The organism is Paraburkholderia nodosa DSM 21604 (assembly GCF_000519185.1).
Classification (GTDB): Bacteria; Pseudomonadota; Gammaproteobacteria; order Burkholderiales; family Burkholderiaceae; genus Paraburkholderia; species Paraburkholderia nodosa.
Genome location: NZ_JAFA01000001.1, coordinates 1 through 114,037, shown reverse-complemented (window position 1 = coordinate 114,037; position 114,037 = coordinate 1). Strand labels below are relative to the sequence as shown.

Sequence of the window (114,037 nt, the reverse complement as noted above, 5' to 3'; positions counted from 1 at the left end):
GGGCCGCGACGCCATCGCGCGCCTGAATCCCGAGGTGAAGGTGAACGCGCTGCAAACGCGCATCGACGATGTGTGGCTCGACGCCCAGGTGCCGGGCGCGACGGTCGTGCTCGACTGCACCGACAATTTCGCCACGCGCCACGCCATCAACCGCGCGTGCGTGAAGCACGGCGTGCCGCTCGTTTCGGGCGCGGCGTTGCGCTTCGACGGCCAGATCAGCACCTTCGACTTCCGCGACGACGCCTCGCCCTGCTACGCCTGCGTGTTTCCCGAAGATCAGCCATTCGAGGAAGTGGCGTGCTCGACGATGGGCGTGTTCGCGCCGACGGTGGGCATCATCGGCGCGATGCAGGCTGCCGAGGCGCTGCGCGTGATCGGCGGTATCGGTACGACACTCGTCGGGCGGCTCATGATGCTCGACTCGCTGCGCATGGAGTGGAACACGATGCGCGTGGCGCGCCAGCCGGATTGCCCGGTGTGCGGCGAGCGTCACCGGCACGCCTGAAGCCCGCGCGAGCCAAGGCAAACAAAAAGCCCCGGACATGCCGGGGCTTTTTGCATTTTCGCGTCAGTGTGGGCGACCGCTCAGGCCTGCGCAACACGCTGCAGCGCCACCTGCAGTTCCTCGGGCTCGTATGCGGCCAGCACCTCCGCCACCGGCTTTTCCAGCGTCTTGAGCTGCGAGCGCAGGATCTCCTGCTTCACCACGAGCAACTGGCTCGGGTGCATCGAAAACTCGGTGAGACCCATGCCGAGCAGCAAACGCGTAAATGACGGGTCGCCCGCCATCTCCCCGCACACCGAAACCGGCACGCCCGCGCGCTTCGCCTCGCGCAGCGTATGCGCGATCAGCTGCAGCACGGCCGGATGCAGCGGATCGTACAGGTCGGCCACCGCATTGTCGGCCCGGTCGATAGCGAGCGCGTACTGAATCAGGTCGTTGGTGCCGATCGAGAGGAAATCGAGCCGGCGCAGGAACATCGGCAGCGCGAGCGCCGCCGCCGGAATCTCGATCATCGCCCCGACCTGGATGTTGGGATCGTAGGCGAGCCCGGCGTCGTCGAGCTGACGCTTCGCCTCGCGGATCAGGTCGAGCGTCTGGTCGATCTGCTGGGCGTGCGCGAGCATCGGAATCAGGATCTTGACCGAACCGAACGCCGAGGCGCGCAGGATCGCCCGTAGCTGCGTGAGGAACATCTGCGGCTCGGACAGGCTCCAGCGGATCGCGCGCAGGCCGAGCGCCGGGTTCGCGGCCGTCTCGTAGCCGTCGCTCGCACTCATGGCGTCGAGCGGCTTGTCCGCGCCCACGTCGATCGTGCGGATCGTCACGGGCAGCCCGTTCATGAGCTCCACCGCGCGGCGGTAGGCGGCGTACTGCTCCTCCTCTTCCGGCAAGTGGTTCTTGTGGTTCATGAACAGGAACTCGGTGCGAAAGAGGCCCACGCCCGTCGCGCCCGAGTCGAGCGCGGCCTGCGCGTCGTCGGGCAGCTCGATGTTCGCGTAGAGCTGGATCTTCGCGCCGCACAGCGTTTGCGTGGGCGAGAACTTCAGGCGCTGTAGCTTGCGCCGCTCAAGCGCCATCTCGCTTTGCCGGTAGGTGTACTCCTCGAGCACGATGGGCGCGGGATCGACGATCACGACGCCATGGTCGCCGTCGACGATGATGAGATCGTCCTGGCGGATCAGCGCGCTCGCCTGCTGCACGCCCACCGCCGCCGGAATGCCGAGGCTGCGCGCGACGATCGCCGTGTGCGAGGTGCGCCCGCCCAGATCGGTGACGAAACCCTGGAAAGATTGCCCCTTGAACTGCAGCATGTCGGCCGGCGCGATGTCGTGCGCGACGACGATCATCTCGTCGCAGCCGCCGTGCAGCGAATGGGGCATGGCGCCCGCGAGCGACTTCAGCACGCGCTCCACGACCTGCTCGATATCGGCCTTGCGCTCGCGCAGGTACTCGTCCTCTACGTCGTCGAAGTGACGCGAGAGGCGTTCGAGCTGTTCGGTAAGCGCCCACTCCACATTGAAGCGGCGCGTGCGGATGAGATCGATGGTCTCCTGCACGAGCATCACGTCGTTCAGGATCATCAGGTGAACGCCGATAAATGCCCCCATTTCGGAAGGGGCGTCGGCGGCAAGGTCGGCGCGCAGCGCGTCGAGCTCCCGCTCGACCGCCTGGAGCGCCGCGCGAAAGCGCTCGATTTCGTCTTCGATCTGCGCGTGCTCGATGAGGTAATGGTCGACGTCGAGTGCAGCCGGGGCGATCAGATACGCTCGCCCGATGGCTATACCGCGTGATACGGGAATTCCATGCAGCGTGAACGGCACGCGCACCTCCTCTGGTTATTTGATGCTGCGGCAAACCGCTGCAATGCGCTCTCTCAGACCCCGGCGATGATTATAAATTCCAGCGCGGCCGAATGTGGCCATGCGCGCGTGTTCGCGCGCGGCTGCGGCCTTGTGCAGCACTCCCCGCGCACAAACAAAAACGCCGCGGCAAACCGCGGCGTTCCGGGCAAGGCGCGTCGACTGCGCGCGTCTTACTGGCCTTCGCCGAACTTATCGGCGATCAGCTTGAGCAGCGCGCTCATGGCGTCGGCCTCGTCCGGGCCTTCGGTCTCGATCATCACCGTGCTGCCGATGCCTGCCGCCAGCATCATGACCCCCATGATGCTCTTGGCGTTGATGCGGCGGCCGTTGCGGCTCATCCAGATTTCCGCCTGATAGTTGCCTGCGAGCTGCGTCAGCTTCGCCGACGCCCGCGCGTGCAGGCCGAGTTTGTTCACGATGGTCGTTTCTTGTTGCAGCATAGGTCGATCCGGACGCGGTGTGTGGAAGTGTGACTGGGTTGTTTCGGTGTGCCTTGTTGTTGGCTTTCGGTGGCGCGCCGCCGCTTCAGGTGCTGCCTGCCGGCCTGAAAACGCCGGCCGCAACGCCGCCGGTGCAAGCAGTGCCCCGCGTCGCGGCGGCAGGCTGGCTTGCGCTCTGGCCGGCTACCGGATTCGCGGCCTGCTTTGTCGCGTCGGCCGCGGCCTCGGTGCAGGGCGTGGGCGGGCAGCCGCATTCGCTCGCGCTCGCAACGGGCGGCATGGTCGGACCGATGGTCTGGACGCCCTTGCTCGCGCCGGCCAGCGCCTTTTCGACGAGCGTGTCGAGCGGCGTTGCGCGGTAGCACACGGCACGCACCAGCATCGGCAGATTCACGCCGGCCAGCACGCGCACTTCGGGCACCGTGGCGAGGCGCGCCGCGATGTTCGAAGGCGTGGCGCCGAACATGTCGGTCAACACGAGCGCGCCGTTGTCCTCGCGCAAGCGCTCGATCTCCGAATTCGCCTTGGCGACCACTTCAGCCGGGTCGCTGTCGGGGAGCACGTCGAGCGCGCCGATGCGCGCCGGACAACCGCCATAGATATGCGCGATGCACTCGCGTAGCGCGGTAGCGAGCGGTGCGTGCGCAATGATCAGAATCCCTGCCATGTCAGCTTGACTGCAAAAAACGGCTCCGGTTGATGCTCGGACGATCCGTAGATCGCGTCCTGCAGCGCCAACCCCGCAGCCAGCCGTGAGCTCGCAGGGTCGGAACACGCGCCGCGCGGCAGCCAGAACGTCTTGTCGACGCCGGCTTGCCAGCCCGGAACGCGGGCTCGCGGCATTGTAGCAGGGTCATTTTCGCGCACGCGAGGCGGTTCTGCTCACAGCGGCGACAGATGTCGCGCGCGATTCACAGGCTCCGCACACGCGCTCGACCTTTCGTGGTCCGAAACTGCCCGCCAGTCAAGGTCTCGATGGAGCGCCCACCCTGCGAGGCGCCCACATCCGGCAAATGCAGCCATACACGCGGCTTTCAAGTCCGCGCTCCAGGTGCGGGCTTCAAATGCGCCCGGTCCCCGCTTCGAAGCCGGACTCAGGCCAGACTCAGGCCGCCGCGCGCTCCAGCGCGTCGATGAACATGGCGGCCACGTCAAAGCCCGTCTGCTCCATGATTTCGCGGAAACACGTCGGACTCGTGACATTGACCTCCGTGAGCCAGTCGCCGATGGCGTCGAGCCCTACGAGCAGCAGGCCGCGTGCCGCGAGCGTCGGGCCGAGGGCCTTGGCGATCTCCATGTCGCGCTCCGTGAGCGGCTGCGCGACGCCGAGTCCGCCCGCCGCCAGGTTGCCACGCACCTCATTGCCCTGAGGAATGCGCGCGAGCGAAAACGGCACCGGCTCGCCGCCGATCAGCAGAATGCGCTTGTCGCCGGCCTTGATTTCGGGGATGAACTTCTGCGCCATCACGCTGCGCGCCCCGTCGTGACTCAGCATCTCGATGATCGAGCCGAGGTTCATGCCGTCCGCCTTCACGCGGAACACGCCCATGCCGCCCATGCCGTCGAGCGGCTTGAGGATCACGTCCTGGTGCTCCTCATGGAACTTGCGCAGGCGCGCCGCGCTGCGCGTGACGAGCGTCGGCGCGACGAACTGCGGAAATTCGCCGATGGCGAGCTTTTCCGAGTGATCGCGAATCGACTGCGGCTTGTTGAAGATCTTCGCGCCCGCGCGCTCGGCGATCTCCAGCAGCCACGTCGACGTGACGTACTCCATGTCGAACGGCGGGTCCTTGCGCATGACGACGGCGTCGAAGCCGGTGAGCGCGCGCGCATCGGCCGTGGCTTCGAACCACGTTTCGCGATGCAGGTCCGCCGTATCGCCGATGATCGTGAAGCGCCGCACGTCGGCTTCCACCTGGCCGTTCACCCAAGCGAGATGCTGAGGCTCGCACGCGAAGAGCCGGTGGCCGCGCTTCGCGGCCTCGGCCATCATCGCGTAGGTCGAGTCCTTGTAGATCTTGAACCGCTCGAGCGGATCGGCGATGAAGAGAATGTCCATATCGTCTCTGCCTTGTCCCTGTCCTGTCGCTGCTTGACGTCTGGCATGGCGCCTGGTGTGGTGCCTGCTTTCATGACGGCAACGCCCGCACGGTGGCGGGCGCTGCGTTCAATTGTGTGAATGATGACGGCTGGCTCAGACCTGGATCGCTTCGGGGTCGGTCTTCTCCAGCTCGACCGAGGCCGCCAGCAAGCCGAGCCGCGCCACCACGCCGTACATGTAAAAGCGGTTCGGCGGCGCCGCACCCGCTTTCGCGCGCGTGTCGGGCAGCGCCGTGTGCTCGAAGCCGAGCGGCACGAAGTGCATGCCCGGCGCGTTCAGGTTCTGGTCGCGCTCGCGGCTGCCGTGCGCGCGGTAGAAGCCGCCCACCACATAGCGGTCGATCATGTACACGACCGGCTCGGCCACTTCGTCGCCAATGTGCTCGAACGTGTAGACGCCTTCCTGCACGATCACGTCGTGCACTTCGAGCCCGTCCTTCGTGGCCGACATCTTCGCACGTTCGCGCTTCGTGAGTGCGGCGACCTCCGAGGCGTCGTGCACCGTCATCACGCCGCGGCCGTCCGTGCCGGCATCGGACTTGATGACGACATAGGGCTTTTCGGTGATGCCGTACTCGCGGTACTTCTTCGCGATCTTCTTGAGCACGGCGTCGATGGCGGTCGCGACTTGCTCCTCGCCCGTGCGCGCCTCGAAATCGACACCTTCCACGTGCGCGAAGTACGGATTGATCATCCACGGGTCCACGCCCACCATCTTCGCGAACTTCTTCGCCACGTCGTCGTAGCAGGAGAAGTGCGTGGACTTGCGGCGCACCGCCCAGCCCGCATGCAGCGGCGGCAGCACGTACTGCTCGTGCAGGTTTTCGAGCACGGGCGGAATGCCGCCCGACAGATCGTTGTTCAGCAGAATCGAGCAGGGGTCGAAGTTCTTCAGGCCCAGGCGCCGCTGCGACCGCTCGAGCGGTTCGAGCACGATCTTCTGGCCGTCCGCGAGCGAGATCGTGACCGGCCCGGCGATCGTTTCGTCGAGCGTGCCGAAGCGCACGTTCAGGCCCGCCTGGCGCATGATCGTGGCGAGTCGCGCGACGTTCTCCAGATAGAACGCGTTGCGCGTGTGCATCTCCGGAATCACCAGCAGGTTCTTGGCGTCCGGGCAGATCTTTTCGATGGCGGCCATGGCCGCCTGCACGGCGAGCGGCAGCACTTCCTGCGGCAAGCAGTGGAAGGCGCCGGGAAACAGGTTGGTGTCGACCGGCGCGAGCTTGAAGCCGGCGTTGCGCAGGTCGACCGAAGCGTAGAACGGCGGCGTGTGCTCCTGCCATTCGAGGCGGAACCAGCGCTCGATGGCCGGCGTCGCGTCGAGAATGCGCTGCTCCAGTTCGAGGAGCGGGCCGTTCAACGCCGTAACCAGATGCGGGACCATAAGGGGTGACTCGCAGACGAAATGCTTTGATTGTAGGGAAACCGGTCGTTTATCTGGGGACGATTGCGCCAGTTGCAAGACGGGATGCCCTCATGAACCTCCGTCGTGAAATCCCTTGAGCACAGTAGGGTCAATCGAGCGTTCCGCGCACGGATATTCACGCCGGATATCCATTCTGGACCGCCCGCGCCGCCCGGCGCAATTGGGCCCACGGACTGAAGGGGCACTATGCGAACGCGCGGGCGAGGCACTTATTCCACCCTCGCTCCCTCCCGCGGGAGCAAGGCCCACACCCGGCGCCCGATGCGCATAAGAAAAGGGCCCGCCGAAACGGCGGGCCCAGGTCGCTGCTTGCTGCCCTGCTAGATCAAACCATCGAACGCGGCGCGCTTATTCCACGCGCTCGCCATGCAGAACCACGTCGAGCCCTTCGCGCTCTTCTTCTTCCGAAACACGCAGGCCCATCACCATGTCGATCACCTTCAGCAGGACGAAACTCACCACGCCGCTGTAGATGAGAGTCGTGAGCACGCCCTTGGCTTGCAGAATGACGCTGCCATCCGCACCGCCGATGTCCTTCACCGCGAACACGCCGGTCAGCAGCGCACCGATGATGCCGCCGATGCCGTGCACGCCGAACGCGTCGAGCGAGTCGTCATAGTTGAACTTGTGCTTGAGCCACGTCGCCGACCAGAAGCAGACCACGCCCGCCACCACGCCGATCACGATCGCGCCCAGCACGCCGACGAAGCCCGATGCCGGCGTCACGGCCACGAGACCCGCCACGGCGCCCGAAGCGATGCCGAGCACCGACGGCTTGCCCTTGGCGATCCACTCCGCGAACATCCAGCCGAGCGCGGCGCAGGCGGTAGCGACTTGCGTCGTGAGCATCGCGAAGCCGGCACGGCCGTCAGCCGCGACTGCCGAACCCGCGTTGAAGCCGAACCAGCCCACCCACAGCATGGCCGCGCCGATCAGCGTGAGCACGAGGTTGTGCGGCGCCATCACTTCGCGGCCGTAACCCACACGCTTGCCGAGGACGAGACAGCACACGAGGCCCGCGATACCGGCGTTGATGTGCACGACCGTGCCACCCGCGAAGTCGAGAATGCCGGCGCTGGCGAGCCAGCCCGTCGGCTCCCACACCATGTGCGCGATCGGCGAGTAGACGATGATCGACCACAGCGACATGAACACGAGCATCGCCGAGAACTTCATGCGGTCGGCGAACGCACCGGTGATGAGCGCCGGCGTGATGATCGCGAACGTCATCTGATAGACGAAGTACACCGTCTCGGGGATGGTCGGTGCGAGGTGGCTCACGGTGAGCGTCGTCGCCTTGTCGCCCTTGATGTAGTTCATGCCCTCAAGGAAGATGCGCGAGAAGCCGCCGATGAACGAGCCGCCCGGCGTGAACGCGATCGAGTAGCCAACCACCGTCCAGATCACGGTGACGACGCAGGTGATCGCAAAGCTCTGCATGAGCGTCGCGAGCACGTTCTTCTTGCGGACCATGCCGCCGTAGAAGAGCGCGAGGCCCGGGATCGTCATGAACAGCACGAGCGCGGTGGAGGTCAGCATCCACGCGGTGTCGCCCGAGTTGATCTTCGACGAATCGACCGAGAACGGCGCGGTCGGTGCGGCGGGCGCGGCGGCTGCGGCGGCAGCCGATGCGTCGGCCGGGGCGCTTGCGGCGGCTGCCGGGGCCGAAGCCGCGTCGGCGGCGGGCGCCGAAGCCGGAGCGGCGGCGGACGCATCGGGCGCCGAAGCGGCGGTGGCAGGCGCGGAGGCCGCGGCGGGCGCGGATGCGTCGTCCGCAAGCGCGGCGCCGACGCCGCCGGCCAGCAGCGAGCCGGCCATCATCAGGGACATCAAAAGTTTGCGCATCTCGGTTTCCTCTTTCCTCTTGTCTCGGTCTCTTTAGCTTTACAGCGCGTCGGCGCCGGTCTCGCCGGTGCGGATGCGGATCACTTGTTCAATCGGTGTGACGAAAATCTTGCCGTCGCCGATCTTGCCCGTGCGGGCCGCGCGTTCGACCGCCTCGATGGCCTGCTCGACGATGTCGTCGGCCACGGCGGCTTCGATCTTCACCTTCGGCAGGAAGTCGACGACATACTCCGCGCCGCGGTACAGCTCGGTGTGCCCCTTCTGGCGGCCGAAGCCCTTCACCTCCGTCACCGTGATCCCCGAAACGCCGATCGCCGAAAGGGCTTCGCGCGCCTCATCGAGCTTGAACGGCTTGATGATTGCTGTAATGAGTTTCATGTAGTCCTCGCTGTGGTTTGCTTCATTCCTTTGTTTGCTTCTGCAACGGGCGCCTCGCGAACGGGGCATGATGTTTCGCCGCGTCGCTGGCACACCGTGAGCCAACCGTCGTTCGGTGCGCGGGGCAGTATTAGCAACACCCGTGCCAATTTGCTGCAGCCCGTGCACGAAGCCGATGTGATGGACTTCGATGCAAGCGCGCCCAAAGCCATGGACAATGCCGGTCCGCGCCTTGAGGGGCGCGGCGCGCAAGGCCCTGGCCGAACGGCCAGCGTGGCGCGCGCGCGGTGGCGTGGCGGGGGGAACGTTGCTACAGTGTTCTCAGGCATCGCTGCCGCGCTGGGCGCCGCATAGCGGCGGGAAGTGGCCCGCCGCGCCACAGTGCGAAGCACACGGGCCGGGGGTGCGCACCAGTTCCGCGCATACCTGGCCGTGGCCCTGCGAATTCGCACCAAGATCGATCACGGTCCAACGCGGGGCACAGGCGAAACAAAACTTGCACATTTTTTGTGCAGCGAAGGGGAATCGAATGAAGCAACCAAACGACGTATTCAATGATCTGCAATCGCGCGTGAGCGATCTGCTCAAGAACTCGCCGGCGCGCGATGTCGAACGCAATGTTCGCGCAATGTTGTCGCAAGGCTTTTCGAAGCTGGACCTCGTCACGCGCGAGGAATTCGACGCGCAAACGCAGGTGCTCGTGCGCACGCGCCAGCGCCTCGAAGAACTCGAGCGCCGCGTGGCCGAGCTCGAGCAGAAGCTGCCGGTGACTAGCCAGTCCTCCTGATCATTTCTTTGCGCACTCCTGTGCGCAATCGAGTGCAGCTCCACTGCCGCACCGCCGCAAGCGATCCGTAGCGTGATCGCAATGGAACCGTAAAGGGGCATACGCCTCACCAGCCTGGCGCATGCACGGCGCGCGAAACATGTACGAAGCCCAGTCCGAAGCTTCGTAGAACGCGCGCCACTCCCGCATGCGAGCCTTCCGGAGAATCCCATGTCGCTTGCCGTGGTGCGCAGCCGCGCGCCGGCTGCTGGCCGCGCGCCCGAAGTCACCGTCGAAGTCCATCTCGCCAACGGGCTGCCGTCGTTTTCCATCGTCGGGCTGCCCGATCTCGAAGTGCGCGAAAGCCGCGAGCGCGTGCGCGCCGCGCTCTCGAACTGCGGCTTCGATTTCCCGGTGAGGCGCATTACCGTCAATCTCGCGCCCGCCGATTTACCCAAGGAATCCGGCCGCTTCGATCTGCCGATCGCCCTCGGCATTCTCGCGGCGAGCGGGCAGCTTCCGGCTGCTGCGCTCGCGCACCGGGAGTTTGCGGGCGAGCTTTCGCTCACCGGCGCCGTGCGGCCCATGCGCGGCGCGTTCGCCATGGCTTGCGGCACGGCACGCGCGCATAGGGATCACGCAGCGCGCGTCGACGAAGCGGCCGCGTCCAGCCGTGACGCCATAGCCGAAAGCATCATCCTTCGGATTCCTGACACCGAAACCGGCGAAGCAGCGCGCTCCGGCATGCCCGAGCTTTATCTGCCTGCGCAAAACGCCGCCGAGGCGGCGCTCGTGCCAGATGTCGCGGTGTACGGCGCGGCAGACCTGCGCTCCCTGTGCGCCCACCTTGCCGGCGTCGATCCCGAAGCGCGCCTCGCCCCCGTGCGCGCGAGCGCCCTCGAAGCCGCACCGGCCGCCGCGCCCCCCGATTGGCCGACGTGGTCGGCCAGCGCGGCGCGCGCCGGGCGCTCGAAGTCGCTGCGGCCGGCGGGCACCATCTGTTGATGGTGGGGCCGCCGGGCGCCGGCAAGTCGATGCTCGCCGCGCGCCTGCCCGGGCTCCTGCCCCCCATGACGGACGACGAGGCGCTCGCCTCCGCCGCCCTGCTCTCCGCCAGCGCGGCCGGCTTCACGCCGCAGCAATGGCGCAAGCGGCCGTTTCGCGCACCGCATCATTCATCGAGTGCAGCCGCGCTGATCGGCGGCCGCAATCCGCCACAGCCGGGCGAGATCACGCTCGCGCATTTAGGGGTGCTATTTCTGGATGAGCTGCCCGAGTTCGACCGTCACGTCCTCGAAACCCTGCGCGAGCCGCTCGAAGTGGGCGCGATCACGATTTCGCGCGCCGCGTGGCAAACCGACTTTCCGGCCGCGTGTCAGCTCGTCGCCGCGATGAATCCCTGCCCGTGCGGCTGGCGCGGCGACCCCGCCGGTCGCTGCCGCTGCACGCCCGAAAGCGCCGCGCGCTATTTGCGCAAGCTCTCGGGGCCGCTGCTGGACCGCATCGACATCCAGATCGAGATTCCGGCGCTGCCGCCCGCCGAACTGGCCGCTCGCGCGAGCACGAACGCCGAACCGAGCGCTGCGATCGCCGCTCGCGTGCAGGCGGCACGCGAGCGCCAGCTGGCGCGCCAGGGGAAAACCAATCGCGAACTGACCGGCCGCGAGACCGACGCAGTCTGCCAGCCGGACGCCGCCGCAGAAGCGCTGCTGCGCGAAGCGGGCGAGCGCTTCGGCTGGTCGGCGCGAGCGCACTACCGGGTGCTCAAGGTCACGCGCACGATCGCCGATCTCGCGGGCGCCGCGATGCCCGAAGCTGCGCATGTGGCGGAGGCCGTGCAATACCGGCGCGTGTTTGCCGAGCGGTAGCCATGCACAGCGCCGGTTTCGCCGTAGAACGCCGCCGCTTTGCGCTGCGGGGAATGTGAATAGCGCCAATAAGTCGAAGTCGAGACTTGACTTATGCACATTTCGTCGTCTTGGCCCCGGTTCTGAGCATTGTTCGCATTACGCCGCGGCCGTTTGGATAACCCATTGATTCTTCTACCCTTCTGGATTTACAGAAAAGCGGCCAAAACTAACAGAAAGCCCACAGGACGGCCCTTTCCGGCCAACGCGGCGTTGTTTTCCACAAAGTTACCCACAGCTCCTGTGGGTAACCGGTAAACCCTCAATCAAATCCGGTAATTAGCGTGTTTACCTGCAGCGCAACCTTCACTTCGTCCCCCAAACGCCCGCCGCTGCGTGAGTGAAACATCGCGGCGCGAGGCGTACTGCGGAGTCCCAAAACTCAGTACAGCTTGAAAGATCCGAAGAACTGGTCGATCTGCTCAACCGGCGGCTCGGTGCGCCCGACGATCGCGACCTGGTAGGCGCGCGCGCCCTTTGCGACGAGCCGCGCATGGATCGTGCGCGTCTCGCCGTTGGCGCCCGCGTTGCCGGCCATGCGCATCTCCACGCCCTCGACCGTGCCGCCCGCCGCGAGCGGCACCGCCACTGCGTGCGCCTCGGCAGGCGCGCCCACGTTGCGCGCGAGGCCCGCGCGCAGGAACTCGAGCGCCTTTTGCTGCGTCGCGGGCTGCGCGTCGGGCAGATCGAGCGTGCCGACCACGAACACGTCGCCGGCGACTTCGGCCGTCTGCACGCGCATGCGCATCGGCGTGCCGCTCACGTCGATGCGGCGCTCGTCCTTGTCGGGCTTGGCCGGCAGATCGATCGAGTAACCGCTCGCGTCGTTCGAAATCGTGCGCCAGTCGTAAGTCGGCGAGCAGGCGGCCAGCGCGAACGCGGCGGCGAGTACGCCCAGCGTCGCCGAGCGGGCAGGAACGAGGGCGCGCATCGGCAGGTTCAACGGGAGTCGGGCACGGCGAAGGATGTCCAGGACCATGGGGCGCGGTTCGTCACAGAAGTGAAAGGTGCGCGACATTATCCTTCGGCGCATACCCGGATGTTGTCTCGCAACCGCTATGCCGGGAAATTCGGCGCTACAATATTTGCGCTCAACACCCGCGCCCATCGGCGCACGAGGCAAGGCTCATGACCGCTGCATCCCCAAATTCCTCGAACAAGCGTTCCGGCGCGCTCATGCGCATTGGCGCGGCGATGGTCGTGGTCGCGATCGCCGTGGCCGGCTACTTCGCGTTCTTCGGCAGCCAGCAGCGCGTGCCCGACGCGACCTTCACGCTTCTGTCCGGCCAGAAGGTCTCCACGCACGACCTCAAGGGCAAGGTCTATCTCGTCAACTTCTGGGCGACGAGCTGCACCACCTGCATGGCGGAAATGCCGAAGATGGTCCAGACCTATAACCGCTTCAAGGGCGAAGGTCTCGAGTTCGTCGCGGTGGCGATGAACTACGACGCGCCGATGTACGTGGCCAACTACGCGCAAACGCGCCAGTTGCCGTTCAAGGTGGCGATGGACGACGGCTCGGCGGCCAGGCAGTTCGGCAATGTCCAGCTCACGCCCACCACGTTCGTGATCGGCCGCGACGGCAAGATCCTCAAGCGCTACGTCGGCGAGCCGCAGTTCGCCGAACTCGACCAGTTGCTGCAGAAGGCGCTGGCGACCTGATACGCGATTCACGTAGCCAATAAAAAAGCAGCGGTAACCCGCTGCTTTTTTTATGCCTTCTTGTGCCGCTTTACGCCTCGCCTCTCGCCACCAGCCCATAGCGGCGGATCTTCTCGTACAGCGTGGCCTTCGCCATCTGCAGCCGCTCGGCGGCCTGGGCGACCGCACCGTTGCTCTGCTGCAGGGCGTCGGCGATCAGCGCGCGTTCGTACTGCTCCACGCGCTCCTTGAGCGGCAACGCGTCGTCCGCGCCGGCCGCCGCGCCGGCCGACAGATCGTCGGGAATCCCGAGGACCCGGCGGTCCGCCGCATTGCGCAGCTCGCGCACGTTGCCCGGCCAGTCGCGCTGCGCGAGCCGCATGCGGTCGCGCTCGGTGAGCAGCGGCGCGGGACGCTGGTAGCGCACCGCCGCGTCGAGCAGGAAGTGCTCGAAGAGCGGCACGATGTCCTCGCGGCGCTCGGCCAGCGGCGGCAGCGCGATCGTCACGACGTTCAGCCGGTACAGCAGGTCGCGCCGGAAGGTCCCCGCCGCGACGTGCTCGCTCATGTCGCCCTTGGCCGCCGCGACCACGCGCAGGTCGGCGCGCACCGGCTGGTTCGAGCCGAGGCGCTCCAGCACGCCGTCCTGCAGCACGCGCAGCAGCTTCACCTGCAGCGAGAGCGGCATGCTCTCGATCTCGTCGAGAAAGAGCGTGCCGCCGCCCGCGTGCTCGAGCTTGCCGATCCGGCGCTTGGCCGCGCCCGTGAACGCACCCGCCTCGTAGCCGAACATCTCCGACTCGAACATCGGTTCGGGCAGCGCGCCGCAGTTGACGGCGACGAACGGTTTGTCATGGCGCGGCGAAAGCTCGTGCAGGCTGCGCGCGATCAGCTCCTTGCCCGCGCCGGTGTCGCCGTTGATGAGCACCGAGGCGTCCGTCGGCGCGACGTTCGCGATGAGCTTGCGCACCTGTTCGATCGCCGGACTCTTGCCGATGATGCGCGGCGCGAGCGTGTCATGTCCCGCCAGCTCGCGGCGCAGCGCGAGGTTTTCGAGCACGAGCAGGCGCCGCTCCAGCGCGCGCCGCACCGTTTCGATGAGGCGCTCGGAGGCAAACGGCTTCTCGATGAAGTCGTACGCGCCGTCGCGCATGGCCTGCACAGCCATCGAGATATCGCCGTGGCCCGTCACGAGGATGATGGGCACCTCGGGCGCGCGCTCGTGGCATTGCGCGAGCAGATCGAGCCCGCTCATTCCCGGCAGGCGGATGTCGCTCACCACGACGCCTGCGAAGTCGGCGTCGACGAGCGGCAGCGCGGCTTCCGCGTTGGCGAAACCGGCGGCGTCGAAGCCCGCGAGCTGCAGGCTTTGCACGCCCGCGCGGCGCACGAGTTCGTCATCCTCTACGTAGAGCACCCGGCCGGGCGTGGTGTTCACCATGTTCGTTCGTCATCCTGATTCAAAAGCCAGCGTCACAACCCAGTCTCACAACCCCGCCGCACGCGCCGCGCTCGCGGCATCCGCGCGCGAGCGGCGCAACGTCAGCACGAAGCGTGCGCCGCCTTCCGGCACGTTGCTGGCCGTGAGCGAGCCGCCGCAGTCGCGTGCGATCGACGAGGAAATGGCGAGTCCGAGGCCAAGCCCCTGCCCCATTTCCTTCGTCGTGAAAAACGGCTCGAAAAGGCGCGGCAGCACATCGTCGGGAATGCCCGGCCCATTGTCGCTCACTGCGATGGCGAGCGTCGCGGCGCTCGCCTGCACGTCGATCGCGATGCGCGGCGACGGCAGGCCCGCTACGGCGTCGAGCGCATTGCCGAGCACGTTGATGAGCACCTGTTCGAGACGCAGGTCGTCGCTCTGCGCGCTCAGGTCGGGGTAGTCGGCGTCCACGTCGAGCGGCACGGACGGCGCGCCGTCTTCCGTCAACGTGAGATCCACGCGCACGCCGTCGAGCCGCTTGCCGAGCAGCGCGAGCGAGTTGCGCAGCGCGCGGGCGACCGGTGCGCGGGCGCTCCTGGGTCGCGCGCGCCCGACGAACAGCTTGAGCTGGTTGACGATCTTGCCCATGCGCTCGGTGAGCGAGCCGATCGCCTCGAGGTTTTCGGTGGCCGCCGCGTACTGGCCGCGCTCCAGAAACACGCGCGTGTTGTCCGAGAAGCTGCGCAGCGCCGCGAGCGGCTGGTTCAGCTCGTGCGTAATGCCCGCCGCCATCTGGCCGAGCGCGGCGAGCTTGCTCGCCTGGATCAACTCGTCCTGGGTCGCGCGCAGTTCCGCCTCGGCGCGCGTGCGCTCCGCCACCTCGCGCTGCAGGCGCTCGTTGGCCTGCGAAAGATCGGCGGTGCGCTCGGCCACGCGCTCGTTGAGCATCGCGTAGGCCTTTTGCAGCATCGCGCGGCTGCGCATCACCTCCTTCACGCGTGCGCGCCGCATGCGCCAGTAGAAGCCGAACAGGCACAGCGAAACGTAGCCGAAGCCCGTCATGATGGTCGCGTTGCGCGAGGCTTCGAGCACGGGGTCGATCGACGACATGGTGACGAGATGCCAGTCGGGCTCGCCGAGGGAGCGGCGCGTTTCCAGGTAGCGCGGCGCGCGTAGGCCCGCGCCCATGCGCACGATGTCGGCGCCGCCCGGCAACACGCGTTCGACGCTCGTCGGCAGCGGCGCGATCGGCTCGCTCGCGTACTGGCGCGTGGCGTCGATCGAGGCCACCACGGCCGGCGGCAGCGGGCGCACCGTGCGGTACTTCCACGCGGGCACCGAGGAGAGAAAGATCACGCCGTGATCGTCGGTGACGAGCAACGGCTCCGAGGCGTCGGTGCCCGGAAACCATTCGAGATTGAGCTTCACCACGGCCACGCCGACGATCTTGCCGTCGCGCCGCACGGGCTGCGACACGTAGTAGCCGGGATCGTGCGAGATCGTGCCGATGCCGAAGAAGCGCCCCACGCCGCCGTTCATCGCGTCGATGAAATACGGCCGGAAGCGGTAATCCGCGCCCACGAAGCTATCGGGGTCGCGCCAGTTGCTGGCCGCGATGCTCACGCCGTCGGCACGGATGATGTAGGTCGTCGTGGCGCGCGCGTGGCGGTTCACGTCTTCGAGATAGCGGTTCGCAGCGGCCACCCACTCGGGTCTCTGATCGACCAGCACGTCCTGCACGAGCGGGTGCTCGCCGACGATATAGGGCAGCGAGTCGTAGCGCTCCAGCGTGCTCTTGAGCGAAGCTGCGGTGCGGTCGCCGCGCACGGCGGCGTTGCGGCGCAGCGCGTCGATGCCGGTCTGCCACGTGAGCGCCCACGTCAGCGCGCAGACCGCGACGAGGCCGGCTGCGAGCGCGAAGAGGATGATGAGGCGGCGCGTCACGTGAGCGGCTTCCAGACGGTCGAGGGGGATGAGGGAGATTGTGGCACACGGCCGCGCCGGGGCGTCCGGGTCGGACAGCGCGCGGCGCTGCACTCAGGCAACGTGCCGCCTGGTCAGGCGAGAAAGGCAAAAACGGACGGCGCTCACGCAGGGGAACGCTCGCGCCGCCCAGCGGCGATGGCCGCGAAACATCGAGAGACGAAACATCGGCGGGCGGCGCGCCTCGCGGCTTGTGCGCGCCCGCCCAGCGCGGCTTACGCGCCTGCGCTTTCCTTCATTTCTTCGACCTCGCCGGAGAGCACGGCGCGCAGCTTGTTGCGGTCGAGCTCCTTCTCCCATGCCGAGACCACGACCGTCGCCACGCCGTTGCCGACGATGTTGGTCAGCGCGCGGCACTCGCTCATGAAGCGGTCGATGCCGAGGATCAGCACCATGCCCGAGAGCGGAATGGTGGGCACCACGGCGAGCGTGGCCGCCAGCGTGATGAAGCCCGCACCGGTCACGCCGCTCGCGCCCTTCGAGGTGAGCATCGTCACCGCGAGCAGCGTGAGCTGCTGCGTCCACGTGAGGTCGGTGTTGGTCGCCTGGGCGATGAAGAGCACCGCCATCGTCATGTAGATGTTGGTGCCGTCGAGGTTGAACGAGTAGCCGGTCGGCACGACGAGGCCCACGACCGAGCGCGAGCAGCCAAGGCGCTCGAGCTTCTGCATCAGTTGCGGCAGCGCCGATTCCGACGAGCTGGTGCCGAGCACGATCAGCAACTCTTCCTTGATGTAGGAAACGAAGCGGATGATCGAGAAGCCCGTGAAGCGCGCGATCGCGCCGAGCACGACGAGCACGAACACGATCGACGTGAGGTAGAACGTGCCGATGAGCTTGAGCATCGGGATCAGTGAGCCCACGCCGTACTTGCCGATGGTGAACGCCATCGCGCCGAACGCGCCGATCGGTGCGAGCTTCGTGACGATCTTCACGACGCCGAACAGCACGCCCGAGATGCTGTCGATGAACTCGGTCACCACGCGGCCACGCTCGCCCAGTTGCGTGAGCACGGCGCCAAACAGCAGCGCGATCAGCAGGATCTGCAGGATCTCGCCCTGCGCGAACGCCGAAGTGATCGTGTCCGGAATGATGTGCATCAGGAAGTCGACGCTGCTCTGGCCATGCGCCTTTTCGGCGAAGCTGGCCACGGCCTTGGCGTCGAGCGAATGGACGTCGACGTTGAAGCCCGCGCCCGGCTTCAGCACGTGCGTGGCGATCAGGCCGAGCACGAGCGCGAAGGTCGAGACGATCTCGAAGTAGAGCAGCGCCTTGCCGCCCACGCGGCCCACCTTCTTCATGTCCTCCATGCCGGCGATGCCGGTCACGACGGTACAGAAGATGATCGGCCCGATCACCATCTTGATGAGCTTGATGAAGGCGTCGCCGAACGGCTTCATGTCGATGCCGATCGCAGGCCAGTAGTGGCCGAGGATCACGCCGATGACGATCGCCACGATCACCTGGAAATAGAGGACTTTGTGGAGAGGTTTCTTCACGGTGGTTCCTGCAAATGAGTTAAGCCAATGGCCGAACGAAGCGAGTTCGGGCCGCGACAGGTCGAAACTGGGGATCAGCGAAACCGGAAGATGGGATCGGACATCGGCTGTCTCCTTGCGACCGGTGTTAGCGCTTTAGCGCTTACTCCGGTCCCATGCATAGTTGCTGTTTTTTTGTCGCGGCCTGGGTGGCCGCGCGTTCTTAATTGCAAGGAGAATGCCAGCGAGCGCAATCGCTCGTGCCGTTGATTTATAAGGATTTTTATCCAGCAAACAAAGGCGCGAATCTGGTTTTCCAGAATCGCGCCCCGTGAGCGTTCGGATTTCCAGAAAGAGGGGGGCCGTCTTAGCCGCGTCCCTTCCACGGCACGAGGCGCCGTTCGAGCGCGCGCATGCCCAGATCGAAGCCCCAGGCAATCAGCCCGATCAGGACGATGCCCATCACCACGACGTCGGTGCGCAGGAAGCTCGACGCGTTGAGCACCATCTGTCCCAGGCCCGCCGTGGCGGCGACCATCTCGGCGGCCACGAGCGTGGTCCAGCCAAAGCCGATGGCGATGCGCAGGCCCGTGAGGATCTCCGGCAGGGCGGCGGGCAGCACGACGAAGCGCACGATCTGCGCGAGGCTGCCGCCCAGCGACGCCGCCGCGCGGATCTGCTCGACGCTCGCGCTTTTCGCCCCGGCGCGCGCGGCCATCGCGATCGGCGCGAAGCAGGCGAGCCAGATCACGACGATCTTGGCCGTCTCGTCGATGCCGAACCAGATCACCACGAGCGGCAGATAGGCGAGCGGCGGCAACGGCCGGTAGAACTCGAGCGGCGGATCGAGCAGGCCGCGCGCGACGCGCGACACGCCCATCAGAATGCCGACGGGCACGGCCGTCACCACCGCCAGCAGGAACGCGCCGAACACGCGCAGCGCGCTCCAGAACAGATGCTCGGAGAGCGGCAGGCCGCCCTGGATGCGGCCGTGCAGCGCGTCGGTGAAGGCTTGCCAGACGGCTTCGGGCGTCGGCAGGAAGAGCGGCGGCAGCCAGTGCAGATGCGTCGCGAGCCACCAGAGCAGCGCGAGCCCCGCCACCGAGGCCGCGCTCAGCGCCGCCGTGGGGCCTTCGCCGGGCATGCGCCAGACTTTCGAGCGCGCCGTTTGCGCTTCGCGCGCAGCGGGTGCATTGACGCTGCGAGCCTTCAACGCGACTTCTCTCAACGATTCGTGCGGCACGCTCATACCGGCTCCTCGTGTACGTGTGCGCCCGAGTCCGCATGCAGCAAATCCACCAGCCGCTCGCGCCACGCGATGAATTCCGGCGACGACTTCACGGCGCGCGCGTTACGCGTGGCGAGATACTGGCGCGCGAACGGCACCTCGTACTCGCGCTCGATGCGGCCCGGCCCCGGCGTCATGACGACGATGCGCGTCGCCAGAAAGAGCGCCTCCTCCACGCTGTGCGTGATGAAGAACACCGTCTTCTGCGTGCGCGCCCAGACGTCGAGCACGAGCGTCTGGACCTGCTCGCGCGTCATGGCGTCGAGGGCGCCCATCGGCTCGTCCATCAGCAGGATCTGCGGATCGCTCGCGAGCGCGCGCGCAATGCCCACGCGCTGCTGCATGCCGCCCGAGAGCGCATACACGCGTTCGCGCGCCTGCGCTTCCAGGCCCACGAGCGCGAGCTGCTCGCGCGCGATGCGCACGCGCTGCGCCTTCGGCACGCGCCGAAAGCGCAAGCCGAGCGCGACGTTATCCAGCACGTCGAGCCACGGCAGGAGCGCGTGCTTCTGGAACACCACGCCGCGCTCGGCGCCCGGCCCCTCCACGCGCGCGCCGTTCACGCGCACCTCGCCAAGCGCTGGCTCGATGAAGCCCGCGATGCAGTTGAGCAACGTGGTCTTGCCACAGCCCGACGCGCCGAGCGCCACGACGAACTCGCCGCTCGCCACGTCGAGGTTCACGTTGGCGAGCGCGACGTTCGGCGCAGCGTCACGTCGCGCGCCTTCGTAGATGACGGTGAGATCGCGGATCGCGAGCGCGCTCATGCGAAGCTCCTGGCGTTCAATGCGCAGCGGCGCGTTGCACGTACTGCGGATCGACGCCTACCGAGTAGTCGGGCAGCACGTTCTGGATCGTCCCTTGCTCCTTGAGGAAGGTGGCCGTGGCGAGCAGCGACTGCGCCGCCCCCGACTGCGCGCCGCCGCCCAGCCATGCCTTCGAGGCTTGCTCGGCGGGCGTGGGGAACGCGTAGAGCGCGAGGCTCGCGGGCACTTCGGCGGCATTCGCGCCCGACTCCTTCGCCACGGCCTGCACCTGCGGAGAAGCCGCGCTCCATGCCGTGCGATGCGCGCTGTAATCGGCGTCGGCAGCGGCCAGCACCTTCACGAACTTCGCGACGAAATCGCCGTTGTCCTTGGCGAACTTGCGGTCGACCACGAAGCCGTCGAAGGTCGCCTTGCCCGTGGCCTTCGCCACCTGGCCCGAAGTAATCAGCACCTTGCCGTTCTTCTTCACCTGCGCGAGCACGGGGTCCCAGATGTAGGTCGCGTCAATGTTGCCGCGCTGCCAGGCGGCCGCGACCTCGGACGGACGCAGGTTGACGATCTTCACATCGACGGGATTCACGCCCGCGTTCTGCAGCGCGACGAGCGCGTGAAAGTGCGAGGTCGAGACATACGGCACGCCGATCGTCTTGCCCTTCAGACCCGCGATGCTCGTCACGCCCGAACCATCGCGGGCGACGAGCGCTTCGGCGTCGTTGATGTTGTCGAGAATCCAGAACAGCGAGAGATCCACGCCCTGCGAGAGGCCCGCCGCGATCGGGCTCGAACCTGCCTCGCCGAGCTGCACCGAGCCCGAGGCGAGCGCGCGGATCACGTCGGCGCCGCTCGCGAGCTTGCGGTAGGTGACCTTGTAGCCCGTTTCCTTCTCGACTTCGCCCGTTGCCTGCGCATAGCGCCACGGCACCACCATGTCCTGATACGCGATCACGACCTCGCGCGTTTCGGCATGCGCGCGCGGCGCGCCGAACGCGCTGGCGAGGCAGGCGGCGGCGAATGCGACGGCGGCGATGTGCGGGCGGCGTGCGAATGCAGGGATAGCGCGAGGGTTCATCGGGAGACTCCGGCGGAACGACGTTCGAGTGAATGAAGGTTCCGACTATAGGGAGTCTGACGGCGGGCGGTTCTAACTTATCCGCGTTAGCTAATGACGCTGCTGAAGCATTGCTTTTCGCGTTGAGGTGGATGGTGCTGGAATCGATGCGTGTGTCGCGCTGTTCGAGCGCGGCGCAAAGCAAAAAGCCCGCTTTTCAGCGGGCTTTTCGATTGCGTGCTTGCGAGAAGCGGGAGTTGTTTAAACCACCCCTGCCCCATGCGCCTGCAGATCGGCGTGATAGCTCGAACGCACCATCGCACCAACGGCCGCGTGCGTGAAGCCCATCTTGTACGCCTCTTCCTCGTACATCTTGAAGGTGTCGGGATGCACGTACGAACGCACCGGCAGATGGTGCTCCGAGGGCTGCAGGTACTGGCCGATCGTCAGCATGTCGACGTCGTGCGCGCGCAAATCGCGCATCACCTGAAGAATTTCCTCTTCGGTTTCGCCGAGGCCCACCATCAGGCCCGACTTCGTCGCGACTTCGGGATGCAGCGCCTTGAAGTCCTTGAGCAGCTTGAGCGAGTGCGCGTAGTCCGAACCCGGGCGCGCTTCCTTGTAGAGGCGCGGCACCGTTTCGAGATTGTGGTTCATCACATCCGGCGGCGCGGCGTTGAGGATCTGCAGCGCGCGGTCGAGACGGCCGCGGAAGTCCGGCGTGAGAATCTCGATACGCGTTTCGGGCGACTGCTCTCGCACCTGACGGATGCACTCCGTGAAGTGGCCGGCGCCGCCGTCGCGCAGGTCGTCGCGGTCCACGCTCGTGATCACGACGTACTTGAGCTTGAGCGCGCCGATGGTGCGTGCGAGGTTCGTCGGTTCATCCGGATCGAGCGGATCGGGGCGGCCGTGGCCGACGTCGCAGAACGGGCAACGGCGCGTGCACTTGTCGCCCATGATCATGAACGTCGCGGTGCCCTTGCCGAAGCATTCGCCGATGTTCGGGCAGCTCGCTTCCTCGCAGACCGTGTGGAGGTTGTGCTCGCGCAGGATGTTCTTGATTTCGTAGAAGCGCGAGTTGCCCGTGGCCGCCTTCACGCGGATCCACTCGGGCTTCTTGAGCTTCTCGATGGGAATGACCTTGATCGGAATGCGCGAGGTCTTGGCCTGCGCCTTCTGTTTTGCGGTGGCGTCGTAGGGAACGGCGTCGGCGTTGGTGCCAGCGGGGTTCGCAGTGATGTCAGTCATGCTTTCGATCCAGTCAGGCCGCCGGTGCAACGCCAGCCTGCGGTTGCGGCGGTTGCCCGCCTGAGACGGCCGCTTCGGCCGGGTCCATCGCGGCCGCGTAAGCGGTCGCTTCCTTTTCAGCCGCCTCTGCGGCCGGGTTCATCCCGGCAGCTTCGGCTGAAGGGTCTGTGGCAGCCGCTTCGGCCACCGCGAGAAGTGTTGCTGCGTGCGCCGCGAGATTCGCCTCGAGCCGCGCCGCCAGCGTGGCGGCGACGTCGCGCCAGCTCGCCTCGACACCCAGCGTGGCCATATCGACGGTTTCGAGACCGGCGTATCCACACGGATTGATCGCGAGAAATGGGTTCAGATCCATCGACACGTTCAGGCTCACGCCGTGATAGCTGCAGCCGTTGCGGATCTTCAGCCCGAGGGCGGCGACTTTCGCGCCCGGGTGCGCAGCGCTTGCGCCGCTGGCGTCCTGCGGCACGTAAATGCCGGGCGCGCCGGCCTTGCGCTCGCCCGCGAGATTATACGCCGCCAATGTTTCGATCACGGCGTCCTCGATGAGCGTGACGAGCTCGCGCACCATCAGCTTCCTGCGCCGCAGATCGAGCAGCAGGTAGGCCACCACCTGGCCCGGCCCGTGATACGTGATCTGCCCGCCGCGATCGATCTGTACGAGCGGGATGCCGCTGTTCGCTACGAGCAGGTGCTCGGGCTTGCCGGCCTGGCCGAGCGTGAAGACGGGCGCATGCTCGACGAGCCAGATTTCGTCGGGCGTCCTGGCGTCACGGGCGGCCGTGAACTCGCGCATCGCGTCGAAGCTCGTCTGATAAGCCTCGTTGCCGCGCCAGCGCACGACGATGGGCGAACTTGCCGTTTGGGACGCGGCCTCGGCTGTGCCGGGGTCGGATGGAATTTGCGAGGGTGAAACCGGGGTGGCGCACATGATTCCGGGAGTCTACCGAATTCGGGACGAGCGCGCCGGGCATGCTGCGGATAACGGCGGCGGTGGGTTGCCCCATCGCCGCCGTCTTTGAATGACTGGCCGTCAGGTCAAACCGTGCGCCAGCCGTCGCCGATGTGAACGCCTGCGCGCTGTGCGGCGCGTGCGGCCAGGTCGACCACGCGCTCACTCAGGCGCGCCGGCGCCGCGAAGCCCACCCACGCGGGGGCGCCGCCTTCCGCGCCGATCCACAGGCGCTCGCCGCGCCGCAGCCGCAGCGTGTGGCCGGGCTCGAGCCAGTAGTCGGCGGTGTCGTCGCTGCGCGTGACCCAGACGGTGCCGCACTTCACGGTCAGCCGCGTGCTGCGCGTGACGCGCACTGAGGCCGTTTGATCGGCCGCCACTTCAAACGTGATATCCGAAGAAATTTCTCTCATTTTCAACTCCGAATGACCTGCTTCGATAGCTACAATCGTAGACACCATAAGGGATCGAGCAAAACGATCAATTTTCACGGCTATGTGAGAAAAAATACGATATGGATCTGCGCCAGCTACCTGCGCTGAACGCGCTCAAGGCCTTCGAAGCCGCCGCCCGCCACGAAAGCTTCTCGCGCGCCGCCGACGAACTCTTCGTCACGCACGGCGCGGTGAGCCACCAGATCCGCGCGCTCGAAGCGGAGCTGGGCGTGGCGCTCTTCGCCCGCGACGGCAAACGCGTGCGCGTGACCGACACCGGCCGCCGCTACGCCGGCCAGGTGCGCGACGCGCTCAACCAGCTGGCGCACGCCACCCAGGAGATCCGCGCCGGCGACCGCGACCGGCGGCTCGTGGTTTCGATGCTGTCGTCGTTCGCGGCGCGCTGGGTCACGCCGCGCATCGGCCGCTTCATCGAGGCGCATCCGCAATGGGACGTCGAGCTGCAATCGACGAATTCGCTCACCGACTTTGCGCGCGACGATGTCGATGTCGCCATCCGCTTCGGCTACGGGCACTATCCAGGGCTGCACGCCGAACTGCTGCTCGACGAGATCTTCTTTCCCGCCTGCTCGCCCGATTTCAACGGCGGCAAGCTGCCCACCGACCCGCGCGAACTCGCGACGCTGCCGCTCCTGCGCTCGGACGACGAACTCTGGCGGCCGTGGTTCGACGCCGCGGGCCTCCAGGACCTGCACGAACCGAAGCGCGGCGTGCTCTATCAGGACTCCTCGAACCTGCTGCAGGCTGCCATGGACGGCCAGGGCATCGCGCTCGTGCGCCGCTCGCTCGCCACGCACGAGATCACACTCGGGCGTCTCGTGCGCCTCTTCAAGGACATCGACGGCCCCAGCCCGTGGCGCTACTACTTCATCTGCCCGCCGCAACGCATGCAGACCGAGCGCGTGCAGGCGTTCCGCGACTGGGTGTTCGATGAGGTCTCGCGCTTCAGGCGGCTTTACGAGGACGCTTGCGAAGCCGGTCCGCTGATGACGGCCGCCGCGGCGGCGCAACGCGCACGCGTGGGCGACGTGCCTTGACGACCCGCCAGGCACCAGATGCAAAAAGGGCCGCACGTTGCGGCCCTTTTCATTCGAATGCCTTCTGCTCGCTTACAGCACGATCTTCACCATCGGATGCCCGGTGAGGGCTCGATAGATGTCGTCGAGATGCGCCTGGCTCGTGGCGCGCACCGTCACGGTGAGGCCCGTGTAGTTGCCGCCGCTCGAAGGACGCGTCTCGATGGTCGTGGCGTCGAAGCCGCCGTCGAATTCGCGCAGCACCGTCACGATGGTGTCCTGGAATTCCGGATGCGTCTTGCCCATCACCTTGATGGGGAAGTCGCAGGGGAATTCGATCAACGATTCTTTCGCTGCGGGGTTGTTGGCCTGTTGTGTCACGTTCATTTCTCCACTTCCTGTAGCTCGGCGGCCGATGCGCGCAAAGCCTGCGCCTCGCGTTGCTTCGCGCGCTGGTACGCCGCGTGAAGCAACGCATAGACCGGGCCCGGCTTGCCGCCGCCTACCGGCTTGCCGTCGAGCGCGACGACCGCCAGCACTTCCTTCGTTGCCGAGGTCACGAGAATCTCATCCGCCTCGCGCAGTTCGGCTTCGGCGATCTCGCGCGCTTCGAAGCGCACGCTGCATGCCTCGGCCAGCTCCTCGATCAGGCCATAACGAATGCCTTCGAGAATGCGGTTGCTGCGCGGCGGCGCAAAGAGCGCGCCGCCCTTCACGACCCACACGTTCGACGAAGACGCTTCGGTGAGCCAGCCGTCGCGCAGCTGGATCGTTTCGAACGCGTCGTTTTCCGCCGCATGCTGCGCCATCAGCACGTTGCCGAGCAGCGAGGTCGACTTGATGTCGCAATTCAGCCAGCGCTTGTCTTCAGCCGTCACACAGCGCACGCCGTGCTCGCGCTGCGCCACGCCCGGCAGCTTGAGCGGATTGACCATCGCGAACACGGTGGGCGTGGCCGCCGCCGGGAAGGCGTGGCCGCGCGGCGCCACACCGCGCGTCACCTGCACGTAGAAGTTGGCGTGGGCATCGCGCGCGAGCGCGCCTGCGACCTCGTTCGCCTCGATCAGACGCGCGAGGAGCGCGCGCCAGCCCGCTTCGTCGAACGGATTTGCAATGGCGACTTTCTCGAGCGAGCGCTTCAGACGCGCGAGATGCTGCGCGATGCGAAACGGCACGCGCACCGTGCCTTCACCATCAGCGAGCGCATAGACGGGCACGACTTCGTAAATGCCATCGCCGAAGATGAAGCCGCGATCGAGCACGGGAATGCGTGCTTCGGAAAGCGGCGTCATTTCACCGTTGAGCCAGACGAGCGGCTCGCCCGCCTGCGTCGCTGAAGCGGACGTCATGACTTCTTCTTGTTGACCATGAGCATGAGCGAATCCCACACGCGGCCGACGACACCGGCCTGCGGCACGGCTTCGAGCGCGACGAGCGGAACCTGCGCGAGCACCTTGCCGTCCGCGCCCACGAACTTCGCCGTGCCGACCTTCTGGCCAACCGCGAGCGGCGCGATCAGCGGGCTGCTGAGTTCGACCTGCGGCTTGGCCTTGTCGGCGGCGCCCTTGGGCAGCGTGACGAACTGATCCTTCTGCACGCCGACCTTCACGGCGTCGAGCGTGCCCTTGTAGACGCGCGGCGTCGCCACGGCCTGGTTCGCCTGATAGATGCGCGTGGTGTCGTACGCGCTATAGCCGTAGTTCAGCATCTTCAGGCTGTCCTGCACGCGATCGTGTTCCTTCTGCTCGCCCATCATCACCGAGACGAGACGGCGGTTGCCGCCGCCCGCGAGCGGACGCTTGGCCGACGCGATCAGGCAGTAGCCCGCAGCTTGCGTGTGGCCGGTCTTCAGGCCGTCGACCGTCGGGTCGATCCACAGCAGGCGGTTACGGTTCGGCTGCTTGATGTTGTTGTACTTGAATTCCTTGACCGAGAAGATGTCGTAGTACTCGGGATAGTCGCGGATCAGGCGCGCGGAGAGCGTGGCGAGGTCGCCGGCCGACGTGTAGTGATTCGGGTCGGGCATGCCGTTCACGTCGGCGAAGTGCGTGTGCGTCATGCCGAGCTTCTGCGCTTCGGCGTTCATCATGTTGACGAAGTTCGCTTCGCTGCCGCCCACCAGTTCGGCGAGCGCGATGGCCGCGTCGTTGCCCGACTGGATGATCATGCCGTACACGAGGTCATGCACCGAGACCGGCTTGTTCGCTTCGATGAACATGCGCGACTCGTCGTTTTTCACGCGGCGCACGGCTTCGCTCGGCGTGACGATCTGATCCATCGTGATCTTCTTGCTCTGCAGCGCCTCGAACACGAGGTACGCGGTCATGAGCTTCGTGAGCGATGCGGGTTCGACGCGCTCATCGGCATTGCCGGAGGCGAGCACCTGGTTCGCAGTAGCGTCGACGAGCACCCACGAGCGCGCATTCACGCCCGGAGGCGGGAGGCCGCCGAGTACGTTGTCCGCGGGAGTGCCGACAGCCACATCCGCTTGCGGCTGCGCCTGCACTTTCACGCCCGCGGTGTGTGCGGGCGTACGGGCGAACGTGTTCGCGCTCGCCAGCAGCGAGGCGGGCAAGAGCACTGCAAGCGTGACGTTACGAACGATGGTGGAAGGAACAAAAGAAGACGGTTGGCCAGAGGAGAGAAAACGCATAGGTTCAGGTCGGGCGGAATGGGGACGGGATGAACGTAGCGCGCCATGCGGCGCACGGTCGGGGAAAGCCGGAATGCGGGTGCCGTGCATGCGCCGGTCGCGGCGCAGCAAGCACAAAATTGGCGAACATTATACGCGTCACGTCGTGGCGAATTTTCGCGATGTCACACGTTTGCGCATACCTGTCGTGCATTTTTCACGCATTTCGCCCGGCATACGCGCGGTGACGAACGGCTTGCATCGGGCCCCGAAACAGCGGACCCGACACATCAGCGCCACGCTTCGACGATGATGCGCTTCAGGATATGCAGCTTGCGGTGCAGGAAATGTTCTGCCCCCGGAATCACGACGATGGGCAATTCCTGCGGACGCGCCCATTCGTACACCGAGAGAATGGGCACGGTGTCGTCGAGTTCGCCGTGGATCACGAGCGTGTCGTCGCGCACGGGCGCGACTTCCCAACGGCTCGCGGCAGTCCCGACGAACACCATGCGCTCGATCGCGCCGCCCGCTTCGAGATATCGCTTCGCGACGTGCGAGAGCACGAAGGTGCCGAACGAAAAGCCCGCGAGCACGAGCGGCACGTCGGCCTGGCCCGGTTGCGCGCGCATGTAAGCGATGAGTTCGAGCAGGTCGTCCTGTTCGCCGATGCCGTTGTCGTGCGTGCCCGCCGTTTCGCCCACGCCGCGAAAGTTCGAGCGATAGGTCGTGTAGCCGAGCTGCACGAGCGTGCGCGCGAGCGTTTGCGCGACCTTGTTGTCCATCGTGCCGCCAAAGAGCGGGTGCGGATGCGCGACGAGCGCAATGCCGCGCGGCGTCGTGCCGGCGTCGGGCACGTCGAGCGCGCATTCGATCTTGCCGACGGGACCGTCGATCTGGAATTTTTGTGTCTGGGCGTTCATCGTGCGGCAGTCCTTACGGGTACTTTGAGGCCGTGCATCGGGGTCGATCAGCGATCGATCTTCAGGCGCTCGACCACCTGGCCGTTCTGCAGATGCGAGACCACGATTTCGTCGATGTCGCTCTCGTCGATGTACGTGTACCACGTGCCTTCCGGGTACACGACGACGGTCGGGCCCTCCTCGCAGCGGTCGAGGCAGCCCGCCTTGTTGATGCGCACCTGGCCCGGGCCGGCAAGACCCAGCTGCTTCACGCGCTTCTTCGCGTACTCCTGCATGGCTTGTGCGTTGCAATTCGCGCAGCTCGGGCGGTCCGCGCCGGGGTCGCGCTGGTTCAGGCAGAAAAAGACGTGGTACTTGTAGAACGAATCGGTCATGGCGTGGGGCACCGGTGAGTGTCGTGCAGCGAGCGCAGGCTTGCTGAAAGCGTGTGGCCCGCCTTGGCGGCAATAGATTGCGTGGCGCGCGAGCGTGGCTGCGCGGCGATCCGGTCGATTATAACGAGCGCGGCGTGAACGCTCAGGCGAGCGCCGCGCGCCCTCACCGAGCGTGGCGAGCGCGCTTCGCGGCGCGGCGCGCGCGCCGCACGAGCCACGCGCGTTCGAGCGAGAACGCCGTCCACGCGAGCGCGGCCCAGGGCCACGTCCATGCGAGCCAGCGCGCGAGGCCGTTGAAGTGCAGGTAGCGGCCCTGCCGCCAGTCCGCGAGCACGACGTCGAAGTACGGGTTCACGGGCAACACGTTCACGAACACGAGGGCCACCGCGAGCGCGAGCGTCGCCGCCGCTGCGCGCACGGCGCGCGGCAGGCGCAAGGCGAGAAACGCGAGCAGCGTGCCCCACACGAGGCCCGCGAGCGCCCCCGGCGTCGCCCAGTCGAAGATGAGGCCGCTTTGCGACTGCAGAAAGGTCGCGCCTACCTTGACGACGAGCGTCACCACGATCAGCGCGATGACGAGCCGCGCGCGCGGCGCCCGCGAGCGCATGGGGAGCGTCGCGAACGCCGCCGCGCCGAACAGGTTCAGCGTCGTGACGATCGCTTCCCAGCCGCTATCGGGCAGGCGCGCGGCGAGCATGTCGGGCAGCGAACGCAGATGCCAGGCGGCGGGCGTCCAGGCGAGCACGGCGTCCTGCATCGAGCCGTCGAGGCGCTGCCAGAGCGCGCGCGCCCACTCGCCGAGGCCGAAGAGGCGCGGCGTGGGGTACATCGTCGCGAACGGCCAGAGCGCCGCAAGCACCATCAGCACGGCCGCGTCGCGCTCGAACCAGCGAAAGCGCAGGCGGCGCAGGAAGCCGCGCTCGAGCAGCGCGCCGGTGGCGGGCGCCGCCACGAGCGCGCCGAGCAAGGCGCCGAGCGCATTCGAGGCGAGATCGAGATTGGACGCGACGCGCGTGGGCAGCCAGGTCTGCACGGCCTCCATGACGCCCGAGAGCAGCGTGCCCGCAATGGCGGCGAGCAGCACCGCGAGAAAACCACGCCAGCGCGGCCACGCGGCGAGCACGACGAGCGCGCCGAACGGCATGTAGCCGAGCACGTTGGTGACGATGTCGAATACCGTCCAGTAGCGCGGCCACGGATCGCCGAGATAGGCGAAGGGACTGAGGCCGAGCGAGCGCCAGCCGGTGAACGGATACCACGAGCCGTAGACGATCAGCGCCGTGTAAAGCGCGAGCGCCTGACGCGAGAGCGTCGAGGCCTGGCGCAGCAGCGGCTCGCGTGCGGCGGCTGGCGATGCCGATGCTGACGCGGGCGCGGGCGTGTCGCCGCTGGCGATCGCACCGCGTTCGTCGCCAGCGCCCTGGCCGCTGTCTTGACCACCGGTTTGGCCACCCTCGTCGCCGTCCATCCCGCGCCGCCCGCCTTGCGGGGCGCGCAGCCGGAGCCGTCCCGCTTCGATCATCCGCTATCCCGCCCTTGCCCCCAATGCCGCGCCGCGCACTGTTATCGCGCGACGCCTGTCCATGTCCCTCAAGGCGTGCCCGCGAACGACTGCGTGCTCAGCCACGCGCCCAGCTGATTGGCGAAATCGTCGCTGGCCGCCTGCAGCGCGCGCACGCCGCCCGCGGCATCCGGCGTGGGCGCCGGCGCGCGCGTGGCGAACGAGCGCTGCGCCAGCACCTTGCCGCCCTGCATGAGCGTTGCGCGCGCAGCCAGCACGCCCGCGCTTTGCGTCGGGCTCTCGAACACCTGCTCGAACTCGTACAGTTCGACCTTGAGCATCGGCGCCTGCACGGCGTCGCCGCCCGCGAGCACCGTCGCGTGCGCGCCGAGCGACGTGCGCAGGTGTTCCGTGAGCAGCCGCGCGGGCGACATCGTCCAGCGGCTGTTCGCGTAGCGCGCCGTGCGCTGCGAGTCGAAATTCATCCGGTAGAGGATGCCGTCGTTATCGAGCGGCGGCGGCGCGCTTACCGCCAGCACCTTCAGCAGCGGCCTGGCACCCGGTACGCCAGCCACTGCCGGGCCGGCCTGCGCGCCCTGCGCTTCCTGCGACGACTGCAGCCCGAGGTCGTAGCGAGCCTCGTTGATCGAAGACGGACCGCCCGCGCAGGCGGCGAGGAGCGCACCGAGCGCGAGCGCCGCCAGCCAGGCCGAGCCGGCGGTTGCGGCGCGTTGCATCGATCGTGGCAGGCGTGATGTGCGTGACATTGCGTTTCCTTCTTTGGCGCGCGGCGCATGCGCCTCGCGAAAGTACATCGAATGGTGTCGCCAAGGCGGTGGCGCCGCCTACTTCGTCCCCGCAGCGGCCGGCCACGCAAAGCCCGGCTCGCCGGGCCCGGGCGCCGGCTGCGGCGCGCCGCCGAACAGCACGCTGCGCGGGCTCGTGCTGAAAGTGCCCGCCGCACGGTCCACGGAGCGCATGGCCGAGCGCACGTCGTCGGTGAGCGAGTCGACGCGTGGCAGCGTGTCGTAGCCCACGCGCGCCGACAGGTCCTGGATCGAGACGTCGATCGAGGTGAGCGCCGCGCCCGCCTGGGCCGCCGCCGTGCCGGCCTTGTTGAGGTTGGTCTGGAACGGGCCGTCCGGGCGGTTCATGCTCGTGATGAGCGTGTTGGTCGACTGCAGCGTGTGCTGCAGCTCCGTCACCGCGCCCGGCAGCTGCTTCGTGGCAGGCTGGAGCTGCTCGGCGAGCACGTTCACGCTGCTCGCGGCCTGCTGCAGGCTGTTCACGGCCTGCATCACCTGTTTGCGGTTGTCCTCGGAGAGCATTGCGTCGATGTCGCCAGCAATGTTGTCGAGCTTGCGCATGAGTGCTTCGCCTCGGCGCTGGAGCTGGTCGAGCAGGCCCGGGCGCAGCGGCAGCTCGGCCACGCGCGCCTGCGATGAATGCAGCGGCGAGAGGTCGATGCCATTGTCGTCGAGCTGCACGAACGCGATGCCCGTCACGCCCTGCAGCGCGAGCGAGCCGAAGGTGGAGCGCGTCATCGGCGCCTTCTGGTCGACGAGAATGCGAATGCGGATCTGGCCCGGATGCTGGGTATCGAACTTGATCGACTGCACCTTGCCCACGTCGATACCGCGAAAACGCACCGCCGCGTCCGGATAGAGGCCCGTCACGCTCGAGCGCGAAATGAGGTCGTACGGCACGCGCACAGAGCGGTCGGCGCTGAAGAAGATGACGACAAGCGCGATCACGATGAGCAGGCCTATCGTGAACATGCCCGCCCAGAACGCATGCGGTTTGTTTTCCATCGTCAGATTCCTTCTTTGGCGGCCGCGGCGCGCCGGTTGAGCCGGTCAAGCCGGATATAGGCGTGCGCAGGCCCTACCACGGCTTGTACCCCACGGCTGCCGGAGCGAGCGCCGCCGGCGGCAGCTTCGCGCGCCGCTCGGGCGGCAGCGCCTGGAGCGCGCGGCGACCGCGCATGCCCAGAAAGTACTCTCGGATGAACGGATGATCGACGCTCGCCGCCTCCTCCACGGGCGCCGCCACGAGCACCCGGCGCTCGGCCAGCACGGCCACGCGCGTGGAGAGCGCGACCATGGCGTCGAGGTCGTGCGTGACGAGCACCACGGTGAGCCCCAACGCCCGGTGCAGCGTGCTGATGAGGTCCACCACTTCGTCGGAGGAGCGCGGGTCGAGCCCGGCCGTGGGCTCGTCGAGAAAAAGCAGCTCCGGCTCCAGCACGATCGCGCGCGCGAGGCCCACGCGCTTGATCATGCCGCCCGACAGCGCGGCCGGCATTTTCGAGGCGTGCTTGCAGGGCAGCCCGACCATTTCGAGCTTGAGCATCACGATGTCGCGCAGCAGGGCGGCCGGCACCTTGCCGAGCTCGCGCACGGGCTGGGCGATGTTGTCGAACACCGTGAGCGACGAGAACAGCGCGCCTTGCTGGAACAGCATGCCGGTGCGCGTGCGCATGAGGCGGGCGTGCTCGGGGTCGATGGTCGAAATGTTCTCGCCGAACATCTTGATGGAGCCCGAGGTCGGCTTCTCGAGCCCGAGGATCTGGCGCACGAGCGTGGTCTTGCCCGAGCCCGAGCCGCCCACCAGCGTGACGATCTCGCCGCGGCAAATTTCCAGGTTCAGATGCTGATGGACGATGTTGCGCCCGTAGCGCTTCGAGAGGTTGTGGACCTCGATCACCGGCTCGCCGATAGTCGGCAGCGGCAGATCCTGCGCGACCTCCTTGAGCGGCGTGGTGATCGTGCCGGTCGTTTTCGTCTCGATCGTCGTAACCGTCGTGCCAGTCGTGCTCATGAAAGCCCCACGTTCTGGAACAGGATCGCGAATACGGCGTCGGCAAGGATCACGATCGTGATCGACGTGACGACCGATGTGGTCGTGCCCTCGCCCAGGCTCTGCGAATTCGCCTTGATGCGAAAGCCGAAGTGACAGCCCACGATCGCCACCAGCATGCCGAACGCCACTCCTTTGCCGAGGCCGATCCACACGTTGGCGATCGGCACGACGCTGGGCATCGAGCGCATGAACCACGAAATGTCGATACCTAGCACGATCTTCGCCGCGATCGCGCCGCCTAGCAACGCAATGATGTCGGTCCAGATCACGAGCAGCGGCATGGCGACGCCGAGCGCGATCACGCGCGGCAGGATGAGGCGCAGGCCGTGCGAGATGCCCATCACGCGCATGGCGTCGAGTTCTTCGGTCACGCGCATCACGCCGATCTGCGCGGTGATGGCCGAGCCCGAGCGCCCCGCCACGAGAATCGCCGAGAGCACGGGCCCGAGTTCGCGGATCACCGCGAGGCCGAGGATGTTGACGATGAACTGGTTCGCGCCGAAGAGGCGCAATTGCTGCGCCGAAAGGTACGACAGCACGATGCCGATCAGAAACGCGACGAGCGCCGTGATGGGCAGCGCGCGCGCGCCGGCGTTGTAAATGTTCGCCGAAATCTCGATCCAGGGCGTGACCTTGGGCTTGCGCACCACGAGCAGCAGATCGAGGATCACGCGCCCGAACATGGCAATGCCGCCGTACAGGTGGTCGAAGAACGAGAAGATCGCGAGGCCGAGCTGCGTGACCGGATCGACGCGCACGATGCGCTCCGCCGGCTCGCGCACGGAGTCGAGCAGCGCGATGCGCTCGAAGATGTCGCGCTGCGTTTGCGTGAGGTCGACAAGATCGGCCGGCAGCTTGTGGCCCCAGACGCGCCAGAGCGCCTGGCCGCCCACGTGGTCCATGCGCTCCACGCCCGAGAGGTCCCATTCGCCGATGCGCTCTTCGGCGATCTCGCGCAGACGGCGCGCGGCACCGCCCTGGTCGCGGTCGCGCGCGAGCGCGAGCGCTGTCCACTGGCCAGACAGGCGCACGGTCTTTCCGTGGGTGCCGGCCGAGACTTCAAGGCCGGGCGGCGTGTCTTGATTCAAGGGTAAGCACTCGACGGACGGGGTGAGCAAACATTGTAGCGAACGCGCCCCGTTTCGTCGGTCCGAAAGCGCACGGCCGGCGCTCAGACCCGAGGCGAACTGTGGGCAACTCTCTGGATAACTTGTGGACTGCCTGTGGGCGACCTGTGAATTGCCTAAAGAGTAAGCAAATTGCGCGGCAACCGGCGGTGCGGTTGCCACCTTCGGACACCCTCGACCCTGTGGACGATTCCGTGGATAACCTGTGGGCCGCCTGTGGGTGACATGTGGATTGCCCACATTTCGGGTCAAAGCCAGCGTTGCGGACTGCTGCCCGCGCCCCAGCCACTACAATATGAGACATGAATGCGACGCCCCCCACCCCCGAGACTTCGAGCGCCGGCGACTGGCGCATCGACCGCAACCGCGCGATCACGCTGTTCGGCCCGGCCGCCAACGACTGGCCAATCGAGATCGTCGAGGAAACCGGCTCGACCAACGCCGACCTCATGGCGCGCCTGAAGGCGCTGCCGCAAAAGCGCGACGCGCTCGCGCGCCCGATCGTGCGCGTGGCCTATCTGCAGACGGCCGGCCGGGGCCGGCGCGGCCGCACCTGGGTCGCGCAGCCCGGCGATGCGCTGCTGTTCTCGATCGGCTGCGTGCTGCCGCGCCCGATCGAAGGGCTTGCGGGCTTGAGCCTCGCCATCGGCTCGGCGCTGGTGGACGGCCTGCGCACGCTGCCCGTGACCGCGCCCGGACAGATTGCGCTCAAGTGGCCCAATGACGTGCTGCTCGAAGGCGACAAGCTGGTGGGCATCCTCGTCGAGACAGCCTGGACCACCGCCGACGCCACGGCGGTCGTGATCGGCATCGGCACGAACGTGCGCGGCGAGGATGCGCTCGCCGCCAAAGTCGAGGCGCTCAACGCCGCCGCCGGCAGCGCGGCGGTCGTGCCCGGCACGACGCCCACGGCGCTTTCGCGCGCGTGGCCGAACGCCAACCTCACCGACACGCTCGCCGCCGAGTTGAACGCACTCGAAGCGGCACTGCAACGCTTCGGCACGGCGGGCTTTGCGCCCTTCCAGGCGCGCTGGAACGCGTGCCACGCGTACGCGGGCCGCGAGGTCGCGATCTACGAGCAAGGGAAGGAATTGCTGCGCGGCACGGCGGCAGGCGTGGACGAGCGCGGCCAGTTACTCGTCGATACGCCGAACGGGCGCGAGACCGTCACGGCCGGCGACGTGTCCCTGCGGCTCGCGGACAGCGGCGCATGAGCCGCGGCCCTTCCCTCCTGATCGACGCAGGCAACAGCCGGATCAAATGGGCGCTCGTCGCGCCCGACGGGTCGCGCCTGCATGCGGGAACGATGGATCATGTGCGCGACGACGGCGCGCAATCCACGCCCGCCGCCGGTGAAGCCGGAAGCGAAGAATGGGCGACGCTGCCGCGGCCCGCCGGCGCGTGGATCTCGAACGTCGCGGGCGCAGGAGTCGGCGAACGCCTCGACGCGCTGGTGGAGGCGCACTGGCCCGGTCTGTCGCGCACCGTGGTGCGGGCCTGCGCGCAGCAGTGCGGCGTGACGAACAGCTATGCCACGCCCGATACGCTCGGCAGCGACCGCTGGGCCGGCATGATCGGCGCGCACGCCGCGTATCCGGACGAGCCGCTCCTGATCGCGACATTCGGCACCGCCACCACGCTCGAAGCACTGCGCGCCGACGGCGCGTTCGTCGGCGGCATGATCGCGCCGGGCTTCACGCTCATGATGCGCTCGCTCGGCGAGCACACCGCGCAGCTGCCCGTGGTCGCCGGCGGCATGGCGAATGCTGCCCACCCGGGCATCGCCTTCGCCACCGACACGCGAAGCTCGATCTCGGCGGGCTGTGCGCTCGCGCAGGCCGCGCTCATCGAGCGCGCCTGGTCCGATCTGCAGGATGCGTGGAGAATGCCGGTGCGGCTCGTGGTGAGCGGCGGCGCGGCGGCCGAAGTGACAGCGGCGCTCAAGGTGCCGCATACTCGCCACGATGCACTGGTGCTGTCGGGCCTGGCGCTCATCGCGGCACAGTCCTGAGGCGCGCGCCCCACGCACCGCTAACATCTGGCCCTGAAACTGAACGAACGATTTCGAAGGAGCTTCACACGATGCTGCGCTGGCTGATCGCCATTCTGATTCTCGCCAACGGGCTCGCCTTTGCGGCCATTGGCGGCGTGTTTGGCCCGACACCCTCGTCGGGTACGCGCGAAACCCAGCACCTGAACCGGCAGATCCACCCCGAGCGGCTCGTGGTGAAGGCGATCCGGCCGTCCGAATCGGCGGACGTGCCGACCGTCGGCGGCCCGGTGGCGGATCCGGCGGTGCAGGCGTCGACCCTCACGCAGTAATCGGCGCTTCAAACGCAACCGGCCGGAGATCGGGCGCGCCCAAGCGTTGGGCGGCCCGGCCTTCGGCCGGTTCTGCATCGTCCGCCGCACGGGGCGGACGTAGGTCGAAACTTACTTCGATCCTTCCTGCGCGCGCACTTTCTGCAGCAGCTTCGTCGTGGAGCGGTCGTGTTCGAAGGCGATCGCGAGCGCGCGCCCGCCCCAGCCGCGCACCAGCGCCGACTCGGGCAGCGCGTCCATGTCGTAGTCGCCGCCCTTCACGAGAATGTCCGGACGCACGGCCCCGATCAGCTCGACGGGCGTTTGCTGACCGAACTGCACGACCCAGTCCACACTCTCCAGCGCCGCCAGCAGCGCCATGCGGTCGTTCTCGTTGTTGATGGGGCGGTCGTCGCCCTTGCCGAGCCTCTTCACCGAAGCGTCGCTGTTCACGCCGACGATCAGCGTGGCGCCCAGCGCCTTCGCATCGGCGAGATAGGTGACGTGTCCGCGATGCAGGATGTCGAAGACGCCATTGGTGAACACCACAGGGCCGGGCAGCGAGGCGCGCAGTTGCGCGAGCGCCTCGCGGGTCGTGATCTTGCGTTCGAAGGAAGCGGGCATGGAATGAGGCTCGGATAAAAAATGGGCGCGGATCGAATCGAGCAAGTCATCGACAAACGCGCCAATGAAAACGGCCCGTCACGCGAGGAGCGCTTCGGGCCGTCCCGGTCGCGGCGCGCCACGAAGACGCGCACGCGAGATGTCCCGGCGCGTCAGGCCGGCTGTTGCGTACCTTGCTCGGCCTGCAGGCGCTGCACCACTTCCTTGCGATAGCGGTTCAGTTCCTGTGCCGTGGTGAACGTGCGCTCGAACAGGATCGAGAGGTTGTGCAGAATACGCTCGATCACCTTCTTTTCCCAGCCGTCGTCGAAGCGGATCTGCTCGTCGAGCCAACGCTCGAGCCATTCCGGGTCGGGCAGGCGCGACTGCACGGTGTCGCGCGGGAACAGCGCCTGGTTCACGTGCAGGTTCGTCGGGTGCAGCGGCTTTTCGGTGCGGCGCGCCGAAGCCATCAGCACGCCGATCTTCGCAAACGCCGCGCGGGCGACGTCGCCGAAATTGTTGAGCGCCTTCTTCATGTAACGCAGGTAAGCGCCGCCGTGGCGCGCTTCGTCGCGCGAAATCGTTTCGTAGATGGCCTTGATGACCGGCTCCGTGTGCCATTCGGCGGCACGGCGATACCAGTGGTTCAGGCGGATTTCGCCGCAGAAGTGCAGCATGAGCGTTTCGAGCGGCGGCGCCGGATCGAACTCGAAGCGCACGGCGTGCAGCTCTTCTTCGGTCGGCACCATTTCCGGCTTGAAGCGGCGCAGGTATTCCATGAGCACGAGCGAATGCTTTTGCTCCTCGAAGAACCACACGCTCATGAACGCCGAAAAGTCGCTGTCGTGGTGGTTGTCGCGCAGGAACATTTCCGTGGCCGGCAGCGCCGACCATTCGGTGATCGCGTTCATCTTGATGGTCGCGGCCTGCTCATCGGTAAGGAGCGACGCATCGAACTTGTCCCAGGGAATGTCCTTTTCCATGTCCCATCGGACCGATTCGAGCGATTTGTAAAGTTCCGGATAAAGCATCGTGTTCATAGTCCCGCCCCTGATCTGCGCAAAACGCGCGCATGACGAATTCGTAGCGTGCCGCGTGCCCGCATACAACGCGGCCGCGCAGGCAAAAAGCATTTAATTTTACGCGGTATCCGGCCCTCTGGACGCAATCGCAGACCGGCGAACGCAACACGCGTTGCCCCACGACAATCCAGCTAACCGGAATGAAGGCGCCGTCGTGGATTCTGGGTAGCTGCTCCGTTCCTCGAACCCGGCCGCCTGATACCGCTGATCACCACCGATACCCGCGAGGCGTGCGAGCCATCGCCGCGGGCCTATGCGACACAATGTCGCACTCTAGCGCCCTACGTTCGACGTCTTTTTGACACACCTTGCTGGCTGATTTTCCAATGGGCATCCCGCCCGTCAAGGCCGTGGAACCTGCGCGGCGAAGCGCCGCTACGCCGCCCGCAACTCCCACAAATGACCAGAAAAACCTTACACAATAATAGCATGCCAGTGTTTCAGTTCCGCCACGCCGCAAAATCGTTGATCGCGCCGTCTGTCGGAGCTTTGAGCCAAGTTAAGAGAACATCCCTTTGCGCGAGCGTGTCGCGGTAACCCAGCTCGATCAACTCACGCGTGAATTCACGCTCGAAAAGCAAATAACTCGCAAACGCCGCACCCGAAGCGCGGTTGCCGCCCATCGCACCCAGCAGCATGCGCACGGAGCGCGGCAACTGCTGCAAATGGCGCGCGGCGATCAGCTCGATGCGCTCGCTCGGCGCGATCGCGAGCACCTCGACATGCCGCCAGCCGCTTTCCGGCTCCACCGTATGCGGCAGTTGCAGCACCATGCGGTTCACGTGCTCGATGCGCTCGATATCGGCGCCGAGCGAGTCGAGGAACACGCTTGCGAGCACCTGCTGGCCGATCTGCGCGAGCGTCGGATAGCGGTCGATGTCGGGGCGCGCCGCGGGCACTTCCGGCGTGGGCGCCGCGGCGCCCAGCACGACGATGCGCTGCGCGCCGAAGTGGATGGCCGGCGAGAGCGGCGCGATCTGCCGGACCGAGCCGTCGCCGAAATATTCGTGACGGCCGTCGAGTTCGAGACGCACGGCCGGGAACACGAATGGAATCGCCGCCGAGGCGAGCAGATGCGCGGGGGTGAGCGCGACCATGCGCGCGGTGCGTTGCGCGCGCCGCCACGCGGTAATCGGCTCGCACGCCTGATAGAACGTGACGTGCCGCCCCGACGAATAGCTGAGTGCCGTGACGGCGAGCGCGTAGAGCAGCCGCTCGTCGAGCATCTGCTCGATGCGATGGAAATTGAGCGCGTGCGGGAGCATCCGCGCGAGCGGCGTGCTGTCGAACAAGGTGCGCGGCGCGGCGCGCGCGCCCACGCTCGATGCAGCCCAGCCGAATGCGAGCGCGGCGAGCCAGCGCGCGCCCGCGGCGGCGACGCCGGGCCAGTCGGTGCGATAAATCTGGCTTGCGCGCATGTCCGACCAGACATCGACGAGGCGCGCCGCGCCGTGCGCGAACTGGTCGGCGTGGCTCGCGATCGAGGTGGCGTTGATTGCGCCCGCCGAGGTGCCGCAGATCACCGTGAAGGGCATGGCGCGGCGCGCCGGCTCGGCCTGGCCGGCCAGCTCGGCAAGCGCGCGCAAGGCGCCGGCCTGGTAGGCCGCCCGCGCGCCGCCGCCCATCATCACGAGCGCTAGCCGCATGATGCCGACGCTCCCCGTCGTGGTTTCGCTTTTGCCCCGCAGTTGGCCTTCTGTTGCCCTTCTGCTGCGTCCCGCGGGGCGCTTCTTCGTGACGTGACGTCGCGCGGTGCGCCTTATTCCGGCTGCGCCGGTGCCTTTTTCGCGCCGCGCGGCGCGCTGCGGCCCGCGCCGCCGTTGTTGCCATTGCCGCCGCCAGCGTTGCTGCTCCGCCGGGCGGTGGTGCTGCGTTTCGCCGTGGCGGTTTCGGTCTTCGCCTGCGCCTCGCTCACCGCTTCGGCGGCCGCTTGCGCGGCCTGCGCCGCGGCGGCGGGCTGCGCCATCGCGAATTGCGCGAGCTGGTTGAACTGCGCTTGCACGAGATTCCACCACGAACCCGCGTCGAAGCCCGGCGGCGCGGCTGCCGCGCCCTCGGCCGCAGCACCTGCGTTCGCGGCCTGCGGCTCGGCGGCCCGCTCGCGCGCGGCGCCCGCTCTCGGCGCTTCGGATTCGGCGTGCGTCGGGGTCATCTGCGCCTGCGCGAACGCGCCGAACGCACGCAGCGTGGAAAGCGTGGCGCGCTGCACTTCGAGCGCCTGGATGGCGGACTGCAACATGCCGAGATTGAGCTTGAGCCACTGCTCGACGGCGCGCAGATCGGTGATGCGCTTGTCGAGCTCCTCGATGTTGGTGAGCGGCGTCATCATGTCGGACATCATCGAAAGCGGCGGGCCAAAGGCTTGCGCCACGCCCGGCTCGCCGCCCGCAAACGCGCCCCCGAACGGCGTGAGGCGCATCATCCCCCACATCTGGTCGAGCATTTCGGCGGGCGGAAAGCCTGGAAAGCCCGGGAACGGCGGCATGGTGCCTGCTGAGTCGGTCATGCGGTACTCCCTCGCATAGATAGGTGGTCAAATGCGCGCGCGTGGGCGGCACGAAACGATCTCTTCGATGATAGCGCGCGTAAAAGCAGAAATCGGCAGAAAGCGCACATCAGAATGGATCGCCGCCCGGAAACTCCGGCGCGCGCCGCTCGCGCAGCGACTGCACGCCCTCGCGCACGTCGGGTCCCGCGAAGCCCATGAATTCGAGCGCAAGCGACGTGTCGAAGGTCGGCCCCGCCATGCGCAGCCAGTTGTTGAGCGCGTACTTGGTCCAGCGCACCGCGGTTTGCGAACCGCTGGCGAGGCGCTTCGCCACTTCGAACGCCTTCGGCAGCAGGTCGTTCTCGTCCACGGCGAGCGAGACGAGGCCGATGCGCTCCGCCTCCTCGCCGCTCACCGGCTCGCACAGCAGCAGGTAGTACTTCGCCTTCGCCATGCCGCACAACAGCGGCCACACGATCGCCGCGTGGTCCCCCGCCGCGACGCCCAGACGCGTATGGCCATCGATGATGCGCGCCGTTTTCGTGGCGATGGAAATGTCGGCCAGCAGTCCCGCGACGAGCCCCGCGCCCACCGCCGGACCGTGCATGGCCGAGACGATCGGCTTGCCGCAGTTGATCACGTTGTAGACGAGGTCGCGCGCCTCGCGCCACACGCGCGCGCGCACGTCGAAATGCGTGGCCATGTCCTCGACGAGTTGCAGGTCGCCGCCCGCCGAAAAGCCCTTGCCTTCGCCGCGAATCACGGCAACGCGCGCGTCGGGATCTCGGTCCACGTCGCGCCAGATCTCGGCGAGTTCGCGGTGCATGTTGGCGTCGGCGGTCGCGAGGCCGCTCTTGTTCGCGCCCTCGCCGCTCATCACGATCTCGACGATGCCGTGCTCGTGCCGCCGCACGCGCAGAGCGTGATAGCGGGCGTAAAAAGGATCGTTCATGGGCGGACCTCCCTTACTTCGGATTGCTGATTACGTGAAAGCACTGGCAGTGCGGCTCATCAATGCGGCTGATACGCCCACTTGCCATCTCGGATCTCGACCATCACGCGCGCTCGCGCGTCGAGGCCGAGGTGATCGGTGGCGCTCATGTTGACGACGCCGTTGGTGTCATGCTGCCCGTGCGTCGCCTCGAGTGCGTCGCGCAGCGCGTGGCGAAACGCGGGCGTGCCGGGCGCAGCCGACTTGAGCGCAACGGGTATCGCGTTCTGCAGCAAGAGCCCCGCGTCCCATGTATACGCGCCGAACGCCGACACGGTGCCCGCGCCGTTGCGTGCTTCATAACGCGAAATATAGTCGAGCGCGAGGCGCCGGCCGGGCTGGTCCTCGGGCAGTTGCGCGGCCACGAGTACCGGGCTTGCGGGCAGGAAGGTGCCGTTGCAGTCGGCGCCGCACACGCGCAGGAAGTCGCGGTTGCCCACGCCGTGGTTGTGATAGACGACGCCCTTGTAGCCGCGCTCCTTGAGCGCCTTGGGCGGCAGCGCGGCGGGCGTGCCGGCCGCGCCCACCACGACCGCATCGGGATGCGCCGCGACGATCTTGAGCACCTGCCCCGTCACGCCCGGATCCGTGCGATTGAAGCGCTCGTTCGCGACGAGCTTGATGTCGTGCTGCTGCGCGGCCTTCGCGATCTCGGCATAGAACGTCTCGCCGAGCGCGTCGGCCTGGCCGATATAGGCGAGCGTCTTCACGTTGTGGGCGGCTGCGTGCTCCATGATCGCGCCGGCCATCATCGCGTCGGTTTGCGGCGTCTTGAACATCCAGTGGCGCTTGTCGTCGACGGGCTCGATGATCTTCGCCGACGAAGCGAGCGAAATGGTGGGCGTCTCGCCCTGCGCGATCACGTCGAGCATCGCGAGCGAGTTGGGTGTGATCGACGAGCCGATGATCGCGTCGACATGCTGTTCGTCGATGAGCTTCTTCGTGTCCTGCACGGCCTGGGTCGTGTCCGAGGCGTCGTCGAGCACGATGTACTGGACTTTCTGGCCCGCGATCTCGGTGGGGAACATCGCGGCGGTGTCGCGCGCGGGAATGCCGAGCGAGGCGGCCGGACCCGTGAGCGAAAGCACGAGGCCGATCTTGACCTGCGCGAGCGCAAGCGTGGGCGCACAGATACTGAAAAGCGAGGCGATGCGTACAGCAAGACGGCTGGGGCGAGAAGCGTTCACGGTGTCTCCTTGTCGTTTTACGTTCGGATGCTGCGTGCTTCTACGGCTCGTACCTTGACTGACCTGCCCGATGCACTCGCAGAAAAAGGGCGTTCGCCAGTGTAGCCGCACGCGTGGCGCGCGGCATCCGGCGAAACCCTTCAGCGCCTGGGTGTCATGGCTCGCCGTGGAGCGACGCCACAGCCTGATCGATCGCGCCGAAAATCGACTTGCCCGCTTCGTCGAGCATCTCGATCTTCACGCTGTCGCCGAACTTCATGAACTCGGTGCTCGCCTGTCCGCTTTCGATCATTTCGAGGCAGCGCTTCTCGGCAATGCAGCAGTAGCCGCGCTTTGCGTCCTTGTTCGAGACCGTGCCCGAACCCACGATGGCGCCCGCGCGCAGATTGCGGGTTTTCGCAGCGTGCGCGATCAGCTGGCCGAAGTGGAACACCATGTCCGTGCCGGCATCGGGCTGGCCGACCTTCTTGCCGTTCCAGTGCACGATGAGCGGCAGGTGCACGCGCCCTTCGCGCCAGTGCTCGCCGAGTTCGTCGGGCGTGACCATGACCGGTGCGAACGCGCTGGCCGGCTTGCTCTGGAAAAAGCCAAAGCCCTTCGCGAGTTCTGCGGGAATGAGGTTGCGCAGCGAGACGTCGTTGACGAGCGTGACGAGCCGCACGGCCCGCAGCGCTTCGTCGGGGCTCGCGCCCATCGGCACGTCGCCGGTCACGACGGCGACTTCGGCCTCGAAGTCGATGCCGAACGCCTCGGATGCGCACACGATGTCGTCGCAAGGCCCGATGAAGTCGTCGCTGCCGCCCTGGTACATGAGCGGGTCGGTCCAGAATTCGGCGGGCATCTCGGCGCCGCGCGCGCGCCGCACGAGTTCGACGTGATTCACGTACGACGAGCCATCCGCCCATTGGTACGCACGCGGCAGCGGCGCCATGCAATCGCGCGCGTCGAAGCTGAACGCGTTGCGCGCGCGCCCGTAGTTGAGCGCGTCGTACAGCTCGGCGAGCTGCGGCGCGTAGAAGCGCCAGTCGTCGAGCGCGCGCTGCAGCGTGGGGGCGATCGTGTCGGCGATGGCGGCGCTGCGCAGGTCGCGGGAAACGACGATCAGTTGCCCGTCGCGGGTGCCGTCCTTCAGCGTGGCAAGTTTCATGGAATCAGACGTGAGTGACGATAAGGGAAATGTATTCTACGATGGTGAATCGGCGTGACCCAAGCGGGTGCGCCGCATGCCCTCAGTTGCCGTACAGTTGCCGTACGTTTGAACACCACAACGCATCCATGCCGCCAACCGTCCGATCCGCCTCGCCGCGCGCGAGCGCCCCAGACGCCCCGAACGCCGAAGATCTCGCCGACACCCTCGACACCGCAGACGCCGCGGAAGGCGCCGAAGCCGGCGAAGAAAAACTGCGCTCGGGCATCCAGTCGATCGAAGTGGGTTTTCGCCTGCTCGAAGTGCTCACCAGCGAGCCGCGCGCGATGATGCTGCGCGACCTCGCGCAGCGCGCGGGCATGAGCCCGGCGAAGGCGCACCGCTATCTCGTGAGCTTCATGCGCCTCGGCGTGGTCGCGCAGGACCCGCTCTCGGGACGCTACGAACTGGGCGGCTTCGCGTTGCAGCTTGGCCTCGCGCGTCTCGCGCGCGTGGACGGCGTCAAGCTCGCGCGCCTCGCGCTCACCGAATTGCGCGACGTGCTCGACATCACCGTGGGCATCGCCGTGTGGGGCAACCAGGGGCCGACCGTCGTGCACTGGCTGGAGTCGAGCCACCCCGCAAAAGCGTCGCTCAAGCTCGGCGACGTCATGCCGATGCTCAGTTCCGCCACGGGCCTGCTATTCGCCGCCTACCTGCCGCGCAGCAAGACGGCCCCGATGATCGAGCGCGAACTCTCGGGCGCGCAGCACTACTCGTACGGCTCGACACCGCGTACAGCCGAAGCGCTCGAACAGGCGCTCGCGGAAGTTCGCGAGCATGGTGCCGCCCGCGTGGAAGGCATGTTGCTGCCGACCATCCACGCGTTCTGCACCCCCGTGTTCGACGCGAGCGGCGAACTCGCGCTGGGACTCATCGCGCTCGGTCACGAAGGGGCGTTCGATATCGCCTGGAACGGCGCCGTGGATACCGCGCTGCGCGCGTGCGCCGAGAAACTGTCGTACGAATTGGGGTACAGTCCAACGCCGCGCTGAGGGCTGTACGCCGGGGCCCGCATCCATGTGACCCCGCTCGCACGCGTCTGCCTTTCTGCATGCACCCGGTGGGTTGTGTCACATTAACGTACGACCGATACCCCCCACGAACCGCCGATGTCCACGCCAGCCGCCCCGCGCGAGGCACGCCGCCTCGACACTGACTCACGCACGCCGCAACGCATGCGCGCGTGGCGCTGGGTCGGTGTGTTCGTCGCGGTCACGGCGCTCCATTGGCTCGCGGCCGAATGGTTCGCGCGGCATCACGGCGCGCCGCCGCCCGTCGCGCACGTGCGCGTGCCGGTGCAAGTGGCGCTCCTCAAACCCGAGCGCATCGAGCGCGAGGCAAAACCCGCGGGCCCCGCGGCGGCGCCTGCCCATGCCGCGCCCAAACCGGCGCCCAGGCCCGCCGAGCCGCATACGCTGCACGCGGTGACGCCGCCCAAACCGCACCCCAAAGCGCCGGCCTCGCCGCCGGATACGCAGGCGGCGTCCACGCCCGCAGCCGCATCGCCAGCCAGCGCGAGCGCCGCCGGCACGAGCGGGACGGCAAGCACGGCGCCCGGCAACGGCAAGCAGCCTTCGGCACAAGCCACACAAGCCTCGCATGGGCTGAAATTTTCGGTGCCCCCATCGGGCGAGCTGCAGTACGACACGTTCTATAACGGTGTGCGCAATCAGCCCGGCACGATCCACTGGTCGAGCGATGGACAACGCTACGAGATGGTCGTGCGTGTGCCCCTGCCCTTCGTCGGCGAGTTCAGCTGGACCAGCAAGGGCCACGTGGACGCCTTCGGCCTCGCGCCCGATCAGTACATCGAAAAGCGCGGCCATCGTCCTTCGGACGTGACGATTTTCAATCGCACCGACAAGCAGATCGTGTTCACGCGCACGCCCAACTCGCTCGCGCTGCCCGATGCCGCGCAGGACCGCTTCAGCATGGTGATGCAGCTCGCGAGCCTCGTGCGCGGCGACCCCGACGCGTACAAGCCAGGCGTCACGCGCGAGTTCTATGTCGCGGACAACGACAGCGGCGAGACCTGGCCCATCACCACGATCGGCGACGAAACCGTGAGCACGGATCATGGCTACGTCACAGCGCGCCACTTCATGCGTCTGCCGCGCCGCGAGGGCGACAAGCGGCGCATCGACGTGTGGCTCGCGCAGTCGCTCGGCTGGTTGCCCGTGCGCCTCGTGCAAACCGAACCGAATGGCAACCAGTTCGAACTGGTGTGGCGCGGCGCGCTCACGGTGCCGAGCGCGACGAACGCACCCGCGTCGGCGCCAGACTCCGCAGCGGCCGCGACCGCCACGGCGCCCAGCGCCACGCCCGACACAACATCGGCACAATCCGCAACGCCGGAAGCTGCGCCTGCTTCTGCGCCTGCTGCGTCACAACCGGAACCGCAACCGTCTGCGCAGCCGGCGCCACCCGCCAATATGCAGACAGAAACGCCAACAGAATCACCGCCGCAACCGTCCACAGACGACGCGCAACCCTCACCCGCGTCGCCGGGCCCGGCGCCCGAGCATCCCTGAGCGCGCAACCGCACGCACCGCTCGATCCGGACGGCCCGCTACGCAACACAAATTCGCGAAATAGCGCATACTGGAATCGAGCCATGCGTCAAGGATCGCAAGGCATTGCGCGCACTACGAAGGCCCAAAAAAACAAGCAGACGAAACACGGCAGCACGACACCGCGCGCAAACAACGGACCAGCGAACGCACCAGCAAACGGACCAGCACGAACAAACCGATACAACGCTGCACAAGACGGACAAAATCGGCTCGACACAATAAACGGCGCAGCAAACAGGGACGCGACACACAAGCTAACGAACATCGCATCGCGCATCGTCTGCGCGCCCCAGGCGCGCGGATTGCTCCATCAGCATCGCGTGCATGCAGTACCTCGCAAACGGCTTGACTCCCAGCCTGGAAGGCGAAGGAGGAACCCATGCAAGTGACTGTCAATGGCATCGATACGCACTATGTCTTCGACGACAGGAGCGGTGGGCCCGCGCTGGCGTTCATTCACCAACTGGGCGGCGACCTTGGCGTGTGGGACACGCTCGCCGGACATTTCCGCCATCGCCACAGCGTGCTGCGCTATGACGTGCGCGGCCACGGTGGTAGCGCCGTCGCGAGCGAGCCCTTCGGCTTCGCAGAACTCGCTGCCGACCTCGCTGCGCTTTTCGACGCAACCGGCATCGAGCATGCGCATCTCGTCGGCATGTCGATGGGCGGCATGATTGCGCAGCAGTTCGCGCTCGATTACTCCGAACGCGTGACGACGCTCACGCTTTGCGACACGGCAAGCCATACGCCGCCTCAAGCGCGCGAAACGTGGAACGAACGCGCCGCCACGGTGCGCAGCGAGGGTCTCGGGGCGCTCGTCGACGCGACGATGGCGCGCTGGTTCACCGCCGACTTCCGGCACACGCATGCGCCGACTGTCGAGCGGATTTGTGACGTTTTATTACGGACCCCTTCAGAAGGCTATGCGATGGCCTGCGAGGCGCTACGCGATTTCGACGTGGAAAACAGGCTCGCGCAACTGCGCGTGCCGACGCTCGCAGTGGCGGGCCGCCACGACAGCGGCACGCCGATGGCCGTAACGCAGGCCCTTGCAAGAGCAATAGAAGGGTCGCATTTCGTGGTGCTCGATGCCGCGCATCTGGCCCCGGTAGAGGAGTCGCACCGTTTCACCGCGTTGCTCGAAACGTTTCTCAAACAGTAGGTCTAAGCAGTTCGAAGTAAAGCATCATGGCAGTGGCAGCAGACGCAGTTGAGAAGTGAAGTAAAAAAGGGAGAGCAGTCCACATAAGAGGTGATGCGGGACCCACCCCTTGAATTCCAGAACGAACGCTCCATGTATTGACCGAGAAGGTCGGGGAGCACAGGAAAAAGGAGTGTCGCCATGCAAATGATCTACAACAGTCCCAACTATTGCGTTGTCGAGTTCCCACCGCAGGACGGCCACAGCGCGATGCGCGCTGGCGGCTACGAGATCGTCGACAAAAATGCGCGCCGCGAGATCTTCATCGACGGCGTGATGGCGGCACGTTTTCGCGAAGACGTGCAAAAGCTGATGGACGAAGACCAGTCTCTCGACGAAGTCGACGAATTCCTCGGACAGTTCGACAGCCTCATGCAGCAACCCGTCGTGCTTCACTGACGCTAGCGCACCCCGCGGCACTCAACGCGCAGCGTCCTTCACACGAAACCCCGTCCGGCTTGCCGGGCGGGGTTTTCTTTTGGCCGTCCGGCGCGCGCCACAGCGGTTGCCGGCGCGCGACGCCGCCCGCAGCGGAGCGTTGCCGCAGCGGCTACAATGTGGGGTTTCCCAGTTCAACCGGCACCACGCCCGCCCGCGATCCATGAACCAGCCCGCAGCCCTTGCCTCGCGCCCCGCCGGGGACGCCAAATACACGCGCGGCGCAGCGCTTCCCGCGCTGCTCGCCTCGCGTATCGTGATCCTCGACGGCGCGATGGGCACGATGATCCAGCGCTACAAGCTCGACGAAGCCGCCTACCGCGGCGAACGCTTCAAGGACTACCCGCGCGATATCAAGGGCAATAACGAACTGCTCTCGCTCACGCAGCCGCAGATCATCAGCGAGATTCACGAGCAGTATCTCGCGGCGGGCGCGGACATCATCGAGACCAACACGTTCGGCGCGACTACGGTGGCCCAGGACGACTACGGCATGGGCGAACTGGCCATCGAGATGAACGTCGAGTCGGCGAAGCTCGCGCGCGCCGCGTGCGACAAGTATTCGACGCCGGACAAGCCGCGCTTCGCCGCGGGCGCGATCGGGCCGACGCCGAAAACGGCGAGCATCTCGCCCGACGTGAACGATCCGGGCGCGCGCAACGTGACGTTCGAGGAACTGCGCCGTGCGTACTACGAGCAGGCGAAGGCGCTCATGGACGGCGGCTGCGACCTCTTCCTCGTCGAGACGATCTTCGACACGCTCAACGCCAAGGCCGCGCTGTTCGCGCTCGACCAGCTCTTCGAAGACACGGGCGAGAATCTGCCGATCATGATCTCGGGCACCGTCACCGACGCTTCGGGCCGCATTCTCTCGGGCCAGACCGTCGAAGCGTTCTGGAACTCGCTGCGTCACGCGAAACCGCTCACGTTCGGTCTGAACTGCGCGCTGGGCGCGGCGCTCATGCGCCCGTACATCGCCGAGCTTGCGAAGCTCTGCGACACGTACGTCTCGTGCTATCCGAACGCGGGGCTGCCCAACCCAATGAGCGACACGGGCTTCGACGAAACGCCCGCCGATACGTCGGCACTGCTCAAGGAATTCGCGAGCGCCGGTCTCGTGAACGTGGCGGGCGGCTGCTGCGGCACGACGCCCGAGCACATCGCGGCCATTGCCAAAGCGCTCGCCGAGATCAAGCCGCGCCGCTGGCCCGGCCAGTATCGCGACGCCGCCTGACGGCAAGTTCGATCGCTGCTTCCGAGTCCCGCTCCCACCACACACGATCCGGTCCCACGCCATGACTGACCATACCCTGCGCCTTTCCGGCCTCGAACCCTTCAACGTGACCGAAGGCACGCTGTTCATCAACGTGGGCGAGCGCACCAACGTGACCGGCTCGAAGGCTTTCGCGCGGATGATTCTCAACGGCCAGTTCGACGAGGCGCTCGCGGTTGCGCGCCAGCAGGTCGAAAACGGCGCGCAGGTCATCGACGTCAACATGGACGAAGCCATGCTCGACTCGAAGGCGGCGATGGTGCGCTTCATGAACCTGATCGCCTCCGAACCCGACATCGCACGCGTGCCGATCATGATCGACTCGTCGAAGTGGGAGGTGATCGAGGCGGGCCTGCAGTGCGTGCAGGGCAAGGCCATCGTCAACTCGATCTCGCTCAAGGAAGGCAAGGAGCAGTTCGTGCATCACGCGAAGCTGATTCGCCGCTATGGCGCGGCGAGCGTCGTGATGGCCTTCGATGAGAAGGGCCAGGCCGACACTTACGCGCGCAAGACCGAGATCTGCAAGCGCTCCTACGACGTCCTCGTGAACGAAGTGGGCTTCCCGCCCGAGGACATCATCTTCGACCCGAACATCTTCGCGGTGGCGACCGGCATCGAGGAGCACAACAACTACGCGGTGGACTTCATCGAAGCCACGCGCTGGATCAAGCAGAACCTGCCCTACGCGAAGATCAGCGGCGGCGTGTCGAACGTGTCGTTCTCGTTCCGCGGCAACGATCCGGTGCGCGAGGCGATCCACACCGTGTTCCTCTACTACGCCATTCAGGCGGGTATGAACATGGGCATCGTGAACGCGGGCCAGCTCGGCGTGTACGCCGACCTCGACGCGGAGCTGCGCGAGCGCGTGGAAGACGTGGTGCTCAACCGCCGCGACGACGCCACCGACCGTCTGCTCGAGATCGCCGACAAGTTCAAGACCGGCGCCGCGAAGAAGGAAGAAAACCTCGAGTGGCGCAACCAGGGCGTGGAAAAGCGTCTCGCGCACGCACTCGTGCTCGGCATCACGAACTTCATTGTCGAGGACACCGAAGAAGCGCGCGTGAAGATCATGGGTGCCGGCGGCCGCCCGATCAACGTGATCGAAGGCCCGCTCATGGACGGCATGAACATCGTCGGCGACCTGTTCGGCCAGGGCAAGATGTTCCTGCCGCAGGTGGTGAAATCGGCGCGCGTGATGAAGCAGGCCGTGGCGCACCTGATTCCGTTCATCGAGGAAGAAAAGCGTCTGCTCGCCGAAACGGGCGCCGACGTGCGCGCGAAGGGCAAAATCGTCATCGCGACCGTGAAGGGCGACGTGCACGACATCGGCAAGAACATCGTGTCGGTGGTGCTCCAGTGCAATAACTTCGAAGTGGTCAACATGGGCGTGATGGTCCCGTGCAACGAGATCCTCGCGAAGGCCAAGGTCGAAGGCGCGGATATCGTCGGCCTCTCGGGGCTGATTACGCCGTCGCTCGAGGAAATGGCCTATGTTGCGAGCGAAATGCAGCGTGACGACTACTTCCGCATCAAGAAGATTCCGCTGCTGATCGGCGGCGCGACCACCTCGCGCGTGCATACGGCCGTGAAGATCGCGCCGCACTACGAAGGCCCGGTCGTGTACGTGCCTGACGCTTCGCGTTCGGTTTCCGTGGCGTCGAGCCTGCTTTCGGATGAAGGCGCAGCGAAGTACCTCGACGAACTCAAGGCCGACTACGAGCGCATCCGCGACCAGCACGCCAACAAGAAGGCCACGCCGCTCGTGACGCTCGAAGAAGCGCGCGCGAACAAGACGAAGATCGACTGGGCGAATTTCCAGCCTGTGAAGCCGAAGTTCATCGGCCGGCGCGTGTTCAAGAACTTCGACTTGAACGAACTCGCGAAATACATCGACTGGGGTCCATTCTTCCAGACGTGGGATCTCGCCGGCCCCTATCCGCAGATCCTCAACGACGAGATCGTGGGCGAGTCGGCACGCCGCGTGTTTTCCGACGCGAAGTCGATGCTTGCGCGCCTGATCCAGGGCCGCTGGCTGCAGGCCAACGGCGTGATCGCGCTGTTGCCCGCGAACACGGTCAACGACGACGACATCGAAATCTACACCGACGATTCGCGCAGCGAAGTCGCGCTCACGTGGCGCAACCTGCGCCAGCAGTCGGTGCGCCCGGTGGTGGACGGCGTGATGCGTCCGAACCGCTCGCTTGCCGACTTCATCGCGCCGAAGGACTCGGGCGTGGCGGACTATATCGGCATGTTCGCGGTGACGGCGGGCATTGGCGTGGACGTGAAGGAAGCGCAGTTCGAGAAAGACCACGACGACTACAGCGCGATCATGCTCAAGGCGCTCGCGGACCGCTTCGCGGAAGCGTTCGCCGAAGCATTGCACGCACGCGTGCGCCGCGATTTGTGGGGCTATGCAGTCAGCGAAACGCTCGATAACGACGCGCTGATCGCCGAAAAGTACGCGGGCATTCGCCCGGCGCCTGGCTACCCGGCCTGCCCGGATCACCTCGTGAAACGCGACATGTTCGACTTCCTGCAGGCGGGCGAGGTCGGCATGAGCGTGACGGAATCGCTTGCCATGCTGCCGGCCGCGAGCGTTTCGGGCTTCTATCTCGCGCACCCGGACAGCACGTATTTCTCGGTGGGCAAGATCGGCCAGGACCAGCTCGCCGACTATGCGCAGCGTATGTCGCTCTCCGACGCGGACGCTCGCCGCGCGCTCGCGCCGCAGCTCTAAGCCGCCCGGCGCGCCGCCCCGGGCGGCGCGCTTTCTCCCGTCACTACCCCCTGTTGTCGCCGCCCGACATACGCCATCCGGCAAGGTGAAGATTACGCGCGCGCGATTTTTCGGCTTTGTAAGATGGCCCGGCAAGACCCGGTATCACCTGCATGACACGCGGCCACATGCGGCAGCGCCGCGCCGGCTCGCTCATCAGCAAATCCTTAAAACGCAAAATCGAAGCAACCTCGACGGAGAAATCGTATGAAGAAGCTGATGTTGATGTTGACCGCCTTCGGCGTCGCGGCGCTTGCGCAGCCGTCGTTCGCCCAGCCGGCCGCGCCGGAGCAGGCGAGCCCGGCGACGTCGTATTCGGCGCCCACCGAAAAGCACGTGAAGAAGCCGAAGAAAAAGAAGATGAAGAAGTCGGAGGCTTCCGCTGCCGAACCGGCGGCCGCCAGCGAGTAAGGCGAGCCGAAGGTGAACAAAAGCAAAGAGCCCGCAACATTGCGGGCTCTTTGCTTTGGAACATCGAATCGGGTGGGGCAACCAGAGCGCCCTCGCAGGCTGGCCGGCACGCGCCATGGCGACAGCGCAGCCCCACGCCCAGTCACGTCAAGTACGGACCTCAAATGCCCCACAAAACGTCGTTGTCTTCCTTCTTCGCGGCGCGCAGCATGTCGAGGAACGGAAAGGCGCGCTGTGCGAGGCCGACCGGCAGTTCGTGATGCACCCGGTCATCCTCGCCTTCGTGAAAGTGGCCTTCCTGCTCGTGACGGTCCTTCTTGTCCGTGGCGATGGCCGCTTCGAGCTTGGTGATGGCGGTGTCGAGTTCGTCGTGGGTAATGACGCCGCGCGGGCCGAGCCGCTTGCCGATGATGCCGAGAAGGTATTGTGCGAGGTTCTCCAGCATCGTGACGTCAGGCGCCGCGTGACATTTAAAAGTAACCAGCATGTCTGTTCCCTTTATGATTTTTTGGATCTGCGCGTGACGTTCCGGCCTGCGAAGCCAGACGGGCCAAGGCGACCCATGTCGCGCTACCTCATTTCACATATTAGCACCTGCTAAAATCCGTCAGGACGGAATTACCCGCAGGGTGCGGCGACCGGACGTTCTGGCATCAGGGACGCCGCCACGCCGCCTGCCGCAACGAGGCCCCCCGTGCATTGGCGCATGGCAGGAGGCCCGCCGCGAGGCTGGCGCCCTCACCCGTATTCGGCGGTCAGCGCCGGCAAGCCAGGGGCCATGCCCCGGGTTACGCCCCCAGCGCCGGCCCCGCATCCCATTACCCGCACAGGACTTGCAACCAGCATGCTGCCCGCACAGAAACACACCCTGGAGACCCTGCTCGCGCAAGCCGTAGCCCAAGTGGCGAAGGCCGCCGAAGGCGCGAGCGAAGCCGCATTCGTCGTGCCCGCGATCACGCTCGAGCGCCCGAAGGTCGCAGCACACGGCGACGTCGCCTGCAACGTCGCGATGCAGCTCGCCAAGCCGATGCGCGCGAACCCGCGCCAGCTCGCGCAGCAGATCGTCGACGCCGTGCTCGCCCAGCCCGAGGCCGCAGGCCTCGTCGAGGCGGCCGAAGTGGCCGGCCCCGGCTTCATCAACCTGCGTCTCACCGCCAGCGCGAAGCGCGCCGTGATCGGCGCCGTGTTCGAGCAGGGCGAGGCATTCGGCCGCTCGCAGCGCGAAGCCGGCAAGCGCGTGCTCGTCGAGTTCGTCTCGGCGAACCCCACGGGTCCGCTGCACGTGGGCCACGGCCGCCAGGCCGCGCTCGGCGACGCCATCTCGAACGTGCTTGCCTCGCAGGGCTATGACGTACATCGCGAGTTCTACTACAACGACGCGGGCGTGCAGATCGGCAACCTCGCCGTCTCCACCCAGGCACGCGCGCGCGGCTTCAAGCCCGGCGACGCCGAATGGCCGGAAGCGGCCTACAACGGCGAATACATCGCCGACATCGCGCGCGACTACCTCGCGGGCGAAACCGTCGCGGCCAAGGACGGCGAGCCCGTCACGGGCGAGAAGGACCCCGAGAACCTCGAAGCGATCCGCCGCTTCGCCGTGGCCTATCTGCGCCACGAGCAGGATCTCGACCTGCAGGCGTTCGGCGTGAAGTTCGACCGCTACTACCTCGAGTCGTCGCTCTACACGGAAGGCCGCGTCGAGAAGACCGTCGAGGCGCTGGTCGCGTCGGGGCAGACCTACGAGCAGGAAGGCGCGCTGTGGCTCAAGACCACCGACTACGGCGACGACAAGGACCGCGTGATGCGCAAGTCCGACGGCACCTACACCTACTTCCTGCCCGATGTGGCCTACCACGTCACCAAGTGGGAGCGCGGCTTCACGAAGGTCATCAACGTTCAGGGCTCCGACCACCACGGCACCATCGCGCGCGTGCGCGCGGGCCTGCAGGCGCTCGGCATCGGCATTCCGAAGGGCTATCCCGACTACGTGCTGCACAAGATGGTCACGGTGATGCGCGACGGCCAGGAGGTGAAGATCTCCAAGCGCGCGGGCAGCTACGTGACGGTGCGCGACCTGATCGAATGGTCGGGCGGCGCGAACCCGGGCAGCGAAGTCTCGCCCGATCTGCTCGACGAGGCGACCATCCGCCGCGGCCGCGACGCCGTGCGCTTTTTCCTCATCTCGCGCAAGGCCGACACCGAATTCGTGTTCGACATCGACCTCGCGCTGAAGGAAAACGACGAAAACCCGGTGTACTACGTGCAGTATGCGCATGCGCGCATCTCGTCGATTCTCGGCGACTGGCAGGGCAAGTTCGGCGGCGATCCGGCCGCGCTGCCCAAGGTCGAGCTCGCACCGCTTGCGAGCGAGCGCGCGCTCGCGCTCATCGCAAAACTCGGCGAATTCCCCGACATGCTCACGCATGCGGCCAGCGAACTCGCGCCGCACGCGGTGGCGTTCTACCTGCGCGAACTCGCCGCTGAGTTTCACTCGTTCTACAATGCCGAACGCGTTCTCGTCGACGACGTCGCCGAACGCGACGCCCGCGTCGCCCTTCTCGCGGCCACGCGCCGGGTGCTCGCGAACGGCCTGGCCGTGATCGGCGTGTCCGCGCCGGAGCGCATGTAACGAGACGCGCGAGACTCGCGCGCAGCAGCTTGTATGGGGCCGCCGCCTCGCGCGGACGGCCATTCCAGGATTCTCTTGTTTGCAGGTGATTCAGACGATGGCAAAACCGCGCCGCACTACAAAACAGCAGTCGAAGCAGTCCGGGGGAACCTTTCTCGGCATCGTGCTGGGCCTGATCGTCGGCCTTGCGATCGCGGTGGTCGTGGCGCTCTACATCACGCGCGCGCCCACGCCGTTCGTCTCGAAGGTCGCGCCGCCGGCCGCTTCCGACGTCAGCCAGAACAACGAGCAGGTCGACCCGAACCGCGCGCTGCAGGGCAAGTCGCCGGGCCAGCCGGTGCCGCAGGCCGCGCAAAGCACGCCGCCCAACACGGCGCCGGGCCAGACCACGAACCAGTCGCAGTCCTCGGGCATGCTCGAAGAGCCGCAGATCGTGGAAGTGCCGCCCTCGGGTTCGAACAGCAACGCCGCCAATAACAACGGCGTGGCCGTCGCGCCGCAACCGTCGACGGGTGAAAACGTCACGAGCGGCACGGCGATCGCGAAGAAGCCGCAGTCGGCCAGCAACCCGGCGCAGATCCTCGCGAACAACCAGCCGCAGAAGCCCGCCAACGCGGTGCCGACGCCCCCGGCCGCCAAGCCCGGCAGCGTCGCGCCCGCACCGGGCGACGCCAACACCGGCTACTTCCTGCAGGTGGGCGCGTACAAGACCTCGGGCGACGCCGAGCAGCAGCGCGCGCGCCTCGCGTTCCAGGGGTTCGAGTCGAAGGTGACGCAGCGCGACGCCGGCGGCGTGACGTACTACCGCGTGCGCATCGGTCCGTTCACGAAGTTCGACGATATGAACTCGACGCGTCAGCGCCTGTCCGACGCCGGTATCGATACGGCCGTCATCCGCTTCACGAAGCAGTAATCGTCTTCCGCGCCGCGCACCGCGCGCCCGCCCACCGAAGCCGCAGCAGAGCGGCGTTCGCGTGAGGCCGGGCCGCGGCGCGCGGCGAGTCCGTCAACAAGCAACACCCGCGCAGCACCCGCACGCGCCAGCTTCGCGCCAACGGCGTCCTGCGGCAGACAACCGGCCGCCGCCGGTCCAAGAACAGTGGATTCCTACGCCATGAAACGACTTCTCGGTACGCTTTTTCTCTCGCTTTCGCTGATCGCCGGTGTGGCCCACGCCTCGGCCGAGGCCCCCGTGGCCGGCAAGGACTACACGATCCTGAAGGCGCCCCAGGCGCTCGACGTGCCCGCGGGCAAGATCGAAGTGATCGAGTTCTTCTGGTACGGCTGCCCGCACTGCAATGCGTTCGACCCGTATCTCGAAGCGTGGATCAAGAAGCAGGGCCCGGACGTCGTATTCAAGCGCGTGCCGGTGGCGTTCCGTGACGATTTCATCCCGCACTCGAAGATGTACTACGCGCTCGACGCGCTCGGCCTCGCCCAGAAGCTCACGCCGGTCGTGTTCCACGAAATCCACGTGAACAAGAACTACCTGCTCACGCCGGAAGACCAGGCGAAGTTCCTCGCGACGCAAGGCGTGGATGCGAAGAAGTACATGGAAGCGTACAACTCGTTCTCGACGCAGAGCGCGCTGCAGCGTGACAAGGCCCTGCTCGATGCCTACAAGATCGACGGCGTGCCGACCATCGCCATCCAGGGCAAATACGAAACCGGCCCGGCCATGGTCCAGGGTCCGGAAGACAAGGCGCTGCCGGGCACGGCCCAGGTGATGGACTTCATCATCTCGCAGATCCGCGCGAAGAAAATGTGAGGGTTAGCGCCATGCAAGACGCGCCACTGAAGGTCTTCATCACCGGCGCGTCGAGCGGCATTGGCGCCGCGCTCGCAGCCGTTTACGCGCGGCAGGGCGCCGTCCTCGGGCTCGTCGCGCGCCGCGGCGAGGCCCTTGCCGGCTTCCGGCAGTCCCACCCCGATCACCCCATCTCCATCTATCCCGCCGACGTGCGCGACGCCGATGCGCTCGCCGCCGCCGCGCGCGACTTCATCGCCCAGCACGGCATGCCCGACATCGTGATCGCCAATGCGGGCGTGAGCCGCGGCGTGCTGACGGGCGAAGGCGATCTCGCCACGTTCCGCGACGTGATGGACACCAACTACTTCGGCATGGTCGCCACCTTCGAGCCGTTCGCCTCGGCGATGGCGCAGGCCAGACGCGGCACGCTCGTGGGCATCGCGAGCGTGGCCGGCGTGCGCGGGCTGCCGGGCTCGGGCGCCTACAGCGCCTCGAAAGCCGCCGCGCTCGCCTATCTCGAAGCGTTGCGCGTCGAAATGCGCCCGTTCGGCGTGCCCGTGGTCACCATCGCGCCAGGCTACATCCGCACGCCGATGACGGCGAAGAACCCCTACCGTATGCCCTTCCTGATGGACGCGGACCAGTTCGCCGCGAAGACCGCGCAAGCGATCGCGCGCGGCACGTCGTTCGCGGTGTTCCCCTGGCCGATGCGCGTGGCCGCCACGATGCTGCGCGCGCTGCCGCGCTGGGTCTACGACCGCGTGTTCGAAAAGGCGCCGCGCAAGCCGCGCACGGCGAGCCACTGAGCCGCACCGGTTCGCCACACGGCGCCTCCATGCCATATGGGTATGTGGATTAAATTGTTGTCTCGGCAATTTCCCTTCGATAAGCTTGGCTCGTCCGGGCGCCCTTCTGAGCCTTCTCGCCTCTCCTGAATCGAACAAAACGGGGCGCCGCCCGCCACCGAAGAACCACGGAGATCCCATGCGCTTCACCTCGCCCACCGCGCGCACGCTTGCGCCTGCTTTCGTGCTCGCGGCCGCGCTTGGCGCCGCGTTCGCGGCCACGCCCGCGCTCGCCAAACCGCTGACGGTCTGCACCGAGTCGAGTCCCGACGGCTTCGACGTCGTGCAGTTCAACTCGCTCGTCACGACCAACGCGTCGGCCGACGTCATCTTCAATTCGCTCGTGGCCTATGACGAAGCGCAGAAGAAGGTCGTGCCCGCGCTCGCGGACAAGTGGGAAGTGAGCGCCGACGGCCTGACCTACACGTTCCATTTGCGCCCCGACGTGGCGTTCCAGACGACCGCATGGTTCAAGCCCACGCGCACACTCAACGCCGACGACGTGGTCTTCACGTTCGATCGCATGCTCGATGCAAACAATCCGTGGCACAAGGTGGCTGGCGCGAGCGGCTTCCCGCACGCGCAGTCGATGGGCCTCGTGAAGCTCGTGAAGGCGGTCACGAAGGTCGACGCGAACACGGTGAAGTTCGAGCTCAACGAGCCGAACGCCACGTTCCTCTCGATCCTCACGATGGGCTTCGCGTCGATCTACTCCTCCGAGTACGCCGACCAGTTGCTCAAGGCCGGCAAGCAGGTCGACCTCAACGCGAAGCCGGTGGGCACGGGCCCGTTCGTGCTCAAGAGCTACACGAAGGACGCGGTGATCCGCTACGACGTGAACCCGACCTACTGGGGGCCGAAGCCGAAGGTGGACCGCCTGATCTACGCGATCACGCCCGACGCCGCCGTGCGCGCGCAGAAGGTGAAGGCCGGCGAATGCCAGATCGCGCTCTCGCCCAAGCCGCAGGACGTGGCCGCGGCGAAGGACGACAAGTCGCTCAAGGTGGTGGAAACGCCCGCGTTCATGACGGCATTCGTCGCGCTGAACACGCAGAAGAAGCCGCTCGACAACCAGAAGGTGCGCCAGGCGCTGAACATGGCGTTCGACCGCACGACGTACCTGAAGGCGATTTTCGACAACACCGCCACGCCCGCGACCAACCCCTGGCCGCCCATCACCTGGGGCTACGACAAGTCGATCCAGCCGTATCCGTATGACCCGGCGAAGGCGAAGCAGCTGCTCGCCGACGCGGGCTTCCCCAACGGCTTCGCGACGACGATCTGGGTGCGCCCGAACGGCAGCGTGCTGAACCCGAACCCGCGCGCGGGCGCGGAGCTTTTGCAGGCCGATTTCGCGAAGATCGGCGTGAAGGCGGAGATCAAGGTGATCGAGTGGGGCGAGCTGATCAAGCAGGCGAAGCAAGGCCAGCACGACACGCTCTTCATGGGCTGGGCCGGCGACAACGGCGACCCCGACAACTATCTCTCGCCGCTCTTTAGCTGCAATGCGGTGCAGTCGGGCATCAACTTCGCGCGCTTTTGCGATCCGCAACTCGACAAGCTGATCGCCGAAGGCAAGGCCACCGCCGACCAGGCGAAGCGCGTGAAGCTCTACGAAGCCGCCCAGCAGATCATCCACGATCAGGCGCTGTGGATCCCGCTTGGCTACCCGACCGCCGCCGCCATCACGCGCACGAACGTGAGCGGCTATCAGGTGAGTCCGTTCGGACGCCAGAACTTCGCGAGCGTCGCGGTGCAGTAACGACAGGAGCCGCGCCGGGCGTTCGCGCCCGGCGCGCCGATTACAGACCTGCCCCGACGATCACGAATTGAAACAGGCCCGCCTGCGCCAAACATGCGGGAAGCCCGCCGCAGGCGGGCGAGCGCCCTTTCCTCCCATTACCGCCGGTAAAATTCGCGCGCAGTTTGTTGCAGTTTGGTAACTCAAGCCGGCGAGCGCCCAGCTACATTGAAGCCATCGAATCTTCAACCGAAGGGGCTCAAAATGAAAACCAAACTCTTTGCCGCGCTGGGTGCTGGAGCGCTCATCCTGGCCGCCTCGCAAACCGCGATGGCCGGCGTGGTAGTCGGCCTGAACGTCGGCGTGCCCGCTCCGGTTTATGTTGCACCGGCGCCGGTGTATGTCGCGCCGCAGCCCGTGTATGTCGCGCCGCAACCCGTGTATGTCGCGCCGCGTCCGGTCTACGTCGCGCCGCCCGTGCGCGTGGCCTACGCGCCGGCTGTCGTGATCGGCTGGCACGGCGACCGCTACTGGGACGGCCACCGCTGGTACGGCCGCAACGAATGGCATGGCCGTCGCGGCTGGTACTAAACCCGCAGCCTGAAATGCGAAGCGCCTCGCAAATTGCGAGGCGCTTTTTTTACGCGGTGTCGTTATATCGCGCCCGGATTACTTGCGGTCCGCGACGATCTGATCGAACGTGCCGCCATCGGCGAAATGCGTCGCCTGCGCGTTCTGCCAGCTGCCGAACACCTGCTCGACCGTGAAGGTCTTGATCGGCTTGAACTCGTTTGCGTGCCTGGCGAGCACCGCGGCATCGCGCGGACGCAGATGGTGCTGCGCGATGATCTCCTGCGCGGCGGGCGAATACAGATAGTCGAGATACGCCTGCGCGCTCTTGCGCGTGCCGCGCTTGTCCACGACCTTGTCGACGATCGTCACCGGCGGCTCCGCCAGCAGACTCACCGAGGGATAGACGGCTTCGAAGTCCTTCGCACCCACGCCCGTATCGATGAGCGCCACTTCGTTTTCGAAGGTCACGAGCACGTCGCCGATACCGCGCTGCGTGAAGGTCGTCGTGGCGCCCCGGCCGCCCGCGTCCAGCACCGGCACGTTCTTCAGGAGCGCGCGTTCGAAGTCGAGCGCCTGGGCGTCGCTCGCGCCCTGCTGCTTGCGGTAACCCCACGCGGCCAGATACGCGTAGCGTCCATTGCCCGACGTCTTCGGATTGGCGATCACGACCTGCAAGCCGGGCTTGGCGAGATCGTCCCAGTCCTTGATGTGTTTGGGGTTGCCTTTGCGCACGAGGAACACCATCGTCGTCGTATAGGGCGCGCTCGCGTCGGGCAAGCGCGTGCGCCAGTTGGCGGGCACGAGATGACCCTGCTGCGCGAGCAGGTCGATGTCGTTGGGCTGGTTCATCGTCACGACATCGGCCTGCAGGCCTTGCAGCACCGAAAGCGCCTGCGCGCTCGACGCGCCGTGCGACTGCTTGATCGACAGGGTCTCGCCGGTCTTCTTCTGATTGTCGGCGATGAAGCTCGCGTTGATGTCCTTGTACAGCTCGCGCGTCACGTCGTACGAGACGTTGAGGAGCGAGGTCTCGGCGTGCGCCGCCGCTGCACTCAATGCGATGATGCTCGCGCCGAGCCAGCGCGCCGTGCGTCCCAAACCTGCCATGGTGATCCCCGTCTGTCGTTGAAAGGCGTTTCGGTCTGCCCGAATGATTTTCGTAAGCAGACCGAACGCTCGATTCTAGCGAGCCGGGGCGCACGGCTTATACCGATGCGAGCTTTGCTTTGCGGCTTTCGTGCTAAGGCCTGTTACGCCATGATGTGCGCGCCGCCGTCGATATACACGGTGTTGCCGCTCATGCGGCGGGCGTAGCGCGTGGCGAGATACGCGGTCGCGTAGCCCACGTCCATGATGTCGACGAGTTCGCCGAGCGGCGCGCGCTCCACGGCCTCGGCGAGCATGCGGTCGAAGTCGGGCAGCCCCGAGGCCGCGCGCGTCTTGAGCGGCCCAGGCGAGATCGCGTGCACGCGGATGCCGATCGGCCCGAGTTCGTACGCAAGATAACGGCATGACGCTTCGAGCGCCGCTTTCACCGGGCCCATCAGGTTGTAGCTGGGCACGACGCGGTTCGCGCCGTCGTAGCTAATCGCGAAGAGCGTGCCGCCGTGCGGCATGAGCGGCACGGCGCGCTTTGCCATGCGGATGAACGAGTGGCACGACACGTCCATCGCATACGCGAAACCCTGCGCCGACGAGTCGAGCAGGCCGCCCTGCAGATCCTCTTTCGGCGCATAGGCGATGGAGTGCAGCACGATGTCGAGCGCGCCCCACGTTTCGCGCACGGCGTCGAATACAGCGTCGAGCTGGCCGTCTTCCTCGACGTTCAATGGCAGCAGCAATTGCGCGCCCAGTTCGTTGGCGAGCGGCTCGACGTAGGGCTTGGCCTTGTCGTTCAGATAGGTGATGGCGAGTTGCGCACCGAGATCGGCGAACGCACGGGCGCAGCCGTAAGCGATCGAATCGGCGTTCGCCACGCCGGTGACGAGCGCGCGCATGCCGGCAAGCGGCCGTTCGGGAGGAGTATGCATGGCTGACCTCGCAGTGGAAAACGGCCAGTGATGGCCGCGGATGCAGTTGCCGATCTGGCTGCCGATGTATCGACCTCAAAACGACGCGCCGCATCGGTGGGGATGCGGCGCGTCCGGGGTGCCACGGGATTGGGCTTCGTTACTCGCTCGCGCTGCGCGTCGCGCGACGGCGCGTGGCCGTCGTGCCCGCGGCCCGCGTGGCGGTGGGCGTCGATGCCGCGCGCGAGCGGCGCGCCGCCGTCTTGGCGGCAGCCGGCGCCTTCTTCGCTTCGGCCGGTTCCGCGGTCTTCACCTTCACACCGGCGCGCGCCGCACGCATGGGTTTCGCGGGTGCGGCGTGTTCGCCCGCAGCGGCGGCCTTCGCACGGGAGGACTTCGCGGGAGCCGCAGGGGCTTCAACTTCAGGTTCCGCAGCTTGCGCGGCGGAGGATGCCTTGACGCCCTGTTCCGCGCTGCCGTCGCCAGCCGTACCGCCGCCAGCGCCCGAAACACCGCCGCCCTCCGACGACGACCCGCCGCCATCGAGCGGCGGCAGTCCCGTCTTCTCGCTGCCCGGCTCGACGCCCAGCGCGCGCTGCACGTGGCGATAGCGCTCGCGCCGCTCGCCTTCGAGCGGCCCGGACACGGTCGCGATGCGGTACACGGCCGCGAGCAGCGCGCGGCGCAACTTCATGTCGGGCACGATCTCGGGCAAGGCGTCGATCGCGGCCTGCGGATCGAGCTGCACGATCGCGCCCTGGCGGCGCGCCGCTTCCTTGAGCTCGGCGATGCTCGGCTGGCGATCGCCGAGATACTCGCGCGCGAGTTCGCGCATGCGCTGGAACGGGCGGTACTGCACGGTATGCATTTCGTCGACGATGTACGCGGCGATGCGCATGAACGCGTCGACGAGCGTGCCTTTCGTGAGATGCGCGCGCGCCGCGCGCAGGCGGTACTGCGCAAGCTCCTTGCGCAGCGCCATGAGCGGCGGCGCGATGGGCTCGAGCGGCTCGTTCGGCGTCACGCCCACCCACGCCTGCACCCACGGCGCGGTGTAGACGTTGTAGAAGGTGCTTTCGATCCAGGCATCGCGCGCGTCGCGGTACGCGTCCCACGAAGCCTCGATGGTCGCCGAAGTCTGCTTTTCGAGCAGCGTGAACGGATTGTCGGGCGCGGTCGGCTTGCGGTTGCCGCGCACCGCCTCCGCCATGGCGGGCAGCACGCCGAGCGCCGGGTTCGCGTCGCTCATCACGCTGCGCTCCACGCGCGACGGGTGCGACTCGCGCAGCGCGTGCGCGCTGAACGCATTGGTCGACGCGCGCACGAACGGCGAAACGAACAGGTCGTAGAGACGCTGGTTGTTCTCCGCGAAGCGGCGCACCACTTCGAAGGGCTGCTCGTCGTCGCGGCCGTCGTCGAGCGCGAGAATGTCTTCGATGGTGCGGCGCTCGAAGCGGATCTCGTAGCGCCCTTCGAGTGCTTCGAGGCGCGCGGCTTCCGGCGTCGAGTCGGTGATCTTCGCTTCGTAGAGGCCCGGCGGCAGCACGTCGATCAGGTCGAGCGCCGAGAATAGTTCGGTGTGCTCCTTATTGGCCACGCTCGCCGAAACGAAGATGCCCAGGTGGCCCACCTTGTCGTGCAGGCAGTACACGATCACCTGCTCGTTGGCGACGATCTCGTCAACGCTCGCGTACAGGTCGGGAATCCAGTTGAGCGCCTGCTGCGGCGGCGTGATGTTGTCGCCCCACGAAGCGAGCACGATGATTGGCGTGCGGATGTTGCGCAGGTCCACCGGCGAGCGCGCGTTCTTCGCGAACACCTCGTTGCGCGTGAGGTGATTGCCCACGAACAGGTTCTGCACGATCCAGTCGATCTCGGCGCGGTTCAGCTGGAAATGGCCGCCCCACCAGCGCTCGAATTCGAGGAAGCGCTCGCGCTCGGAATCGACCCTCGAATAGAGGTTGTAGAGCTTGCCCCAGTACGTGTTGGCGGGGTTGAGGTACTCGAAGTTCTGCACGAGATACGCGCCGTCGAAGCGGCCGTCGCCCAGGTCCGCGGCGAGCGAGGACATCCACGAGCCGCCCAGCATGCCGCCCGAATAGCGCATGGGGTTCTTGCCGCGCACGCCGGCCCAGTACGAGAGCGGCGAGCCCGCGAGCATGAGCGGGCCGACCAGCGCGGGCGCGGAAGCCGCGAGCAGCGTCGCGGCCCAGCCGCCCTGGCAGTTGCCGATGATGAACGGCAGGCCGTCCGCGTCGGGATGCAGCTCGCGCACGCGTTGCACGAACACGCCTTCGGCCTGCGCGACCGACTGGATCGTCTGCGTTTCGCAGGGCACCGGGAAGAAGGTCACGAAGTAGCACGGGTGGCCCTTGCGCAACGCGATGCCGACTTCGCTGTCCATCTTGAACCCGGCAATGCCGGGGCCGTGGCCCGCACGCGGATCGATCACGACGAAGGGACGCATGCGCGGGTCGGTCGGCACGCCCTCTTCGGGCTTGATGCGCAGGAGCGCGTAGTTGCACGGATCGTCGAGTTCGCGGCCGTCGACGATCACTTCGTAGTCGAATGCGAGCACCGGCGGCATGCCGGCCTGCTCGTGCACGTAAGTCTGGTTGCCGCGCTCGCGCAGCACGTCGAGGAACAGCACGCTGCGCTGCCAGGCGTCGTAGAGGTAGTCGCAGAACGGCTGCGCGGCCGTCGGCGCGGCCTGCGCCGATTCGATTGCCTGGTTCACTGCCGAGGAGACGGCCGAAGCCGCCTCGATCAGCGGCGTCTGGGGCGATGACTCCTCGTCGGATGCGCCCGCGAGGGGCCAGAAAGGCGCAAAGGGCCAGAAAGACGTGCCCGATGCGAGCGTGGGCAGAAACGAAAACGGCGACGAAACGAGCGGCGAGGAGGTGGGAACTGCCACGAGACGAATCTCCTTTAAGGGAGCACCCGCTCGCCTCGCGGCAAGCAGGCGCCAGGCCGGCGCGGGCCGTGGACGCGCGCCTTCACGACGAACGGCGCGCGGGGCCTGGCCGCTGCCCCTCTCCTGCCGCCCTCACAGCGGCGGCATAGCGGGCAACGGGGCCGGCAAAAGATATTCGCGGCCGCGTGCGCGCTTCGTGCGCCTCGCGACCGCGACGTGAAAAGAGCCAGATCATGTTGCACTGCGGCATCTAAAAACTTAGGCGTCAGCCCTGCGAAAGTCAAGGTTCGCGGCGGGCCTCGGGGCCTCCCCAATGATCGCAACGCCCTGTGAACGAAGCATGACAGCCGCGACTGCCGGGCCTGAGCGCGACGCGTCACGATGCCGCGCCGGCCTGGCGTGCATCCAGCCGACTGGCTCATTCGCGCTGGTCTACACTGTTACGGCTTTGCGCGCCGCAGCATGGTCCAGATGGACGCCCTAGTGGAGACCGCCATGACTTCATCGCCCGACAAGTATTCGGTTCTGCTCGCCCGTTGCGGCGGCCTCGCGCCCGTGCCCACCGCCGTGGCGCATCCCTGCGACGTCTCCTCGCTCACCGGGGCGCTCGACGCGGCGAACCTCGGCTTGATCGTGCCGATCCTCGTCGGCCCCGAGGCGAAGATCCGCGCGGTGGCCGAGGAAGCCGACCTGCGCCTCGATGGCATCACCCTCATCGACGCGCCGCACAGCCACGCCTCCGCCGAACTCGCAGTGCACGCCGTGCGCGAGGGCCAGGCCGAACTGCTCATGAAGGGCAGCCTGCACAGCGACGAACTGCTCCACGAAGTCGCGCTCGCCGCCAATGGCCTGCGTACCGAGCGGCGCCTCTCGCACGTGTTCGCGATGGACGTGCCCTCGTACCACAAGCCGCTTTTCATCACCGATGCGGCCGTCAACATCTTCCCCAAGCTCGCCGACAAGGCCGACATCGTGCGCAACGCGATCGATCTCGTGCAGTCGCTGGGCGTAGGCACGCCCAAGGTCGCCATTCTCGGCGCCGTGGAAACCGTGTCCGAAAAGATGCCCTCCACCATCGACGCCGCCGCGCTCTGCAAGATGGCCGACCGCGGCCAGATCACGGGCGGCCTGCTCGATGGCCCGCTCGCCTTCGACAACGCGATCAGCGCCGAAGCCGCGCGCATCAAGGGCATCCACTCGGCCGTGGCAGGCGACCCCGACATCCTGCTCGTGCCCGACCTCGAAGCGGGCAACATGCTCGCCAAGCAGCTCACCTTCCTCGCCGGCGCGGAAGCGGCCGGCATCGTCCTCGGCGCGCGCGTGCCGATCATCCTCACGAGCCGCGCCGACAGCGTGCGCTCGCGCATCGGCAGTTGCGCAATCGCCGTACTGCTCGCGCATGCGCGGCGCGCGCGCAAAGCCACGGAGATCCTGTGAGCAGCGTCCAAGCCCAGCCGGCCATGGAAGGCCATGTCGTGCTCGTCGTGAATGCGGGTTCGTCGAGCATCAAGTGTTCGGTGTTTCGCGTGATCGAAGACGACCACGTGGAGGGCGGTGCGCGCGCGCTGCATGGCGCGGGCGGGCAGATCGAGGGCATCGGCGTCGCACCGCGCGTGGTCGCGCATATGGCCGACGGGCGCCTGATCGTCGACGAGAAGTTTCCGGTCGCCCAGGTCGCCGATCACGACGCCGCGTTTCGCCTCCTGCGCCTCGTGCTCGCCGTGGGCCTGCGCGACACGCCGCCCGCCGCGATCGGTCACCGCGTGGTGCATGGCGGCGCGCGCTACGCCGACGCGGTGCTCATCGACGACGAAGTGATCCAGGAGCTCGACTCGCTCACACCGCTCGCGCCCCTGCATCAGCCGCACAATCTCGCCGCGATTCGCGCGGTGCGTCAGGCCGCGCCCGAGCTGCCGCAGGTAGCGTGCTTCGACACCGCGTTCCACGCGGGCAACGACATCATGGCGCAGCTCTTCGCGCTGCCGTACAGCTATTACGGCGAGGGCGTGCGGCGCTACGGCTTTCACGGCCTCTCGTACGAGTACATCGCCAAACACCTGCATCAGGTCGCGCCCGACATTGCGCGAGGGCGCGTCGTCGTCGCGCACCTGGGCAACGGCGCGAGCCTGTGCGCGATCAAGGACGGCAAGAGCGTCGAGACCACCATGGGCCTCACCGCGCTCGACGGCCTGCCCATGGGCACACGCTGCGGCGCGCTCGACGCCGGCGCCGTGCTTTGGATGATGGCGAAGGGCATGGATTACGACGCCATCGAGAAGGTGCTGTATCAGGAGTCGGGCCTGAAGGGCCTGTCGGGCCTGAGCAGCGACATGCGCGAGCTGCTCGCGAGCGGCAGCGACCGGGCGAGGCTCGCGATCGACTTCTATACGTATCGCATCGCGCAGGACGTGGGCAAGCTCGCCGTGGTGCTGGGCGGGCTCGACGCGCTCGTGTTCACGGCGGGCATCGGCGAGCACGCCGCGCCCGTTCGCGCGCAGGTGTGCGAGCGGCTCGCGCCGGTCTTCGGCACCGTGCTCGACGCGCAAGTCAACGAGGTGGGCAGCAGTAACGGCAACGAGCGCGTGAGCGCGCGCGAAAGCCGTGTTCCCGTTTTCGCGATCCGCACCGACGAAGAAGGGATGATCGCGCTCCATACGGCAAGGTTGTTGCGAGCGGCGCTCAGGCACTGAGCGGGCCTCGGCCGGCTTCGCCAAAGGACAGAGCAGGCTCGCCAGTCGCTACAGCATGGCGGGTCTGTGCAACCCTTTTGCGGAGGTTCGAACACGGCGCTGCGGTTCGCCGCGCCTCAGGCGTACGCCGGACCGCCCTCGTCGAATGCCGCGTCGCGCAACCGCCCCGGCGCCGCGCCATGGACGAGCGTATCGACGAAATACTTCGCGCGCGGCCACGGCCCGAAGCCGGCCGCCGTGTTGATGTGCCCTGCATCGCCGAGATTCACGAACGTGCTGTTCAGTTGCCGCGCGAGCGCGCGGGCGCCTTCGAGCGGCATCCACGGATCGGTTTCGCTGCCGATGAGGATGGACGGCACGGGCAGCTGCCGCGCCTCGAACGCGCCGGCAAAGCGGAACTTCTCGGGACTCGCGGGCGCGACGAACAGCACGCCGGCAATGTCGGCGCCGCTCTCCCCCAGCACGCCGGTGTGCAGCGCATGCGCCGCCACGAGGCAGCCGAAGCTGTGCGCGGCCAGCAGGAACGGCCCGCGCTCGCCGGCCAGCCGCCGTGCGAGCCCCGCGCCCCAGACTGCAAGATCGGGCGCGTCCCAGTCGTCCTGCTCCGCGCGCAGCGAGCGCGCGAACTGGCGTTCGAGCCAGCTCTGCCAGTGAGCGCCGTCGCTGCCGTGCAGGCCCGGCACGGTGACGAGGCGGGGCGGCCAACGCATTTGCGCGCACGAAAGCATGATTTTTTCCTCGCTGGAACACGGCGTGAATCGATTGTGGCCTGCGAGCCGCGTGCGCCGAACCAATTTTTTTTGCTTAGCTTTTCGGCACCCCCCACCGCGGTCCGGCGCGGGACACGCCGCGCTCGGGTGCGCCGCGATTTGCCCGGCGGGCGCGGGCCTGAAAAAGTAGAATGGTGCCGGTGCACGCGGCTCTGGCGGGCCGCACGCAACGCAACAGCGCGTATGTTCGAGCCGCACCGCCGTTACCAGGGACAGGTTCACCCATCATGAAGATCATTTTCTGGTTCCCGCAGACCGACGCCTCCACGTGGCTCCACGGCCTCGCGCGCGCCCTGCCCGATGCCGAGTTGCGCGAGTGGCAACCCGGCGACACCGACCCCGCCGACTACGCCGTCGTCTGGCACCCGCCGCGCGAACTCTTCGGCGTGCCGGGGCTTCGGGCCATCTTCAATCTGGGCGCGGGCGTCGACGCGATCCTCGCCCACGAACGCGAGCGGCCGGGCACGCTGCCCGGCACCGCGATGCTCGTGCGGCTGGAAGACTCGGGCATGGGCCGGCAGATGAGCGAGTACGTGCAGCATGTCGTGCTGCGCTACCTGCGCCGCTTCGACGAATACGCGCTCGCGCAGGCGCGCCGCGAATGGCACGTGCTCGCGCCGCATCCGCACGAGACCTTCACGGTGGGCGTGCTCGGCCTGGGCGTACTGGGCGCGCAGGTCGCGCACGCGGTTGCCTCGCTCGGCGTGCCGGTGCGCGGCTTTTCGCGCAGCATGAAGACGATCGAGGGCATCGAAACGTATTCGGGCGAGTTGCACGGCGAGCAGTTCGACGCCTTCCTCGACGGCGTGAAGCTGCTCGTGAACCTGCTGCCCGCCACGCCCGACACCGAAAGCGTGCTCAATGCGCGCACCTTCGGCAAGCTCTCGCGCGGCGCGTATCTCGTGAACGTGGCGCGCGGCACGCATCTGGACGAACAGGACCTGCTCGACGCGCTGGCGAGCGGCACGCTCGCGGCGGCGACACTCGACGTGTTCCGCGAAGAGCCGCTGCCGCCCGATCACCTGTTCTGGCGCGAGCCGCGCATCACGATCACGCCGCACAGTTCGGCGCTCACGTTGCGCGACGAAGCGATCTCGCAGGTCGCCGACAAGATCGGCGCGCTGGCTCGCGGCGAGACCGTGAGCGGCGTGGTGCATGTCGGGCGCGGTTACTGAACGGCGGCAAATCGCATCGGAACATCGCGAAGCATTTCAAATAATCGTTGGAGACACGGCAATGGCATTACCCACCGCAGTCAAGATCGTCGAAGTCGGCCCGCGCGACGGCCTGCAGAACGAGAAGGAATTCGTTCCCACCGCAACCAAGATCGAACTGATCAACCGGCTCTCGGCCGCGGGCTTTCCGAACATCGAGGCCGCCTCCTTCGTCTCGCCCAAATGGGTTCCGCAGATGGCCGACGGCGCCGAAGTCATGGCCGCCATCGAGCGCCGCAGCGGCGCGATCTACTCGGTCCTCACGCCGAATCTGCGCGGCTTCGAAGGCGCGCTCGCCGCGCGCGCGGACGAGATCGTGATCTTCGGCGCGGCGAGCGAGGCGTTCTCGCAGAAGAACATCAACTGCTCGATCGCGGAAAGCATCGAGCGCTTCGCGCCCGTGGCGCAAGCCGCGAAGGACCACGGCGTGCGCATTCGCGGCAGCGTGTCGTGCGCGCTCGGTTGCCCGTATCAGGGCGAAGTGCCGGTCGCTTCGGTCGTCGATGTCGTGGAGCGCTTCGCCGCGCTCGGCTGCGACGAGATCGACATTGCCGACACCATCGGCGTGGGCACGGCGAGGCGCGTGCACGAAGTGTTCGAAGCGGTGACGAAGGTGTTCCCGCGCGAGCGCCTGTCGGGCCACTTCCACGACACCTACGGCCAGGCGCTCGCCAACATCTATGCGGCGCTCGAAGAAGGCATCGCCATTTTCCACGCCTCAGTGGCGGGCCTGGGCGGCTGTCCGTATGCGAAGGGCGCCACCGGCAACGTCGCGACCGAAGACGTGCTGTACCTCATGAACGGCCTGGGCATCCATACCGGTATCGACCTGAACCAGGTCGTCGCGGCAGGCGCCTTCATTTCGACCGCCATCGGCCGGGTGAACGTCTCGCGCGCGGGCAAGGCCCTGCTTGCGAAGGCCCGCAGCGAAGCCGCCTGCTCGTGAACCGCGACCCATCGAATCGCAGTACGAAGGAAATCAACTCATGACGGAAACCCTCGACAACCTCGACGCCCTGCCCGACTCCGCGCGCCGTGTCGCCCTGATGCTGCGCGAGCGCGGCCACGCCAGGCCGGTCGTGATGCTGCCCGAGACCGGCAAGACTTCCGCCGAAGCCGCCGCGGGTCTTGGCTGCGAAGTCGCGCAGATCGCGAAGTCGATCCTGTTCCGCCGCCGCGAAGACGACGCGCCCGTGCTCGTGATCGCGAGCGGCGCAAACCGCGTGGACGAAAAGAAAGTGGCCGCGCACGTGGGCGAGATCGGCCGCGCCGACGCAAAGTTCGTGCGCGAGAAGACCGGCTACGCCATTGGCGGCGTGTGCCCCATCGGCCACGCCACGACGCCCGTCACGCTGATCGACGCCGATCTGTTCGAGCTAGAAAGCCTGTGGGCCGCGGCCGGCCATCCGCATGCGGTGTTCAACCTCTCGCCACAGGAACTGGAAGCGCTGACCGGCGCGCCCGTGGTGGACGTCGCGCTGCGCGACGCGTGAGCATGACCGCGCTTCACGACGCCGTCACGCCGCCGCCTTCGCCTTGCATCAACATCTGCCGCATGGATGCGCGCAGCGGCTTGTGCGAGGGCTGCCTGCGCACCATCGACGAGATTGCCGGCTGGTCCACGCTCGACGACGCAGCGAAGCGCGCCGTCTGGGATGCGATCGAGACGCGGCACGCCGAATGGGTCGCGCAGCGCTTCGCGTCGCAAGGAGAAAAACAATGAACGCGCTTGCCCGCGTCGTTACGGTCGGCGAGACGTTCCGCTCGACGCTTCAACTCACGCCCGAATCGGTGAAATCGTTCGGACTGCTCGTGAACGATCTGAACCCGCTGCACCACGACGAAGCCTACGCGGCGCAAAGCCGCTTTGGCGGCCTGATTGCATCGGGCACGCAGCCCACCGCGCATTTCATGGCGCTGCTCGCCACGCACTACTCGCAGTACGCGCAACCGCTCGGGCTCGAATTCGACATGAAGCTCAAGCGCGCCGCACACGCGAACGACACGATCACGTTCGAGTGGCGCGTGGATGAAGCGTGGTGGAAGCCGAGCCTGAACGGCGATCTCGTGAAGCTCGTGGGCGAGGCCGTGAACCAGAAAGGCGAAACGCTCGTGGTAGGGCGCGCGACGATCCTCGTCATGCCCAAACCCGAGCACGCATCGGCACACGCATGAGCGACGCGCCCACACTCCCTGAATCGATCCGCGTGTTCGAGCGCGGCTGGCTGTCGTCGAACAACGTGCTGCTCGTCGATGAGGCGCGCGCCGCACTCGTCGATACCGGCTACGCCACGCACGCCGAACAGACGCTCGCGCTCGTGCGCCACGCGCTCGGCCAGCGAGCACTCGATCTCATCGTCAACACGCACTTGCACTCCGACCATTGCGGCGGCAACGCGCGACTGCAGGCGCAATGGCCCTGCGCGACGCTGATCCCCGCGGCGAGTGCAACGATCGTGCGCGAGTGGGACGAGGCGCGCTTGAGCTTTCTCGCCACCGGGCAGACCTGCGACCGATTCGCGTTCACAGGCACGCTCGCGGCGGGCGAACGGCTCGCGCTAGGAGGCTTCGAATGGGAGGTGATCGGCGCGCCGGGGCACGACCCCGACTCCGTGATGCTCTACGCAGGCGGGCCGCGCCTGCTCATCAGCGCCGATGCGCTTTGGGAGAATGGCTTCGGCGTGATTTTTCCCGAGCTCGAAGGCGAAAGCGGGTTCGCCGAGCAGCACGCGGTGCTCGAAGCCATCGCGAAGCTCGACGTGCGCGTGGTGATTCCGGGCCACGGCAAGCCGTTCACGAACGTCGAGGCGGCGCTGGAGCGCGCGTTCTCGCGCCTCGCCTGGCTGCGCGCCGACCCGGCCCGCAACGCGAAGAACGCGCTCAAGGTGCTGATCGTCTTCAAGCTGCTGGAAGTGCGCGCGTTGACCTTCGACTCGCTACTGGCGATGCTGGAAAACGCCGCCTCCCTGCACGCCGCTGCGCAGCAACTCGCTCCGCGCAGCGCGTGGCCGGGGCTGCTGCGCGAACTGGCTGGGGAACTGGCGAAGAGCGGCGCGCTGGTCGTGGACGGCGAACGCCTCGAAGCCCCGGCAACAGCGGTCTAGCGGCGCTACCTGGAGAAAGCGGGAAAAGCGCGAAAAAAAACGCTCGTCCGTTTCCGGACGAGCGTTGGAATTAGCTCTGACGTGATCAAACTGTCGAAGGCATGATACTCGCGCCAGAATTCCCGAAGCATCAGTGATTTCCCTACAGATGACCTACGCCCGCAGGCCTGGCGCATCGTCGCAGGATCCATTCATCTGGAATCCGAATCAATCTCACTACCCGAGCTTGAGCCGCACAAGCTCGAACAGATGCGAACACAGGTAGAGCCCTAGCCCGATCGCGCCGCCGATCACCGTGCCGTTCACGCGGATTTTCTGCAGATCCTTGCCGATTTTCAATTCGATGAGCCGCGCCGTCTCGCGTGTATCCCAGTTCTTCACGGTGTCGCGAATGTGATGCGTGAGGTAACGCGCGAAGTCGGGCGCCATGGTGCGCGCGGCGTCTTCGAGATGGCCGTTGAGCGAGGCGCGCAGGTCGGCGTCGGCGGCGAGCGTCTCGCCTAGCCACTGGCCCGTTGCGGCGACCTTCGCGTGCAGCGCCGAGTCTTCGCGCTCCAGATCGTCGCGCAGCCACGCGCGCAGGCTGTCCCACAGCGCGCGCGTGTAATCGTTGAGCGCGCCGCCCTCGCGCAGGCTCGCCTTCAGCTCCTCGCCCTTGCGCAGGAACGCCGGATCGCTCTTCAGCTTCACGATCAGCTTTTCCACGACCTCATCGAACTTCTGGCGCAGATGGTGTTCGCGATCCTCGCTCACCTGCAGCAGCAGCCGGTTCACGGCGCTTTCCACCACGCGCGCGCCGCTCTCGCCGATCCACTCACTCGGCAAAAACTTCTCGGTCGTCGGATAGTCGCTCTTGAGCCAGTCGACGATGGCCGATGCGACGAACGCGCGCGTGCCCTCGTCGCGCAACAGGATGGCGAGCTGCTCGAGCATCTGGTCGAGCAGCTCCTGGTGGCGGCCGTCCCGGGTGAGCGTGTCGAGAATCGCACCCGCCGACTTCGAGAAGTCGACGCGTGCGAGCGCCGCGTGCAGGCTGTCGCGGATGAAGCTCTGGATGCGCGCGTCATCGGTGAGGCCGAGCACGCCCGACATCATGCGCACCGCGTAGTCGCCGAGGCGCTGCGCATTCTGCGGCGCGGTGAGCCAGCTGGAAAGCCGCGCCACCGGATCGTGGCGCCGGATCAACCCGACGAGCGAACCCACGTCGAGAAACTTGTCGCGCACGAAGGCGGCGAGTTCGTCGGCGATGCGTTCCTTGTTGCGCGGAATCACGCCCGTATGCGCCGAAACGAACGGAATCGGGACGCGCCGGAACAGCGCAACCACCGCGAACCAGTCGGCCAGGCCGCCGACCATTGCGGCTTCGCTCACGGACTTGACGCCGTCCGTCACGACGCCTGGCGGGAAAAAAAGCGCCGTGCCGGCGAAGACGAGCGCCGCAACCAGCAGAAACGCCAGCGCCTGGCGCTTGGCGCGCGTGAGTTCGGCTTCGTCCCGTGGGGCGTGCGAAGGCGTCATGAGGAGCAGGGAGTCGCGGGTTCGAATCGCGACATTATGCTGCCCGCGCGCCAACCGCCGCATGCCGAAGCGCCGCACCAGCGCGGCGCGCTCGCGACGCCTCAGGCCGAACGCGTGTCCCGCCGCTGCGGCACGATCCGCCAGCCGAGGTTCACGCCCGCCGCCGCGACCAGGATGAGCGCGGCGCCCACCACCTGGATCCACGCGAGGCGCTGGCCGAACGCGAACCAGTCCACGAGGATCGCGACCACGGGGTAGATGAACGAGAGCGCACCGGTCATCGCCGTGGGCAGCTTCTGGATCGCGCCGTAGAGCAGCACGTACATGATGCCCGTGTGCACGACGCCGAGCGTGACGAGCTGCGCCCAGTGCAGCGGGGTGGCCGGCAGCGTGCCGTAGTGGATGAACGGCGCGAGCGCGAGCGCGCCGAACGCGAGTTGCACGAGCGCGATGAGGTGGGGCGGCGTGCCCTTGAGATGGCGCGTGATGATCGACGAGATCGCGTAGAGAAACGCCGCGCCCGCCGCGTAGGCCACGCCCTGCAGATACTCGCCGGGCACCGCGAGCACGGCGGGCTGCACCTCGACTACGCACACGAGACCGAGGAAGGCCACCGCCAGCCACGCGAGCGTCGAAGCGCTCACGCGCTCGCGCAAAATGACCACGCCCAGACCGACCAGCATGAACGGCTGCGTGTTGTAGACAGCCGTGGCCATGGAGATCGACGCACGCGAATAGGCGGCGAACAGCAGCACCCAGTTCGCGACGATGGCCGCGCCCCCCAGCACGGCGAGCGCGAGCGTGCGCGGCGGCAGGTGCTTGCGGCGCAGCAGGCCGAGCGCGGCGCACACGAGCGTGAGCGTCGCGCCGCCCAGCACACAGCGCAAAAAGGCGATGTTGATCGGGGCCTGCCGCGAGGCGACCACGAGCCAGCCGATGGTGCCGGACATCAGCATCGCAACGATCATCTCGGCGGCGCCGCGGCGAATTTCAGGAGTGGTGGAAGACATGAGCTTGCATCCTCGTTGTAGCGCACGAAGGGCGCGCAGCCCTTCGCATCTGCAAGCCAGTTTATCGGCTGCAAGGCGAGGAATACATGGCTAAACTTAGGCGAGAGGCAAGACTTGCCTTCGATTGAAAGGCCAACCTGGCGGAGCACCCGCGCAATCATGAACCGACGTCCGAACCCAACGCCCGCCGCGGCCCCGCTCGACGACATCGACCGCATGCTGCTCGCGGCCCTCGCCGAGGACGCCCGCGCAAGCGTCGCCGAACTGGCCAAGCACGTGGGGCTGTCGGGGCCGAGCACGTCCGAGCGGCTGCGCCGGCTCGAAGCGCAAGGCGTGATTGGCGGCTATACGGTGCAGATCGATCCGCGCGCGCTCGGCTACACCTTGCAGGCCATCGTGCGCGTGAAGCCGCTGCCCGGACAATTGCATCTGGTGGAAGAGGTGCTGCGGCGCATTCCCGAATTCGTCGAGTGCGACAAGGTCACGGGCGACGACTGCTTCATCGCCCGGCTTTTTCTGCATTCGATCGATCAGCTCGACGAGATTCTCGCGAAAGTCACCGAGCGCGCCGAAACCAGCACGGCCATCGTCAAGTCCACGCCGGTGCCGCGCCGCCTGCCGCCGCTACGCTGAAGCCCGGGCGCTGAAACCCGGGCGCGGCAGCCCGTCAGCGTTCCGTGGTCTCGAAGAACGCCAGCATCTCCTCGACCAGCGCCTCGCTCGCCTCTTCGGGAATGTAATGGCCGCACGGCAACGCACGCCCGCTCACGTCGCGCGCCACCTTGCGCCATTCGGCGAGCGGGTCGAAGCAGCGCTCGATCACGCCTTCCGCGCCCCACAGCACGCGCAGCGGGCACGCCACCTTGTTGCCGCGCTCGAGATCGGCGCGGTCGTGCTCGAGGTCGATGGTGGCCGAGGCGCGGTAGTCCTCGCACATCGCATGCACGGCGCCCGGCTGGCGCAGCGCCGCGCGGTAGGCGCCCAGCGCCTTCGGCGCGAAGGGTGCGAGGCCCGCGTGACGGCTGCCCATGACGCGCTCGATATAAACGTCCGGGTTCGCTTCGATCAGCGTCTCCGGCAGCGGCTCGGGCTGGATCAGGAAGAACCAGTGGAAGTAGAGCGTGGCGAACTCGCGGTCGGTCTGTTCGTACATGGCGAGCGTGGGCGCGATGTCGAGCAGCATGAGCCGCTCGACGGCGTCGGCGTGGTCGAGCGCCATGCGGTGCGCGACGCGCGCGCCGCGGTCGTGCGCGCACACGAGAAATCGCTCGTGGCCGAAGTGGCGCATGACTTCGACCTGATCGGCCGCCATCGCGCGTTTCGAATAGGCGGCGTGTGTGTCGTCGCTGGCCGGTTTCGAGGAAGCGCCGTAGCCGCGCAGATCCGTCGCGATGACGGTGAAGTGCTGCGCGAGCGAGGAAGCGCACCGGTGCCAGATCATATGCGTCTGCGGATGGCCGTGCAGCAGCAACAGCGGCGGTCCGTCGCCGCCCTTCACGCCGCAGATGTCTACGCCGCCCGCAGTGCGAACGGTGAAAGGCTGGAATCCGTCGAAAGGCATGGGGCTAGTCTCTTGTGTTTGTTGGTCTGCGGTCATTGTATGAGGCGAGCGCGGCTCGAAAATGTGCTTTTGGGCTCGCAGCGGTAGAAACCGAACACTCCCTCGAAAACCGCACGAGGGATCCGCACGCGCGATGCCCGATCGACCCCACGCCTATAATCGAACGGCCGTTTTCGCGCCCCCGCCGTCTATCGAAGCGCCGCAAGGAGACCTCCCCATGGCACTGCCCGCCGTCCTGCAAAATCTCTCACTGCCCGTCGTGGGCTCGCCGATGTTCATCGTCAGCTATCCGGAGCTGGTGCTCGCGCAGTGCAAGGCGGGCATCGTCGGTTCGTTTCCGGCGCTCAACGCGCGCCCCGCCGAGGAACTGGGCGTCTGGCTTACGCAGATCCGGGAGGAACTCACCGCGCACAAGCGCGCGAACCCCGAGGCCGTGATCGGGCCGATCGCCGTCAACCAGATCGTGCATCAGTCGAATGCGCGGCTCGAGCACGACGTGCGCGTGTGCGTCGAGCACCATGTGCCGATCTTCATCACGAGCCTGCGCGCGCCGCCGCGCGAACTGCTCGACGCGGTGCACAGCTACGGCGGCATCGTGCTGCACGACGTCATCAACCTGCGCCACGCCGCCAAGGCGCTCGAAGCGGGCGTGGACGGCCTGATCCTCGTGGCCGCGGGCGCGGGCGGCCATGCTGGCACGACCTCGCCGTTCGCGCTGGTAGGCGAAGTGCGGCGCATCTTCGACGGCCCGATCGTGCTGTCGGGCGCGATCGCCAACGGCGGCTCGATCCTCGCCGCCCAGGCCATGGGCGCGGACCTCGCCTACATGGGCACGCGCTTCATCGCGACGAAAGAGGCGCACGCCGTGGACGACTACAAGCACGCCATTCTCGAAGCGAAAGCCGCGGACATCGTCTACACGAACCTCTTCACGGGCGTGCACGGCAACTATATCCGCGAGAGCATCGTGAACGTCGGGCTCGATCCCGATGCGCTGCCCGAGTCGGACAAGTCGAAGATGGACTTCGGCGCGGGCACCTCGAAGGCCAAGGCCTGGAAAGACGTGTGGGGTGCGGGCCAGGCCGTCGGCCTGATGGACGACGTGCCCTCGGTGGCGGATCTCGTGGCGCGCCTGAAGCACGAGTACGAGGCGACGAAGGCGCGGCTGGGCGTGGGCCGCTGAGCGCAGGCGGGCCCGGTTTCAGCCTCGGGCAGACGCAATCCGTGCGGCGTCGGCGTTGACCGCCGCCGCGCGGATCGCCTCGACGCCCGGCCAGAGTTCGCGCTCCGAAAAGCGCGCGGCAAGGAAATCGACGAACGAGCGCACCTTCGCCGAGAGATGGCGGCGGCTCGCGTACACGGCGTAGATCGGCAGCTCGCGCGGCGGCAGTGCGTCGACGAGCAGCGGCACGAGGCGCCCCTCGGCGATATCGTCGCCCACCACCTCGGTGCCGAGCATCGACAGCCCGCCGCCTTGCAGCACCACCACGCGCAGCGCTTCCAGGTGATTGACGATGAGGTTGCCGCCCGGCTTCGGTTTCATGCCGCCCGCGCCCTCCGCGAACGGTGCGAGTTCCTGGGCCGAAGCCCCCGCGTACTGAACGAAGTTGTGCCGCGCGAGATCGGCCACGGTTTTCGGCGCGCCGTGGCGGCGCAGGTACTCGGGCGAGGCGCACAGCACGATGTGCGCGGTGGCGAGCGGCCGCGCGATCAGCGAAGACGACTTGAGCCCCGAAGGCGCGGCGCGGATCGCCACGTCGAAGCCCTCGTCGATCAGCTCGACCACGCGGTCGGACAGCGTGATGTCGACGGTCACCTGCGGATAGCCGGCGGCGTAGTCGGCGACCGCGCCCATCACATGACGCAGCCCGAACGCCGTGAGCGACGACACGCGCAGGCGCCCCTGCGGCACCACGCTCGCCGCGCCCACCGCCTGGCCGGCCTCGTCGAGTTCGGTGAGCGCCTGGGCCACGCGCTCGTAATACTCGCGTCCCGCCTCGGTGGGCGCGACGCGGCGCGTGGTGCGGTTCAACAGGCGCGCGCCGAGCTGCTGCTCCAGATGCATCACATGCTTGCTCGCCATCGCGGCGGACATGTTCATGCGCTCGGCCGCCGCGACGAAGCTGCCCGCCTCCACCACCTGGCGGAACACTTTCATGCTGACGAGGGTATCCATTGCGCGGCCTTCAATTCGAACATCAAAGAATGGGAATCAATCGGCGATATTTTCCTCGTTTTATCAAATGCGGGTGTTGAAACGCGCAGGCGTGCTTTATATCGGGCGGCCCAGAAAGCAAAAACCCCGCGCTGCACATAGCGCGGGGTTTTTGCATCGAACGGCGACGTTACAGGCTGCGCCGTTTAGAACTTCGCGCGCAGGCCCACGCCGTAGGTCTGGCCGCTCGACATGTTGTCGAAGTGGTCGTACATGTACGCGGCGTAGACGTCCGTGCGCTTGGAGAGCGGGTAGTCGTAGCCGATAGCCGCCGTCTGGCGCGTCTGGTTCAGGCCGCCGCCGTCGCGCGAGTACGCATACGACGCCATGACCGTGCCCGGGCCGGCCGGGACCGTCACGCCGCCCTGGGCGGTGTTGACGTGCCAGCTGCCCACCTGCTGCCAGTTCGCCGTGTACATGTACTGGCCGAAGAACTTCACGTACTTGAGGTCGTACGAGAGGCCGACCTGCGCCACGCCCTGGCTCTTCAGGCCGATGATGGTCGTGTCGCCGCTCACGATGCTGCCGATGTCGCCCGGCGTGTTGTTGAAGTTCACGTACTGATAGACCGCCGTGGCCGCGAACGGGCCATGGAAATACAGGCCCTGCACGCTCCACTTCTTCGAGCCGTTCTGGCCGGCCTGGTTGCCGAACGCATACATGGCCGAACCCGAGAGGCCGTTGAAGTTAGGCGTCGAGTACTGCACGGCGTTGTTCCAGCCCGAGTCGCCCACCACGCCCTGGTCGGTCGTGTAGGTCGGGAACGTCGAGAGGCCGAGGTACACGTGGTACACCATCGGCGAGAAGGTGTACGAATCGATGAACGGGTTGAAGAGAATCGTCGAGACGAATAGCTGCGTCGTCAGGCGCCCCGCCGTGACCGTGCCGTACGGCGATTCGAGGCCGACGTACGCATTGCGCGCGAAGAACGTGTCGCCCGCGAAGCGGCCGTACTGGCCGTTCTGCGCGCGGAAGAAGCTTTCCAGCGTGAAGATCGCCTTGTAGCCGCCGCCCAGATCTTCAGATCCCTTCATGCCCCAGTACGACGTGGACATGCCCCCGCCGCCCACGTTCCAGGCGGTCTGGCTGCCCGGAAATTTCGTCGCCCCGACCCACTCGTCGACCTGGCCGTAGAGCTGGACGCTCGACTGCGCAAACGCCGACGACGACGCGGCGGCAAGAACAGCGGCGAGCGCGCTCGCCTTCAGGGTAGTGCGCAGCGCGCGGCTGACCGTTGTATTCATGGGTTCTCCAGTCTTTGTCAAAAAAGGGTGTCGGGCGGCTGAGGCGCTCGCGCAAAGCTTGGTTTTTTCGTCGTTCGCACGCGTGGCCGTTCTGGGCGGATCCATCTTTGCGGACCATTTTTATGGTCAAAAATAAGCGGTGTTATTGCCGGTATATCGGGCGGATTAGTTTGCCGTCGATCGAACCCGGTTTGCCGCTGCCGACGCCGCTTTGCGTTGCGCTGCGTCACGATGAATCGCAGCCTGCCGGGCCGCGCCCAGCGGGCCGCTGCCGCACGCGCGGGGCTGCGAATGACGCGCCGCCGAAACGAAAGCGAGATTTGAGACGAAAGGGTTCTGTATGACGAGAGATTTCCAAAAAAGTGTGGTATCCACGCGTCAGTTTTCGCGGCGTGGACGAACGCACCTTGTTTTGGACGTGTTTCGGCGGCGCTAGCAGGTCAATGCCTGAAGCGAATCCCGAGGAGAATCAAATGAAGAAAGCGGGAGAAAGCGTGCGGGGGGAAGAAAACAAAAGCGGGCCGCGAGGCCGCGCTCAATTGCGATAAGGCGAAGGCATGGGCGGACGCGGGACCTCGCCGCCGTTGCGCGGGAATGGCCGGTAGGTACCGCCGCGCTCCTCGTTGTAGCGGGCGACGTCTTCGCGGATCGAGCCCGCGCGCACCGGCGAGTCGGCCGGCGGATGCGGCACCTGGCGCGATTCCGCGCTCACGGGCGTGATGGGATTGCCGCGATAGCCGCCGCCGGAGCCGCCGAACGGCGTGCCATAGCTGTAGTCGCGATGGGGAGCCTGCTGCTGGACCTGACCTTGCCACTGGTTCGGCGCACGATTGCCGCCGCGCTCATAGCGGCCGCCCTGGTCGGCCACGCGCATGGGCGAAGCGGCACCGGCGTAAGCGGCCGGGCCGCGGCCGCGCTCAGGGGCGCCGCGGTAGCCGCCGCCCAACGACATGCCACCGCGCGGCGCGGGCATCGAGTGCATGGCGGGCATCGCGGGCATGGAAGGCGCGCGCGCGAAGCCGCCGCCCCCGCCGTGCCCTGGAAAACCGGGCTGAGCATGGGCGAGCGCAACGAAGGCCGCTAATCCGGCCCCCAAGACCCACTGTCCCAGTTTTGACAACCCTGCGTGCATTGTGACGTTTCACCTGCCCGACGTTCGCGCTTTGGCAACCCGCCACTCGGGCCATGGCGGGCCAGTCCCGGGACGCTCGCCGCGCGAGCGCGTAACGATTGCCGCCACAACGGTCCGGGCGTCCTTTGACGGTAATTTATGGGCGTGCTGAATGGGTGTCGAGCCAAAAGATGTTATGCCGCCCGAAGGGTTGTAACACCATGTTACTGCTGGGTTTTCCGGCTTCGGATGCGCCCTCGGAAGGCCGCCTGGCAAGGCTCTCCGAGCAGGTGTGAGCGCGGTTCGTTTTATGTTTGAGCAAGCCTGAACATCTGAAGAATGCGCGGACTCCTGAAGACTTTTGCGGCTCGGGAATACCCTCGCTCGTCGATGAGGAATCCGGCATAAAGGGACATCGATGCCGGCGATACATGCGCATCCATCATGAATCGATGCTTCAAATGAATTTGCTTTTTCAATCGGCTTGCGCCGACAATAGACGTCCCGATTCACCCGTTGCACGCACATCGATCTGCGCGCAGCCAGGCGCCCAGGCGCGCATTTGAGATTGTCCGATGGCACGTCCGAAATTCCTGCCCGATAACTTCACCCTTTGCCTCGTCGGCACGGTGATTCTTGCGAGCCTGTTCCCGGTGCACGGCCAGGCCGCCACCGGTTTCAACTGGCTGACCAATGTGGCCGTCGGCCTGCTGTTCTTCCTGCACGGCGCCAAGCTCTCGCGCGAGGCGATCGTCGCCGGTGCGACGCACTGGCGGCTGCACATCGTCGTGCTGCTCAGCACCTTCGTGCTGTTTCCGGCGCTGGGCCTCGCGCTCAAGCCCGTGCTTTCGCCGCTCGTCACCCCGGCGCTCTACGCGGGCGTGCTGTTCCTCTGCACGCTGCCCTCCACGGTGCAGTCGTCCATTGCGTTCACCTCGATTGCGCGCGGCAACGTGCCCGCCGCCGTTTGCAGCGCTTCGGCGTCGAGCCTGATCGGCATTTTCGTCACGCCCGCGCTCGTGAGCCTGATCGTCACGAACCAGAGCGCGAGCGGCGGCTCGGCCTGGCACACCGTGTGGAACATCGTGCTGCAACTGCTCGTGCCGTTCGTGGCGGGCCAGTTGCTGCGCCCGGTGATCGGCCGCTGGATCGAGCGCAACAAGGGCGTGCTCAAGTTCGTCGATCAGGGCTCGATCCTGCTGGTGGTGTTCGGCGCGTTTTCCGAGGCCGTGAACGAAGGGCTCTGGCATCACATTCCGCTCACCGCACTCGGCGGCCTGCTCGTGGTGAATGCCGTGCTGCTCGCGCTCGCGCTCGGCATCACGATATTCACGAGCAAGAAGCTCGGCTTCTCGCGCGCCGACCAGATCACCATCATTTTCTGTGGCTCGAAGAAGAGCCTCGCGGCCGGCGTGCCGATGGCGAAGGTCATCTTCGCCTCGAACGCCGTGGGCGCGGTCGTGCTGCCGCTCATGCTGTTTCACCAGATCCAGTTGATGGTGTGCGCGGCGCTCGCCCAGCGCTGGGGTGCCCGCGACATGAGCGCCGAGCGCGCCGCCAGCGCGGGCGACGAATCGCGCGCCGGCGCGAGCGAACGCACCGCCACCGCCGCGCGCCGCTAAACGGCGTTCAGTACATCACTCGGGGCGGCGAGAAACCGCCGCCCTGCTGCAGCAAACGCCGTGGCTAGCTCCCGGCGTCCCACTCTCCTCCGCCAGCCCCCTCCCCGCATCACGCGCGCATGCGCCGCACGCCCAAAGATTGGACATCGCGGCACTGTCACCAAAATTTCATTTAATTCATCCGATCATATGCCGTTAAGTTCATCGTCTTCGCCCGTTCCGGCCTGTCCATGTCTGCTCCCGCGCCACTCCTGCACGCGGCGCCCGGCGTCGGGGCGCTGATCGCCCAGCGCCAGCTGCGCGCCGTCTTCCAGCCCATCGTCGATTTCGAGGGTGGCGCGATCCTCGGCTACGAAGGCCTCATTCGCGGGCCGGCCGGCTCGCCGCTCGAAACGCCCGCCGCCCTCTTCGCGCGCGCCGGCGACGAACAATGCACCGCCGCGCTCGAACGCGCGGCCGCCCGCACCTGCATCGAAACGTTCGCGAGACTCGACTGCCCCGGCAAGCTGTTCCTCAATTTCAGCGCCGACGCGCTGCGCCAGCTCACCGCCGACGGCGACGCCGCGCTCGCCCTCTTCGACGGCCCGATCGACCCCACGCGCGTCGTGATCGAGCTCACCGAGCAAAGCGCCATCCACGACTTGCGCAACTTTTCGCCCGTCGTCGAGACGCTGCGCGCGGCCGGCGCCCAGTTCGCGCTCGACGACTACGGCACGGCCAACGCGAGCCTCAACCTCTGGGTGCAGTTGCAGCCCGATGTCGTGAAGATCGACCGCTTCTTCATCCACGACATCGCCAACGACGCGCTCAAGTTCGAAGCCGTGCGCGCCGTGCAGCATTTCGCGCAGGCGAGCGGCACACGGCTCGTGGCGGAAGGCATCGAGAACGCTGCCGACCTGATCGTGCTGCGCGACATGGGCATCGACTGCGGCCAGGGCTTTTTCTTCGGCCGCCCCAACGTGGAGCCGCTGCGCGTGCTGGCCCGCGAAGCGCGCGAGGCGATTCGCGCGGACCATATCGCCGTGTTCCCCGAGGCCACGCGCAGCGCCGCCACGCAGCCCGCGGGCGGCGGCGCGCCGGCCAGCAAGATGCTCGTGCGCGCGCCCGCGCTGCCGCGCCAGGCGACCAACAACGACGTGCTCGAACTGTTCAACGGTCAACCCGATCTGCACGCGGTGGCCGTGGTGGAAGACGAAGCCCCCGTCGCGCTCATCAACCGGCGCGCGTTCATGGACCGCTATGCGCTGCCGTATCACCGCGAGCTGTTCGGCAAGAAGGCCTGCCTGCAATTCGCCAACGCGCAGCCGGTGCTGATCGAGCAGTCGATGACGGTCGAGCAGATGGCGACGCTGCTCGTAAGCGACGACCAGCGCTATCTCGCCGATGGCTTCGTCATCACCGATAACGGCCGCTACGCCGGGCTCGGCACTGGCGAGAGCCTCGTGCGCGCCGTGACGGAGGTGCGCATCCAGGCGGCACGCTACGCCAATCCGCTCACCTTCCTGCCGGGCAATATCCCCATCAGCTCGCATATCGAGCGTCTGCTGTCGCACGACGCGGGCTTTCACGCGTGCTACGTCGACCTGAACCAGTTCAAGCCCTTCAACGATCAGTACGGCTATTGGCAAGGCGACGAGGTGCTGAAGTTCGCGGCGACGGTGCTCGCCGACGTCTGCGACCCCACGCGCGACTTCCTCGGCCACGTGGGCGGCGACGACTTCCTGATCCTGTTCCAGAGCGAGACGTGGCGCGAGCGCGCGCGCCAGGCGATCGGAACGTTCAACGAAGGCGCGCAGCGCTTCTATGCACCGGGCGACCGCCTCGCGGGCGGCATTCACGGCGAGGATCGCCACGGCAACGCCACCTTCTTCACCTTCGTGACGATGGCGATCGGCTGCGTGTACATCGCCCCGGGCGAGGGCGCGCAGCACAGCAGCGACGCCATCGCCTCGCTCGCGGCGCTCGCCAAGCGCCGCGCGAAGCAGGAAGCGAGCGGGCTCGTCGTGATCGACGGCAGCGCGAGCGCCAACCTCGTGCCCACACTCGCCTCGACACCAGGCGAAGCCGGTTGGTCATAGCGGCCTGAACCTCCCCTGCGGCAGCCCAGGACATGAACGGGCCGGCCGCGCGGCGGGTGCCGCGCGCCGGCCCGTTTTGCTTGCGTTGCTTGACTGCTGCGCCGTCGCTAGATCGTCCCCATCAAGACCAGCACGACGACCACGACGACGATGATGCCGAGCGTGCCCGAAGGCGCGTAGCCCCATGAACGGCTATGCGGCCACGCTGGGAACGCGCCAATGAGCAGCAGGATCAGAATGACCAGAAGCAGGGTGCCGAGCATGATGCCTCCGTAAGTCGAATGTTGGTGTCCGGCTTTCCGCAACCGTCGTGCCCGCGCCCGTTTAGTGAATTTTACTAAACATGAATGTTTGCGTTTATTTCATTGTTTACTGGTATTTACCTGGAATTCGAGACGTAGATTCGGGTTTTTTGGACAGGTTTTTACTATACAATCGCCGCACACCTGACCACACCCGGAACGCTCACCGCGCCACCGCCAGCCAGGAATCATGGGGACAACCATTCGTGACGTCGCGCAAGCCGCCAACGTGTCGATCGGCACGGTGTCGCGCGCGTTGAAGAACCAGCCGGGCCTCTCCGAGGCCACGCGCGGGCGCATCGTCGAAGTCGCGCGCACGCTCGGCTATGACTGCGCGCAACTGCGTCCGCGCATTCGCCGGCTCACCTTCCTGCTCCACCGCCAGCACAACAACTTCGCGGCTAGCCCGTTCTTCTCGCACGTGCTGCACGGCGTGGAAGACGCCTGTCGCGAACACGGCATCGTGCCCGCGCTGCTCACCGCCGGCCCCGCCGACGACACCGTCCAGCAGTTGCGCCTGCACGCGCCCGACGCCATCGCCGTGGCGGGCTTCGTCGAGCCGGAAATGCTCGCTGCGCTCGTCGCGCTGCAACGCCCGCTCGTGCTGATCGACCTGTGGGCGCCGGGCCTGCGCTCGGTGAACATCGACAACGCGGCCGGCGCCGCGCTCGCCATGCAGCATCTGTTCGAACTGGGACGGCGGCGCATTGCGTTCATCGGCGGCTCGCTCGCGCACTACAGCATCGCGCAGCGCGCGCTCGGCTACCGGCGCGCGTTCTTCGAGGCGGGCCTGTTGTTCGACCCGTCGCTCGAAACGACGATCGACGGCGGGCTCGATCCCGACACGGGCGCGTCGCTCGCCATGCAGCGTTTGATCGACGCGGCGCGCGCCACATCGCGCCCGCCGCCCGACGCCCTGTTCGCCTACAACGACGCCGCCGCGCTCGCGGCCATGCGCGTGTGCCTCGCCAATGGCCTGCGCGTGCCCGAGGACATCGCCATCATCGGTTTCGACGATATCGCGGGCGCCACGCACGCCACGCCGCCGCTCTCGACGATCGCCGTCGACAAGGAAGCACTCGGGCGGCGCGGCGTCGAACTGCTGCTCGAGGAGACGCCTGCCGCGAGCGAAATCCGTTTGCCGGTACAGCTCGTCGCGCGTGCGAGCACGCTGGGTGCGGCGTCATCGAACCTCGTTGCCGCGCACGCTGTCCATCACGCTGCAGGCACGCCACAGAGCGCCTGAGGCGCTCCGTCGAAACACGCTGAACACACATTGAAAATACGCTGAAGCCACGTCCAGGACAGAAGAGAAAGCCATGACGATGACCGCCGACACCGCCTCCTCCGCCACCGCACAACCCGTCGCCGTACCGGGCGTCGCGAGCTTTCGCGACCGCGGCTTCCTGCTCGGCCACGTGCAGGACACGCTGCGCTTCTACGCGCCGAACGTGCTCGATCCCTCGGGCGGCTTCTTCCACTACTTCCGCGACGACGGCTCGATCTACAACGCGCACTCGCGGCACCTCGTGAGCAGCTGCCGCTACGTCTTCAACTATGCGATGGCGTATCGCGAGTTCGGCGATGCGCAGCACCTCGAATACGCGCGCCACGGCCTGCAGTTCCTGCGCGAGGGCCACTGGGACCCGCATCTGCAGGGCTACGACTGGGAGATCGACTGGCGCGACGGCAAGAAGCGCGTGCTCGACGCCACGCGTCACTGCTACGGCCTCGCGTTCGTGCTGCTCGCTTACGCGCATGCGGCGATGGCCGGCATCGAGGAAGCGCGGCCGATGATCGGCGCGACCTTCGATCTGATGGAACACCGCTTCTGGGACGGCGCAGCGGGCCTTTACGCCGACGAGGCGAGCGCCGACTGGATCGTCTCGGGCTATCGCGGCCAGAACGCCAACATGCACACGACCGAGGCGCTGCTCGCGGCCTACGAGGCGACGGGCCATCTCGTCTATCTCGACCGCGCCGAGCGCGTGGCCTCGAACATCACGCTGCGCCAGGCGAAGCTCTCGCAAGGGCTCGTGTGGGAGCACTTTCACGCGGACTGGTCGGTGGACTGGCACTACAACGAGGAAGACAGCTCGAACATCTTCCGCCCGTGGGGCTTCCAGCCGGGCCATCAAACGGAGTGGGCGAAGCTGCTCTTGCTGCTCGAACGTCACCGGCCGCTGCCGTGGCTGCTGCCGCGCGCAATCGAACTGTTCGACGCCGCCATGGCGCACGCCTGGGACAACGATCACGGCGGCCTCTACTACGGCTTCGGCCCGGACGGCACCGTGTGCGATCACGACAAGTACTTCTGGGTGCAGGCGGAAACCTTCGCCACGGCGGCGCTGCTCGGCAAGCGTACCGGCAACGAGCGCTTCTGGGACTGGTACGACGAAATCTGGCGCTACAGCTGGGCGAATTTCGTCGATCATCGTTACGGTGCGTGGTACCGCATCCTCACCTGCGACAACCGCAAGTACAGTGACGAAAAGAGCCCCGCAGGCAAGACCGACTATCACACCATGGGCGCGTGCTACGAAGCGCTGAACGCGCTGCCGGGACGCGGCATGGCGCCGGTCGTGGGCCGCGAGGAAGCGACCGCCGCCGTTGGTGGCATGACGGGCATGACAGGCACCAGCGGCCAGAACTAGACAGAGGAACACGACGATGAGCACCTGCAGCACCGGCCCGGACTTTTCGTCCGGCTTCCCGGCCTTCATCTCGGCCGGCGATATCCTCACTGATCTCGTGCGCACCCCCGCGCCCGAGGGTTCGCCGCACGCTTCGCAGCCCGGCTCGCCGGGCATGGACTCGCACTGGCGCGCGCATCCTGGCGGCGCGGGCTGGAACGTCGCGCGCGCGGTGGCGCGCCTCGGGCTGCCCACGGCGAGCGTGGGGGCGCTCGGCGTCGACAACTTCTCGGACGAACTCTGGAACGCGAGCGTGGCCGCCGGCCTCGACATGCGCTTCATGCAGCGCGTGGAGCGCGCGCCGCTGCTCGCGATCGTGCATCAGACGCATCCGCCCGCGTACTACTTCATCGGCGACAACAGCGCCGACCTCGCCTTCGATCCCGCGAAGCTGCCCGAAGGCTGGCGCGCGCACGCGAAGTGGGCGCACTTCGGCTGCATCAGCCTCGTGCGCCAGCCGCTCGGCGAAACGCTCGCCACGCTCGCCGCCGAGCTGCGCGCGGCCGGCGTGAAGATCAGCTTCGACCCGAACTACCGCAACCTCATGGCGCACGGCTACGAGCCGATCCTGCGCCGCATGGCTGCGCTCGCCGATCTCATCAAGGTCTCCGACGAAGACCTGCGCATGTTGTTCGCCGGCAAGAGCGAGGCCGAAGCCATCGACGCCGTGCGGGCGCTCAATCCGGCCGCCACGCTGCTCGTCACGCGCGGCGCGCAGGCGGCCACGCTCTATGTGGGCGACGAGGTGATCGAGGCGGCGCCGCCGCGCGTCGAAGTGGCCGATACGGTGGGCGCCGGCGACGCGTCCATCGGCGGGCTGCTGTTCAGCCTCATGAGCGCGCCGCAGCGCAACTGGCGCCAGCATCTCGCCTTCGCGCTCGCCGCAGGCGCGGCCGCGTGCCGCCGGCCCGGCGCGCATTCGCCGACGCTCGACGAAGTCGTCGCGCTGCTCGCCGACTGAAGGCACACGCGGCGCGCATTCTGGCGCACCGCCTGGACACCGCGCGGGGCTGACACGAAAGCGCCGCGCCGCCGTCATATGCGTGTCCCGCAGCCGCGCGGGCAACGTGCTAGCATGGAATCTCCCTCTTGCTGCGGGTCAGGCGCGACGCTTGCGCGCCCCAATCCACGTGACCCGTCGAGGGGAGTTTCCTTCCACGAGGAGCACGTTATGGAAGACGTCAGCTACACCAAGGGGATCTACACGGCCGTCGCTTCTGTGCGGCCCATGAACGCCGGCCAGTACCAGGGCCTGGTCTCCCTGGCGCGCGACGACGGCGAGGAACTCGAAAACGCGGTGTATGAAGTCGAAGCCGCATCGGGCACGCCGGAAGAGGCTCTCGAAGAAGCCAAGGCGCTGGCGCATCGCATTCTCGGCGAACTCGAACTGTAAGCCGCCGCGGTGAGCCCAGTGCCCGCTCGGGGACTGCCGGCAGCGCTGCATGAGACGGGGGTGCTCTGCATGGGACCAGAGTAAGTGCTTAGCATGGGCCCGGAGTAAGCGCTAAAGCACTAACTCCGGCCGACAGCTCAAGCGCCAACTCTGGTCGACAGGAGGTTAGCCATGTCCGAACAGCTCTTTCTATACGGCGTCTACGCCATCCACGTGCATCCCCTCGAACTGCAGGGCGCTCGCTGGGACGCCGAGTATCAGATCACGCATCGCGACAAGGCCGTGCAGCCGTGGGTCACGGTCGGCGGCAACGCGGGCTTCGAGGCGCCCACGCAAGCCGTGGACGCCGCGCGCCGCCAGGCCATCGCGGATATCGAACACGGCGCAGGCATTCCGAAGCCGCACGGGTTTCCGTAAGCCTTTCGTTCGACGCCGTTCCTGCCGCGTCTCACTCCTGCTCTCGTCGCGCCAGCCCTGCGCCCTGCCAGCGCCCGTTGGCGCGTGCCCGCTTGTCCTGCCCCTGCAGCATTGCTACGCTCTTCTCCTTACTTCAGATCCGCGGGGACCATCATGACGTCCGAGACGCCGGAGCGCTTCGCAAACCAGGAAGCGGCCCAGCAAGCCGAATCGGCACCCGAGGCTTCGCCCGGCGTCGACATGGCCGCCTGCAAGGCCGAAACGCCCGCGGGGCCCAGGCAAAAAGCCAGACGCGGGACGCCGCGCAAGCTGATGATCGGCACGCGCGAGGTGCTCGTCTACGGCATGCCGCAATCCTGGGGCGACTTCTATCACACGGCGCTCACCATGCGCTGGCCCACCTTCTTTGCGTCGCTCGCGGCCCTCTTCCTGCTCATGAACGGCGTGTTCGCGTGCCTCTACCAGCTCGGCGCCGCGTCTATCGCCAACCAGTACCCGAAGGGCTTCCTCGGTGCGTTCTTCTTCAGCGTGGAAACGCTCGCCACCGTCGGTTACGGCGACATGCATCCGCAAACGCTCTACGCGCATATCGTCGCCACGCTGGAAATCTTCGTCGGCATGTCAGGTATCGCGTTGGCGACCGGCCTCGTGTTCGCGCGCTTCTCGCGCCCGCGCGCGAAGATCATGTTCGCGAGCCAGGTGGTGGTGCACCCCATCGAAGGCCGCATGACGCTGATGGCGCGCGCCGCCAACGCCCGCCAGAACGTGATCGCCGAAGCGGGCGCGAAGCTGCGGCTCATCCGTATCGAGACTTCGTCGGACGGCTTTCGCGCACGGCGCATCCACGACCTCAAGCTCGTGCGCGACCAGCATCCGCTCTTCACGCTGGGCTGGAATCTCATGCACGTGATCGACGAGTCGAGCCCGCTCTACGGCGTCACGCCCGAGACGCTGGCCGAGCAGCACGCCACGCTGCTTGTCGTGATCGAGGGCTCGGACGAATCGACCGCACAGACCATGCAGGCGCGCTTTAGCTGGTCGGACCGCCAGATCCGCTGGGACTACCGCTACGTCGACCTGATGAGCGACGCGGACGGCGTGAGCACGATGGACTACACGCACTTTCACGATGTCGTGCCGTTCGATCGCGCGAAGCCTTACGCACCTCGGACGATCTGACAGATTGTCCCGAAGGCCGATCCAGACGGGGTTGCGGCGCGGTAGGGAAAATCTCACTCCAAATTCGCCCGGCGCGGGCAGGCTCTCGCGCGAATAAGCGGCAGCGCCGGAGAGTTAGCAAAAAATTTCCGTCATTGGCGAGAAAAAATAGAGTCTCTGTCGCCGCCCTGCTCCGTGGGGGGTGAGCGACCGCAAAACTATGCATGGGATCGCAGTCAGCGCTGAAGCGCTAACTGCGTTCGACAAATGGAGACTCCCCCCAATGACCGCGCGCCCCGCGTTTGGCGACACGTCCTCGCCGCTTGATACGCCGCCCCTCGCTGATTACAAGCTCACCGACAACCTCACCGCCACGCGCGGCCGCATCTTCCTGACCGGCACCCAGGCGCTGATCCGCCTCGCGCTCATGCAGCGCGCGCTCGACCGCGCGCATGGCCTGAACACCGCGGGCTTCATCAGCGGCTATCGCGGCTCGCCGCTCGGCATGGTCGATCAGCAGGCGTGGAAGGCGAAGAAACTGCTCGAAGCCGCCGACGTGCGCTTCCTGCCCGCCATCAACGAGGAGTTGGGCGGCACCGCCGTGCTCGGCACACAGCGCGTGGAAGCGGACCCGGAGCGCACCGTCGAAGGCGTGTTCGCGATGTGGTACGGCAAGGGCCCGGGCGTCGACCGCGCCGGCGACGCGCTCAAGCACGGCAACGCCTACGGCTCGTCGCCGCACGGCGGCGTGCTCGTGGTGGCCGGCGACGACCACGGCTGCGTGTCGTCGTCCATGCCGCATCAGAGCGACTTCGCGCTGATGGCCTGGCACATGCCTGTCGTGAATCCGTCGAACATTGCGGACATGCTCGAATTCGGCCTGTATGGCTGGGCGCTCTCGCGCTATTCGGGCGCGTGGGTGGGCTACAAGGCGATTTCGGAAACGGTGGAGTCGGGCTCGACCGTCGATCTCGATGCCATCAAGACCGACTGGCAAGCGCCGGAAGGTTTCACGCCGCCGCCTGGCGGCCTGCACAACCGCTGGCCCGATCTGCCGAGTCTCGCCATCGAGCAGCGCCTCGCCGCCAAGCTCGACGCCGTGCGCCACTTCGCGCGCATGAACAGCATCGACAAGTGGATCGCGCCGAGCCCGCACGCGAACGTGGGCATCGTCACCTGCGGCAAGGCGCACCTGGACCTGATGGAAACGCTGCGCCGTCTCGATCTCACCGTCGACGACCTGGATCGCGCGGGCGTGCGCATCTACAAGGTGGGCCTGTCGTTCCCGCTGGAGATGTCGCGTATCGACGCGTTCGTCGCGGGCCTCACCGACGTGCTCGTGATCGAAGAGAAGGGCCCGGTGATCGAGCAGCAGATCAAGGACTACCTCTACAACCGCAAGGAAGGCGCGCGTCCCACGGTGATCGGCAAGCACGCCGAAGACGGCACGCTGCTGCTCTCCGAGCTGGGCGAGCTGCGCCCCTCGCGCATCTTGCCCGTGTTCGCCGCGTGGCTCGCGAAGCACCGTCCCGCGCTCGACCGCCGCGAGCGCGTGGTCGATCTCGTCGCGCCGCAAATCCTCTCGAACGCCGCCGACGCCGTGCGCCGCACGCCCTACTTCTGCTCGGGCTGCCCGCACAACACCTCGACCAAAGTGCCCGAAGGCTCAATCGCACAGGCCGGCATTGGCTGCCACTTCATGGCTTCGTGGATGGAGCGCGACACCACCGGCCTGATCCAGATGGGCGGTGAAGGCGTGGACTGGGCCGCGCACTCGATGTTCACGAAGATGCCGCACGTGTTCCAGAATCTCGGCGACGGCACCTACTTTCACTCAGGCATCCTCGCGATTCGCCAGGCAGTGGCGACGAAGACCAACATCACCTACAAGATCCTCTACAACGACGCCGTGGCGATGACGGGCGGCCAGCCCGTGGACGGCAGCATTTCCGTGCCGCAGATCGCACGCCAGGTGGAAGCCGAAGGCGTCTCGCGCTTCGTGGTGGTGAGCGACGAGCCCGAGAAGTACGACGGCCATCACGGCCTGTTCCCGAAGGGCACGACGTTCCATCACCGCAGCGAACTCGATACGGTCCAGCGCGAACTGCGCGAAACGCCGGGCGTGACCGTGCTGATCTACGACCAGACCTGCGCCGCCGAAAAGCGCCGCCGCCGCAAGAAAGGCGAATTCCCCGACCCGGACAAGCGCCTCTTCATCAACGAGGAAGTGTGCGAAGGCTGCGGCGATTGCGGCGTGCAGTCGAATTGTCTGTCGGTCGAACCTGTGGAAACGGAGCTGGGCCGCAAGCGCCGCATCGACCAGTCGTCGTGCAACAAGGACTATTCGTGCGTGAACGGCTTCTGCCCGAGCTTCGTGACCATCGAGGGCGGCAAGCTCAAGAAGGCCGCAGGCGCGGCGTTCGATCCGCAGGCGCTCGCCGCGCGGGTAAATGCGCTGCCCATGCCTGCCACGCATCTCGACAACGCACCCTACGACATCCTCGTGACGGGCGTGGGCGGCACCGGTGTCGTGACCGTGGGCGCGCTCATCAGCATGGCCGCGCATCTGGAAGGCAAGAGCGCTTCGGTGCTCGACTTCATGGGCTTTGCGCAGAAGGGCGGCTCGGTGCTCTCGTTCGTACGCTTCGCGGCGACCGACGCGCTGCTCAACCAGGTGCGCATCGACACGCAGCAGGCCGACCTGCTGCTCGCCTGCGACATGGTGGTGGGCGCGAGCGCCGACGCGCTGCAAACCGTGCGACACGACCGCACGCGCATCGTCGTGAACACGCATGAGATTCCGAACGCGTCGTTCGTGCAGAACCCCGAAGCGAACCTGCACGCCGATGCGCTGCTCGCGAAGATGCGGCACGCGGCGACGAATGGCGCAACGTCGGTGCAAGATCCGCTCTCCGCTTGCGACGCCCAGGCGCTCGCGCAGCGTTATCTCGGCGACACGATCGGCGCGAACATCGTGATGCTCGGCTTCGCGTGGCAGCTTGGCCTCGTGCCGGTTTCGCTCGCGGCGCTCACGCGCGCCATCGAGCTGAACAACGTGGCCGTGCAGGCGAACCTGCTCGCGTTCTCCATCGGCCGCATGGCCGCCGCCGATCCCGCTGCGCTCGAAGCGCTCGACACGCAACGCACGGCAGCCGCGAAAGCTACGGCGCGCAAGCTCACGCAAACGCTCGACGAACTGATCGCCGACCGCGAAGCGCGTCTGCTCGCGTATGGCGGCGCGGGCTACGTGAAGCGTTATCGCGCGCTGGTCGATGCCGCACGCAGCGCCGACAAGAGCGCAGAGAAGACGCTCGCGCGTGCCGTCGCGACCACGTTCTATCGGCTGCTCGCCGTAAAGGACGAATACGAAGTCGCGCGCCTGCACGCCGACCCGGCGTTCCGCGCCGCGCTCGAAGCGCAGTTCGAAGGCACGGCGGGCAGCGACTTCACCGTAAAGTTCAACCTCGCGCCGCCGCTCATCGCGCATGAGAAGAACGGCCAGCCTCCGCGCAAGATGCAGTTCGGCCAGTGGATGTGGAGTGCGTTCGGGCTGCTGAAGAAGGGCCGCAGCGTGCGCGGCACGTGGCTCGATCCGTTCGGCAAGACGCTGGAGCGCCGCATGGAGCGCGCCCTCGCCGGCGACTATGAGGCGACGCTGCGCGGTGCATTCGCAAGCCTCACCGCCGAAAACGTCGACGACATTGCGCGCCTCGCCAATCTGCACCAACGTGTGCGTGGCTACGGGCACGTGAAGCTTGCGAACCTCGCGGCGGTGAAACGCAGCGAGCGCGAACTGGCGGCGCGCCTTGCCATCGACGTGAAGACGAGCGCGGCGGTACAGGAAGCCCTCGCGTCGTTCAAGGGCGCGGGCGCGTTGCGCGGCATTCCGGTGGTCGTGGCGAAGTAAGGGGAAGTGAAGCTGGCAAGCGCGCGCCGTTCATCTGAATGGCGCGCGCTTTTTTATGGGTCAGGCGTCGAGCAGGTTCCGCGCGAGCCGCACCTTGTTTTCGTCGACGGGAGCGAGCCCCTTGCCGTCAACGCGCACGCCCGAGCCGAAGTGAACCGCGCACACCTGCGTCGCGCTCACGAATTGCGCGACGCGATCGAGCGTCAGTCCCGCGCCCGCCAGCACCGTGCAATGCGTGCGCGCCGCACGCTGCACGAGCGTTGCGATTTGCGCCTGCGCGTCGAGCACCGAGGGCTTGCCGCCCGAGGTGAGGACGTTCGTCACGGCGTCGAAACCGAGCAGCACGTCGAACGCTTCCTGCAGCTCGCGCGCTTCGTCGAACGCGCGATGAAACGTGAGCGGCATGCCGTCGGCGGCGTCGATCGCGCGCTGCAGTCCGTCGCGATCCACTTCATGCGAGGGCGTGAGCATGCCGATCACGACCGCATGCGCGCCCGCCAGCTTCGCGGCGCGCACGTCGCGCAGCATCACCGCGTAATCGTTTGCATCGTAAATAAACGAGCGGCTGTGCGGCCGCACGATCACGTTCACGGGAATCGCCACCGCCGCGACCACGGCTTCGATCATGCCGATGCTCGGCGTGAGGCCGCCCTCGCCCATTGCGGTCACGAGTTCGAGACGATCCGCGCCGCCGCGCTCGGCGGCTTGCGTATCGGCGAGCGTGGTCGCGATGACTTCCAGCAGGACCCGTTCATGTTGCATATTGGCGCGCCATGTCGTGAGGAACACGACATGATCGCAGATGCACGCCTACTCGAACCAGTCGATGTCGCCACACAGCACGCACAGCCGCTCGCCCACCGGCACCGCCATCGAAAGCGTCAGGCACGGCAGCGCCTCGTTGATCGACAGATACGGCCCGGTCACGTGCACGCGCCCCGGCGTGACGAGCGCCGTGCGGAAGTACGGCCTGCGCAGCCAGCTTGCGCCCTGCGCGTCCTCCAGCGGCAAAAAGCGCGCATCGCGCTCCGCGCGATCGACGCGCAGCGCCACGTTGCGGCCCGCCTGCCTGCCGTTCGAATCGAGCAGATAGCAGCGCGCCGCATGATCGAGCGCGAGGAAGTTCCAGCACACCTCCTCCATCGATTCGCCGGCCGAAAGCCGTTCGGCCGCGCGCTCGAACGCACGCAGATAGGGCACGAGACGATTCGTCTCGCCGCGCTCGCGCGTTTCGGTCTGCTGACGAAAACGCTCGGTCGCCTCGGCGATCACGCCTTGCGCCTGGGCCGCGTCGGCGAGTCCGGGCGCGGGCCGCGCGAAGAAGAAGCCCTGCACGAAGTCCGCGTTGCACGCGAGCGCGAGCTGCGCCTCGTGTTCCGTCTCCACGCCTTCGATCAGCACGAGCTTGCCCGCGTCGTGCAGCAGCGCCACGAGCGCGGGCAGCGTCGCGGCCATGTCCGCGCGATGCTGCGCGTGCATGAGCATGATGCGGTCGAGCTTCACGATGTCGGGATTGAGCTGCCACACGCGGCCAATATCGACGTTGCCCGCGCCGAAGTCGTCGAGCGCCACGAGAAAGCCGCGCTCGCGAAACGTCGCCACGGCCTGCGCGAGGGCGTCGAGATCGGTCGCCTCGTCCTCCAGCACCTCGAGCACGACGCGCCGCGGCGCAATGTTCAGCCGCCGCAGGTTCGCGAGCAGCGCCGCCGAGTGATACGCCTCGATCAGCGTACCCGGATGCACATTGAGAAAGAGCCACTCGCGCTCCGCACCGAGCAGCGCGAAGTTCTCCAGATGCAGCCCCTGGGCGAGCCGGTCCACCAGCAGCGCTTCGCCCACGCGCGCGGCGTCGCCGAACACGTCGAGCGGCGAGACCGGGCGGTCGAGCGGGTCGTGCGCGCGCAGCAGCCCTTCGTAGCCCACCGCACGCATGTGCGAGAGGCTGAACACCGGCTGGAACACGCTCGTGAGCGTGAGGTCGCCGTGGTGTGCGCTGTAGCGCTGCAGCCCCGAAGTGACGCTGAGATCGAAGCCGTGGGGGGCCACGGCTGTTTTGTCCTGTTGCTCTGTGATCATGCCATCCTCTAGCGCGTAGGAAGGACGCTGCAGTCCGCACAGCCTCTGCACGGCCTGCGCTTTCCTCCATAGCCTGATTTTCGTTGCGTCACAGGAGGGATCAAGCAAAGTCCGTGCTCGCTCGCACTGCGATCTGGCACGCATCGGGAAATGCGTTCGCGCCCATCGCGTGCGCAGCGATTGGGCACGCCATGCACCACGCGAGATATCGCACGGCGCACCGATATCGTGCGCCTTTCCACGCGCCTTTGCTTCAATCGTGGCGCACACAAGGCGGACAAATTGCCGCATTTTCGGCAAATATCGGGCTTGCCACGCGTTCGCCCTGCGCGCTTCGCGGCGGCTTACAGACGCGTCAGGCTACACTGTCCCGCGACCGGCGCGCCCCTCTCTAATGCGCGCCAGAACGCAGTGCCGCACCGCGCGTGAAAAGAGGCGTCTGTCCCCCTCTTCAACGCTTCCCCGCCTGGCCCCGATTGGCCCCGTTTGGCCCCGATTGGCCCCCGCTACGTTTTTCGATGGACATTCTCTTCACCGTTCTCATTCTGCTGCTTGCTGTTGCCGTGTCCGGCATCATCGCGCGCACCGTGCCCCTCAAGCTGCCGTTGCCGCTCGTGCAGATCGGCATTGGCGCGCTGCTCACGTTTCCGCTCGTGAACCCGCACGTCACGTTCGATCCCGACATCTTCATGGCGCTGTTCATTCCGCCACTGCTGTTCGCGGACGGCTGGCGCATGCCCAAACGCGAGTTCTTCATGCAGCGCCGCGCGATCCTCATGCTCGCGCTCGGCCTCGTGCTGCTGACGGTCGTCGCCGTCGGCTATTTCGTGCACTGGCTCGTGCCGCAGATCTCGCTGCCCGTGGCGTTCGCGCTCGCCGCCGTGCTCTCGCCCACCGACGCCGTCGCGCTCTCGGGTATCGCCGGCAAGGACCGCATTCCCGCGCAACTCATGCACATCCTCGAAGGCGAAGCGCTGATGAACGACGCCTCGGGCCTCGTCGCGCTCAAGTTCGCCGTGGCGGCCGCGCTCACCGGCTATTTTTCGCTGCGCTCGGCGGCGCTCAGCTTCGTCGTGATCGCGGCGGGCGGTCTTGCGCTGGGGGCGGCGATCGGCTGGCTCTTCAGCTTCGTTTCGGCGCGCTTTCTCAACATGACCGAAGAGGGCGACCCCGCGCCCGGCGTCGTGCTCACCTTGCTGATTCCGTTCGCCGCGTATCTGTTCGCCGAGCACCTCGAAGTGTCCGGCGTGCTCGCGGCCGTTTCCGCGGGCATGACGATGAACTTCACGAGCGTCGCGCACAAAGGCCCGGTGTCGGCACGCGTGCGCGCCACGAGCACCTGGTCGATGATCGAGTTCGTCTTCAACGGCATGGTGTTCACGCTGCTCGGCCTGCAGTTTCCGGGCATTCTCGGCAAGGCGCTGCTCGACGCGCACCACACGAGCAACGTGCAGATGCTGCGCCTCATCGGCTATATCGCCGCCGTGCTCGTGGCGCTCTACGCCATGCGCTTCGGCTGGGTGTGGCTGCTGCGCTGGGTGGCGAGCCGCGGCGCCGCGCGTCACGGCGTGGCGAACGCGGTGCCGGGCCTGCGCACCGTGGCGATCACCACGGTGGCGGGCGTGCGCGGCGCGGTAACGCTCGCGGGCGTGCTCTCGCTGCCCGTGGCGCTCGCCAACGGCAGCCCGCTGCCCGGGCGCGACAGCGCCATCTTCATCGCGACGGGCGTGATCCTCGCCTCGCTGCTGGTGGCGATCGTGGGCCTGCCGCTCTTGCTGCGCGGCGTGCGGCGCAGCGCGCAGGGACCGCACGCGGCCGAGGAGCGCGCGGCACGCATCCAGGCGGCGCAAGCGGGCATCCGCGCCGTGGATGCGGTGCACGAAAAGGTGAGCGAGGATCTCGACGAATCGCAGGCCGCCTACGCCGCCGACACGACCGCGCGCGTGATGGACGCCTACCGCCGGCGCCTCGCCTCGCTCGACGCCGACCGCGACCGCAGCGCGAACGCGCGCCGCTCGGACGCGCTGGAAATGGAAATGCGCCTGGCCGGCATGCGCGCCGAACGCGCGACGCTGCTCAAGCTGCGCAACCAGATGCAGATCAACGACGAAACGCTGGCGAAGCTGATGCGCGAAGTCGATCTTTCGGAAACGGCGATGACGACGCGCGGGCGCAATCGCAACTGAGCGTGCGCCCGGCGTAGTACGGAAAAACGGGAGAGGGAAAACGCGGCGCCGAGGACCGGCGCCGCGTGTAGCCGTGAGGCGGTGAGGCTTAAACCGCCGCTTCCTGCGCCGGTTTGCGGCGCAGCAGCGCGTAGAGAATGATCGCGCCAAACGTGGCGGTGCCGATGCCGCCCAGCCCGAAGCCGCCGAGCTTGAGCGAGAAGTCGCCCGCGCCGAGCACGAGCGTGACCGCGGCGACGATCAGATTGCGGTTGTCCGAGAAGTCCACCTTGTTGACGACCCAGATACGCGCGCCCGTCACGGCGATCAGACCGAACACGACGATCGAGACGCCGCCCAGCACCGGGCCGGGAATCGTCTGAATGACGGCGCCGAACTTCGGCGAGAAACCGAGCACGAGCGCGATGACCGCGGCGATCACGAACACGAGCGTCGAATAGATTTTCGTCACGGCCATCACGCCGATGTTTTCCGCGTAGGTCGTGACACCCGTGCCGCCCGCGAAGCCCGAGACGATCGTGGCGAGCCCGTCGCCGATGAACGCGCGGCCCACGTAGCGGTCGAGGTTGTAGCCCGTCATCGCGGAAACCGCCTTGATGTGGCCGAGGTTCTCCGCCACCAGAATCACGGCGATCGGCACGAGCAGCGTCATGGCGTGCGGGTCGAACACCGGCGCGGTGAACTTCGGCATGCCGAACCAGGCGGCGTTCGCGACGATCGAGAAGTCGATCGGCTTGCCGAGGCCCATGCCGTTCGTGACGATCGCGTAGATCACATAGGCGATCAACAGGCCGACGAGAATCAGCAAACGCTGCAGCGTGCCGCGCGTGAATACCGCCACGCCGCCCACGCAGAGCACGGTGACGATGGCCATCCACGAGTCGAAGATCGAGCCGCTCACGCCCTTCACCGCGATGGGCGCGAGATTCAGCCCGATCACGCAGACGATCGCGCCGGTCACCACCGGCGGCATGAGCGTTTCGATCCACTTGGTGCCAACTGCCGAGACGAGCAGGCCGATCAGCGTATAAGCCACGCCGCACGCGATGATGCCGCCGAGCGCGACCGGAATGTTGGGATTGGGGCCCTGCCCGCCGTAGCCCGTCACGGCAATCACGAGACCGATGAACGCGAAGCTCGAACCGAGATAGCTCGGCACGCGCCCGCCCACCACCACGAAGAACAGCAGGGTGCCGACACCCGACATGAAAATGCACAGGTTCGGGTCGAAGCCCATGAGCAGCGGCGCGAGCACGGTCGAGCCGAACATGGCGACGACGTGCTGCACGCCCATGGCGAACATCTGCGGCCAGGGCAGGCGCTCGTCGGGGGCCACGACGCTGCGGGCGTCACCCGTCTGCGCGCGCCAGCGGGGGAAATAGGAGTCGGACATGGGTTCCTCTTGTCGGCGTGATTTGCGGTTTTGGTTCTGGTTTTGATTGTTGGCGCGCACGCATCGATGCAACGGCCGCCCTTGATGCAGGTCAGGCGGGAGTGTACGGAGCCGCAATCGGCGTGGCAAGCCGGATGTCGGGCGTCCGAAACCACCGCGGCAGCCGTCGACGTGAGTGATGAAGTCAACACCGAATGGAGTTTCAGACTCCTCCTATATTGAGGGTGGGATGCCGGATTTAGACTGGCCTTGCTGCGTGCCCCCCACGAGGGTTCACGCAGAGTTTATAAGTTGTAAACTCTCCGACTTCCCCGCTCCTGCTCCCCGCTGGAGCGGTTTTTTTTGCCCGCGCAATTTGAGCCCTTCGCCCGTTCAGGCGAATGCGGCTTCCGCCAGTTCCCGCGCATAGTCGCGCACGTCTTCCGGCCAGGGCGCGTTAGCCGCTTCGAAGCGGCTACGCTCGCCCGCATAGAGCGCGCGCAGCGCCTCCTCGTAATCCGGCAGATTGCCGGCCAGTGCAGTCATGAAGCGGTGCGCGGCTTCCTGGGCCGCGCGCACGCGTTCGCGTGCCTCGCTCGCGTGGCGCGCGGCGTCCACGAGTCGGCGCAGCACCACCGAGGCCCCGCCAGGCTGCGCGCCGAGCCAGTCCCAGTGGCGCGGCAACAGTGTCACCTCGCGCGCCACCACGCCAAGCTTCGGGCGGCCGCGGCCGCGCGGTGCGTCGTCCGGGGCTGCGTCGTCGACGACGTTCGGCGCGGCTGTACGTTCCGCACGGCTCGCCTGCGCGACGATGCGCGCCTCGATGTCCTGTTCCGTGCCGCGCAAATCGAATTCGACCGGGCGCGCGTCGCGGTCGTCGAAGACCAGCACCGGCGCGCCGTTTTCGTTCCCGATTTCGTTCACTTCGCGCTCGAGTTCCGCCTTGACCGCCAGCGCCACCTGAAGCGGCGCGCCGCGCGCGATCAGGCGCGTGCCCGCAAATGCCGTACAGCCGTTCGCCACCACCATGGTGTTCTCCGTCTTGATATCCAATGATGGGCGAATATTACCCGGGTAAATTACATTGCACAATATCATCCGGGTAAAATTCGATTGCGGTCAGCCGGAGCGGCCTTCGACATCCGCGCCGCGCGTGTCGTCGGTCGTGGCGGGCAGCCACGCCGCCACGCGGTTGCGGCCCGAGCGCTTGGCCGTGTAGAGCGCGGCGTCGGCGGCGTCGGTCAGCGCGCGCCAGTCGGCAAACGCACTTTGGGTCGTGCAGGCCACGCCCACGCTCACCGTGAGCACACCGTTCGGGCTGCCGGCGTGCGGCACCGCCAGCGCCTCGATCGCGGCGCGCACCTTTTCGGCCAGCGCGAGCGCCTGGGCCTCCCCCGTTTCGGGCAGCAGCAGCACGAACTCCTCGCCGCCGTAGCGCGCCGCACAGTCCGCCGCGCGGCGTGCGTGTGCGCCGAGCGCGTGCGCGACGGCCGCGAGCGCGTCGTCGCCCGCGAGGTGGCCGTAGCGGTCGTTGTAGAGCTTGAAGCGGTCCACGTCGAGCAGCACGAGCGCGAGCGGGCTGCCCGAGCGGCGTGCGCGCGCCCATTCGTGGTCCGCGCGGGTTTCGAACGCGCGCCGGTTCGCGAGCGACGTGAGCGCATCGGTGTCCGCCTGCACGCGCAACTCCGCCTCCACCGCGCCACGCTGGCGCAACTGGCGCGTGAACATCAACGCGAGCGCGATCAGCGAGATGTCGAGCACCGACGTGAGCGTGCCGATGATCCAGGCGCGCACGCGCCATTCGCGATAGATGTCGTCCGCCGCGACGGCGACGCTGAACACGAGCGGATAGCCCTCCACGCGCCGCAGCGCGAACCAGCGCCGCACGCGGTCTACCGGGCCAAGCGAGAAGAACCCGTTAGCCTGCGATCGCTGGAAACGCTGGAACAGCGCCGTTTCTGCGACGCTTTTGCCGATCAGCGCCGGATCGTATGGGCGGCGCATGAGCAGCGTGCCGTCGGCGAGCATGAGCGCCACCGTGCCGTTCGTGCCGATGTCCACGCCGCTGAACAACTGCCGGAAATAATCGAGCCGCATCGTGCCGACCACCACGCCCGCGAACGAGCCGTCGGGGTTCGAGAGACGTCGGCTCAATCCGATGGTCGCGTTGGCCGGCCCGTCGCGCGGAATGAACGGGTGGCTCAGAAAGAGGCCCACGTGCGCCGAGTCGCGCTGCGCGATGAAATAGTCGCGGTCGGCCACGTTGAGCGCGCGCGGCGGCACCGAGCGCGAATCGAACACCACGTCGCCCGCCGCGTTGGTGACGAAGATCGCGCCGAGATTCTTCGCCGTGGCCGAGCGGTCGAACAGCAGGTTCTGGCGGATGTCGGCGGGCAGCGAGGCGAGCCGCGGATCGTCGATCGCGTCGATGACGGCCTGCAGCGATAGGTCGTAGACGTCGAAATTGCGCGCCGTGTCGCGCTCGAAAAGCAGCGCCATATTGGAGGCGGAAGCACGGGCGCTCGCGAGCGCGTCGTGCCGCATCTGCGCCATGACCCATGCGGCGATCAGCGTCAGCGCTGCGGCCAGCGCGATGCCGATGGCAAGCACGGCGTTCGGTCGGCGGATCATCATCTCGGGCCTTCGGGGGCTGGCCTTGCAGTGGCGCCGGTTGCCGGGCGCTTGCCTGCGCCCGACCGTGGCCGACGCCCGACGCCGCGCGCGCCGGGATGCAATCGAGTGTACAACGGCCGGCGGGCGCATGTTGTGCGTATGCATTCATCCTCGCATGCCGCATCAGGCGTGGCTATGCGGGCAAGTCCGGTCGAGGGTGGCGTTTGGGGCGCGGCTCGATTTTGCGCCCTATTCTCCTGAATAAAATGCGTTTCGAGAGGCGTGCGTTTTGTTAGTCTGGATTCCTCAGCGTTATGGCGAGGCTCCGTATGCGCTTGTCATGCGGTATGGTCAGTCGTCGCGCACGCCAACGATGGCGCGCGCCTCGATCCACGCTCGCCACTGGCCGCCGAAGTCGAAAGCCGGGTCGATGTCGAAGGCTTGCGCAAGCGCATTGTCGAGCGTGGCGCCGTCGCGCAGCGCCACAAACGCCGCGTGCGCGGCGTGCGTGTGCACGAGCGCCTTGGGCCGCCATTGCGGCCGGACCACGAGCGCCCACGACGGCACATCCACACGCTCAGGCCAGACGCCGCCCGGCTGGTGTGCCCGCCAGATCGCCATGGCATCGAAACGTAAAGCGAGCGCGGCGCAGGCGGGATGCACCGCGAGACGTAATTGCGCAAGACGCTCTGCGCCGAGCGCTTGCCATTGCTGCGCATCGAGTGGCGTGGCGTTCGCTGCGTAACTGGCTGCGTGCAGCGCCCATTCGAGTCGTGCGACATCGCCGAAATACGCATAACGTGCGTCGGTCTCGTAGCGCTCGATGAATTCGGGCAGCTGCGCGCCGAAGCGGTTCAGATCGGCATCGCGCGAAGGATGCGCGCGCGCATAGGCTAGCGCGAGCGCATCGAACCAGGTCTCGCCAGCCAGTGCCGCGAGCACCGGATACGCGTTCGCGAGCGCAAGCCGCCGCGCCGCGCGAGCGTTGCCGCGATACAGGCCCATGCGCTCGTGCAGCAGCGCGGCATCGGCGGGAAGCAGCTCGCGGGTGAGCGCCGCATCGACGCCCGGATCGTCCAGTGCGGCGGCGAAGGCTTGTTGCGTCGCTTCGAGCGTCTTGCACACTGTCATGAGCGCAGCTCCGTTACGTGACTCGTATACTTCGCGAAGCGTTCGCGCGCGAGACGCGCCTCGTCGAGCAGCACTTCGAGCGCCGGCACCGCCGTGTCCCACTCGATGAGCGTGGGCGTCGCGCCAAAGCGCTCGAGCGCGGCCTCGTACAGCGACCAGACCGCCGGCGCGACGCGCGAACCGTGATCGTCGATCACGGCCGCGGGCGTCGCGCGATGCCCCGCCAGATGGATCTCGCCGACGATCTGCGGCGGCAGCATGGCCATGGCCGCCAGTGCATCCTCACCGTGGTTGCATTGATTCACGTAAAGATTGTTCACGTCGAGGAGCACGCCGCAGCCCGTGCGCTGCGCGAGCGCGGCGAGGAATTCGGCCTCGCCGTAGCTATCGTCGCGAAATCGTACGTAGGTCGAAACATTTTCGATCAGCACGGTACGGCGCAGCGCGTCCTGCATCTGCAAGACGCGCGCGCTCAAGTGATCGAGCGAGGCTTGCGTGAGCGGCATCGGCAGCAGATCGTGCAGCGCGCCTTGCGCGCTCGCGCCCCAGCAGAGATGCTCGGAGACGACAGCGGGCTCGATGCGCGCCACCAGCCGCGCGAGCCTCGCGAGATGCGCCGTATCGAGCGGCGCAGCCGAGCCAAGCCCGAGCCCCACGCCGTGCAGGCTCACGGGCAAATCGCGGCGCACGGTTTCGAGCACGTGCAGGTCGTATCCGCCTTCGCCGAAGTAGTTTTCGCTGTGGACTTCGATCCAGTCGACCGCAGGCGGCCCTGCCATGAAGGCCTCGTAGTGCGCGTGACGCAGGCCAATGCCCACGCCACTCAGTGCGCCTGGCGCGCTCATCTTGCGCCCCCCGCGTTGCGCGCCGCCTCAGCCGCGAGGCTCATTTTTCCGGCATGCCGCCAAGCTTCTCGCACGTGCCCTTCGGCATGGTCTTGAAGTCGCCCTTGTCGTGATCGACCTTGGCCTGGCCCGCGCAGTCGTGCACGCCGGTCTTGCTCGAACAGTCGTTCTGGCCGGCCTTGGCGACGCCGTAGCAATTCACGGTGTCGTCCGCCTGGGCCACGCCCGCGCCGGCCGTCGCAAGACCCGCTAGTGCGGCGGCGATCAGCGCCTGGCGGCCGAGAGAGTTCTTCATGGCGTTTCTCCTTGAACTTCGAAATGGGTTTCGCAGCAAGCGATCGGGATACGCAGCCGTCGCAACGCGCGGCCTTCGGCGCCCTATTTTGCCTCACCGGGCTACGCCCGGTCCGGCCGAAGCACCGAAGATCGACGGAATTATTGCAATCGCAGTAATGATGTTTGCTGGATTGCGGTATTTTTCTTTGAAGTGCACTGCAATAAAGTGTCATCAACGGTTCGAACAACACGATTGTTACGGATCGACAACATAATTTTCGGAGGTTGTTACCATGAAGAATCTGATTGCTGCTGCACTCGCCGCTACCGTCCTCGCCGCTCCGGCCCTGTCGTTCGCGCAAGCCGAGCAAGCGCCCGTGACGCGCGCTCAAGTTCGCGCCGAACTGGTTCAACTGGAAAAGGCCGGCTACCGCCCGAATCTGTCGAGCCCGTACTATCCGGAAGACCTGCAGGCTGCCCAGGCGCGCGTCGCCCAGCAGAACGGCGCAGCAGAAGCCACGGCCTACGGCGCATCGACGAACGGCAGCGCCCAAACCGGCACGCGCGCACCGAACATCAAGCCGACCTACTTCGGCCAGTAATCGCGGCTCACACGTAGTGCTGGCGCACTACGCGAGCAACGCCTGGCGGGCCCGCTCTCCCGATTGGGAGAGAGCGGGCCCGCCGTTCATTTCTGCGCCGCGCGTGCAACGCGCGCGGCAGAAATAAGCGGTACGCCCACGAAAACCTCCGCCGCCGGAAATCCGGTGGCTTTGCCCGGACTGCGGTCCGGGCCTTTTTCCTCCTTCCGTCTCGCAACGCATGCGGCCCGCTTTTTAGCGCGGGCCGCGCGCGCAGGCGGCGCGCTCGCAGGGCCTAGAAGCCGTGGGTGACGAGCGAGAGCACGGAAAGATCGGGGTGCGTGCCGTCGATGATGCTGCGGCCCACATGCACCGCCTCTTCGGTGGCGTCCTGCTCGCTGCGCCAGGTTTCGTCGCCGTCCGCGTGATACGTGACCGTGTGACCCGGCTTCGCGGGATTCGCGCCGGGATGGCAAACGTAGGCCGTGTAGGTGTAGCGGTTCGCGCCTTCGTCGGCTGGCGTGGCGCTGACGTGAATCTCGAAGCCTTCGTAGTCGACCTGATGCATCGCAAGCGGTTGAGCGCTCATGGTGACCTCCGGGTGCCGCGGGGTTAGCGGCTGCGGGCTATCCGGCCGATGGGTATGCGGCCAGGTGTTCGGTATTGATTCGGTATTGGGAAGTTTAGGCGATGGGTCCCGGGCGGGTGGCCTACTATTGCAGGGCGATCCACCACCCTGGGAGCTTAGACATGGCATCGAACACCGTCCGCCTGCATCGTGTGCTGCGCGCGCCGCCCGAGCGCATCTATCGCGCCTTTCTCGACGCGAGCGCAGTCGTGAAATGGCTGCCGCCCAACGGCTTCACCTGCACGGTTCATGAACTCGACGCGAAAGTCGGCGGCCACTACCGGATGTCGTTCAAGAATTTCACGGCCGGCCACGGTCATTCGTTCGGTGGCGAATATCTCGAACTCGTGCCGAACGAGCGTTTGCGATACACCGGTGTGTTCGAGGATGAGCACCTGCCCGGCACCATGCAGACGACGGTGGAACTGCGCGCGGTGTTCTTCGGCGCGGAAATGACCGTCGTGCAGGAAGGCATACCGGAGATCATTCCGGTCGAGGCGTGTTATCTGGGCTGGCAGGAGTCGCTGGCGTTGCTCGCCAAGCTGGTCGAAGCCGAAATCAAGCAGTAAAGAAAAAGGGGCGCTCGCGCCCCTTCTTTGCGACCGTGTGCTGCCTCAATACCCGAGCGCGCAGCCGTCCTTGCGATGATCGGACGCGCCGGTCAACACGCCCCGCTCCCAGTCGATGCGGATCGCCTGCGAACCGCCAATCGGGCCGGCAGCGGGCACGAGCTTGAAGCCGCGATCCGCGAGCACCGCGCGCGCGTTGGCGGGCAAGGTCGATTCGATTTCCACGGTGCCCGTGCCAGGGCGCGGAAAGACACGCGGCAGATCCATCGCCGCCTGCATGTCGAGGCCGTAATGCAGCACCTTCGAAAGGAAGTGCGCGTGCCCCATGGCCTGATAGTGGCCGCCCATCACGCCGAAGCTCATCTGCACGCGGCCGTCGCGCGCGACCATCCCGGGAATGATGGTGTGCAGCGGACGCTTGTGCGGCGCAATTGCGTTGGGGTGTTCTGGCTCGACCGAGAAACTCATGCCGCGGTTGTGCAGCATCACGCCGGATTCCTTGCCCATCAGCCCGCTGCCGAATGGATAGAACAACGAATTGATGAAGCTCACGCAGTTGCGGTCGCGATCGACGACGGTGATGTAGACCGTGTCGCGGTGCTCGACCTGGGTGAGCGCGGCGGCTGGGTCCAGAACGCTTTCGAGGTCGATGCGGCTGCGCAGGCTGTCCACGTAGTCGTCGGATAGCAGGCGATCGACATCGACGCCGCCATGGCGCGGGTCGCCCAGCACGGCGTCGCGTACGGCGTAGGCGAGCTTCGCCGCCTCGATCTCGCGATGCAGACGGTCGGGGTCGAGCGGGCTGCCTTCGGCGTCGTATTTGTCGAGCAGGCGCAGCAACAGCAACGCTATGACGCCCTGCCCTGCCGGCGGGCATTCGATCACGTCGTAGCCGCGGAATTTCGCGCGAATCGGCGTGACGTATTCGCCGCGGAATTCGGCGAAATCTCCCAGCGTGTGCAAGCCGCCGTGCGCCTGAAGCTGCGCGACGAGATCGGCCGCAACGGCGCCGCGGTAGAACGCATCACGGCCCGCTTCGGCGATCGCGCGCAGCGTATTCGCGAGGCGCGGTTGACGGTGCGTCGAGCCGGCGCGCGGCGCAGCGCCATCCACGAGCATGGTGGTGCGCGCTACGGCGTCGCGCGAGAGCGTTTCCACTTCCGCCGCCCAGTCGTGCGCGGTGCGCGGCGCGACGGCGTAGCCTTCTTCAGCGAAACGGATGGCCGAAGCCAGTACGTCGCGCAGCGGCAAATGGCCGTGATCGCGATGGAGCGTGGTCCATGCATCCACCGCGCCCGGCACCGTGACGGCGTGCGGCGAATGACGCGCGATGGTTTCCACGCCCATGGCGCGCAGACGCTCGGCGCTTGCTGCGGCGGGGGCCCAGCCGGAGCCGTCGTAGGCGATCACGTCATCCGTGCCGCCGCGCGAATAGAGCGCAAAACAGTCGCCGCCTACGCCCGTCGAGCCGGGTTCGACCACGCACTGCACCGCGCACGCGGCAATCGCGGCATCCATGGCGTTGCCGCCGGCGGCGAGAATCTGGATGGCGGCGAGCGTCGCGCTAGGGTGCGAAGTCGCCGCCATGCCGTTGCGAGCCATGACGAGCGAGCGGCCCGGCGTTTCGAAGTTACGCATCGAAGCGTTCTCCTCTTTGGTGTCCTGATGATGGGTTATTTCACATGACGCAGCATTGCGGCTAATGCCTACGCAGAGGCAGGCATGGCAGTTCGCAACGTGCGCTTCAAGAACGTCTGCGTACGCGGATGCGAAGGCGCGGTGAAAATGCGCTCGGGCGGTCCCTCTTCGATCAGCTCGCCCTGGTCGAGCACGACCACGCGATCGGCCACCTCGCGCGCAAAGCCCATTTCGTGCGTGACGACGACCATCGTCATGCCGTCTTCCGCAAGCTCCTTCATCACCTGCAGCACTTCGCCGACGGTTTCCGGATCGAGCGCGCTGGTGGGCTCGTCGAAGAGCAGCACTTTTGGCTGCATGGCAAGTGCGCGGGCGATGGCGATGCGTTGCTGCTGGCCGCCTGAAAGCTGCGACGGATAGTGGTCGGCGCGATCGGCAAGACCCACGCGGGCGATCAGCGCCTTTGCCTGCTTGATCGCCTCTTCGCGCGGCATCTTCAGCACATGGATGGGCGCCTCGATCACGTTCTCCAGCGCCGTCATGTGCGGAAACAGATTGAAGCGCTGGAACACCATGCCGATATCGCGGCGCTGCCGTGCGAGCTGGCGCGCCGAATCGCGCACCAGCGTGCCGTTCGGGCGCTCGACAAATCCGAGCAGATGGCCGTTCACGCGCACCCGCCCGCTGTCGTACGACTCGAGCAGATTGAGGCAGCGAATGAAGGTGGTCTTGCCCGAGCCCGACGAGCCGATCAGCACCACCACCTCCCCCTTCGCGACGCTCAATGAAATGCCGTTGAGTACCTTGGTCGGGCCGAACGACTTGTGAATGTCCGACGCCTCGATGACGATTTCCCGTGCTTCGTTCATGTCAACGCTCATGTCAACGCCCTCGCAGCAGTTTCATCGTTTGCGCGCCGAACAGACGCGTATTCGCAGCCGGCTTCGCCTCGCCGCGGCCGAAGTGCGCTTCGAGCCGCCGCTGCACGAAACCCCAGAGCGTGGTGAGCGCGAGGAAGTAGATGCCGAGCACGAGATACAGCTCGAACACGCGGAAGTTCACCGAGGTGATCATCTGCGTGCTGAGCAGCAGTTCCGGCACGCCGATCACGCTCACGAGCGTGGTGTTCTTGAGCATGACGTTGAACTCGTTGCCGAGCGGCGGCACGATCACACGGAACGCTTGCGGCAGCACGACACGGCGCATGAGCAGCACCGAAGACATGCCAAGCGAGCGCGACGCTTCGTACTGTCCACGATCCACCGAACTCAAACCGGCGCGAATGATCTCCGCCTGATAGGCCGCCGAGTTCATGCCGAGCGCAAGCACGGCCGCCTGAATATTGCCGGGCAGCGAGATGATGCCGAAGTCGAGATCGTGAAAGTGAAAGATGTTCGCCGCGGCAAACGCGGTGTACAGGAACACGATCTGCATGAGCAACGGCGTGCCGCGCATGACCCAGATATAGCCGCGCGCGAGACACTGCACGGGCAGACTCGACGAAAGCCGCATGAGCGCGACGATCAGGCCGAGCGTGGCGCCGAACACGATCGCGCAGGCGCTGATCGAGAACGTGAGCCACAAACCGTGCAGATACGCCGGGCTCGGGTCCAGCAGGAATTTCCGGAAGATTTCCCAACTGAAATTCATGGCGTCACCCCGCGCTCACAGGCGATCGTTTTCGACCTTCCAGGTGGCGAGCATCTTGCCGTAGCGATCGCTCTTCACGAGATCGGCCACGGCCTTCGCGACGGCCGGCGAAAGCGGCTCGCCCTTGCGCGCGCCAATGCCGGTCGCGATGCGATTGAAACCCGGCACCGCCTCCTCGAACATGTCGCCCGAGACCTGCTGGAAGTGCGCGGCGCTTTCCGAGGTGGTGCCGTAGGCGTCGACCTGATTCAGACGGAAGGCCTGAAATGCATCGGCATCCGAACTATAGACAACGATGTTCATGGGCGCTTTGCCCGCAGCCTTGAGCTTCTCGTTCTCCTTGTCGAGCAGCGTGCCGATGGTCGTGCCGTTGAGCACCGCGACCTTCATGCCCGAAAGGTCGTCGAGCGAGCGCACGTGGCGCGGGTTGCCGCGCGGCACCATGATCGACTGGCTCGAATACATGTAGTCGACGATGTCGATGATCTGGCGGCGCTCGGGCTTGTCGAAGAGCTGACCGATCACGAGATCGCATTGTTTCGCCTGCAGCGCCGGAATCTGCCCGCTGAACGACATGACCCTCCACTCGACCTTGAGATTGCCGAGCTGCTTCGCGACGTCATGCGCCACGTCGACGGAGAAGCCGCGCGGCTGCTGATTCTCGTCGTAAGACGCGAGCGGCGGCGCGTCCATGCTCGAACAGTAGGTTAGCGTGCCGCCTTTCACGAGACCCAGATCGGCGGCCTGCGCCGCAGAAGCGCCGACAACCTGCGCGAGGAGCGCGAAGCCTGCGCAGGCGGCGAGACGAAGACGCTTGAACTGTTTTTCTGACATCGAGAGGCTCCTGGCTGAATGTGAGCTGCGTGAGGTACGACGACAGTTAGGACGCCGACGCGTTACGCTCGTGACGCGGGCGATTCGAGGAACTTGATGATCTGGGGAACAGTTGATTCGAGGTGCTCGCGCAGCGCCTGCTCGGCTTGCGCGGGGTCGCGGGTGCGCAGCGCGTCGATGAGGATCTGGTGGGCGTCGCGCGCGCGTTTGCGTCTGAAGGTGGCCTGCTCGATCCACAGGCGCATGGGGCCTTCGATCAGCGTGTAGAGCGAGTGAATCTGCTGGTAGAGGCGCGTGCGGCCGCTTATTTCGCACAGGTATTCGTGGAACGCGCAGTGGCGTTGAACCCAGGTGTCGGTGTCGCCTACGCAGGCGTCCATGTCTTCCAGCAGGCGTTGGAGCTTCGTGAGATGCGCTTCGGTGCAGCGGGGGGCGGCGACGCGCATGGCCAGGCATTCGAGCGCGATGCGCATGTCGAAGATGTCCTGGACTTCTTCCACGGTCAGGCCGCGGACGATTGCGCCTCGGTTGGGGCGCTGGATGATCAGGCCTTCTGTGTGCAGTCTTTTTAGCGCCGCCCGCACCGGCATGCGGCTCATTGAGAGTTCTTCGGCAACCGTTTCGGCGACGATGCGCTGGCCTGCGGCGTAGCGGCCTTCGATGATGGCTTCCAGCAGGAAGCGGTAGGCCTCTTCCTCGGCGGTTAAGGCCAGACCGGCAGTGCTGCGGACGTTGGTGGCAGGCATTTTTGTGCGCTTGATCCGTTTTGTGCGGTGCGGGAGGATGCCATTGCGGTTGCTGAGTCGTTGGGGCAGATTACTCCAAGTGGATTTGTGGATCCAGTCTTTCAAAAAAGATTTGGTGGTGGCTGCGGAAGGCGTGAAGGCCGCGAACCCTGTGGGTTCGTGGCCTTCTTTGTTTGGTGCGGGCTTTGGTCTGACGGGCGGGTTAGTCTGGGGTGATCACTAGCCTTTTGTCTTCCACAGTGATTCGGACGCGCTGGCCTGGTTCAAAGCCTGCGACTTCGAGCCATCGGCCGGAAAGTTTGAGCCAAGGGTAAAGCGGCGGGTCATTTCTTGCCCGCGAGCTGGACCTGCGGTACCGCCAGGACTGCTGGATGGTTACGCGGCGCTCGGGATGTGCGTGCGATGCATTAAGATTGGCGTCAGCCATGGTCAACTCCTCTGTTGAGTTGGTTTTGGTCAGCGGGCTGTGAGTGCTGGTAACACTCATGGCCCGCGCTTCGTTTACTGCATTGAGACTCCTTCTACTTCCGTGCCTGTGCGAGCACGGTGTCCAACATTTGTGAGACGAACTGCTGTTTGGGCTTGGGGAGTTGTTCGATTGCGGCGATTTGCTGTTGGAGGCGCGATATCGAACTGCTCTTGGTACGCGGCGATGCGGCCGGGCTGCCCAGCAGTTCATCGAAAGTGAACATGAGTAGGTCCGCCAACGTTGGCAACATCGATGCCGGCACACGCGAGCGCCCGCCTTCGTAGTGCGCCATCGTTTGCTGCGCAATGCCAAGTGCTTCTGCCAACTGTTGCTGCGTCATGCCGTGCGCTCTACGCGCGTTCGCAATGCGCTCGCCGAGCTTGCGGAAGAAAAGCTCATCTTTCACATTTGTGCCTCGCGGGAGAACGTATGAACCCACACCGAATAAACTGAAGATCGATTTATTAATTCATTATACGGAGTAATGGAGTGCAAAAATCGGCATTGCTCTTATCTGGATTTTCTTTTTTTTAAACTAATTTGACGCATGACAGATTGATGGTGAGCACCAGGCTCGGGAGTCGCACTGAGAGGAAGGCCCCTCGTAAGAGAAGCTCTTGTTTCCGCGCGGCTTATCGCTTACTCGGGTCTGTTGTCTGGCTCTCCCTGCGCCGATCAAGTTGGCACGCGAAGGGGAAGATATTCGGTGCGGATGAGGATCGAACTCACGACCTTCGCATTGCGAATACGAACAAGCTGACGTTTATTGAGATGGATCCGCATTGATGAAGTTATTCAAGTTATTGAATTTAAAAGCTTTTACCTCAATCACAGCCCGGTCAATATTGATCTGAATACCTTTATTGCCGCATAATTCGGTTACATGGCGGTTACATGAGACCGCCGGCTTACGAACGGGGTGGCTAGATGGCGAAGGTAAACTTCACTGCGGCTCGGGTAGAGGCGCATCGCTGCGAACAGGGTAAGTCGCAGTCGTTTCTCTGGGACAGCAAGACTCCAGGACTCGGCTTGCGAGCCACAACTGGGGGAGCCAAGGCTTACATTTTCCAAGGGAAAATTCATGGCTCGACCGTGCGGATTACGATCGGCGACCCGCGGAGCTGGACGATCGACCAGGCTCAGGAGCGAGCGCGTAGTCTCCAGACGCTTATCTGTCAACGCCGATTAGAAACTGACCCAGCGGGGGTGCGGCCAAAATCCTGGACTACCTGGGAGGTAGTTCATGTTCTCATACGAAGATCGCATTCGAGCGGTCCGACTCTACTTGAAGCTGGGCAAGCGCCTCGGAGCCACCATCAGGCAATTGGGCTACCCAACAAAGAATTCTCTCAAAGCCTGGCATCGCGAATACGAACGGTGCCATGATCTACGGGCTGGCTATGTCCGTTCTAGACCGAGGTATTCGGCTGAACAGAAGAAGGTGGCCGTCGATCATTATTTGAGTCATGACCGCTGTGCTGCCGCAACCTTG

Annotated in this window: 104 protein-coding genes and 3 pseudogenes (1 of these 107 cut by a window edge); 45 read left to right on the top strand and 62 right to left on the bottom strand. The window is 66.5% G+C overall.

Annotation, left to right across the window (positions count from 1 at the left end; all coding sequences use genetic code 11):
* On the top strand, positions 1-505 hold the 3' portion of the coding sequence (locus A3CW_RS0100535) for a HesA/MoeB/ThiF family protein (protein ID WP_028201811.1). Its footprint begins 257 nt before the window's first position; the window shows 505 of its 762 coding nt (coding positions 258-762); its start codon lies beyond the left edge, outside the window; the stop codon is at positions 503-505.
* 80 nt (positions 506-585) lie between these two features.
* Here the strand turns inward: A3CW_RS0100535 and ptsP are convergent, their stop codons facing one another.
* From ptsP to A3CW_RS0100495, 7 genes are all read right to left on the bottom strand, one after another.
* Positions 586-2,325 (bottom strand): phosphoenolpyruvate--protein phosphotransferase, encoded by a 1,740-nt coding sequence (gene ptsP / locus A3CW_RS0100530; protein ID WP_028201810.1) that lies wholly within the window; start codon positions 2,323-2,325, stop codon positions 586-588.
* 212 nt (positions 2,326-2,537) lie between these two features.
* Positions 2,538-2,807, bottom strand: a complete 270-nt coding sequence (locus tag A3CW_RS0100525; protein ID WP_028201809.1) for an HPr family phosphocarrier protein — start codon at positions 2,805-2,807, stop codon at positions 2,538-2,540.
* Between the two features lie 85 nt (positions 2,808-2,892).
* The gene (locus A3CW_RS44750) at positions 2,893-3,474 is read right to left on the bottom strand and encodes a PTS sugar transporter subunit IIA (protein WP_081771471.1); all 582 of its coding nucleotides are present in this window, start codon (positions 3,472-3,474) and stop codon (positions 2,893-2,895) included.
* A 438-nt stretch (positions 3,475-3,912) separates the two neighbouring features.
* Positions 3,913-4,866 carry a glutathione synthase gene (gene gshB, locus A3CW_RS0100510; protein WP_028201807.1) on the bottom strand — a complete coding sequence of 318 codons (954 nt, stop codon included), beginning with the start codon at positions 4,864-4,866 and terminating at the stop codon, positions 3,913-3,915.
* A gap of 135 nt (positions 4,867-5,001) precedes the next feature.
* Positions 5,002-6,291 carry a glutamate--cysteine ligase gene (gshA, locus tag A3CW_RS0100505; RefSeq protein WP_028201806.1) on the bottom strand — a complete coding sequence of 430 codons (1,290 nt, stop codon included), beginning with the start codon at positions 6,289-6,291 and terminating at the stop codon, positions 5,002-5,004.
* A 390-nt stretch (positions 6,292-6,681) separates the two neighbouring features.
* A complete protein-coding gene (locus tag A3CW_RS0100500; RefSeq protein WP_028201805.1) occupies positions 6,682-8,178 on the bottom strand; it encodes an ammonium transporter in 1,497 nt (498 codons plus the stop codon).
* 39 nt (positions 8,179-8,217) lie between these two features.
* Entirely contained in the window at positions 8,218-8,556 is a 339-nt protein-coding gene (locus A3CW_RS0100495) for a P-II family nitrogen regulator (protein ID WP_028201804.1), read from the bottom strand.
* A 529-nt stretch (positions 8,557-9,085) separates the two neighbouring features.
* On the opposite strand from A3CW_RS0100495, the gene A3CW_RS0100485 reads away from it, so the two are divergent.
* The gene (locus A3CW_RS0100485; RefSeq protein WP_028201802.1) at positions 9,086-9,343 is read left to right on the top strand and encodes an accessory factor UbiK family protein; all 258 of its coding nucleotides are present in this window, start codon (positions 9,086-9,088) and stop codon (positions 9,341-9,343) included.
* A 210-nt stretch (positions 9,344-9,553) separates the two neighbouring features.
* Positions 9,554-11,190, top strand: a pseudogene (locus A3CW_RS44745) (YifB family Mg chelatase-like AAA ATPase).
* Between the two features lie 421 nt (positions 11,191-11,611).
* On the opposite strand, the gene A3CW_RS0100475 reads toward A3CW_RS44745, so the two are convergent.
* A complete protein-coding gene (locus tag A3CW_RS0100475; RefSeq protein ID WP_245623506.1) occupies positions 11,612-12,160 on the bottom strand; it encodes a hypothetical protein in 549 nt (182 codons plus the stop codon).
* Between the two features lie 245 nt (positions 12,161-12,405).
* On the opposite strand from A3CW_RS0100475, the gene A3CW_RS0100470 reads away from it, so the two are divergent.
* Complete coding sequence (locus tag A3CW_RS0100470; protein ID WP_407669683.1) at positions 12,406-12,891, top strand: TlpA family protein disulfide reductase; 486 nt, start codon at positions 12,406-12,408, stop codon at positions 12,889-12,891.
* Between the two features lie 70 nt (positions 12,892-12,961).
* Here the strand turns inward: A3CW_RS0100470 and A3CW_RS0100465 are convergent, their stop codons facing one another.
* The 9 genes and pseudogenes from A3CW_RS0100465 to A3CW_RS0100425 all read right to left on the bottom strand — a co-directional run bounded on the left by A3CW_RS0100465 (position 12,962) and on the right by A3CW_RS0100425 (position 23,467).
* Complete coding sequence (locus tag A3CW_RS0100465; protein ID WP_028201799.1) at positions 12,962-14,311, bottom strand: sigma-54-dependent transcriptional regulator; 1,350 nt, start codon at positions 14,309-14,311, stop codon at positions 12,962-12,964.
* A 45-nt stretch (positions 14,312-14,356) separates the two neighbouring features.
* Positions 14,357-16,312, bottom strand: coding sequence for a sensor histidine kinase (locus A3CW_RS44740; protein ID WP_245623521.1), 1,956 nt, complete (start codon positions 16,310-16,312; stop codon positions 14,357-14,359).
* A 176-nt stretch (positions 16,313-16,488) separates the two neighbouring features.
* Complete coding sequence (locus A3CW_RS0100455) at positions 16,489-17,772, bottom strand: dicarboxylate/amino acid:cation symporter (RefSeq protein ID WP_028201798.1); 1,284 nt, start codon at positions 17,770-17,772, stop codon at positions 16,489-16,491.
* A 346-nt stretch (positions 17,773-18,118) separates the two neighbouring features.
* A complete protein-coding gene (locus A3CW_RS0100450; RefSeq protein ID WP_028201797.1) occupies positions 18,119-19,000 on the bottom strand; it encodes an ABC transporter permease subunit in 882 nt (293 codons plus the stop codon).
* Complete coding sequence (locus tag A3CW_RS0100445; protein WP_028201796.1) at positions 18,997-19,806, bottom strand: taurine ABC transporter ATP-binding protein; 810 nt, start codon at positions 19,804-19,806, stop codon at positions 18,997-18,999. Before A3CW_RS0100445 ends, A3CW_RS0100450 begins: the two co-directional genes overlap by 4 nt.
* 16 nt (positions 19,807-19,822) lie before the next feature.
* Positions 19,823-20,875: a taurine ABC transporter substrate-binding protein gene (tauA, locus tag A3CW_RS0100440; protein WP_028201795.1), complete on the bottom strand. Its 1,053-nt coding sequence runs from the start codon at positions 20,873-20,875 to the stop codon at positions 19,823-19,825.
* Positions 20,876-21,115: 240 nt separating this feature from the next.
* A complete protein-coding gene (gene lipA / locus A3CW_RS0100435) occupies positions 21,116-22,105 on the bottom strand; it encodes a lipoyl synthase (protein ID WP_028201794.1) in 990 nt (329 codons plus the stop codon).
* 169 nt (positions 22,106-22,274) lie between these two features.
* Positions 22,275-23,033 (bottom strand): annotated as a pseudogene (gene lipB, locus A3CW_RS44735) (lipoyl(octanoyl) transferase LipB); the annotation flags it as partial.
* Positions 23,034-23,140: 107 nt separating this feature from the next.
* Positions 23,141-23,467: a DUF2917 domain-containing protein gene (locus A3CW_RS0100425; RefSeq protein ID WP_028201793.1), complete on the bottom strand. Its 327-nt coding sequence runs from the start codon at positions 23,465-23,467 to the stop codon at positions 23,141-23,143.
* A 101-nt stretch (positions 23,468-23,568) separates the two neighbouring features.
* Here A3CW_RS0100425 and A3CW_RS0100420 point away from each other — a divergent pair, with 101 nt between their 5' ends.
* Entirely contained in the window at positions 23,569-24,546 is a 978-nt protein-coding gene (locus A3CW_RS0100420) for a transcriptional regulator GcvA (RefSeq protein WP_028201792.1), read from the top strand.
* Positions 24,547-24,618: 72 nt separating this feature from the next.
* Here A3CW_RS0100420 and A3CW_RS0100415 read toward each other — a convergent pair whose 3' ends face one another.
* From A3CW_RS0100415 to A3CW_RS0100370, 10 genes are all read right to left on the bottom strand, one after another.
* Entirely contained in the window at positions 24,619-24,912 is a 294-nt protein-coding gene (locus tag A3CW_RS0100415) for a DUF493 family protein (protein ID WP_035512112.1), read from the bottom strand.
* Positions 24,909-25,874 carry a D-amino acid aminotransferase gene (locus A3CW_RS0100410; RefSeq protein WP_028201790.1) on the bottom strand — a complete coding sequence of 322 codons (966 nt, stop codon included), beginning with the start codon at positions 25,872-25,874 and terminating at the stop codon, positions 24,909-24,911. The genes A3CW_RS0100415 and A3CW_RS0100410 overlap by 4 nt, the downstream gene beginning before the upstream one ends.
* Positions 25,871-27,178 carry a D-alanyl-D-alanine carboxypeptidase family protein gene (locus tag A3CW_RS0100405; RefSeq protein ID WP_028201789.1) on the bottom strand — a complete coding sequence of 436 codons (1,308 nt, stop codon included), beginning with the start codon at positions 27,176-27,178 and terminating at the stop codon, positions 25,871-25,873. The genes A3CW_RS0100410 and A3CW_RS0100405 overlap by 4 nt, the downstream gene beginning before the upstream one ends.
* 269 nt (positions 27,179-27,447) lie before the next feature.
* Positions 27,448-28,080, bottom strand: coding sequence for an alpha/beta hydrolase (locus A3CW_RS0100400; protein WP_028201788.1), 633 nt, complete (start codon positions 28,078-28,080; stop codon positions 27,448-27,450).
* A 47-nt stretch (positions 28,081-28,127) separates the two neighbouring features.
* Complete coding sequence (locus A3CW_RS0100395; RefSeq protein ID WP_028201787.1) at positions 28,128-28,454, bottom strand: (2Fe-2S) ferredoxin domain-containing protein; 327 nt, start codon at positions 28,452-28,454, stop codon at positions 28,128-28,130.
* A 163-nt stretch (positions 28,455-28,617) separates the two neighbouring features.
* Entirely contained in the window at positions 28,618-29,976 is a 1,359-nt protein-coding gene (locus tag A3CW_RS0100390; RefSeq protein WP_245623505.1) for a VanZ family protein, read from the bottom strand.
* Between the two features lie 68 nt (positions 29,977-30,044).
* Complete coding sequence (locus tag A3CW_RS0100385; RefSeq protein ID WP_051481158.1) at positions 30,045-30,722, bottom strand: ABC-type transport auxiliary lipoprotein family protein; 678 nt, start codon at positions 30,720-30,722, stop codon at positions 30,045-30,047.
* A 78-nt stretch (positions 30,723-30,800) separates the two neighbouring features.
* The gene (locus A3CW_RS0100380) at positions 30,801-31,766 is read right to left on the bottom strand and encodes an MlaD family protein (RefSeq protein WP_028201784.1); all 966 of its coding nucleotides are present in this window, start codon (positions 31,764-31,766) and stop codon (positions 30,801-30,803) included.
* A 73-nt stretch (positions 31,767-31,839) separates the two neighbouring features.
* Positions 31,840-32,721, bottom strand: a complete 882-nt coding sequence (locus tag A3CW_RS0100375) for an ABC transporter ATP-binding protein (protein WP_028201783.1) — start codon at positions 32,719-32,721, stop codon at positions 31,840-31,842.
* Positions 32,722-32,771: 50 nt separating this feature from the next.
* Positions 32,772-33,905 carry an MlaE family ABC transporter permease gene (locus tag A3CW_RS0100370; RefSeq protein WP_028201782.1) on the bottom strand — a complete coding sequence of 378 codons (1,134 nt, stop codon included), beginning with the start codon at positions 33,903-33,905 and terminating at the stop codon, positions 32,772-32,774.
* Positions 33,906-34,246: 341 nt separating this feature from the next.
* Between A3CW_RS0100370 and A3CW_RS0100365 the strand changes: the two genes are divergently transcribed.
* From A3CW_RS0100365 to A3CW_RS0100355, 3 genes are all read left to right on the top strand, one after another.
* Complete coding sequence (locus A3CW_RS0100365) at positions 34,247-35,158, top strand: biotin--[acetyl-CoA-carboxylase] ligase (protein WP_028201781.1); 912 nt, start codon at positions 34,247-34,249, stop codon at positions 35,156-35,158.
* Entirely contained in the window at positions 35,155-35,955 is an 801-nt protein-coding gene (locus tag A3CW_RS0100360; RefSeq protein ID WP_028201780.1) for a type III pantothenate kinase, read from the top strand. The genes A3CW_RS0100365 and A3CW_RS0100360 overlap by 4 nt, the downstream gene beginning before the upstream one ends.
* Positions 35,956-36,026: 71 nt before the next feature.
* Complete coding sequence (locus A3CW_RS0100355; protein WP_028201779.1) at positions 36,027-36,266, top strand: hypothetical protein; 240 nt, start codon at positions 36,027-36,029, stop codon at positions 36,264-36,266.
* A 111-nt stretch (positions 36,267-36,377) separates the two neighbouring features.
* Here the strand turns inward: A3CW_RS0100355 and rfaE2 are convergent, their stop codons facing one another.
* The 7 genes from rfaE2 to A3CW_RS0100320 all read right to left on the bottom strand — a co-directional run bounded on the left by rfaE2 (position 36,378) and on the right by A3CW_RS0100320 (position 43,746).
* On the bottom strand, positions 36,378-36,869 hold the full coding sequence (gene rfaE2 / locus A3CW_RS0100350; protein ID WP_028201778.1) for a D-glycero-beta-D-manno-heptose 1-phosphate adenylyltransferase: 492 nt from the start codon (positions 36,867-36,869) through the stop codon (positions 36,378-36,380).
* 152 nt (positions 36,870-37,021) lie between these two features.
* Positions 37,022-37,891: a ferritin family protein gene (locus tag A3CW_RS0100345; protein WP_028201777.1), complete on the bottom strand. Its 870-nt coding sequence runs from the start codon at positions 37,889-37,891 to the stop codon at positions 37,022-37,024.
* A 482-nt stretch (positions 37,892-38,373) separates the two neighbouring features.
* Positions 38,374-39,579 carry a patatin-like phospholipase family protein gene (locus A3CW_RS0100340; protein ID WP_028201776.1) on the bottom strand — a complete coding sequence of 402 codons (1,206 nt, stop codon included), beginning with the start codon at positions 39,577-39,579 and terminating at the stop codon, positions 38,374-38,376.
* A 113-nt stretch (positions 39,580-39,692) separates the two neighbouring features.
* On the bottom strand, positions 39,693-40,439 hold the full coding sequence (locus A3CW_RS44730) for a PhaM family polyhydroxyalkanoate granule multifunctional regulatory protein (protein ID WP_245623504.1): 747 nt from the start codon (positions 40,437-40,439) through the stop codon (positions 39,693-39,695).
* A gap of 109 nt (positions 40,440-40,548) precedes the next feature.
* Positions 40,549-41,373 (bottom strand): enoyl-CoA hydratase/isomerase family protein, encoded by an 825-nt coding sequence (locus A3CW_RS0100330; protein WP_028201775.1) that lies wholly within the window; start codon positions 41,371-41,373, stop codon positions 40,549-40,551.
* 59 nt (positions 41,374-41,432) lie between these two features.
* Positions 41,433-42,563 carry an ABC transporter substrate-binding protein gene (locus tag A3CW_RS44725; protein WP_245623520.1) on the bottom strand — a complete coding sequence of 377 codons (1,131 nt, stop codon included), beginning with the start codon at positions 42,561-42,563 and terminating at the stop codon, positions 41,433-41,435.
* A gap of 190 nt (positions 42,564-42,753) precedes the next feature.
* Positions 42,754-43,746 (bottom strand): fumarylacetoacetate hydrolase family protein, encoded by a 993-nt coding sequence (locus A3CW_RS0100320; RefSeq protein WP_028201774.1) that lies wholly within the window; start codon positions 43,744-43,746, stop codon positions 42,754-42,756.
* A gap of 14 nt (positions 43,747-43,760) precedes the next feature.
* Between A3CW_RS0100320 and A3CW_RS0100315 the strand changes: the two genes are divergently transcribed.
* The 7 genes from A3CW_RS0100315 (at position 43,761) to A3CW_RS0100285 (ending at position 52,463) form a co-directional block, all read left to right on the top strand.
* Positions 43,761-44,780, top strand: coding sequence for an IclR family transcriptional regulator (locus A3CW_RS0100315; protein ID WP_407669671.1), 1,020 nt, complete (start codon positions 43,761-43,763; stop codon positions 44,778-44,780).
* 117 nt (positions 44,781-44,897) lie between these two features.
* Positions 44,898-46,319, top strand: coding sequence for a DUF3108 domain-containing protein (locus tag A3CW_RS44720; protein WP_063750787.1), 1,422 nt, complete (start codon positions 44,898-44,900; stop codon positions 46,317-46,319).
* Positions 46,320-46,740: 421 nt separating this feature from the next.
* The gene (gene pcaD / locus A3CW_RS0100305; protein ID WP_028201772.1) at positions 46,741-47,523 is read left to right on the top strand and encodes a 3-oxoadipate enol-lactonase; all 783 of its coding nucleotides are present in this window, start codon (positions 46,741-46,743) and stop codon (positions 47,521-47,523) included.
* Between the two features lie 180 nt (positions 47,524-47,703).
* Positions 47,704-47,961, top strand: coding sequence for a BTH_I0359 family protein (locus tag A3CW_RS0100300; RefSeq protein WP_028201771.1), 258 nt, complete (start codon positions 47,704-47,706; stop codon positions 47,959-47,961).
* 202 nt (positions 47,962-48,163) lie between these two features.
* Complete coding sequence (locus A3CW_RS0100295; RefSeq protein WP_028201770.1) at positions 48,164-49,234, top strand: homocysteine S-methyltransferase family protein; 1,071 nt, start codon at positions 48,164-48,166, stop codon at positions 49,232-49,234.
* A 61-nt stretch (positions 49,235-49,295) separates the two neighbouring features.
* Positions 49,296-52,013, top strand: a complete 2,718-nt coding sequence (gene metH, locus A3CW_RS0100290) for a methionine synthase (protein ID WP_028201769.1) — start codon at positions 49,296-49,298, stop codon at positions 52,011-52,013.
* 246 nt (positions 52,014-52,259) lie between these two features.
* On the top strand, positions 52,260-52,463 hold the full coding sequence (locus A3CW_RS0100285; RefSeq protein WP_028201768.1) for a hypothetical protein: 204 nt from the start codon (positions 52,260-52,262) through the stop codon (positions 52,461-52,463).
* Between the two features lie 160 nt (positions 52,464-52,623).
* Here the strand turns inward: A3CW_RS0100285 and A3CW_RS0100280 are convergent, their stop codons facing one another.
* The gene (locus A3CW_RS0100280; protein WP_035512106.1) at positions 52,624-52,950 is read right to left on the bottom strand and encodes a DUF1840 domain-containing protein; all 327 of its coding nucleotides are present in this window, start codon (positions 52,948-52,950) and stop codon (positions 52,624-52,626) included.
* A gap of 357 nt (positions 52,951-53,307) precedes the next feature.
* Here A3CW_RS0100280 and argS point away from each other — a divergent pair, with 357 nt between their 5' ends.
* The 6 genes from argS to A3CW_RS0100250 all read left to right on the top strand — a co-directional run bounded on the left by argS (position 53,308) and on the right by A3CW_RS0100250 (position 60,019).
* Positions 53,308-55,092 (top strand): arginine--tRNA ligase, encoded by a 1,785-nt coding sequence (gene argS / locus A3CW_RS0100275; protein WP_028201766.1) that lies wholly within the window; start codon positions 53,308-53,310, stop codon positions 55,090-55,092.
* A 79-nt stretch (positions 55,093-55,171) separates the two neighbouring features.
* Complete coding sequence (locus A3CW_RS0100270) at positions 55,172-56,005, top strand: SPOR domain-containing protein (protein WP_028201765.1); 834 nt, start codon at positions 55,172-55,174, stop codon at positions 56,003-56,005.
* 201 nt (positions 56,006-56,206) lie between these two features.
* Complete coding sequence (locus A3CW_RS0100265) at positions 56,207-56,860, top strand: thiol:disulfide interchange protein DsbA/DsbL (RefSeq protein WP_028201764.1); 654 nt, start codon at positions 56,207-56,209, stop codon at positions 56,858-56,860.
* An 11-nt stretch (positions 56,861-56,871) separates the two neighbouring features.
* Complete coding sequence (locus A3CW_RS0100260) at positions 56,872-57,648, top strand: SDR family oxidoreductase (protein WP_035512105.1); 777 nt, start codon at positions 56,872-56,874, stop codon at positions 57,646-57,648.
* A gap of 178 nt (positions 57,649-57,826) precedes the next feature.
* Positions 57,827-59,449 (top strand): ABC transporter substrate-binding protein, encoded by a 1,623-nt coding sequence (locus A3CW_RS0100255; RefSeq protein ID WP_035512103.1) that lies wholly within the window; start codon positions 57,827-57,829, stop codon positions 59,447-59,449.
* A gap of 243 nt (positions 59,450-59,692) precedes the next feature.
* Positions 59,693-60,019 (top strand): hypothetical protein, encoded by a 327-nt coding sequence (locus A3CW_RS0100250; RefSeq protein WP_028201761.1) that lies wholly within the window; start codon positions 59,693-59,695, stop codon positions 60,017-60,019.
* 78 nt (positions 60,020-60,097) lie between these two features.
* On the opposite strand, the gene A3CW_RS0100245 is transcribed toward A3CW_RS0100250, so the two are convergent.
* From A3CW_RS0100245 to A3CW_RS44715, 3 genes are all read right to left on the bottom strand, one after another.
* Positions 60,098-61,108, bottom strand: a complete 1,011-nt coding sequence (locus A3CW_RS0100245) for a sulfate ABC transporter substrate-binding protein (RefSeq protein ID WP_028201760.1) — start codon at positions 61,106-61,108, stop codon at positions 60,098-60,100.
* 143 nt (positions 61,109-61,251) lie between these two features.
* Entirely contained in the window at positions 61,252-62,031 is a 780-nt protein-coding gene (gene fabI / locus A3CW_RS0100240; protein WP_028201759.1) for an enoyl-ACP reductase FabI, read from the bottom strand.
* A gap of 139 nt (positions 62,032-62,170) precedes the next feature.
* A complete protein-coding gene (locus tag A3CW_RS44715) occupies positions 62,171-64,924 on the bottom strand; it encodes a DUF3141 domain-containing protein (RefSeq protein WP_063750786.1) in 2,754 nt (917 codons plus the stop codon).
* Positions 64,925-65,419: 495 nt separating this feature from the next.
* Between A3CW_RS44715 and A3CW_RS0100230 the strand changes: the two genes are divergently transcribed.
* A complete protein-coding gene (locus tag A3CW_RS0100230) occupies positions 65,420-66,361 on the top strand; it encodes a bifunctional enoyl-CoA hydratase/phosphate acetyltransferase (RefSeq protein ID WP_028201758.1) in 942 nt (313 codons plus the stop codon).
* 23 nt (positions 66,362-66,384) lie between these two features.
* Positions 66,385-67,614 carry an acetate/propionate family kinase gene (locus tag A3CW_RS0100225; protein WP_028201757.1) on the top strand — a complete coding sequence of 410 codons (1,230 nt, stop codon included), beginning with the start codon at positions 66,385-66,387 and terminating at the stop codon, positions 67,612-67,614.
* A gap of 116 nt (positions 67,615-67,730) precedes the next feature.
* On the opposite strand, the gene A3CW_RS0100220 is transcribed toward A3CW_RS0100225, so the two are convergent.
* Entirely contained in the window at positions 67,731-68,342 is a 612-nt protein-coding gene (locus tag A3CW_RS0100220) for an RBBP9/YdeN family alpha/beta hydrolase (RefSeq protein WP_028201756.1), read from the bottom strand.
* A 269-nt stretch (positions 68,343-68,611) separates the two neighbouring features.
* Here A3CW_RS0100220 and A3CW_RS0100215 point away from each other — a divergent pair, with 269 nt between their 5' ends.
* From A3CW_RS0100215 to A3CW_RS0100190, 6 genes are all read left to right on the top strand, one after another.
* The gene (locus A3CW_RS0100215; RefSeq protein ID WP_028201755.1) at positions 68,612-69,559 is read left to right on the top strand and encodes a 2-hydroxyacid dehydrogenase; all 948 of its coding nucleotides are present in this window, start codon (positions 68,612-68,614) and stop codon (positions 69,557-69,559) included.
* 61 nt (positions 69,560-69,620) lie between these two features.
* On the top strand, positions 69,621-70,544 hold the full coding sequence (locus A3CW_RS0100210; RefSeq protein ID WP_028201754.1) for a hydroxymethylglutaryl-CoA lyase: 924 nt from the start codon (positions 69,621-69,623) through the stop codon (positions 70,542-70,544).
* Positions 70,545-70,584: 40 nt separating this feature from the next.
* Entirely contained in the window at positions 70,585-71,091 is a 507-nt protein-coding gene (locus tag A3CW_RS0100205) for a YbaK/EbsC family protein (RefSeq protein ID WP_028201753.1), read from the top strand.
* A gap of 2 nt (positions 71,092-71,093) precedes the next feature.
* Positions 71,094-71,321, top strand: coding sequence for a DUF1289 domain-containing protein (locus A3CW_RS0100200; protein ID WP_028201752.1), 228 nt, complete (start codon positions 71,094-71,096; stop codon positions 71,319-71,321).
* Positions 71,318-71,773, top strand: coding sequence for a MaoC family dehydratase (locus A3CW_RS0100195; protein ID WP_028201751.1), 456 nt, complete (start codon positions 71,318-71,320; stop codon positions 71,771-71,773). Before A3CW_RS0100200 ends, A3CW_RS0100195 begins: the two co-directional genes overlap by 4 nt.
* Positions 71,770-72,702, top strand: coding sequence for an MBL fold metallo-hydrolase (locus tag A3CW_RS0100190; protein ID WP_028201750.1), 933 nt, complete (start codon positions 71,770-71,772; stop codon positions 72,700-72,702). The genes A3CW_RS0100195 and A3CW_RS0100190 overlap by 4 nt, the downstream gene beginning before the upstream one ends.
* Positions 72,703-72,918: 216 nt before the next feature.
* On the opposite strand, the gene A3CW_RS0100185 is transcribed toward A3CW_RS0100190, so the two are convergent.
* Positions 72,919-74,220 carry a DUF445 domain-containing protein gene (locus A3CW_RS0100185; RefSeq protein ID WP_028201749.1) on the bottom strand — a complete coding sequence of 434 codons (1,302 nt, stop codon included), beginning with the start codon at positions 74,218-74,220 and terminating at the stop codon, positions 72,919-72,921.
* A gap of 101 nt (positions 74,221-74,321) precedes the next feature.
* Positions 74,322-75,230: a DMT family transporter gene (locus A3CW_RS0100180; RefSeq protein ID WP_028201748.1), complete on the bottom strand. Its 909-nt coding sequence runs from the start codon at positions 75,228-75,230 to the stop codon at positions 74,322-74,324.
* 159 nt (positions 75,231-75,389) lie between these two features.
* Between A3CW_RS0100180 and A3CW_RS0100175 the strand changes: the two genes are divergently transcribed.
* On the top strand, positions 75,390-75,863 hold the full coding sequence (locus A3CW_RS0100175) for an Lrp/AsnC family transcriptional regulator (RefSeq protein WP_028201747.1): 474 nt from the start codon (positions 75,390-75,392) through the stop codon (positions 75,861-75,863).
* Positions 75,864-75,897: 34 nt separating this feature from the next.
* Here the strand turns inward: A3CW_RS0100175 and A3CW_RS0100170 are convergent, their stop codons facing one another.
* Positions 75,898-76,791, bottom strand: coding sequence for an alpha/beta fold hydrolase (locus A3CW_RS0100170; RefSeq protein WP_028201746.1), 894 nt, complete (start codon positions 76,789-76,791; stop codon positions 75,898-75,900).
* 217 nt (positions 76,792-77,008) lie between these two features.
* Here A3CW_RS0100170 and A3CW_RS0100165 point away from each other — a divergent pair, with 217 nt between their 5' ends.
* Positions 77,009-77,974, top strand: coding sequence for an NAD(P)H-dependent flavin oxidoreductase (locus tag A3CW_RS0100165; protein ID WP_028201745.1), 966 nt, complete (start codon positions 77,009-77,011; stop codon positions 77,972-77,974).
* 18 nt (positions 77,975-77,992) lie between these two features.
* Here the strand turns inward: A3CW_RS0100165 and A3CW_RS0100160 are convergent, their stop codons facing one another.
* From A3CW_RS0100160 to A3CW_RS50025, 3 genes are all read right to left on the bottom strand, one after another.
* Positions 77,993-78,967 (bottom strand): LysR family transcriptional regulator, encoded by a 975-nt coding sequence (locus tag A3CW_RS0100160; protein WP_028201744.1) that lies wholly within the window; start codon positions 78,965-78,967, stop codon positions 77,993-77,995.
* 185 nt (positions 78,968-79,152) lie between these two features.
* A complete protein-coding gene (locus tag A3CW_RS0100155) occupies positions 79,153-80,250 on the bottom strand; it encodes a porin (protein ID WP_028201743.1) in 1,098 nt (365 codons plus the stop codon).
* Between the two features lie 535 nt (positions 80,251-80,785).
* On the bottom strand, positions 80,786-81,346 hold the full coding sequence (locus tag A3CW_RS50025) for a hypothetical protein (protein ID WP_154677821.1): 561 nt from the start codon (positions 81,344-81,346) through the stop codon (positions 80,786-80,788).
* 590 nt (positions 81,347-81,936) lie between these two features.
* Here A3CW_RS50025 and A3CW_RS0100145 point away from each other — a divergent pair.
* Both A3CW_RS0100145 and A3CW_RS44705 read left to right on the top strand, forming a co-directional pair.
* On the top strand, positions 81,937-82,983 hold the full coding sequence (locus A3CW_RS0100145; RefSeq protein WP_028201742.1) for a bile acid:sodium symporter family protein: 1,047 nt from the start codon (positions 81,937-81,939) through the stop codon (positions 82,981-82,983).
* Between the two features lie 230 nt (positions 82,984-83,213).
* Entirely contained in the window at positions 83,214-85,061 is a 1,848-nt protein-coding gene (locus A3CW_RS44705; protein ID WP_051481075.1) for an EAL domain-containing protein, read from the top strand.
* 107 nt (positions 85,062-85,168) lie between these two features.
* Here the strand turns inward: A3CW_RS44705 and A3CW_RS50720 are convergent, their stop codons facing one another.
* Positions 85,169-85,324: a DUF3309 family protein gene (locus A3CW_RS50720; RefSeq protein ID WP_035512102.1), complete on the bottom strand. Its 156-nt coding sequence runs from the start codon at positions 85,322-85,324 to the stop codon at positions 85,169-85,171.
* A 229-nt stretch (positions 85,325-85,553) separates the two neighbouring features.
* Between A3CW_RS50720 and A3CW_RS44695 the strand changes: the two genes are divergently transcribed.
* The 7 genes from A3CW_RS44695 (at position 85,554) to A3CW_RS0100095 (ending at position 94,931) form a co-directional block, all read left to right on the top strand.
* The gene (locus tag A3CW_RS44695) at positions 85,554-86,609 is read left to right on the top strand and encodes a LacI family DNA-binding transcriptional regulator (RefSeq protein ID WP_051481074.1); all 1,056 of its coding nucleotides are present in this window, start codon (positions 85,554-85,556) and stop codon (positions 86,607-86,609) included.
* A gap of 73 nt (positions 86,610-86,682) precedes the next feature.
* Positions 86,683-88,017, top strand: coding sequence for an AGE family epimerase/isomerase (locus tag A3CW_RS44690; RefSeq protein WP_081771466.1), 1,335 nt, complete (start codon positions 86,683-86,685; stop codon positions 88,015-88,017).
* A gap of 16 nt (positions 88,018-88,033) precedes the next feature.
* On the top strand, positions 88,034-89,017 hold the full coding sequence (locus A3CW_RS0100120) for a carbohydrate kinase family protein (RefSeq protein WP_028201741.1): 984 nt from the start codon (positions 88,034-88,036) through the stop codon (positions 89,015-89,017).
* A 210-nt stretch (positions 89,018-89,227) separates the two neighbouring features.
* Positions 89,228-89,449, top strand: a complete 222-nt coding sequence (locus A3CW_RS0100115; protein WP_028201740.1) for a hypothetical protein — start codon at positions 89,228-89,230, stop codon at positions 89,447-89,449.
* Positions 89,450-89,620: 171 nt separating this feature from the next.
* Positions 89,621-89,866: a hypothetical protein gene (locus A3CW_RS0100110; RefSeq protein ID WP_028201739.1), complete on the top strand. Its 246-nt coding sequence runs from the start codon at positions 89,621-89,623 to the stop codon at positions 89,864-89,866.
* 312 nt (positions 89,867-90,178) lie between these two features.
* Positions 90,179-91,045 carry an ion channel gene (locus tag A3CW_RS44685; RefSeq protein WP_407669682.1) on the top strand — a complete coding sequence of 289 codons (867 nt, stop codon included), beginning with the start codon at positions 90,179-90,181 and terminating at the stop codon, positions 91,043-91,045.
* A gap of 262 nt (positions 91,046-91,307) precedes the next feature.
* Positions 91,308-94,931: an indolepyruvate ferredoxin oxidoreductase family protein gene (locus A3CW_RS0100095; protein WP_028201738.1), complete on the top strand. Its 3,624-nt coding sequence runs from the start codon at positions 91,308-91,310 to the stop codon at positions 94,929-94,931.
* Positions 94,932-94,991: 60 nt separating this feature from the next.
* On the opposite strand, the gene A3CW_RS0100090 is transcribed toward A3CW_RS0100095, so the two are convergent.
* Positions 94,992-95,693, bottom strand: a complete 702-nt coding sequence (locus A3CW_RS0100090) for a copper homeostasis protein CutC (protein WP_028201737.1) — start codon at positions 95,691-95,693, stop codon at positions 94,992-94,994.
* A 48-nt stretch (positions 95,694-95,741) separates the two neighbouring features.
* Entirely contained in the window at positions 95,742-97,007 is a 1,266-nt protein-coding gene (locus A3CW_RS0100085; protein ID WP_028201736.1) for an EAL domain-containing protein, read from the bottom strand.
* A 518-nt stretch (positions 97,008-97,525) separates the two neighbouring features.
* Here A3CW_RS0100085 and A3CW_RS0100080 point away from each other — a divergent pair.
* The gene (locus tag A3CW_RS0100080) at positions 97,526-99,193 is read left to right on the top strand and encodes a Na+/H+ antiporter (protein WP_028201735.1); all 1,668 of its coding nucleotides are present in this window, start codon (positions 97,526-97,528) and stop codon (positions 99,191-99,193) included.
* A gap of 88 nt (positions 99,194-99,281) precedes the next feature.
* On the opposite strand, the gene A3CW_RS0100075 is transcribed toward A3CW_RS0100080, so the two are convergent.
* The 6 genes from A3CW_RS0100075 to A3CW_RS0100050 all read right to left on the bottom strand — a co-directional run bounded on the left by A3CW_RS0100075 (position 99,282) and on the right by A3CW_RS0100050 (position 105,449).
* Positions 99,282-100,586 (bottom strand): solute carrier family 23 protein, encoded by a 1,305-nt coding sequence (locus tag A3CW_RS0100075; RefSeq protein WP_028201734.1) that lies wholly within the window; start codon positions 100,584-100,586, stop codon positions 99,282-99,284.
* 372 nt (positions 100,587-100,958) lie between these two features.
* The gene (locus tag A3CW_RS0100070) at positions 100,959-101,594 is read right to left on the bottom strand and encodes a DUF2239 family protein (RefSeq protein ID WP_028201733.1); all 636 of its coding nucleotides are present in this window, start codon (positions 101,592-101,594) and stop codon (positions 100,959-100,961) included.
* A 90-nt stretch (positions 101,595-101,684) separates the two neighbouring features.
* Positions 101,685-103,199, bottom strand: coding sequence for a sensor domain-containing diguanylate cyclase (locus A3CW_RS44680; protein WP_035512101.1), 1,515 nt, complete (start codon positions 103,197-103,199; stop codon positions 101,685-101,687).
* Between the two features lie 330 nt (positions 103,200-103,529).
* Positions 103,530-104,309, bottom strand: a complete 780-nt coding sequence (locus A3CW_RS44675) for an HvfC/BufC N-terminal domain-containing protein (protein WP_051481073.1) — start codon at positions 104,307-104,309, stop codon at positions 103,530-103,532.
* The gene (gene bufB, locus A3CW_RS0100055; protein WP_028201732.1) at positions 104,306-105,154 is read right to left on the bottom strand and encodes an MNIO family bufferin maturase; all 849 of its coding nucleotides are present in this window, start codon (positions 105,152-105,154) and stop codon (positions 104,306-104,308) included. Before bufB ends, A3CW_RS44675 begins: the two co-directional genes overlap by 4 nt.
* A gap of 40 nt (positions 105,155-105,194) precedes the next feature.
* Positions 105,195-105,449 carry a BufA1 family periplasmic bufferin-type metallophore gene (locus A3CW_RS0100050; RefSeq protein ID WP_028201731.1) on the bottom strand — a complete coding sequence of 85 codons (255 nt, stop codon included), beginning with the start codon at positions 105,447-105,449 and terminating at the stop codon, positions 105,195-105,197.
* 274 nt (positions 105,450-105,723) lie between these two features.
* Between A3CW_RS0100050 and A3CW_RS0100045 the strand changes: the two genes are divergently transcribed.
* Complete coding sequence (locus A3CW_RS0100045) at positions 105,724-106,032, top strand: DUF4148 domain-containing protein (RefSeq protein WP_028201730.1); 309 nt, start codon at positions 105,724-105,726, stop codon at positions 106,030-106,032.
* Between the two features lie 274 nt (positions 106,033-106,306).
* On the opposite strand, the gene A3CW_RS0100040 is transcribed toward A3CW_RS0100045, so the two are convergent.
* A complete protein-coding gene (locus tag A3CW_RS0100040; RefSeq protein WP_028201729.1) occupies positions 106,307-106,600 on the bottom strand; it encodes a hypothetical protein in 294 nt (97 codons plus the stop codon).
* A gap of 161 nt (positions 106,601-106,761) precedes the next feature.
* On the opposite strand from A3CW_RS0100040, the gene A3CW_RS0100035 reads away from it, so the two are divergent.
* Positions 106,762-107,208 carry an SRPBCC family protein gene (locus A3CW_RS0100035; protein WP_028201728.1) on the top strand — a complete coding sequence of 149 codons (447 nt, stop codon included), beginning with the start codon at positions 106,762-106,764 and terminating at the stop codon, positions 107,206-107,208.
* 45 nt (positions 107,209-107,253) lie between these two features.
* Here A3CW_RS0100035 and A3CW_RS0100030 read toward each other — a convergent pair whose 3' ends face one another.
* From A3CW_RS0100030 to A3CW_RS0100005, 7 genes are all read right to left on the bottom strand, one after another.
* On the bottom strand, positions 107,254-108,846 hold the full coding sequence (locus A3CW_RS0100030) for a gamma-glutamyltransferase family protein (RefSeq protein ID WP_028201727.1): 1,593 nt from the start codon (positions 108,844-108,846) through the stop codon (positions 107,254-107,256).
* Positions 108,847-108,914: 68 nt separating this feature from the next.
* Positions 108,915-109,715, bottom strand: coding sequence for an amino acid ABC transporter ATP-binding protein (locus A3CW_RS0100025; protein ID WP_028201726.1), 801 nt, complete (start codon positions 109,713-109,715; stop codon positions 108,915-108,917).
* Positions 109,716-109,728: 13 nt separating this feature from the next.
* Positions 109,729-110,496 carry an amino acid ABC transporter permease gene (locus A3CW_RS0100020; RefSeq protein WP_028201725.1) on the bottom strand — a complete coding sequence of 256 codons (768 nt, stop codon included), beginning with the start codon at positions 110,494-110,496 and terminating at the stop codon, positions 109,729-109,731.
* Between the two features lie 15 nt (positions 110,497-110,511).
* On the bottom strand, positions 110,512-111,330 hold the full coding sequence (locus tag A3CW_RS0100015) for an ABC transporter substrate-binding protein (protein ID WP_028201724.1): 819 nt from the start codon (positions 111,328-111,330) through the stop codon (positions 110,512-110,514).
* A gap of 62 nt (positions 111,331-111,392) precedes the next feature.
* Complete coding sequence (locus A3CW_RS0100010) at positions 111,393-112,181, bottom strand: GntR family transcriptional regulator (RefSeq protein ID WP_211254022.1); 789 nt, start codon at positions 112,179-112,181, stop codon at positions 111,393-111,395.
* A gap of 97 nt (positions 112,182-112,278) precedes the next feature.
* Positions 112,279-112,503, bottom strand: coding sequence for a SymE family type I addiction module toxin (locus A3CW_RS50715; RefSeq protein WP_081771492.1), 225 nt, complete (start codon positions 112,501-112,503; stop codon positions 112,279-112,281).
* Positions 112,504-112,597: 94 nt separating this feature from the next.
* Positions 112,598-112,951, bottom strand: a complete 354-nt coding sequence (locus A3CW_RS0100005) for a helix-turn-helix domain-containing protein (protein WP_245623503.1) — start codon at positions 112,949-112,951, stop codon at positions 112,598-112,600.
* Between the two features lie 521 nt (positions 112,952-113,472).
* Here A3CW_RS0100005 and A3CW_RS54400 point away from each other — a divergent pair.
* Entirely contained in the window at positions 113,473-113,931 is a 459-nt protein-coding gene (locus tag A3CW_RS54400) for an Arm DNA-binding domain-containing protein (RefSeq protein ID WP_322787932.1), read from the top strand.
* Positions 113,831-114,037: pseudogene (locus A3CW_RS50705) on the top strand (IS3 family transposase); the annotation flags it as partial. The gene A3CW_RS54400 and the pseudogene A3CW_RS50705, both read left to right, overlap by 101 nt.

Coding starts and splice junctions, on each gene's coding strand:
- A3CW_RS0100525 (WP_028201809.1), bottom strand. CDS start 2,807: ATGCTGCAACAAGAAACGACCATCGTGAACAAACTCGGCCTGCACGCG.
- A3CW_RS44750 (WP_081771471.1), bottom strand. CDS start 3,474: ATGGCAGGGATTCTGATCATTGCGCACGCACCGCTCGCTACCGCGCTA.
- gshB (WP_028201807.1), bottom strand. CDS start 4,866: ATGGACATTCTCTTCATCGCCGATCCGCTCGAGCGGTTCAAGATCTAC.
- gshA (WP_028201806.1), bottom strand. CDS start 6,291: ATGGTCCCGCATCTGGTTACGGCGTTGAACGGCCCGCTCCTCGAACTG.
- A3CW_RS0100500 (WP_028201805.1), bottom strand. CDS start 8,178: ATGCGCAAACTTTTGATGTCCCTGATGATGGCCGGCTCGCTGCTGGCC.
- A3CW_RS0100495 (WP_028201804.1), bottom strand. CDS start 8,556: ATGAAACTCATTACAGCAATCATCAAGCCGTTCAAGCTCGATGAGGCG.
- A3CW_RS0100485 (WP_028201802.1), top strand. CDS start 9,086: ATGAAGCAACCAAACGACGTATTCAATGATCTGCAATCGCGCGTGAGC.
- A3CW_RS0100475 (WP_245623506.1), bottom strand. CDS start 12,160: ATGCGCGCCCTCGTTCCTGCCCGCTCGGCGACGCTGGGCGTACTCGCC.
- A3CW_RS0100470 (WP_407669683.1), top strand. CDS start 12,406: ATGCGCATTGGCGCGGCGATGGTCGTGGTCGCGATCGCCGTGGCCGGC.
- A3CW_RS0100465 (WP_028201799.1), bottom strand. CDS start 14,311: ATGGTGAACACCACGCCCGGCCGGGTGCTCTACGTAGAGGATGACGAA.
- A3CW_RS0100450 (WP_028201797.1), bottom strand. CDS start 19,000: ATGAGCGTGCCGCACGAATCGTTGAGAGAAGTCGCGTTGAAGGCTCGC.
- A3CW_RS0100445 (WP_028201796.1), bottom strand. CDS start 19,806: ATGAGCGCGCTCGCGATCCGCGATCTCACCGTCATCTACGAAGGCGCG.
- tauA (WP_028201795.1), bottom strand. CDS start 20,875: ATGAACCCTCGCGCTATCCCTGCATTCGCACGCCGCCCGCACATCGCC.
- lipA (WP_028201794.1), bottom strand. CDS start 22,105: ATGACTGACATCACTGCGAACCCCGCTGGCACCAACGCCGACGCCGTT.
- A3CW_RS0100425 (WP_028201793.1), bottom strand. CDS start 23,467: ATGAGAGAAATTTCTTCGGATATCACGTTTGAAGTGGCGGCCGATCAA.
- A3CW_RS0100420 (WP_028201792.1), top strand. CDS start 23,569: ATGGATCTGCGCCAGCTACCTGCGCTGAACGCGCTCAAGGCCTTCGAA.
- A3CW_RS0100415 (WP_035512112.1), bottom strand. CDS start 24,912: ATGAACGTGACACAACAGGCCAACAACCCCGCAGCGAAAGAATCGTTG.
- A3CW_RS0100410 (WP_028201790.1), bottom strand. CDS start 25,874: ATGACGTCCGCTTCAGCGACGCAGGCGGGCGAGCCGCTCGTCTGGCTC.
- A3CW_RS0100405 (WP_028201789.1), bottom strand. CDS start 27,178: ATGCGTTTTCTCTCCTCTGGCCAACCGTCTTCTTTTGTTCCTTCCACC.
- A3CW_RS0100400 (WP_028201788.1), bottom strand. CDS start 28,080: ATGAACGCCCAGACACAAAAATTCCAGATCGACGGTCCCGTCGGCAAG.
- A3CW_RS0100395 (WP_028201787.1), bottom strand. CDS start 28,454: ATGACCGATTCGTTCTACAAGTACCACGTCTTTTTCTGCCTGAACCAG.
- A3CW_RS0100390 (WP_245623505.1), bottom strand. CDS start 29,976: ATGATCGAAGCGGGACGGCTCCGGCTGCGCGCCCCGCAAGGCGGGCGG.
- A3CW_RS0100385 (WP_051481158.1), bottom strand. CDS start 30,722: ATGTCACGCACATCACGCCTGCCACGATCGATGCAACGCGCCGCAACC.
- A3CW_RS0100380 (WP_028201784.1), bottom strand. CDS start 31,766: ATGGAAAACAAACCGCATGCGTTCTGGGCGGGCATGTTCACGATAGGC.
- A3CW_RS0100365 (WP_028201781.1), top strand. CDS start 34,247: ATGAATGCGACGCCCCCCACCCCCGAGACTTCGAGCGCCGGCGACTGG.
- A3CW_RS0100360 (WP_028201780.1), top strand. CDS start 35,155: ATGAGCCGCGGCCCTTCCCTCCTGATCGACGCAGGCAACAGCCGGATC.
- A3CW_RS0100355 (WP_028201779.1), top strand. CDS start 36,027: ATGCTGCGCTGGCTGATCGCCATTCTGATTCTCGCCAACGGGCTCGCC.
- rfaE2 (WP_028201778.1), bottom strand. CDS start 36,869: ATGCCCGCTTCCTTCGAACGCAAGATCACGACCCGCGAGGCGCTCGCG.
- A3CW_RS0100345 (WP_028201777.1), bottom strand. CDS start 37,891: ATGAACACGATGCTTTATCCGGAACTTTACAAATCGCTCGAATCGGTC.
- A3CW_RS0100340 (WP_028201776.1), bottom strand. CDS start 39,579: ATGCGGCTAGCGCTCGTGATGATGGGCGGCGGCGCGCGGGCGGCCTAC.
- A3CW_RS44730 (WP_245623504.1), bottom strand. CDS start 40,439: ATGACCGACTCAGCAGGCACCATGCCGCCGTTCCCGGGCTTTCCAGGC.
- A3CW_RS0100330 (WP_028201775.1), bottom strand. CDS start 41,373: ATGAACGATCCTTTTTACGCCCGCTATCACGCTCTGCGCGTGCGGCGG.
- A3CW_RS0100320 (WP_028201774.1), bottom strand. CDS start 43,746: ATGAAACTTGCCACGCTGAAGGACGGCACCCGCGACGGGCAACTGATC.
- A3CW_RS44720 (WP_063750787.1), top strand. CDS start 44,898: ATGTCCACGCCAGCCGCCCCGCGCGAGGCACGCCGCCTCGACACTGAC.
- pcaD (WP_028201772.1), top strand. CDS start 46,741: ATGCAAGTGACTGTCAATGGCATCGATACGCACTATGTCTTCGACGAC.
- A3CW_RS0100300 (WP_028201771.1), top strand. CDS start 47,704: ATGCAAATGATCTACAACAGTCCCAACTATTGCGTTGTCGAGTTCCCA.
- A3CW_RS0100295 (WP_028201770.1), top strand. CDS start 48,164: ATGAACCAGCCCGCAGCCCTTGCCTCGCGCCCCGCCGGGGACGCCAAA.
- metH (WP_028201769.1), top strand. CDS start 49,296: ATGACTGACCATACCCTGCGCCTTTCCGGCCTCGAACCCTTCAACGTG.
- A3CW_RS0100285 (WP_028201768.1), top strand. CDS start 52,260: ATGAAGAAGCTGATGTTGATGTTGACCGCCTTCGGCGTCGCGGCGCTT.
- A3CW_RS0100280 (WP_035512106.1), bottom strand. CDS start 52,950: ATGCTGGTTACTTTTAAATGTCACGCGGCGCCTGACGTCACGATGCTG.
- argS (WP_028201766.1), top strand. CDS start 53,308: ATGCTGCCCGCACAGAAACACACCCTGGAGACCCTGCTCGCGCAAGCC.
- A3CW_RS0100265 (WP_028201764.1), top strand. CDS start 56,207: ATGAAACGACTTCTCGGTACGCTTTTTCTCTCGCTTTCGCTGATCGCC.
- A3CW_RS0100260 (WP_035512105.1), top strand. CDS start 56,872: ATGCAAGACGCGCCACTGAAGGTCTTCATCACCGGCGCGTCGAGCGGC.
- A3CW_RS0100255 (WP_035512103.1), top strand. CDS start 57,827: ATGCGCTTCACCTCGCCCACCGCGCGCACGCTTGCGCCTGCTTTCGTG.
- A3CW_RS0100250 (WP_028201761.1), top strand. CDS start 59,693: ATGAAAACCAAACTCTTTGCCGCGCTGGGTGCTGGAGCGCTCATCCTG.
- A3CW_RS0100245 (WP_028201760.1), bottom strand. CDS start 61,108: ATGGCAGGTTTGGGACGCACGGCGCGCTGGCTCGGCGCGAGCATCATC.
- fabI (WP_028201759.1), bottom strand. CDS start 62,031: ATGCATACTCCTCCCGAACGGCCGCTTGCCGGCATGCGCGCGCTCGTC.
- A3CW_RS0100230 (WP_028201758.1), top strand. CDS start 65,420: ATGACTTCATCGCCCGACAAGTATTCGGTTCTGCTCGCCCGTTGCGGC.
- A3CW_RS0100225 (WP_028201757.1), top strand. CDS start 66,385: ATGGAAGGCCATGTCGTGCTCGTCGTGAATGCGGGTTCGTCGAGCATC.
- A3CW_RS0100220 (WP_028201756.1), bottom strand. CDS start 68,342: ATGCTTTCGTGCGCGCAAATGCGTTGGCCGCCCCGCCTCGTCACCGTG.
- A3CW_RS0100215 (WP_028201755.1), top strand. CDS start 68,612: ATGAAGATCATTTTCTGGTTCCCGCAGACCGACGCCTCCACGTGGCTC.
- A3CW_RS0100210 (WP_028201754.1), top strand. CDS start 69,621: ATGGCATTACCCACCGCAGTCAAGATCGTCGAAGTCGGCCCGCGCGAC.
- A3CW_RS0100205 (WP_028201753.1), top strand. CDS start 70,585: ATGACGGAAACCCTCGACAACCTCGACGCCCTGCCCGACTCCGCGCGC.
- A3CW_RS0100200 (WP_028201752.1), top strand. CDS start 71,094: ATGACCGCGCTTCACGACGCCGTCACGCCGCCGCCTTCGCCTTGCATC.
- A3CW_RS0100195 (WP_028201751.1), top strand. CDS start 71,318: ATGAACGCGCTTGCCCGCGTCGTTACGGTCGGCGAGACGTTCCGCTCG.
- A3CW_RS0100190 (WP_028201750.1), top strand. CDS start 71,770: ATGAGCGACGCGCCCACACTCCCTGAATCGATCCGCGTGTTCGAGCGC.
- A3CW_RS0100185 (WP_028201749.1), bottom strand. CDS start 74,220: ATGACGCCTTCGCACGCCCCACGGGACGAAGCCGAACTCACGCGCGCC.
- A3CW_RS0100180 (WP_028201748.1), bottom strand. CDS start 75,230: ATGTCTTCCACCACTCCTGAAATTCGCCGCGGCGCCGCCGAGATGATC.
- A3CW_RS0100175 (WP_028201747.1), top strand. CDS start 75,390: ATGAACCGACGTCCGAACCCAACGCCCGCCGCGGCCCCGCTCGACGAC.
- A3CW_RS0100170 (WP_028201746.1), bottom strand. CDS start 76,791: ATGCCTTTCGACGGATTCCAGCCTTTCACCGTTCGCACTGCGGGCGGC.
- A3CW_RS0100165 (WP_028201745.1), top strand. CDS start 77,009: ATGGCACTGCCCGCCGTCCTGCAAAATCTCTCACTGCCCGTCGTGGGC.
- A3CW_RS0100160 (WP_028201744.1), bottom strand. CDS start 78,967: ATGGATACCCTCGTCAGCATGAAAGTGTTCCGCCAGGTGGTGGAGGCG.
- A3CW_RS0100155 (WP_028201743.1), bottom strand. CDS start 80,250: ATGAATACAACGGTCAGCCGCGCGCTGCGCACTACCCTGAAGGCGAGC.
- A3CW_RS0100145 (WP_028201742.1), top strand. CDS start 81,937: ATGGCACGTCCGAAATTCCTGCCCGATAACTTCACCCTTTGCCTCGTC.
- A3CW_RS44705 (WP_051481075.1), top strand. CDS start 83,214: ATGTCTGCTCCCGCGCCACTCCTGCACGCGGCGCCCGGCGTCGGGGCG.
- A3CW_RS50720 (WP_035512102.1), bottom strand. CDS start 85,324: ATGCTCGGCACCCTGCTTCTGGTCATTCTGATCCTGCTGCTCATTGGC.
- A3CW_RS44695 (WP_051481074.1), top strand. CDS start 85,554: ATGGGGACAACCATTCGTGACGTCGCGCAAGCCGCCAACGTGTCGATC.
- A3CW_RS44690 (WP_081771466.1), top strand. CDS start 86,683: ATGACGATGACCGCCGACACCGCCTCCTCCGCCACCGCACAACCCGTC.
- A3CW_RS0100120 (WP_028201741.1), top strand. CDS start 88,034: ATGAGCACCTGCAGCACCGGCCCGGACTTTTCGTCCGGCTTCCCGGCC.
- A3CW_RS0100115 (WP_028201740.1), top strand. CDS start 89,228: ATGGAAGACGTCAGCTACACCAAGGGGATCTACACGGCCGTCGCTTCT.
- A3CW_RS0100110 (WP_028201739.1), top strand. CDS start 89,621: ATGTCCGAACAGCTCTTTCTATACGGCGTCTACGCCATCCACGTGCAT.
- A3CW_RS44685 (WP_407669682.1), top strand. CDS start 90,179: ATGATCGGCACGCGCGAGGTGCTCGTCTACGGCATGCCGCAATCCTGG.
- A3CW_RS0100095 (WP_028201738.1), top strand. CDS start 91,308: ATGACCGCGCGCCCCGCGTTTGGCGACACGTCCTCGCCGCTTGATACG.
- A3CW_RS0100090 (WP_028201737.1), bottom strand. CDS start 95,693: ATGCAACATGAACGGGTCCTGCTGGAAGTCATCGCGACCACGCTCGCC.
- A3CW_RS0100085 (WP_028201736.1), bottom strand. CDS start 97,007: ATGATCACAGAGCAACAGGACAAAACAGCCGTGGCCCCCCACGGCTTC.
- A3CW_RS0100080 (WP_028201735.1), top strand. CDS start 97,526: ATGGACATTCTCTTCACCGTTCTCATTCTGCTGCTTGCTGTTGCCGTG.
- A3CW_RS0100075 (WP_028201734.1), bottom strand. CDS start 100,586: ATGTCCGACTCCTATTTCCCCCGCTGGCGCGCGCAGACGGGTGACGCC.
- A3CW_RS0100070 (WP_028201733.1), bottom strand. CDS start 101,594: ATGGTGGTGGCGAACGGCTGTACGGCATTTGCGGGCACGCGCCTGATC.
- A3CW_RS44680 (WP_035512101.1), bottom strand. CDS start 103,199: ATGATGATCCGCCGACCGAACGCCGTGCTTGCCATCGGCATCGCGCTG.
- A3CW_RS44675 (WP_051481073.1), bottom strand. CDS start 104,309: ATGACAGTGTGCAAGACGCTCGAAGCGACGCAACAAGCCTTCGCCGCC.
- bufB (WP_028201732.1), bottom strand. CDS start 105,154: ATGAGCGCGCCAGGCGCACTGAGTGGCGTGGGCATTGGCCTGCGTCAC.
- A3CW_RS0100050 (WP_028201731.1), bottom strand. CDS start 105,449: ATGAAGAACTCTCTCGGCCGCCAGGCGCTGATCGCCGCCGCACTAGCG.
- A3CW_RS0100045 (WP_028201730.1), top strand. CDS start 105,724: ATGAAGAATCTGATTGCTGCTGCACTCGCCGCTACCGTCCTCGCCGCT.
- A3CW_RS0100040 (WP_028201729.1), bottom strand. CDS start 106,600: ATGAGCGCTCAACCGCTTGCGATGCATCAGGTCGACTACGAAGGCTTC.
- A3CW_RS0100035 (WP_028201728.1), top strand. CDS start 106,762: ATGGCATCGAACACCGTCCGCCTGCATCGTGTGCTGCGCGCGCCGCCC.
- A3CW_RS0100030 (WP_028201727.1), bottom strand. CDS start 108,846: ATGCGTAACTTCGAAACGCCGGGCCGCTCGCTCGTCATGGCTCGCAAC.
- A3CW_RS0100025 (WP_028201726.1), bottom strand. CDS start 109,715: ATGAACGAAGCACGGGAAATCGTCATCGAGGCGTCGGACATTCACAAG.
- A3CW_RS0100020 (WP_028201725.1), bottom strand. CDS start 110,496: ATGAATTTCAGTTGGGAAATCTTCCGGAAATTCCTGCTGGACCCGAGC.
- A3CW_RS0100015 (WP_028201724.1), bottom strand. CDS start 111,330: ATGTCAGAAAAACAGTTCAAGCGTCTTCGTCTCGCCGCCTGCGCAGGC.
- A3CW_RS50715 (WP_081771492.1), bottom strand. CDS start 112,503: ATGGCTGACGCCAATCTTAATGCATCGCACGCACATCCCGAGCGCCGC.
- A3CW_RS54400 (WP_322787932.1), top strand. CDS start 113,473: ATGGCGAAGGTAAACTTCACTGCGGCTCGGGTAGAGGCGCATCGCTGC.